This is a genomic window from Corallococcus silvisoli, from assembly GCF_009909145.1.
GTDB classification, from domain to species: domain Bacteria; phylum Myxococcota; class Myxococcia; order Myxococcales; family Myxococcaceae; genus Corallococcus; species Corallococcus silvisoli.
Genome location: NZ_JAAAPJ010000013.1, coordinates 1 through 115343 on the forward strand (window position 1 = coordinate 1; position 115343 = coordinate 115343).

Sequence of the window (115343 nt, forward strand, 5' to 3'; positions counted from 1 at the left end):
CTCGTAGCGCATCATCTCGCCTTGCCTCCTTGCGGAGACAACAACCGGCGCTCCCACATCCATCAGACACGGCCTAGGCGTCAGGAATCCCAGCCATGTCGGAGCAGAAGAAGAGCGGGTCGCGGTTCGGGTCGTTGAACATCCAGGGCCTCAAGGAGGCGCGACCCGGCGGCAACGCCGTGCAGCGCCACGTCCACGGGCCCTCGTGCGACCACGGCCACGAAGGCCCTGATCATCATGGCCACGACCACTCCGGGCACGCGCATGCGCACGGCGAGGCCCACGTGCACGGGCCCTCCTGCTCCCATGGCCACGACCACGGGCATGACCACCACGGCCATGCCCACTCCCAGCGCGTCATCCGTCCGCCGGCCTACCGTCCCGCGGAGGGAGGCGGCGCCGCGCTCCAGCTGGACCTGGAGGGCACGCTGCCGGGAGAGACGGACGACCAGGGCCGCTTCGAGCGGCTGGAGGCGGCGCTGGAGTCGCAGCGAGGCATCACCGACGTGCACCTGCGCCGTGACGCGGGCCATGCGGAGGTGTGCATCCACTACCAGCCGTCGCTGGTGAGCGCGTCGCAGCTGGTGACGCTCGCGCGGAAGACGGGGGCGCAGGTGGCCGCGCGCTACCTGCACCACACCTGGTTCGTGCGCGGGATGAGCTCCGCGGACGCGGCCCAGGTCATCGAGCACGCGGTCGCGAAGATGAAGGGCGTGCTCACCGCCAGCGTCGCGTACGCCAGCGAACGCCTGGTCATCGAATACGACAAGGAGGAACTGAAGCTTCCGGACGTGGAGGCCCGGGTGAAGGCGCTCGGGTACGGGCTGGAGGTGCCCATGGCGGGCCATGCCTGCTCGCACCATGCGCATGGCGGCGGGCTCGCGCCCCTGCTGGAGCTGCCCCTGGTGGTCGCCTCGGGCGCGCTGCTGGCGGCGGGCTTCGTCGTGGAGCACTTCGCGCTGGCGCCACCGCTTTGGGCCACGGTCCTCTGGGCGCTGTCGATGGCGAGCGGCGGCTTCTTCGCCATCCGGGGCTCGGTGCGGTCCATCGCGCAGCTGCGCATCGACATCGAGACGATGATGGTGGTGGCGGCGCTGGGCGCGGCGGTGCTCGGCGCGTGGTTCGAGGGCGCGTTCCTGCTCTTCCTCTTCAGCGCGGGCCACGCGCTGGAGCACCGGGCCATGGAGAAGGCGCGCCGCTCCATCGAAGCGCTGGGCCAGCTGCGCCCGGAGGTGGCGCGCGTGCGCCGGGGCGCGGAGGTGGTGGAGGTGCCGGTGGCGGACGTGGCGCGAGGCGAGCGCATCGTCGTGCGCCCCGGGGACCGCGTCCCGCTGGACGGCATCATCCGCGAGGGCAAGAGCTCCCTGGACCAGGCGGCCATCACCGGTGAGTCCATGCCGGTGGCGCGCAAGCCGGGCGACGAGGTGTTCTCCGGCACCATCAACTGCGAGGCGGCGCTGGAGGTGGAGGTGACGCGCCTGTCGTCGGAGTCCGTCCTGGCGCGCGTGGTGGACATGGTGGCGCAGGCGGAGGCGCAGAAGGGCCGCCGGCAGCGCTTCGCCCAGCGCCTGGAGCGCACCGTGGCGCCGCTCGTGATGGCCTCCGCCGTGGTGTTCCCCGTGGTGCTCGTGCTGACGGGCACGGACGTGAAGGAGGCGGTGCTGCGCGCGGTGGGCCTGCTGGTGGCCGCGTCGCCGTGCGCGCTCGCCATCTCCACGCCGTCCGCGGTCCTCTCCGCGGTGGCGTCCGCGGCGCGCGGCGGCGTGCTCATCAAGGGCGGCATCTACCTGGAGCTGCTCAGCGGGATCCGCGCCGTCGCCTTCGACAAGACCGGCACCCTCACCGTGGGCCGCCCCCGGCTGCTCACCACCTGGACCGCGCCGGGCGTGACGCGCGAGGAGCTGCTGGGCACCGCGGCCGGCGTGGAGGCCCTGTCCGCGCACCCGCTGGCCAAGGCCGTGGTGGACGGCGCCGCGGAGGCGCGCGTCACCGTGCCCGTGGGCCGCGACCTGGAGGCCATCCACGGCCAGGGCATCCGCGCGAAGGTGGGCGACGACGCGGTGGCCGTGGGCAGCCTGGCGCTCTTCGCGGGCGAGCCGGTTCCTCCCGAGGTCGCGGCGGAGGTGGCGCGGCTGGAGGAGGCGGGCCAGACGACGATGGTGGTGCGCCGCGCGAACCGCTACCTGGGCGTGCTGGGCATGGCGGACACGCTGCGCGGCGGCGCGCGGCAGGCGGTGCAGGCGCTCAAGGCGGGCGGCATCGAGCGCACGGTGATGCTGTCCGGTGACAACGCGCGCGTGGCGCGGTCCATCGCGCAGCAGGTGGGCCTGGACGAGGCGAAGGCGCCGCTGATGCCCGTGGAGAAGGTGGCGGCGGTGAAGGACCTGGGCCGCACGCACGCGGTGGCCATGGTGGGCGACGGCGTCAACGACGCGCCCGCGCTGGCCGCCGCCGCGGTGGGCGTGGCCATGGGCGGCGCCGGCAGTGACGCGGCGCTGGAGACCGCGGACGTGGTGCTGATGAGCGACGACCTGGCGAAGCTGCCCTTCGCGCTGGAGCTGTCCAAGCGGGCCACCGCCGTGATGAAGCAGAACCTGGTCATCGCGCTGGGCGTCAGCGCGGTGCTCGTCGTCGCGGCCGTGCTGGGCCTCACGAAGATCAGCCAGGCCGTGGTGCTCCACGAGGGCAGCACGCTGCTCGTCGTCTTCAACGGCCTGCGCCTGCTCGCCTTCCGGCCGAGCACGACCGCCACGCCGCCCCAGCCCGCCACCGGCCCGCAGCCCGCGGCCGGTTAGCCAGCTCGCGTCATGCTTGGGATGGCAACTTCCCCCACGCACGGAGGAGTGAGCGCACGCGCGACGTGTCGTCTTGTGGCCGGCATGACGTGAAGTGGATGCATGCAGTGCGTCGTCAACGGGGTGGCACATGCGGCGCGCGGTGGACATGGCATGGTGGGTGCCGCCATGCCTGTCAGCGTCTTCGACCTCTTCAAGATTGGAATCGGTCCCTCCAGTTCGCACACGGTGGGGCCGATGCGCGCGGCCCGCACCTTCGCGGCGGGGCTGTCGGACGCGGGGCTCCTGGAGCGCGTGACGCGGCTCAAGGTGGAGCTGTTCGGCTCGCTGGGCGCGACGGGCAAGGGGCACGGCAGCGACAAGGCCGTGCTGCTGGGCCTGCGGGGTGACACGCCCGAGGACGTGGACGTGGAGTTGGTGCCGTCGATTGTCGCGCACTGGCGCGCGGAGGGGCGCGTGTCGCTGCTCCAGCGGCTGGTGATCCCCTTCCGCGACGGCGAGCACCTGGTGATGCACAAGCGCAAGGTGCTGCCGTACCACCCCAATGGCATGCGCTTCACCGCGTTCGGCGAGGGCGCGGAGCCGCTGGTCTGCCGCGTCTACTACTCGGTGGGCGGCGGCTTCGTGGTGGATGAGCAGGCGGTGGCGGGGACGGATCCGCTGCGCGCGGAGGCCACCGCCCTGCCCCTGCCCTTCAAGTCCGCGGCGGACCTGCTCGCGCACTGCGAGCGGGAGCGGCAGCCCATCAGCACGGTGATGCTGCGCAATGAGTTGACGTGGCGGAGCGAGGAGGACATCCGCGCGGGGCTCTTGCGCATCTGGGGCGTGATGCAGGCGTGCGTGACGCGCGGGTGCACCACGCCCGGCATCCTCCCGGGGGGCCTGAAGGTGGAGCGGCGGGCGGCGGCGATGTACCAGCGGCTCATCAGCCGGCCGGAGGCGGGGCTCACCAACCCGCTGACGGTGCTGGACTGGGTGAACCTGTACGCGCTCGCGGTGAACGAGGAGAACGCGGCGGGCGGGCGCGTCGTCACCGCGCCCACCAATGGCGCGGCGGGCATCATCCCCGCGGTGCTGCACTACTACTGGCGCTTCGTGCCAGGGGCGAACGCGGACGGCGTGGTGAGGTTCCTGCTCACGGCCGGCGCCATTGGCGCGCTCTACAAGGAGAACGCGTCCATCAGCGGCGCGGAGGTGGGGTGCCAGGGGGAGGTGGGCAGCGCGTGCTCCATGGCGGCGGGGGCGCTCGCGGAGGTGCTGGGTGGCACGCCGCTCCAGGTGGAGAACGCGGCGGAGATCGCCATGGAGCACAACCTGGGGCTCACGTGCGACCCCATTGGCGGGCTGGTGCAGGTGCCCTGCATCGAGCGCAACGCGATGGCGTCCGTGAAGGCCATCAACGCCGTGCGCATGGCGCTGTCCGGCGACGGCAAGCACTTCGTCAGCCTGGACAAGGTCATCAAGACGATGCGCGACACCGGCCGCGACATGAAGGACAAGTACAAGGAGACCGCGCGCGGAGGCCTCGCGGTCAACGTCCTGGAGGTCGCGAACCTCAGCGTCGGCCTGCCCGAGTGCTGAGGCCCCCAACGCCCCGCTGACGCCCTACCGCTTGCGCTTGCCCCCGCGCACCGCCGACGCGGGCACCGCCTTCGCCGGGCGCTCGGGCCGGGCCTGGAGCCAGGCCTCCACCTCCTTCGCCTGCGACGCGCGCCCCGCGGACGTGAAGCGCGCGAGCGCCTGAGACGCCGCGCCGCGCGCGTCCTCCTGTTCGCCTTCCTTCCACAAGGCCTGCGCCAGCGCGAAGCCGGACTCGCCCAGCGAGTCCTCCTGCGCGTCCTTGAACGCCAGCGCCTGCCGCAGCGGGGCGATCGCGTCGCGCGCGCGGCCCAGCCCCAGGAGCGCCTGCCCCACGCCATCCAGCGAGTACTGGAGCAGCTCGTCGTCCGGCCCCAGCTTCGCCTGCTTCACCGCCAGCGCCTCCTCGTAGTCCTTCAGCGCCTCCGGGTAGCGCTTGAGCGCGAGCAGGCTCATGCCCTCTTCATCCAGCGCCTCCGCCAGCTTCACGCTCGCGGGCCCCAGCAGCGTGCGGTGCAGGGACACGGACACGCGCGCGTGCTCCAGGGCCCCGGTGAAGTCCCGCTGCTCCCGCAGCGCCATGGACAGCGCCTGGTGCCGCCGCGCGGTGTCCAGGTGCACGGGCCCCATCGCCTTCTCCGTCTGGAGGAGCGCGTCCTTCAGCACCGTCACCGCCTGCGCGGCCTTGCCGGTCTCCAAGAGCGTGCGCCCCAGCGTGAACGTCACCCGCGCCCGCTTCGGGTGGCCCTCCGGCAGCGCCTTCGCGAGCAGCCCCGAGGCCTGCTCCAGCAGCTTCAGCGCCTCGTCCGGATGGTCCTGCATCAGCGCGAGGTTGGCCTCGTTCACCTTGAGGTCGCTCTCCAGCACCGCGTCCCCCCCCACGCGCTTCAGCGTCGCCTCGCCCAGCCGGCCCCAGCGCCGCGCGAGCGGGTACTGCGCCTGCTCTCCGTCCACGTAGAGCAGCTTGTTCATCACCGACACCGCCAGCCGGTCCGCCCGGCCCGCCTCGGCGTCATAGACGGCCTGCTCCAGCACCTCGCCGCCCGCGGCCTTGTCTCCCAGCACCGCCCGCGCCCACCCCAGGTGGTAGCGCAGCTCCGCCATCAGCGGCAGGTAGCCCGTGGCCAGCACGCGCGCTTCCACCTGCCGCGCCAGCTCCAGCGCCTTGGGCATCCGGCTCGTGTCGATGCGCGCCTTCACCTCCGCCAGCTGCCCCTCCAGCGCGTCCAGCTCCGCGCGCTTCACGGGGTCCGCCGGCCGGGGCTGGAGCTCCGCCAGGGACTCCACGTCCGCGCAGTCGCCCGGGGCCGGCAGCGCGTAGGCCGCGTCCAGCGACTTGTCCACCAGCGCCACGTCCGCGGTCTCCAGCGTGGCCACCAGCGCGCCCAGGTCCTTGCGCCGCCGCTCCAGGCACACGAAGCGCTGGGACAGCAGCGCCTCCGTCTGCACCGCTCGCACCCGCGTGTCCTCGCACGCCAGCGTGTGCTGCCTCGCCCACTCCGCGCCGTAGTCATCCAGCACGTCGCCCACCCGGCGCGCCATGTCCTGCGCCACCGGGTTCTTCGTGGCCAGGAAGGCCTGCGTCACCCTCTCGCGAGCGTCCTGCCCCCAGCGCTCCGCCACCAGTCCCTGCGCGCCTTCGCAGACCTTCGTGCGCGACCACGCCACCCCGCCCGCCACGCCCAGCACCACCGTGGCCGCCACCGCCGCGCCCGCGCGCCGCCGCGCCAGCGCCCGCCGCTCCCGCTGCCCCAGCACCGTCAGCAGCTCCGCCATGGAGCGGAACCGGTCCCTCGGCTCCAGCGACAGGCCCTTCATCAGCGCGCGGCGCACCCACGCCGGCACCTTCGATTCGCGCGGCGGCTCCTGGATGGGCGACAGCGGCAGCACCTGCGCCACCGCGGCCTCCGTCACGCCCGGCTCGTCGTCGGGCCCACCCCGGGGCCGCAGCTGCGAGGCCACCCGCGACAGCTCGTCCGGGTCGAAGGGGCGGATGCCATACAGCGCGCGGTACAGCGCCGCGCAGAAGCTGAACTGGTCGGAGCGCGAGTCCAACAGCTCGCCCCGGAACTGCTCCGGGGACATATAGGCCGGCGTGCCCATCACCAGGCCCGCCTGCGTCAGCTGCGAGTTGAGCGGCGAGTCGTCCCCCGTCACCGGCCGCGTGCGCTCGCCGTCCCCCTCCTCGTCGTCGTCCACCTCGCCCATGGGCCGCGCGAGCCCGAAGTCCGTGACGTAGACGCGCCCGTCCCGGCCCACCAGCACGTTGGCCGGCTTGAAGTCGCGGTGCACCAGCCCCGCCACGTGCGCCGCCTCCAGCCCCCGGCCCGCCGCCAGGTACTTGTCCAGCAGCTCCTGCCACGTCCGCGCCTTCGCCTTCGTCCAGTCCCGCAGCGTGCCGCCGTCCACCAGCGCCATCGCCACGTAGATCTGCTCGTCCCACTGCCCTACCTCGAAGACCGGGATGACGTTGGGGTGGGAGATGCGCGCCATGGCCTGCGCCTCGCGCAAGAGCCGCGCCCGCCCCAGCTCCAGGTCCTCGTGGCCGCCCTTCACGCGCAGCAGCTTCAGCGCCACCTTGCGGTCCAGGTCCGGATCATACGCGGCGTACACCACCCCCATCCCGCCCTGCCCCAGCACCTTCAGCGGCAGGAAGCGGCCCACCTGCCGCGAGGAGAGCCGCGGCGACTCGGCCCCCGCCCCGCCGCGCGAGGGCGTGGACTCCCCACCCCCACGTCCCGTCGCGGGCGCGCTGCCTCGGCCTGTACCGTACGATTCGCGCGACGTTGAAACGCGCGGCGCGGAGCCCGGCGCCGAAGGCCCGTCGTCCCTGTCATTCCGGTTCGCCATGGGTCCAGTGTACCCCTCATTCCAGGATTCCATGGTTCTTCGGCCTGGCGGCCTGCCCGGTTGCGTCTGAAATCGCGCGCTCCCGTCAGATCCTGTAATCCGGAAGCAACCTCCGAAGTCCGCCGCGGATAATGGGGGGGAGTCAAAAGACCCGGCAGTGACAGGAGACCCCCCATGGCCTTCAACATCGGCTCCAGGATTGATTCGGTCATGGCCCGGATCCGCCAGGCGCAGGAACAGGCCCGCGCGGAGATGGCCGCCGCCGCCCAGTCCGTGAAGGAGCCCCTGCCGGACGCGCCGGACGCCAAGCCGCTCAACGCCGCGGAGGGCCGGTACCTGGACTCCTTCCAGGAGGAGCGCGCGAAGAAGATGGGGATGCCGGAGCTGGCCGCGCCGCCGCCCGCGGGCACCGCCCCCGCCACCGCGGTCCCCGTCAACGAGGCGACGGAGGCCCAGAAGGACAAGGGCTGGAAGGCGCCCCAGACGACCGTGGCCCAGACGAGCAAGAAGGGCTGCGCGGAGGCCACCCTCACCTACCTGGAGCAGTCCAGCAGCGACGACGAGGTCCCGCTGAGCCAGCAGGAGGCCCGCGAGAAGGTGCGCAACAAGGCGGACACCCTGGCCACGTCGGAGACGGCGGGCGTGAAGGACCGCGTGGAGGTGAACCTGGACGACGGCGCGACCCCGGATGAGATGGGCGCCGTCCTGGGCTCCATGGGCATCAAGGTCACGGACGGCTCCGCCGAGGTCGACACCGACGCGCTGAGCGGAGCCCTGAAGAACGGCCAGATGGCGCTGGCGCTGGTGGACTCCAACGCCCTGCTCAACACGACCCTGGCGCCGGGCGAACAGCCGAAGGAGGGGGGCGAGCTGCACTGGCTCACCATCGACGGCGTGAACCCGGGCAAGACGGACAGCACCGACGACGACCTCTACCGCGTGCGCGACTCCGTCAACGGCGCCTACTGGGTGAAGGCCAGCGACCTGAAGAAGAGCGTCGCGGAGGCCCAGGAGCAGCACGGCAGCGGCGGCGTGATGACGGTGCAGAAGGACGGCACCGCCAAGACGACGGAGCAGCGCGAGGCCCTGGCCCGCGAGAACCTGGAGCACACCGGCCCGCTCGGCAAGGGCAACGGCGGCGCCAGCCGGCGCCTCAGCGTGGGCGAGTCCAGCTAGCTCCCACGCCGTCCCCGCGGCCCCCGACGCCTTCTCCCAGCCTCGCGCCGGGGGAAGGCGTCTTTCGTTTCCACGCCCGGCCCGGTGGGACGGGCCCGGGCGGGTTCAGGGCACGGGGCTCAAATCCCGTCGATGAGCCGGTAGGCCAGGTCCGGGCTGAACTGCCCGGCGGGCGTGCCCGGGGCGGTGCCGCACTGCCCATCCGAGTCCCCCGGCACCTTCACCCACAGGAGCAGCTCCGCGCCGCCGCCCGTCTGCGAGGGCGTGCCCAGCTTGCGTCCACCCGGGTTGCACCACTCGCCATTGGAGCCGTTGCCGTTGCGGCTGGTGTCCACGACGTACTGCCGCGTGTAGCCGTAGCGGCTGGAGAGCGCGGCGTTCACCGCGTTGCCGTACGTCGCGGTCTCCGCGGTGGGGTAGAAGTTGGACACGTTGAGGGCGAAGCCGCGCACGTTGCGCACGCCCGCGGACTCCAGGCGCTGCGCCATCGCGTCGGCGCCAATCCAGCGCGCGTTGCCGCCGTCCAGGTACGTCCAGGTGTTGGGCGCGCGGTCTCGCAGCTGCTCGGAGGCGTAGCGCAGCAGGCCCAGCCGCGTCGTGCGCTCGGCGTCGTTGGGGAGGCAGTCCAGCTGCGCGACGGCGTCCGGCTCCACGATGACGACCGCGGGCCGGTCGCCCAGGCCTTGCGCGAAGGCGGCGATCCAGGCGCGGTACGCGTCCGGGCTGCCCGCCCCACCACCGGAGTGGCTGCCGCAGTCTCGGCCGGGGATGTTGTAGGCCACCAGCACCGGCAGCTTGTCCGCCGCGTCCGCCGCGCCGACGAAGCTGGACACCGCCTGGGTGATGTCCCCGCTCCAGTTGCCGAACCAGCGCGCCATCGGCTTCGTGGCGATGGACGTGTTGATGCGCGCCGCGCGGCCGTCGCCCCCGTTGGCGCGCACCCACGCGGCCGGGTTGGAGTTGGGGTCCACGTAGAACCCGCTCGTCATCGCCACCGGACCGGAGCCGGAGCCGCCGTCCGTGGTGAGCGAGATGTCATCCAGCCGCACGGTGACGGCGTTGGCGCGGCCCCCCAACTGGAACGTCACCTGTCCCTGGCCGGTGGACAGCGAGGACGTGAACGGGATGGAGAAGCGCCGCGACGTGCCATCCAACGTGAAGCCCTGGTTCAGCGTGGACGCATAGGGCGACACCTCCTGCTGCACCGTCGCGCGCGCGGTGACGCTGGCGCTCGCGGTGGCGGTGAACGCCAGCGTGTACGTCCTGCCCGCGGTGAGCGTCAGGCCGCTCTGCCCGACGATGGCGTCCCAGGGGTTGGCCGTGTTCGCCGCCACGTCCACGCGCCATTGGTTGTTCTCCACCCAGGACTGCGTGGCGGCGTTGTTCCACCACGGCGCCGTCGTCCCGGCGTTGAAGGCGCCGTTGACGAGCAGCTCGGTGAGCGCCGCCTCCTGCGCCGTCATGACCGGAGCCTCTTCGGACACGGAGGGCGCGGAGGGACCGCAGGCCGCGAGCGCGAGCAGCGGGACGAACGGAAGCGACAGCCGACGAAACAAGCCTGGTGAACGCATGAAGAGGACTCCTCACGACCGGGGGAGGTTCATTCATGCGGAGCACCCGCCAGGGATACAAGACTAAACAGCTATTTCATCAATTAACGGAATTTTACCACGACCGTCCCGGCGAGGGGCCCGCCGTGCGCGCCGGGCCCTCGTCGGGTGAGGCTCACGGGCCCTGGGGGCCGGGGCTGGCGTTGCCGCCGTCGGTGACGTAGCGCCACTGTCCATCCGCCTGCCGGCGCCAGATGGTGAGGTACTTGATGTGGTCCACCGCCGACGGGCCCTGCTCGCTCTTCTCGGAGTAGGCGGCACGCCCCACCGTGTACGCGAGGTCCCCGGAGCCGGCCGCGTCCCCGAGCACCGGCTCCCAGCGCAGGTCGACCTTGTCGATGGTGAACGGCGCATACGCCTTCGCGATGGCGCCGTGGCCGAAGATGCCGGCGGACCCGATGAGCAGCACCGCGTCCTCGGCGGCATAGGAGGCGAAGGCCTTGCCCATGCCCTCCTGGATGGACTGGGTGGAGAAGGCGATGTCCGCGGCCTTCGCCTCTTCCAGCACCGCGGCGGGCGCCAGCGCGCGAGGCGCCGCGGCCGGCAGCGTGGACGAGGGCGTGAAGCCCGCGGGCGGCGTCATCGGCGTCTTGTCCGCGTTGCGCACCGCCGCCGCCACGCGCCACTGCCCGTCCGGCTGCCGCTTCCACGTGGTGATGTAGCGCCCGGTGGGCCGCACCGACGTGCCGCCTGACTCCACCGACGCGTTGCCCAGCGAGTAGCCCAACGTCCCGTCCGCGCTCACGTCCCAGCGCACGGGCGTCCAGCGCACCTTGCCCTCGGCCTCCAGCGGGTGCGCGGCGAGCCACGCGCGGATGGCCTCCTTGCCCCGCTGGGCGTACACGCCGTCCACCAGCAGCACCGCGTCGTCCGCGACGAACTCCGCGAACGCCTGCGCGGAGCCCACCTTCTCCGCCGCGTCGGACATGGCCTGGTCGGCGGCCCGCAGCCCCGCGCGCGCATCCTCCAACGACTGCCGCGCCATGCCCGTACCGACCTCCGCGCCCGGCCCGGAGCCCTTCGCTCCACCGCACCCCGTGGCTCCCAGTGCCGCGACGACAAGCGCACCCGCGAACATCCGTTTCATGTCCTGGTTTCCTTTCCTTCAGACACCGGGCCCATGCGCCGTGGCCAACCGGGCTCCCGGATGGCCCCAAGCCATACACGCAATCAAAGAAGTCCGCTCGCCTCCGGAAAAGCCCCGCGAGCCCCCAAGGTCGCGACTGAAACACCCTCCTGTCTCGCCGCCCTCGCGCGTCCCACGGGGGACGGCGCGATCCAGGAATGATGCGTTTCTACAATTAGGAGGGAATTTCTCACCACCGTGAAAGGAACCCCTCGATGCATGGACGTGCTGGAAGGACCCGGGGCGGCCGGCTGCTCCCGCTGACGGCGCTGCTGCTGGCCACCGCCTGTGAGCCGCGCGCCGCGACGCCCGCGACGCAGGCCCCGGAGGGCCCCGTGGCGTCGGTGAAGCTGGGCGCGGGCAGCCTCTCCGCCACCGTGCGGAGGACGGCGCACGGCATCCCCCACGTGCTGGCGGACGACTTCGCCGGCCTGGGTTACGGCTACGGCTACGCGTTCGCGCAGGACAACCTCTGCGAGCTGGCGGACGTGCTGGTGACGGTGAACGCGGAGCGCGCCCGCTACTTCGGGCCGGACGCCACGTACCTGTCGGCCCTGGGCGGCAACCTCAACAACCTGAAGAGCGACTTCTTCTACCAGTCCGTCCTGGACGACGGCACCGTGGACGCCCTGCTGGCGAAGCCCCCGCCCCTGGGCCCCTCCCAGGATGCGCGCGAGCTGGTGCGCGGCTTCGCGGCGGGCATCAACCGCTACCTGCGCGACACCGGCGTGGACGCGCTGCCGGACGCGCGCTGCCGGGGCGCCGCCTGGGTGCGGCCCATCACCGAGCACGACCTGTACCTGCGCTACTACCAGCTGAGCCTCTTCGCCAGCTCCGGCTTCTTCCTGGACGCGCTGGTGGACGCGAAGCCCCCCACCCTGCTGCCGGACGGCACGCTGCCCCTGCCGCTGCCCGTGCCCGCGACCCTGGACCGCGACGTCTTCCCGCGCTCCGAATCGCTGGGCCTGGGCAGCAACGCCTTCGGCCTGGGCAGTGAGGCCACTCGCAACGGCAAGGGCATGCTGCTGGCCAACCCGCACTTCCCCTGGGAGGGTTCGGAGCGCTTCTACCAGGCGCACCTCACCGTGCCGGGCAAGCTCAACGTCAGCGGCGCCAGCCTCCTGGGCGTGCCCGCCATCCTCATCGGGCACAACGAGACGCTGGCCTGGAGCCACACCGTCTCCACCGCGTACCGCTTCACCCCGTTCGAGCTGAAGCTCGTCCCGGGCTTCCCCACGAAGTACCTGTACGACGGACAGGTTCGGGAGATGACCACCCGCACGGTGACGGTGCGGGCGCGCGAAGCGGACGGCACGCTCACGTCCCGCCAGCACACGTTCTACCGCACGCACCTGGGCCCGATGATGGAGTACCCCTCCGGCCTGATGACCTGGAACGGGCTCACGGGCTACGCGTTCCATGACGCCAACGCCACCAACCTGCGCGTGCTGGACACCTTCTTCGCCATGGACCGCGCGACGAGCGTGGAGGAGCTGCGCCTGGCGCAGAACACTTGGCAGGGCATCCCGTGGGTGAACACTGTCGCCGCGGACGCCCAGGGCCACGCGTCCTACGCGGACATGGGCGTCGTGCCCCACGTCACCGACGACAAGCTCCTGCGCTGCGTGCTGTCTCCCATCCCGCTGCTCGTCCTCCAGACCGCGGGGCTGCCGGTGCTGGACGGCTCGCGCTCCGACTGCGCCGTGGGCACCGACGCGGACGCGGTGGAGCCGGGCATCTTCGGCCCGGGCCGCCTGCCGCGCCTGACGCGCGCCGACTACGTGACCAACTCCAACGACAGCTACTGGCTGCCCAACCCCGCCCAGCCCCTCACCGGCTTCCCGCGCATCCTGGGCGGGGAGAAGAACGTGCGCAGCCTGCGCACCCGCATGGGCCTGAAGATGGTGCAGGGCCGCCTGTCCGGCACCGACGGCCTGGAGGGCCAGCGCTTCACGCTGGAGCAGCTGCAGGCCGTGACGTTCAACAACCGCGTCCTGTCCGGAGAGCTGCTGCGCGACGCAGCGGTGGCGCTGTGCCGCCGCACGCCCTTCGTGCTGATGCCGGACCTCACCTTCGAGGACCTGCGCCCCGCCTGCCCCGTGCTGGCCGCGTGGGACCTGAAGGGCAACCTGGACAGCCGGGGCGAGCTGCTCTGGCGCGTGTTCATCTTCAGCGTGGTGGGCGTCACGGGCGGGCCGTACCTGGTCCCCTTCAACGCGAACGACCCCGTCAACACGCCCCGCACGCTCAACACCCTGAACCCGCAGGTGGCCCAGTCCCTGGGCACCGCCATCCGCACCCTGCGCGCCCGCGGCATCGCGCTGGACGCGACGACGGGCTCCGTGCAGGGCAAGCGCAAGAACGGCGTCTTCCATCCCATCCACGGCTGCAGCCATGAAGAGGGCTGCTTCAACCAGATTGGCAACCAGCTCCTGCCGGACAACACCTACGAGCCCGTCCTGGGCTCCAGCTTCGTCATGGCCGTGTCCTTCACCGACGCGGGCCCCGTGGCGAAGTCCGTCCTCACCTACTCCCAGTCCACCAACGCGGCCTCGCCCTGGTTCGCGGACCAGACGGCCCTGTTCTCCCAGAAGCAGTGGGTGGACATGCGCTTCACGGAGGCGGAGATCGCCAGCGACCCGGCGCTGACCGTCACGCGACTGCAGGAGTAGTCAAAGCCAGACAGGGGAGAGTCCCCGAAGGGTCCGGTCCTTCGCGCGCACGCCGGAGGGCCGGACCCGCCGCTTCACGGGTGTCTGGGTTTTCAGCCCTGCGCGGGCGTGGCCTGGATGTCCAGCTCCACGTCCACCTTCTCGCCAATGAGCCAGCCCCCGTTGTCGAGCGCCTTGTTCCACTGGATGCCGAAGTCGGAGCGCTGGAGCGACGTGCGCGCCGAATAGAGCAGCCGCGTCTGCCCCCAGGGGTCCCGGGTGGTGGACAGGTAGCGCGCCTCCAGCAGCACGGGCCGCGTCACCCGGCGCAGCGTCAGCTCTCCCTGGAGCTGGAAGCCCGTGGCCCCCACCGGGTGCGACTGGCTGGCCTTGAACGTGAGGTGCGGGATCGCCTCCGCGTCCAGGAACTCCGGTGAGCGCAGGTGCGCGTCACGCTCGGGATTTCCGGTGTAGATGCTGGCGGCCTCCACCCGCACGTCCACTTCACCTTGCGTGGGGGTTCGCGGGTCCACCCGCAGGGTGCCGGACACCCGCTCGAAGCGCCCGTGGACGCGGGCCACCACCATGTGACGGGCAATGAAGAGCACGGCCGAATGCGCCGGATCGATGGTCCAGAGAGGCAGGGGCATGGATGGGGGCTCGTGGGGGAGTACGAGGGGGGGGGAACGACCGCACGGGAAAGTATCAATGCCATTACAAATTGACACGCCTCAATCCATTCCCAGACGCTCCGTACGGGCCAGCAAGCCCCTCGATAAACGCGCTTCCTGAGGTCTCAAGAATCGCTCGGTGTTTGGTTGATAAGGATTGTCAGGCCAATCCCCGAAAGGCAGACTTCACTGCGGGTGAATGCGACACATTCTCCCTCGGCGCATGACGTGCCTGGGCGGTGTCCCCACCCGGAGGAGTCCATCGTGAAGGTCCTGCATTGGAGCGTGGCGGCAGTGATGTGGTTCGCCGTGGGCTGTGGGAGCGTGGCGGAGGAGGCGCCCCCCGTGGAGTCGCTGGCCACGCAGGAGTCGGGGCTGCGGGCCTGTACGTCGTCGCTCGACTGCGTCTCCGGCTGTACGTGCACCAGCAACCAGTGCGTCTCGGCTTTCGGTCCGCCGCCGCCCGCGGGCTACTGCGACACGGCGCCCGTGCGCGCCTGCACCACGGGAGCGGACTGCCTCTCCGGCTGCAACTGCGTGGGCAACGTCTGCGTCGACAACGGGTTCAGCCCTCCGAAGAACTGCCTGTTGGCGCCGCCGGACGCCTATGAGAACGACAACGCGCACACCTCCGCCTCGTCGTATCCGGGCTCGCCGCAGCTCAACCACTCGTTCCACGTCCAGAACGACGTGGACTGGGTGCTGGTGGCCACGCCGGTGAACCAGGTGATGACGGTGGAGACCTACAACCTGCGCAACGGCCCCACGATGCGCGTGGACATCTACGCGTACACCTACGCCACCCGCACGCTGGGCCAGCTCCTGGCGTCCACCCAGACGACGGTGTGCTCGCAAATCACCCCGTCGTGCCAGATGTACCGGACCACGGCCAACGTCGTGGCGGGCGGCGTCTACGCGGTGAAGGTGACGGACCTGCGCGGCGTCCCGGCGGGGAGCGACTGGCGCCCCACCGCCATGTATGACCTGAAGATGTACTGAGCCTTCAGCGGCGGGGCGGCGCGTCGTCCGCCGTCCCGTCGACGATGCGCTTCGCGATGGCGAAGGAGAAGCCCGCGCGCGCGAGCGCCGCCAGGTCCTTCTGGCGGTGGTCCGCGCGCGTGCTGGGGTCCCGCCGGAAGGGGCCCAGCCGCTTCTTGCGCGCCCAGATGAGGGCGGCGGCGTCCTCGGACACGTCCTGGGTGGCCTCCGCCAGCTTCTCCTGCACCAGCTCCGGCGCCACGCCCTTCATCCGCAGCTTCTGGGTGATGACCCGCGCGCTGCGGCCCGACGCGCGCAGCGAGTGCACGCGCGTCTCCGCGTAGGTCCGGTCGTTGATGAGGCCGTTGCGGATGAGCTTCTCCGCCAGCGCGTCCACCCACCCCATCGCCTCCGAGCGGTCGCCGCCATGGAACTTCACGGACCGGTCCACCCTGCGCGCCAGCACGCGCTTGAGCTGGCTCACCGTGGCCGCGTACCGCTTGAGGTAGTGCAGCGCGGCGTTCTCCAGGTAGCGCGGCGACACCTTCCGGGGCGGCTTCGGCTTGCGGGGCTCCCGGCGGCGCTCGGCGTCCCTGTCGGTTGGATCATCCATGGCGGGACAGCTCTACCACCCGGGTCCGACCCATGGGGATGCGTCGGCTCCCCCACCGGCACGCCGCGCCAGGGCCCGGCCGGCCGCACGCCCTACCCCGCGGGCGAGCGCACCGTGGGAGGGGGCTCCTTGGGGATGCGCACCAGCAGGTAGGGAGGCTCGCGTCGGTCCTTCCCGCCGTTGAAGTCCGGCAGCCGGTTCCACTGGCCCAGCGTCACGTAGACATAGCGGGCGTCGACGAAGATGCCGTCGGGCCAGATGAAGCGCGGGTCGTACGCCAGCCGCTCGAAGGTGCCGTCCGGCGAGCGGCGCAGGATGGCGTCGTGCTCGAAGTCGGTGGTGTAGAGGCGGCCCTGCGCGTCCTCCGCCAGGCCGTCCGCGGCGCCCTTCTCCCCCTCGTCGCGCACGTTGGCGGCCAGCTGCACGTCGGAGGCGGCGGGGTTCGCCAGCACGTCCGTGGGGATGCTGTAGAGGCGGTGGCTGCTCAGGGGCGAGTAGTACAGCCGCCGCCCACCCTCGCCCAGCGCGACCCCGTCCACGCCGCCCACGGGGAACGTGGGGTGCTTCGCGTCGTAGGTGAGCGCGCGCCCCTCCAGCATCGTGAGGAAGCCCGGGTCGGGCTGGGTGGACGGGTGCGTGGCCAGGACGCGCCGCTGCCTGCCGGAGGCCAGGTCCACCACCACGAGCGCGGGCGAGGTGCCGAAGGAGGAGTCGGCCACGTAGGCCGTTCCCTTCGCGCCGTGCCCCAGGTCCACGCGCAGGTCGTTCATGTGGCTGTCGGGGCGCAGCACGGGCGGCTTCAACGTCACGCTGGCGAAGACCTCGTTGGTCCGAGGGTCGATGCCGACGACCTTCGCGCCGCCCTCCGGGATGTCGTGGCCCTTGCGCTTGCCATCGTCGATGACCCACAGGCGGCCCAGGCGGTCCGTCGTCATGCCGTGCACCGACAGCAGGCGCTTCTCCGGAGGCGCGTCCGACGGCAGGCTCATGGCCTCGGACGGATAGGGCACGAGCCGCCCGTCCTTCAGCTCCGCCAGGGTGGCGCTCGCGTGGTCGTCCGCATGCCGAGGGAAGCCCACGAAGACGCGGCCCTCCGGCGTCACCGCGATGCCGGACGGGCCCGGCCCCTCCATCCGCGCCAGCACCTCCACGGAGCCCGCGGGCGCCGTCCCAGGGTCGGTGGCGTCGGGCTGGGCGTGGGCCGGGCCTCCCGCCACCCCCGCGAGCACGGCGACCATCGGGACCAGGGAGGTGGCGAACCAGGGCACGGGAGGCTCCTTCGCGGGGTTGGGGGTGAGCGTGGACACAGGGAAGACCGGACGCGCCCTGCCCCCCTGCGTCATCGTGTGCACCTCCGCCCCCAGCGCCCACCCCTCCCGGCGGGCGGGCCACCTCACGACGACCCGTTCCCCACCGGACGCCGGCGCCCGAAAGTGGTGGCCCCCGTCGATTCACGGCACGGTGATTCGTCGCGCGGACAGAACCACGAACCGCCCCCACCTGGAGCCCCCCATGCGATTCATCATCCTCCCCCGCCCGTCCACCCCGGAGCCCACGCCCGCTCCGGCCGACGCGCCCTTCGACGAGGCCGTCTTCATCGCGCAGATGAAATACAACGAGGAGATGCACCAGGCGGGCGTGCTGGTCGCATCCGAAGGGCTCAGCCACGCCTCGGGCGGCGCGCACATCGTCTTCAAGGACGGGAAGTCCACCGTGAAGGACGGCCCCTACACCGAGACGAAGGAGCTCATCGGCGGCTTCTATGTGCTGGAGGTCGAATCCAAGGAGGAGGCCATCGCGTGGGCCCGCCGCTACCCGGGCGGCATGGGCAACGACGATGTGCTGGAGGTCCGCCCCCTCACCGGGAGCGAGGACCTTCCTCCCGAACTGCTGACGCTCATCACGAAGGCGGCCCCCACCTGGAGCCAGACCTTCAACAAGAAGACGTCGTGACAAAGACGTCGCGACAAGCCGTCGTCACGTGTCCGTGACACAGGGCATTTCCGTTGTTGTCAGTGGGTCATGCTATGCGGCGCTTCCCCTTCCAGGAGGCTTCACATGGATTTCCGTACCCTTGGTTTCACTTGTTTCATGGCCCTGGCCGCGCCCGCGTGCGGCCCCACCACCGCCCCCGTGGAGCCGCCCGTCGAGGACACGACGGGCACCACCACGGCCGCCGCGACGGCGGAGCGGCTCTACGCGACGGAGGCGTCGCTCAACCTGAGCTTCGAGACGCTGGGCACCTTCGAGACGCGCAACGGTGTGCGCGCGCTCATCCTGCACGCCACGGCGAACCGCTACCTGAGCCATGTGTTCAGCTACGTGCCGGATGACGCCTTTGGCGAGGCGAACATCATCAGCGAGCGTCGGCTGGAGGTGGTGCTACCGGAGGGCTATGAGCTCAACTCGGTGCTGTCCGGCCTGCCGCTGTTCGTGACGGTGGACACCTTCACCGGCACGCCCACGCACTACACGGCGCGCATCGAGGTGTCCCCGCGCTTCTATGACTTCCGGGGCTCCAGCTCGGTGTGGGTGGAGGAGGCCGTCACGCCCCGCTACGTGGTGGGCGGCAACGAGCCGCTCGTGTATCGCGGGAGCGTGGACGTGGCCGCCACGTCGCTCAGCGTGACGGCGCCGGACGGCGCGCCCACGGTGTCTCGCGTGGACGCGGACACCTTCCAGATTGACTGGCGCTACCCGGCGCTGCACCAGGCCATCGACCCGCACACCACGCCGCTCACCTTCACGGCGACGCTCGACAACGGCACCACGGTGCAGAAGACGGGCCGCCTGGTCGCGCGCGTCACCAGCCTGGCGCTCACCACCGGGGATGCGTACGACGTCTGGCCGACGCCCAACTGCCAGCCCGCCGTCTACGACTGCGTGCAGAACAAGCCCGCTGGCACGACGGACTTCGCCTCGTGTGGCACCTACCGTGAGGTGTCGCGCTGCATGTACGTCACCAACGCGTGCACCGTGGGGCAGCCCCAGCCGCTGTCGCTGACGTCCATCGACGCGTCCTCGCTGGAGCCCGCGCGGCTGACGTGGAACACCGGCTCCAACAACGGCGCGTGGCACGGCCTGTCGCCCATCACGGCGTTCCGCACGCCGTCGTGCCCGGCCTCGCCTCCCACCATCCAGGGCGTGGTCCAGAAGGTGGCGGAGCAGGACCAGGGGTTCCCGGAGCCCTCGTACGGCACGTACACCAACCGCGCGGGCCTGACGCAGAGCATCCTCTTCACGAACAACTACTACGGCGACGGCACCGCGCTGCTCCAGGCGATTGATGCCTACGCCGGTGGCGGCGACATCCAGGCGTGGCTCTACACGGGGAGCGTGTCGTGCCACAACTGCCACGAGTTCGACACGCGCGCCATCCTCTACTACCCGGCCACGCGCAAGGTCGTCGTGCTCAACGGGTACTACGGCTACGACTCCTGATTGAGCCAGGGCGGATGAAGCAGGCCAGCGCCCCGGGCTCCCCGGGGCGCATGGCCCGCGAGCCCGGGGGTCCTATCCAAAATCCGGCCGCTGCGTCACTGTGAGGCGGCTTCGGTCTCATCGAGCCCGTTCACCCGAGGGAGACGGGCTCGACGGTGGCGGAACCGAGGCCTCGTTCCCTCGGATTTTCCAGGCCAGGACACGGCCCTCGGAGGCTCCACGCGATGCGCATCCTGCCCCATCCCGATGAGGCGCTCGGCACGGTCAACCCGCTCATCATCACCGTGGAGCACCTGCTCAGCGGCGAGGAATGCGGCGCGCTGATTGAGCGGATCGAGCGCGCGGGACCGACGGCGGCGCCCATCACCACGTCGAGGGGCTTCGAGATGCGGCCCGACATCCGGAACAACAGCCGGGTGATGTTCGACGACGTGGCGCTGGCGACGACATTGTTCGAACGCATCCTCCCCCACGTGCCGCGCCGCCTGGAGCGCGAGTGGGAGCTGTGCGGGGCGAACGAGCGGCTCCGCTGCTACCGCTATGAAGCAGGCCAGTACTTCGCGCCGCACTTCGACGGCGCCTTCGTGCGCAGCCCCGACGAGCGCAGCCTGCTGACCTTCATGGTCTACTTGAACGACTGCCCGCATGGAGGCGCGACGAACTTCTTCGCCTCCGGGCACTCCGTGACGCCGAAGGCAGGCGCCGCGCTGCTCTTCAATCACCACCTGCTCCACGAGGGCGCGGAGGTCACGGCGGGGCTCAAATACGCGCTTCGCTCCGACCTCATGTATCGGCGCATGGGCGCCTGAGGGCGGACCGCCCGTCGCATCCGTCGCGAGCGATACATCCCGGTGGGCGTGGCCAACAGCCCCTTCGTGGCGCGGGTGGACGGAGCGACACACGGCGCGACCACGGCCTTCCTGCCGAGACAGCGGCCGCGGTGGTCGCTGGGCGTCATCGCCGCCAACGCCGTGGTGCTGGCATACGGCTTCGCGGACGCGCTCCTCCGCCGCGTCCCCCGGGCGCGCGAGGTGACGCCGCGCCGGCTGGGCCCGGGCTGAGCCGGCCTGCCCGCCCGCCCCCCGAGCCCACGGCAGGCACGCCTTTCCCTGGAGCGCCCGGGAGGATAAGCACCGGGGCGTGAAGAACTCCGCCGTCGAGAACCTCCCACCGCCGTCACAGGACCCCGCCCTCCCCCCTGACATCCGCGAGGAGGACGTGCGCCGCGCCACGGCGCTGCTGAACACCCTGGCCGAACACCGCGTGCTGCTCCGCCGCATCCCGGAGGAGGACCACCACGCGCTCCTGGCCGCCGCGAGCCGGCTCATCCACCCGGACAAGGCCGCCAAGGCCCGGCTGGCGAACGCGCTCAAGAAGGAGCGCAAGGACCAGCAGCGCGCGAACGACCGCGCCGTGCGCTCCGGCACGGAGATCCGCATGCTGCGCAAGGCCCCCGTGCTCACGCTGCCCATGCTGCCGCCACCGCCGCCGCAGGAGACGCCGGAGCGGCTGCTGGAGGTGCCGCGCAAGTGCTACGTGTGCAAGGCGGAGTTCCGCAAGCTGCACTTCTTCTACGACGCGATGTGCGTCGCCTGCGGGGACCTGAACTACGCGCGGCGCACCCAGCGCGCGGACCTCACCGGCCAGGTGGCGCTCATCACCGGCGCGCGGGTGAAGATTGGCTTCCAGGCCTCGCTGATGCTGCTGCGCTCGGGCGCGCGGGTCATCGCCACCACGCGCTTCCCCCAGGATGCCGTGCAGCGCTACGCGCGCGAGCCGGACTTCACGGACTGGTCCCACCGCCTGCACGTGCACGGCCTGGACTTGAGACACGCGCCCAGCGTGGAGCTGTTCGCCCGCTACATCGAACAGACGCACGAGCGGCTGGACATCCTCATCAACAACGCGGCGCAGACGGTGCGCCGCCCGCCGGGCTTCTACCAGCACCTGCTGGAGGGCGAGCTGCGCGACCTGAACACGCTGCCCCCGCAGGTGCGCCCGCTGCTGTCGGGGCACGCGGCGTGCGTCGCGGCGCTCCGTCCCGCCCTGGGCTCGGGCGACGCGGGTGACGCGGGCACGTCCCTGCCCGTCGCCACGTGGCGCAGCAGCGACCCCGCGTTGGGCATCCACTCGTCCGCGGCGCTGTCGCTGCTCCCCTACGCGATGGAGCAGGAGGGCGACACGCGCGCGCTCTTCCCGGAAGGCCGGCTGGACGCGGACCTCCAGCAGGTGGACCTGCGGACCACCAACTCCTGGCGCCTGCGGCTGTCGGAGGTGCGCACCGCGGAGATGCTGGAGGTGCACCTGGTGAACGCGGTGGCGCCCTTCATCCTCTGCGGGAAGCTCAAGCCGCTGATGCTGAAGGACCGCTCGCGGCCGGGCCACATCGTCAACGTGTCCGCGATGGAGGGCAGCTTCTCGCGCTGGACCAAGACGGACAAGCACCCGCACACCAACATGGCCAAGGCCGCGCTGAACATGATGACGCTGACGTCCGCGCCGGACTACGCGCGGGACAACCTCTTCATGAACGCGGTGGACACCGGCTGGGTCACGGACGAGGACCCCGCCCTCCACGCCGAGCGCAAGGTGCAGGAGCTGGACTTCCAGCCCCCGCTGGACATCGTGGACGGGGCCGCGCGCGTCGTCGACCCCGTCATCACCTCCGTGAACACCGGCGAGTGCGTCTGGGGCAACTTCTTCAAGGACTACCGCCCCACCGACTGGTGACCCCCGCCCCGGCCGCGGGTCGCGCCGCGCCCGACCCCGCCGGGACGGCTGAAGGGGGCCCCAGCAAGGGGACGGGCCCCCCGGGAGCCACCCGGGGTCATCCGCCTGCGCGGAATTGCATGGATTTCAGCTTAGGCGAATCTGTCCGCCGCCGAGCGAGGGAGGTCGCAAGGGCCTGGATTCACTGCCAGCGGGCCGGTCCGGTGGTATCAAGCACGCCACCATGTCTGAAAAGCCTTCGCCCCTGTTCGACGCGGTCCCCGTGGAGATGGACTTCCCGGCCGAGGAGCGCCGCATCCTGGCCTTCTGGAAGGAACGCGGCATCTTCGAGAAGTCGCTCAAGGCGAACGAGGGCGCCAAGAGCTTCGTCTTCTACGAAGGCCCGCCCACCGCGAACGGCCTGCCCCACAACGGCCACGTCCTCACGCGCGTCATCAAGGACCTGTTCCCCCGCTACCAGACCATGCGGGGCCACTACGTGCCGCGCAAGGCGGGCTGGGACACGCACGGCCTGCCGGTGGAGGTGGAGGTCGAGAAGGAGCTGCGCATCCACGGCAAGGCGGAGATCGAGCGCTACGGCGTGGAGCCGTTCACCGAGCGCTGCATCGAGTCCGTCTTCCGCTACACCGCCGAGTGGGAGCGGCTGACCCAGCGCATCGGCTTCTGGGTGGACCTCAACGAGGCGTACGTCACCTATCACCGCGGCTTCGTGCAGAGCGTGTGGTGGGCGCTCTCCGAGCTGTTCAAGAAGGGCCTGCTGTACCAGGGCCACAAGGTGGTGTGGTGGTGGCCGCGCGGCGGCACCGCGCTGTCCGCCGCGGAGGTGGGCCTGGGCTACAAGACGGTGGACGACCCCAGCGTCTACGTGGCCTTCCCGCTGCGCGACGCACCGGACACGGCGCTCCTCATCTGGACGACGACGCCCTGGACGCTGCCGTCCAACATGTACGCGGCCGTCAACCCGTCCGTGGACTACGTCACCGTGGACGCGGGGGACCGCAAGCTCATCCTCGCCGCGGCGCTGCGCGAGGAGCTGGCGAAGAAGCTGAAGAAGGACCTGCCGGTGCTGGCCACGCAGAAGGGCAGCGAGCTCGTCGGCAAGCGCTACACGCCGCCCTTCGACACGTACTTCGCCAAGGACGCGGACACCACGCTGCCCCTCAAGGACGGCGGCTCGGACACGGTGGGCTGGCGCGTGATTCCGGCGGACTTCGTCACGCTGGACAGCGGCACCGGCATCGTCCACACCGCGCCCGCCTTCGGCGAGGACGACTACAAGGCCTACCGCAAGGACAGCCAGCGCTTCCAGAACCCCGACGCGCTGGAGATGCGCTGCGCGGTGAAGCCGGACGGCACCTTCTCCGACGAGGTGCCGCTCGTCACCGGCCGCTTCGTGAAGGACGCGGACAAGGACCTGCAGCGCAACCTGAAGGAGCGCGGGCTGCTCATCCACACGGAGCAGTACCGCCACGAGTACCCCTTCTGCTGGCGCGCGGACGAGGACCCCCTCATCCAGTACGCCCGCCCCGCCTGGTACATCCGCACCACCTCCGTCATCGAGCAGGCCAAGGCGAACAACCAGCAGGTCAACTGGGTCCCGGAGAACATCAAGGACGGCCGCTTCGGCGACTTCCTGGCCAACAACGTGGACTGGGCCCTGTCGCGCGAGCGCTACTGGGGCACGCCGCTGCCCTTGTGGATCCACTCGGAGACCGGTGAGACGGAGGCCGTGGCGTCCATCGCGGAGCTGCGCCAGAAGCCGGGCAACAACGTGGCCGCGGTGGAGGCGGAGCTGAAGGCCTTCCTCGCCGGCAAGCCGCACGAGTCCAACGCGGAGCACCTGCTGGTCCACAAGCCGTGGATCGACAAGGTCACCTACGAGAAGCCCGGCGCGGGCGGCCGGTTCCAGCGCGTCCCCGAAGTGGTGGACGTGTGGTTCGACTCCGGCTGCATGCCCTTCGCGCAGTGGGGCTTCCCGCACGCGGAGGGCTCGCAGGAGATCTTCAACCGCGCGTTCCCGGCGGACTTCATCTCCGAGGCCATCGACCAGACGCGCGGCTGGTTCTATTCGCTGCTGATGGTCAGCACGCTGCTCTTCGACGAGGAGACGCAGAAGCGCATGGGCCTGTCGCCCCGGCGCGAATGGCCCATGCCGTACAAGAGCTGCATCGTGCTGGGCCACGTCTCCGACAAGGAAGGCAAGAAGGAGTCCAAGTCCAAGGGCAACTACACCCCGCCGGAGATCATCCTGGACGAGGTGCGCATGGACTTCGCGGTGCTCACCGCCACGGAGGCCGGCGTCCCCGCGGAGCCCGGCGTGGCGCTCATCGCGCGCGAGGACCTGGAGGGCCTGGACACGCAGGAGGGCGCCAGGGTGCAGCTCTTCCGCCCGGACCGGCCGGACGCGCCCATCACCGTGACGGTGAAGGTGCACAAGAAGCTCAAGCGCCGCGTGGTGCTGCTGGCGCCGCAGGAGCTTCAGCAATTGGACGTGAAGCCGTCCGCGCGCGGCGTGGACGTGATGCCGGTGGAGGTGCCCCGGCTGGCCGCGACGGAGCGCGTGGTGCTCAAGGACCCCGCCACCAAGGCCCCGGGCGCGGACGCGTTCCGCTGGTTCTTCTACGCGGCGAGCCCCACCTGGTCCAACACCCGCCACTCGCTGGCGAACGTGCGGCTGTTGCAGAAGGACTTCCAGGTCAAGCTGCGCAACGTCTACTCGTTCTTCACCATCTACGCGAACATCGACGGCTTCAACCCGGCGAAGGGCAACGCGGCCGCCACCGAGGCGCCGTGGCTGGCCATCCGCAAGAGCCAGGGCTGGCGCGAGGTGAAGGCCCGGCCCGTGCTGGACCGGTGGATCCTCTCCGAGGTGCAGCTCACCCTGCGGGACGTGTCCAAGGCCCTGGACACGTATCAGGTGTACGACGCGGCCCAGCGGATGGTGGCGTTGGTGGACGCGCTGTCCAACTGGTACCTGCGCCGCAGCCGCGAGCGCTTCTGGGCGCCGGGCTTCGAGCAGGACAAGGCCGACGCGTACTTCACGCTCTACGAGGCCCTCACCACCCTCACCGCGCTGTCCGCGCCCTTCATCCCGTTCTTCGCGGACGAGATGTGGGGCAACCTGGTGGGCAAGCCGTGGCCCACCACGCAGCCGGAGAGCGTGCACCTGGCGCGCTTCCCGGACGTGGACTCAAGCCTCATCGACGAGGGTCTGGCCGCGGAGATGGGCGCGGTGCGCGAGCTGGTGTCGCTGGGCCTCAAGGTCCGCACGGACAACCGGCTCAAGGTGCGCCAGCCGCTCTCGCGCGCGGACGTCATCCTGTCGCGCCGCGAGCTGACGGAGCGCGTGGCGGTGTACCAGGCGCTCATCTCCGACGAGCTGAACGTGCACACCGTGAAGCTGGTGGAGCCGGGCAGCCCGGAGGCGGACGTGGTGCGCTACCGCGTGCGCCCCAACCTGCGCGCCATGGGCAGCCGGCTGGGCCCCAAGCTCGCGCCGGTGCGCAAGGCGTTCGACGCGGGCGACGGCCGCGCGCTGCACCACGAGCTGCTCCAGACGGGCAAGGTGGCCCTCGACGTGGGCGGTGAGCGGATGGTCTTCCCCGCCGAGGAGCTGGAGACGCTGGTGGAGGCGCAGCCCGGCTACGCCGCCGCGGGCGCGGGCGTGGGCGTGGTCGTGCTCCACACCCAGCTCACCGACGCATTGGTGGACGAGGGCCTGGTGCGCGAGCTGCTGGCGCGCGTGCAGGGCGCCCGCAAGGACATGAACCTGGGCTACACCGACCGCATCCGCCTCTGGGCGGACGGCGATGACCGGGTGAAGCGCGTCATCGAAGCGGCCCGCGAGGAGATCGCCCGCGAGACGCTGGCCTCCGAGATCCACGTGGGCCCCCAGGGCCTCACCGGGACCGAAGAGGAAGCCAGCCTCAACGGCCTGCCCGCGCGGCTTCGCGTCGAGCGCGCCTGAGCCGCCGACGCTCCGGGTAACACCATACCCGGGGCGTCAAATACAGACATCGGGTGTGAGCCAGGGAATGACCGGGAGGGTGTGCACGCCTCCCGGAGCACTCCTGTCTTGCCGCGTCAGAGGGGGCGTGTTACGCGACGGGCCTCTCCTTTGATTTCGCAAATCATTCTCAATATTCCCACCCTGCCCCGAAGCCGCGCGCGTCGCCTCGTCCCGGGGGCGCTGCTTGGCGCCTCGTTCACCGTCCTCGCTTCCCCTGCGCTGGCACAGGAGCCCGCCGCGCCGTCGGAGTCCCCGCCCGCCCCGGTCCAGGCGTCGCCCGTGGAGGTCCCGGCTCCCGCCCCGGTGGCCTCGGAGCCGGAGGAGTCCTTCACGCTGCCCGCGGTGAACGTGGAGGCGGAGCGCGAGCGGGCCAACGGCCCGGTGAAGGGCTACACCGCGCGCCGCAGCGCCAGCGGCACGAAGACGGACACCGCGCTGGGTGAGACGCCGCAGTCGGTGTCGGTGGTGGGCCGGGCGCAGATGGATGCGCAGCAGGCGCAGTCCGTGGTGGAGGCCACGCGCTACACGCCGGGCGTGCGCTCGGAGACCTTCGGCGCGGATCCGCGCAACGACTGGTTCCTGGTGCGCGGCTTCACGGCGCAGGAGGGCGGCTACTTCCTGGACGGGCTCCAGCTGTACTCCAGCAGCTTCGCCACCTGGCGCCTCGAGCCCTTCGGCCTGGAGCGCGTGGAGGCCGTGCGCGGCCCCGCCTCCGTGCTCTACGGCGGCACGTCGCCGGGCGGCCTGCTCAACATGGTGGGCAAGCGTCCGCCCACGGACGGGCCGGTGCGGCACGTGGAGGTGGGCGGCAACTCGTTCGCCAACGGCTACGCGGCGGTGGACCTGGGCGGCGCCATCGACGACGGCAACCACTGGCGCTACCGGGTGACGGCGCTGGCGCGCGGCGGCGGCACGCAGGTGGACGACACCGACAACAACCGGCTCTTCCTGGCGCCGGCCCTCACCTGGGCGCCCACGGAGCGCACGTCGCTCACGCTCCACGGCAGCGTCCTGGCGGACCGCACGCAGGGCCAGAACTTCCTGCCCTACGTGGGCACGGTGGTGGACGCGCCGTATGGCCGCATCCCCACCGACCTCTTCACCAGCGACAAGAGCCTGGACCACTTCCAGCGCGACCAGGCGTGGGCGGGCTACGAGTTCTCCCACCGCTTCGACGACACCTTCACCGTGCGGCAGAACCTGCGCTACGCCCACCTGAACCTGGACTTCCAGACGCTCTACGGCGTGGGCTACCAGGGCGACCCCGCGGATGCGCTGCTGGCCCGGGGCAACTTCGTCACCCGGCCGAGCGCGAACCTCTTCACCGTGGACACGCAGGGCGAGGCCCGCTTCACCACCGGCCCCGTGCACCACAAGGTGCTGGTCGGCGTGGACTTCAAGCACTACCGGCTGGACGACGACCAGGGCTACGAGGCGGGTGCGCCGCTGGACCTGTTGAACCCCGTGCGCGGCGACTACACGCCCACGACGGCGCGGTACGCGCAGAACCGCGCCACGCAGGACCAGCTGGGCGTCTACCTCCAGGACCAGCTGCGCTTCGGCGAGCGGCTGAACCTGGTGGTGAGCGGGCGCCATGACTGGGTGGGACTGGACGTCCAGAACACGCTGCTCCCCACGGCCAGCTACAACGGCAGCGAGGGCGCCTTCAGCGGACGCGCGGGGCTGCTCTACCGCTTCGACAACGGCATCGCGCCGTACGTCAGCGTCTCGAACTCGTTCACCCCGGTGGCGGGGACGAAGACGGACGGCTCGCTGTTCAAGCCGGAGACGGGCCAGCAGGTGGAGGCGGGCGTGAAGTTCCAGCCGGACACCCTGCCCGTGCTGGTGGGACTCTCCCTCTTCGAGCTGAAGCGCAAGAACTTCATCACCACGGACGGCGCCTTCAACCAGCTCCAGATTGGCGAGGTCCGCTCGCGCGGCCTCGAGGTGGAGGCCAACGCCACGCTGCTGCGCGGGCTGAGCCTCATCGGCTCCGCGTCGCTGTACTCGCTGGAGATCACCGAAGGGGCGGACTTCGAGCTCGGCAAGCGGCCGGTGGGCGTGCCGGAGGTGCTGGCGTCGCTGTGGCTGGACTACACGTTCCAGGACGGGGCGCTGCGCGGCTTCGGCGCGGCGGCGGGCGTGCGCGGCGTGGGGGCTTCGTTCGCGGACCGGGACAACTTGTTGGAGGTGCCGGGCTTCACGCTGGTGGACGTGGGCGTGCACTACGAGCGCGGCCCGTGGCGCGCGGCCATCAACGCCGCCAACGTCGCGGACAAGACCTACGTGTCCTCGTGCAGCTCCGCGACTGCGTGCTTCTACGGCGAGCGCCGCAAGGCGTCCGCGACCGTCGGCTACACCTGGTAGCCGTCACGCGCCGACGAAGGGCCCTTCCGGTGCATCTCCGCCTGGAAGGGCCTGCGCGTGCTTCCTTCCGCGCAGGCCCCACGCGAGGCCACCGCAGCCCAGGGCCAGCGCGCACAGCAACGCCTCCGCCAGGAACACGGGCGGCAGGCCCCGCGCCAGCGCCGTGAACAGGTTCACATCCCGCAGCGCCGCGTCCGCCACCACCACCCCGCCGAACAGCGCCGCGGCCCCCGCGCACAGCGCGCTCCCCACTCGCCTCGAGGAGCCTCGCGGGACGAGCGCGACAACCACCGCGAGCACCCACGCGCCCAGGAACAGGCCGAACTCCCAGTCGCCCCGGCGCGCCAGCGTCCACGGCAGCGCGCGGTTCGCGGCGCAGTAGACCGCCGTTCCGAACACGAGCCCGGCGGACACGCCCACCGTCAACCGCTCCAGGACCCGATTGCCCAGGCGCGTGCGCAGCGGGTCGCGGCGCTCCAGCCAGACCAGGTTCCCCGTGACGAGCACCGCGCACATCGCCAGCGCCAGCAGCGCATAGAGCGGCTTCGTCAGCGCCTCCGCGTACCGGCCCGCGTGCAGGTCGAAGAAGATCCGCTCGACGGTGAAGCCCGGCGTCCGGGACTCGACGCTCGACCCGAACGCCTCGCCGTTCACGCTGTCCACGTACGCGAAGTGGTCCGGCCCCAGCGGCGACAGCTGGAAGTAGACGCCAGCCCAGGCGCGCGCATCCCCGTACTCGTGAAGCTCCACGTAGCGGGGCGTCCCCTCCGCGCCGGGCACCGACGCCCGCGCGCGGGCCACCACCGCGTCCAGCGACAGCATGGGCGCCTCGCGCCCGGTGGCCTCCCGCACGGGCTGCGTGTAGCCGCGCAGCCGCGTCACCCGGTCCGCCTGCCCCCGGTACACGGTGCTCCCGAAGCCCTGCGACGCCAGCCCCGCCAGACACAGCACCGCGCCCGACCACGCGAGCATCGCGGTGAACGGCAGCCCGAAGACGCCCAGCACCTTGTGCGCATCCGACGCGGAGAAGCGCGGCTTCGCCGTGGGCCGGAAGCGCCACCACTGCGCCCGCAGGTCCTTCAGGTGGATCCACAGGCCGCTCACCAGCGCCACCAACAGCGCGACCGCCACCACCCCCGTGAACTCCATCCCCCAGGGCAGCCGGTAGAAGAAGTGCATCCAGTACAGCTCACTGGCCAGCCGGCTGCGCTCCACCAGCGCCGTCCCCGTGAGCGGGTCCAGCCACACCACGCGCATCCCCGCCGGCTCGAAGAGGTACGCGGTGATGAACCGCGTCTCCCCATGCGTGAGCAGCCCCACATGCGAACCTCGCGGCAGCGGCCCCTGCTCCCTCACCCGCGCGAGCATCGCGTCGAAGGACGGCGGTGACTCCGAAGGCGGCGCGACGTGCAGCGCCGGCTCCTGCCAGACCTCCAGCTCCTCGCGGAACATCGCGAAGACGCCGCAGAAGAAGATGACGAACAGGAAGAGGCTGGCGACGACGCCCGCCCACGCATGCAGGTCGAACTGGATGCGGAACGTCCGAGCGGACAGCTTCATGCCGGGCCCCGCAGGGCCAGCGCGACCGCCACCGGCACCACCACCGCCAGACACACGCCCCAGGCCACCCGGCCGCTCCTCGCCAGCGGCAACGTGCACGCGAGCAGCACCCACACCGGCAACACCCCATGGAAGCCCAGCGCGAACGCCCAGGGCCCCGACACGGGCAGGAAGGCCATCACCGCCGCGCCCACCGCGAGCGCGGCCAGCGGCGCGCCCAGCACCGCCGCCAATGTCCGCGCGACGGAGTGGTTCGCCGCCTTGTCCCCAGAACCCGCGCTCATCGCCCCACGCCCAGCAGCACCAAGGGCAGGAGCCCCAGGCCCCCGCTCACCCACGCGACCGCCCGAGCCCGCGCCGGCCGGGGCGCCAGCACCAACACCAACACCGAAGCCGACGCCATCGCGAACACCGTCAACACCAGCAGCCCCGCCACCGGCCCGAAGCCGCTCACGCAGCACCCCAGCGACGCCAGCCCCGGCACCGCCGCGAGCCACCGCCCACCACCCCCACCGCCCAGCCACGACACCGCCGACACGCAGAAGGCCAGCGCGGCAAGACTCCACATCGCGGACACCCGAGGGCCCCGTTCCCTGGCCCAGAATTGAGAATGATTTGCATCCTCATCAGAGCCTCCACCCCTGTCAAGGCAAGCGGATGGGGCCCGTGCTCCGGGTGTGGGCGCCCCGGCACGGACACGGCGGCCCTCTCTGGTTTTACAGGATGCCTGCGTCCTGCATGATGACGGGATGAACGAAGCCACGCCCCTGAAGGGAAGCTGTCACTGCGGTGCGACGAAGTTCGAGGTGGCGGCTCCGCCCCGGGAGCTCACCCGGTGCAACTGCACGTTCTGCTCCAAGCGCGGCGTGCTCTGGGCCTACTACCCGCTGGAGCAGGTGACGTTCACCCGCCGCGAGCAGGTGGGCGTGTACGACCGCAACGCGCCGGTCGTCCACCACCACTGCCAGACGTGTGGCTGCGGCACGTGGTCGGACATCCCCGTCTGGGAGGACAACGCCGCCGTGCCCGGGAAGTTCAAGGTGGGCCTCAACGCGCGCCTGTTCGAGGACTTCAACCTGGACGCCGTGCGCGTCACGTTCGTGGACGGGCGCAACCTCTGGTGACGTCCGCCCCCACGGGCCGCGCTACTTCGCGAAGTCGGTGGACAGCGACAGGTGCTTCCACCGCGCGTCCGCCGCCTTGAGCGCATCCAGCTTCTCCTCCGCCAGCCCGAACGCGTCGCTGCCCAGCACCAGGTGCAGCGGCGGGGACTCCAGCGCGGCCACCTGGAGCAGCACCTGGGCCGCGCGGTCCGGGTCTCCCGGCTCCTTCCCCGTCCGTGAGCGCAGGGCCTGCGCGACGGCGCCGACCGTGGGCGCGTACTCCGGCCGGAAGTCCGCGATGGTCATGGACGCCCCGGCCCAGTCCGTGCGGAAGCCGCCCGGCTCCAGCACCGTCACCTTCACGCCGAAGGGGGCCGTCTCCTTGGCCAACACCTCGGAGAAGCCCCCCACCGCCCACTTGGCGGCCTGATACGCGCCCAGCCCCGGCGTGGACAGGCGGCCTCCAATAGAGGAGACCTGGATGATGTGCCCGGAGCGCTGCTCGCGGAGCACCGGCAGCGCCGCGCGCGTCACGTTCATCACCCCGAACAGGTTGGTGTCGAGTTGCGAGCGGAAGTCCTCGTCCGTCACCTGCTCGATGGGCGCGAGGCCGCCGTAGCCCGCGTTGTTCACCACCACGTCCAGGCGCCCGAACGCCTCCACCGCCGCCCTCACCGCCGCCCGCGCCTGCTCGGGGTTCGTCACGTCCAGGGCCACCGCGCGGACGCGGTCGCCGTAGCGCTCCACCAACGAGGACAGCTGCTCCGGCTTGCGCGCCGTGGCCACCAGCCGGTGCCCGGCCGCCAGCACGGCCTCCGCGAAGCTGCGTCCCAGACCTCGGGAGGAGCCGGTGATGAGCCAGACGCGGGAGCTTTCAGGGGACGCACTCATGGCGGGAATCCTTTCAACTAACTGGTTGGTTACATGGATATAAAGGCCCTGTTCGCGGGGTGCAACCCGGAGTGGGCTGGGGCATGGTGGAAAGGTATGGCTGGAGACGCCCAGAAGACCCGGCAGCGCTTGTTGGAGGCAGCCGCGGCGGAGTTCTCGGAGCAGGGCATCGCGGGCGCGCGCGTGGACCGCATCGCGGCGGCGGCGGGCTGCAACAAGGCGCTCATCTATTCCTACTTCGGCAGCAAGGAGCAGCTGTTCGACGCCGTGTTCGAAGCGCACGTGGCGGAGGTGGCGCGCGAGACGCCCATCGACGCGGCGGACCTGCCCGCCTACGTGGGGCGGCTGTTCGACGGCTTCCAGGCCCGGCCGCAGGTGCTGCGCCTGGCCACGTGGTACGAGTTGGAGCACGGCCCCACCGTGGACATCCCGGAGGCGGTCGCGCGCAGCAACCAGCACAAGGTGGCCGCCATCGCGAAGGCCCAGAAGGAGGGGCTGGTGTCGAAGCACTTCGCGGCGGACGAGCTGCTGGCGCTGGTGCTGGCGCTCGCCAAGACGTGGGCCTTCCCGCTGTCCTACTGCGCCACGGCCACCCCACCCACGCCCGCCGAGCTCCGCCGGCGCAGGCGCTCCGTCGTGGAGGCGGTGCGCCTGCTGGTGACTCCCGTCAGCGCCCCGCCTTGAGGCCCCGCATGACCTTTCGCCTTCCCTCCAACGCGGGTCACCACTCTCTGGTAGGGAGGATCCGCCCCGGTTCACCGTCCGAGGGAGCACGCCGATACGCGCCGGGGCCCACGCCCCAGCGGCGCTTGAAGGCCTTGCTGAAGGCGGGCGCGCTTTCATAGCCGGCGCGCTCGGCGATGGCGTCCAGGCTGTCGGTGGATTCACGCAGCCAGCGCGCGGCGCGGATCATCCGCCAGTTGGCCAGGTAGTGCAGGGGCGTCTCGCCCACCAGCGCGTGGAAGCGAGCCGCGAACCCGGAGCGCGACACGCCCACGGACCGAGCCAGCCGCTCCACCGTCCAGGGAGTGCCGGGCTGTTCGTGCATCAGCGAGAGCGCGCTCCCGATGGCGGGATCCGCCAGCGCCTTCCATCCCGCCTGCTTCGCGCCTCCCAGCGCGGTCTGCGCCCGCAGCGCGTGGACGAGCAGCACGTCCGCCAGCCGGCCCAGCACCAGCGCGCTCCCGGCCCCCGGCGTCGCGGTCTCCGCGGTGATGAGCTGCACGGTGGCGGCGAGCGAGGGCGTCCCCTGCCCCTCCTGCGTGGACAGGCGGATGATGGAGGGGAAGGTCCGCAGCAGGGGATGCAGGGGATCCGCGCCGAACTGGAAGCAGCCGGTGATGAGCGTGGTGAGCGGCCCCGTGCCGCCCAACCGTGAAGCGGGCGCGCGCGGCGGCTGCGATGAAACGAAGTCGCTCGCGACGGGGTTGCGGCGGCTGCCGTCATCCAACACATGCGCGGGCGCGCGGGGCAGCAGCACCACGTCTCCAGCGGACAGGAACACCGGCTTCGCCTTGCCCTCCACCTGGAGGCGCAAGCCCCCGCGCGCCACCACGTAGAAGGACGCGTTGGCCTTGCGAGGCAGGCGCAGCGCCCAGGGCGCGCCCAGCTCGAGGCGGCCGAAGAGCAGCGTCTTGAACCGCAGCGTCTCCAACACGTCGGAGACCACGTCTGTCTTTTCGTCCGGAGGCCTTGGACTCCAAGACAGTTCTTTTGGACGCGGTGACATGGAGCGTCCATAACGGGCGGCCTATTCCTGGTCCATCACCTCTTGCTGGAGGCCGCACATGGACCGCACCACCCCCTCCCCGGACCTGGCCCGGCTGATGGACGCGCACCTCGCGCTCATCGCCACGGACGTCGAGCGCTGGCTGACCCTGTTCGCCGAGGACGCCGTCGTCGAGTTCCCCTACGCCCCCTCGCTCGGCGGGCCGGCGCGGCTGGAAGGACTCCAGGCCATCCGCGCCTACTTCGCGCCCATCACGAAGCACTTCCAGAACCTCACCTTCACGAACGCCCAGCGCTACCCGGGCGAGGAGCCGACGACGGGCTGGCTGGAGGTGCACGGCACCGCGACGCTGCAACCTGGAGACATCCCCTATGAACAGGACTACGTGATGCGCCTCCAGGTGCGCGAGGGCCGCATCGTGCACTACCGCGAATACTGGAACCCGCTGGCCGCGCCCCGGGGCACCTTCGAGCGCTTCACCCGGGAGCGCGCATGAAGCGCATCCTCGTCATTGGCGCCGCCGGCAACACGGGGCACCCCATCACGGAGGGACTCACGGCGGAGGGCTTCACGGTCCGCACCGCCACTCGGGACGCCCGGCCTCCCGGAGGCGCCGCCGAGCACGCGCGCTTCGACTGGGCGGACCCCACCACGCACGAGGCCGCGCTGGAAGGCGTGAACCGGATGTATGTACTGGCCCCGGCCCTGGTGGAGGACCCGTCCGTCCTCATGGTTCCCTTCCTGGAGCGCGCGCTGCGAAGGGGCGTGCGGCGCGTCGTCCTGCTCTCCTCCTCCGCCGTTCCGGAGGCGGGCCCGGGACTGGGGCAGGTGCACCACTTCCTGCGCCAGCACGCGCCGGAGTGGAGCGTGTTGCAGCCCTCGTGGTTCATGCAGAACTTCATCCACCCGCGCCACCACTGGGCGGCCGGCCTCCAACGCGACGGCACGCTGGTGACAGCCACCGGCGACGGCCGCGTCGGGTTCGTGGACGCGGCGGACATCGCGGCGGTGGGCATCCGGGCGCTCGCGGATGACGCCTCCCATGACACCGCGCACGTCATCACCGGCCCCCAGGCGCTGAGCTACGACGACGTCGCGGCCATCCTGTCCCGGGTGTGGAACCGTCCCATCCGGCACGCGCGCGCGAGCCCCGAAGAGGCCCTGCGGCACCTGCGGGATGCCGGCATGCCGGACACCTACGCGCGCCTGCTGACGATGCTCGACGGGCTCATCCACGACGGAGCCGAGGACCGCGTGACGGACACGGTGTCGCGCATCACGGGACATTCCCCGCGCGACTTCGAGTCCTTCCTCCGAGCGCACCGCCCCGTCTGGCGTTGAGCCGCTCCGCCCACCTCCGCCCACGCGCGGATGTCCGCTGGAGGGCATGGCCCCTTCCCTTTGGGCGGGTTGAGGGTGCTCACACCCAGGCGCACGTTGGGATCCCCGATCCTCCGGGTCCTCCACGGCGGGTTCCCCGGCGGTCCTTCTCATGAGCACGCCCCCACCTACCGATACGGACTCCCCTCCCGAGGCGCCGTCGCCGTCCGACGGGGAGGCTCCACCCGGCCCCGCACCGGACGACCAGGAACCACCCCGTCACCGGCGGCCCCGCTGGGGCTGGCTGTTGCTGCTGGTGGGACTCGTCCTCCTCGCCGTCGTCATCGCACGACGGCTGCACCGCCCCCACCCCGCCCCCGGAGCCACGGCGGCGGGTGGGCCAGGCGGCGCGGATGGCGGCGCGGGCGGACGCGGCCCCCAGCCCGTGGTGACGGCCCGGGCGACGACGCGCGACGTGCCGGTGTCCATCGTCGGCCTGGGCGCCGTGACCCCCACCGACTCCGTCACGGTGCATTCGCGGGTGGACGGACAGCTCATGCGCGTGGCCTTCAAGGAGGGCCAGTTCGTCAACGCGGGTGACCTCCTGGCGGAGCTCGACCCCCGCCCCTTCCAGACCCAGCTGGAGCAGGTCCAGGGCCAGCTCATTCGCGACGAGGCGCTGCTGGCGAACGCCCGGCTGGACCTGCGCCGCTACACCATCCTGGTGGAGCAGGACTCCGTCGCGGTCCAGCAGCTCGACACCCAGCGCGCCCTCGTGCGCCAGTACGAGGGCACCGTGGTGGCGGACCGGGGCGCGGTCGCCGCCGCCAAGCTCAACCTCGTCTACACGCGCATCGCCTCACCCGTCGCCGGCCGCGTGGGCCTCCGGCTCGTCGACCCCGGCAACATCGTCCACGCCGCGGACACGAACGGCATCGTCGTCGTCAACACCCTGCAACCCATCACGGTGATCTTCTCCATCCCGGAGGACAACGTGCCGCAGGTGATGACGAAGCTGGACGCGCACCAGCCCCTCGTCGTCCAGGCCTACGACCGCACCGCCCAGCGCCTCCTGGCCACCGGCACGCTGCTCACCGTGGACAATCAGATCGACCCCAACACCGGCACCGTGCGGCTGAGGGCGACGTTCCCCAACCGCGACTCGCGGCTGTTCCCCCAGCAGTTCGTCAACGCGCGGTTGATCATCGACACGCTGCACGGCGCCACCATCGTCCCCACCGCCGCGCTCCAGCACGGGGTGCAGGGGACGTTCGTCTACGTCGCGGAGGCCAACAACACCGTCAGCCAGCGCGCGGTGACGACCGGCCCCGCGGACGGCGACGACACCGTCGTCACCCAGGGCCTGCGGCCCGGCGAAGCGGTGGTGGTGGAGGGGGCCGACCAGCTCACCAACGGCGCCCACATCCGGCTCCAGCGCGCCCTGACCTCCGGGCCCGGCGTGGGGGGCAGCGGGGCGGGGGCACCGGACGGCGGCGCCGGGGCCACGGACGGAGGACGCTGAATGTCCGAACCCTTCATCCTGCGGCCCATCGCGACGTCGCTGCTGATGCTGGCCCTGCTGCTGGGCGGCGTGCTGTCGTACCGCCTGCTGCCCGTCTCCGCGCTGCCGGAGGTGGACTACCCCACCATCCAGGTCCTCACCTTCCAGCCGGGCGCCAGCCCGGACGTGGTGGCCTCCGGCGTCACCGCGCCCCTGGAGCGGCAGTTCGGGCAGATGCCCGGCCTCAACCAGATGACGTCGTCCAGCTCCAGCGGCGCGTCCGTCATCACGCTCCAGTTCACGCTCCAGATGAGCCTGGACATCGCGGAGCAGCAGGTCCAGGCCGCCATCAACGCCGCCAACAACCTGCTGCCCACGGACCTGCCCAACCCGCCCATCTACAACAAGGTCAACCCCGCGGACACGCCGGTCATCACCCTGGCCCTCACCTCCGACACCGTGCCCCTCACCCAGGTGGAGGACCTGGCGGACACGCGCGTCGCGCAGAAGCTCTCCCAGCTCCCCGGCGTCGGGCTCGTGAGCATCAGCGGCGGCCAGCGCCCCGCCGTGCGCATCCAGGCCAACGGGCTGGCGCTGGCCGCGCGCGGCCTCACGATGGAGGACGTCCGCACCGCGGTCGCCGCCGCCAACGTGAACAGCCCCAAGGGCGGCTTCGACGGTCCCCGACAGGCGTACACCATCAACGCCAACGACCAGCGCCTGTCGAGCAAGGAGTACGCCCCGCTCATCATCGCCTACCGCGACAGCGCCCCCGTGCGGCTGTCCGACGTGGCGCACGTCTTCGACGGCGCGGAGAACGTGCGGCAGGCCGCCTGGGCCGGGACCACGCCCGCGGTCATCCTCAACGTGCAGCGCCAGCCCGGCGCGAACGTCATCGCCGTCGTGGACAGCGTCCGCAAGCTGCTGCCCCAGCTGCAGTCCACCCTGCCCGCGACGGTGAAGGTGGCCGTGCTCAGCGACCGCACCACCACCATCCGCGCCTCCGTGAGCGACGTGCAGCACGACCTGATGTTCTCCGTCGCGCTCGTCGTGCTCGTCATCTTCGTCTTCCTGCGCAACGCCTCCGCCACCTTCATCCCCAGCATCGCCGTGCCCCTGTCCCTGGTGGGCACCTTCGCCGCGATGTCGCTCCTGGGCTTCTCCCTCAACAACCTGACCCTGATGGCGCTCACCATCGCCGCGGGCTTCGTCGTCGACGACGCCATCGTGATGATCGAGAACATCAGCCGCTACATCGAAGGCGACATGCCGCCCATGGAGGCCGCGCTCAAGGGCTCCAAGCAGATCGGCTTCACCATCATCTCCCTCACGGTGTCGCTCATCGCCGTGCTCATCCCCCTGCTCTTCATGGGGGACGTGGTGGGGCGCCTGTTCCGCGAGTTCGCCATCACCCTGGCCGTGACCATCCTGCTGTCCGCGGTCGTGTCCCTGACCCTCACCCCCATGCTCTGCTCGCGGCTCCTGCGCCGCCACCGGCCGGAAGAGGCCAACCGCTTCGAGCGCGTCGTGGGCGGCGCGTTCGACCGCCTGGTCGGCCGCTACGACGTCGCGCTGACGTGGGTGCTGGGCCACCGCGCGCTGACGATGCTCATCGCCGGCGTGACGCTCCTGCTCACCGCGCTGCTCCTCTACACCATCCCCAAGGGCTTCTTCCCCGTCCAGGACACCGGCGTGCTCCAGGGCATCTCCCTGGCGCCCCAGTCCATCTCCTTCCCCGCCATGGCCGAGCGCCAGCAGGCCCTGGCCCGGGTGGTGTTGGAGGACCCGGCCGTGGAGGGGCTGTCGTCGTTCATCGGCGTGGACGGCACCAACACCACGCCCAACAGCGGCCGGATGCTCATCACGCTCAAGCCGCTGTCGGACCGCGACGCCTCCGCCACGGAGATCATCCGCCGCCTCCAGCCCGCGCTGAACGGCGTGCCCGGCATCTCCCTGTCCCTGTCGCCCGTGCAGGACCTCACGCTGGACAGCCGCGTGAGCCGCACCCAGTACCAGTACAGCCTCAGCTCCCCGGACACCGCGGAGCTGGAGTCCTGGACGAACCAGCTCGTCACCCGCCTGCGCACGCAGCACGAGCTGACGGACGTCTCCAGCGACATGCAGAACGGCGGCCTGCGGCTCAACATCACCCTGGACCGGGACACCGCCGCGCGCCTGGGCATCACGCCCCAGCAGATCGACGACGCCCTCTACGACGCCTTCGGCCAGCGGCAGGTGTCCACCATCTTCACCCAGCTCAACCAGTACCGCGTGGTGCTGGAGGTGCAGCCCTCGCTCCAGCGCGTGGACACCGCCCTGCGCTCCGTCTACCTCCAGTCCGCCAGCGGAGGCGCCGTGCCCCTGTCCACCATCGTCCAGGTGAAGCCGGGGATGGGGCCGCTCAGCGTCAACCGGCAGGACCAGTTCCCCGTCGCCATCGTCTCCTTCAACCCCGCGCCGGACGTGTCCCTGTCCCAGGCGGTGAGCGCGTTCGACGGGGTGCGAAAGAAGCTCCAGATCCCCCCCTCCGTGCAGACCGCCTTCGAGGGCACCGCGCGCACGTTCCAGGACTCACTCACCAACGAGGGCTTCCTCGTGCTGGCGGCCGTCGTGGCCGTCTACCTGGTGCTCGGCGTGCTGTATGAGTCCTACGTCCACCCGCTCACCATCCTGTCCACGCTGCCGTCCGCGGCCATGGGCGCGCTGCTGGCGCTGCGGGTGTGCGGGCTGGAGCTGGGGATGATCGCCCTCATCGGCATCATCCTGCTCATCGGCATCGTGATGAAGAACGCCATCATGATGATCGACTTCGCGCTGGAGGCCGAGCGCCTGGAGGGCAAGGCCCCCCGCGACGCCATCCACGAGGCGTGCCTGCTGCGCTTCCGCCCCATCCTGATGACCACGATGGCGTCCATGCTGGGCGCCGTGCCCCTGGCGCTCGGTGGGGGCATTGGCGCGGAGCTGCGTCAGCCCCTGGGCATCGCCATCATCGGCGGGTTGATGGTCAGCCAGCTGCTGACGCTCTTCACCACCCCCGTCATCTACCTGGGCTTCGCCGGGCTGTCGCGCAGGCTCCAGCACCTGCGGCACCGCTCCGCCCCTGTCCCGCCGCGGAGCCCGGCGTGAACCCGTCCGCGCTCTTCATCCGGCGCCCCGTCGCCACCTCGCTGCTGGCGCTGGGGATCGCGCTCGTGGGGGCGCTCTCCTTCAAGATCCTCCCCGTCGCGCCGCTGCCCCAGGTGGAGTTCCCCACCATCAGCGTGCAGGCGGCCCTGCCGGGCGCGAGCCCGGAGATCATGGCCACGTCGGTCGCCACGCCGCTGGAGCGGCAGCTGGGCCGCATCGCGGGCATCACCCAGATGACGTCGTCCAGCAACCTGGGCGCCACGAGCATCGTCGTGCAGTTCGACCTGTCGCGAAACATCGACGGGGCGGCGCGCGACGTCCAGGCCGCCATCAACGCCGCCCGGGGCAACCTGCCCACGAACCTGCCCAACAACCCCACCTACCGGAAGGTGAACCCCGCGGACGCGCCCATCATGCTGCTGGCGCTCACGTCCCCCAACCGGGGGCGCGGCAAGCTCTACGACCTGGCGTCCACCATCCTCCAGCAGCAGGTGTCCCAGGTGACGGGCGTGGGGCAGGTGCTGGTGGGCGGCGGCGCGCTGCCCGCGGTGCGCGCGGAGGTGAACCCCACCGCGCTGGAGAAGTACGGCCTGGGGCTGGACGCGGTCCGCACCGTGCTGGGCGCGCAGAACTCCAACCGCCCCAAGGGCCAGCTCGTGGACGGCCCCCGGGCCTACCTGCTCACCGCCGACGACCAGATCGTCCGCGCGGAGCAGTACCGGCCGCTCATCCTCGGCTACTCCAACGGCGCCGCGGTGCGGCTCCAGGACGTCGCCAACGTCACCGACGACAACGTGGAGGACGTGCACAGCCTGGGGCTCGCCAACGGCAAGGAGGCCATCATCCTCATCATCTTCAAGGAGCCGGGGGCCAACGTCATCGACACGGTGGACGCGCTCCAGGCGAGGCTCCCCGCGTTCCAGGCCATCCTCCCGGCGGACGTGGACCTGACGGTGATGATGGACCGCACCACCACCATCCGCGCGGCGCTGCGGGACGTGGAGATGACGCTCCTGATGTCCATCGGCCTGGTCATCCTGGTGGTGTTCGCCTTCCTGGGCAACCTGCGCGCCACGCTCATCCCCAGCGTCGCCGTGCCGCTGTCGCTGCTGGGCACCTTCGCGATCATGAAGCTGCTCGGCTTCAGCCTGGACAACCTGTCGATGATGGCCCTCACCATCTCCACCGGCTTCGTGGTGGATGACGCCATCGTCGTGCTGGAGGACATCGAACGGCACATCGAGGAGGGCCTGCCGCCCATGGAGGCGGCGCTGCGCGGCGCGCGCGAGGTCGGCTTCACCGTGCTGTCGATGAGCATCTCCCTCATCGCCGTCTTCATCCCCCTGCTCCTCATGCAGGGCATCGTGGGCCGGCTGTTCCGCGAGTTCGCCGTCACGCTGTCGGTGGCCATCCTGATGTCCCTGGTGGTGTCCCTCACCGTGACCCCCACCATGTGCGCGCTGCTGCTGCGGCCCAAGGCGCCCCGGCGCTCGCGCTCCTCCTTCCACCCCTTCGCGCGGTTGAACGCGGGCTATGCGCGCAGCCTGTCGTGGTCGCTGGGACACCCGGCGCTGCTCTTGCTGCTCACGCTCGTCGCCATCGCGCTCAGCGGATACCTGTTCGTCGTCATCCCCAAGGGGTTCTTTCCGCAGCAGGACACCGGCCGGCTCACCGCCAGCGTCCAGGCGGAGCAGGACATCTCCTTCGCGGCGATGCGCCAGAAGTTCACGACCTACGTGAACCTCATCAACGAGGACCCGGCCGTCCAGGCGGTGGCGGGCTCCATTGGCGGCTCCGGCCCCAGCGGCTCATCGAACGCGGGCACGCTCTTCATCACGCTCAAGCCGCTGGAGGAGCGCAAGCTGTCCGCGGACGCCGTCATCGCGCGGCTGCGCGGAAAGCTGATGGTCGTGCCGGGCGCCACGGTGTATCTGCAGTCCGCGCAGGACCTGGTGATTGGCGGGCGGCAGGGCAACGCGCAGTACCAGTACACCCTGTCCTCGGACACGCTGCCCGTGCTGAATGAGTGGGCGCCGCGCGTGCTGGAGCGGCTGAAGCAGGTCCCCGGCATGCTGGACGTCAACAGCGACCAGCGCGACCACGGGTTGGAGACCAACGTCGTCATCGACTACGACACCGCGGGCCGCTTCGGCCTCACCGCGGCGCAGATCGACAGCGTGCTGTACGACGCCTTCGGTCAGCGGCAGGTGTCCACGATGTACACCAGCAGCAACCAGTACCACGTGGTGATGATCGTCCTGAAGGACTTCTGGCAGCGGCCGGAGAGCCTGCGCGACATCTACGTGACGAGCGCGAGCGGGGTGCAGGTGCCCCTGTCGGCGTTCGCGAGCTTCGTGCCCGCGAGCACGCTGCTGTCCGTCAACCACCAGGGCCAGTTCCCCTCCGCGACGGTGTCCTTCAACCTGGGGCTGGGAACCTCCCTGGGGCCCGTCGTCACCCAGATTGGCGCGGCCGTGCGCGACATGGGCCTGCCCTCCACGGTGCAGGGCAGCTTCAGCGGCACGGCCCAGGCGTTCCAGGCCTCGCTCGCCTCCGAACCCCTCCTCATCGCCGCGGCCCTCTTCGCCGTCTACATCGTGCTGGGCATCCTCTACGAGAGCCTCATCCACCCCATCACCATCCTGTCCACGCTGCCTTCCGCGGGCGTGGGGGCGCTGCTGGCCCTGCTGCTGTTCAACCTGGACCTGTCCATCATCGCCCTCATCGGCATCATCCTGCTCATCGGCATCGTGAAGAAGAACGCCATCATGATGATCGACTTCGCGCTGGTGTCGGAGCGCGAGGGACACCTGGGCTCGCGCGACGCCATCTTCCACGCCGCCCAGCTGCGCCTGCGCCCCATCCTGATGACCACGATGGCGGCGCTGCTGGGCGCGCTGCCGCTGGCCATGGGGACCGGCGTGGGCTCCGAGCTGCGCCGGCCGCTGGGCATCGCCATCGCCGGGGGGCTGTGCCTGAGCCAGCTGCTCACGCTCTACACCACCCCGGTCATCTACATGACCCTGGACCGCCTGGGCCGCCGCGCACGCGAGTGGCGCGCGCGCCGCTTCGCGCCCCGCAGGCCCGGACGGGCTTGAGGCCAGGACACGGAGCCGATGATGCGCCTTCGCTTCCACGCCGTTTCCATCCTGGCCCTGGGGCTGCTGACCGGGTGCCCCGTGGGCCCCAACTACAAGCGGCCCACGGCCCCGGTGCCCACGCGTTTCAAGGAGGCCGCGGAGGGCTGGAAGCCCGCGCAGCCCAATGACAGACACGACCGGGGGCCCTGGTGGAAGCGGTTCGGGGACCCGGAGCTGGACGCGCTGGAGGAGAAGGTCGCGCGCGCCAACCAGACGGTGGCCAGCTACGAGGCCGCCTACCGCCGGGCCCGGGCCATGGTGGCGGAGGCCCGCGCGTCGCTGTTCCCCACGCTGGGGGCCTCGGGCTCGGTGACGCGGTCGAAGGGCGCCGGCCTCACCACCGCCGCGCCCGGCGTCGGAAACCCGGCGACCAGCACCGTGGGCAACATCTACGACCTGGCCCTGGACGCGACGTGGGAGCCGGACCTCTGGGGCGGCGTGCGCCGCCAGGTCTCCGGGGCGAAGGCGTCCGCCCAGGCCGCCGGCTCCGACCTGGACAACGCGAAGCTGTCCGCCCAGGGGACGCTCGCGCAGAGCTACTTCCAGCTGCGCGCGCTGGACACGGCCCAGCGGCTGCTGGACGACGCGGTCATCGGCTACCAGAAGTCCCTCCAGCTCACCCTGAACCGCTACGCGCAGGGCGTGGCCGCGCGGGCGGACGTCCTCCAGGCCCAGACCCAGCTGGCCCTGGCCCGGTCGTCCGCGACGCAGAATGAGATCGCCCGGGCCACCTACGAGCACGCCATCGCGGTCCTCGTGGGAGAGCCCGCGTCCAGCTTCTCCATCCCGCGGGTGCCGCTGACCGCGACGCCGCCGCCCCTGCCGCTGGAGCTGCCCTCCACGCTCCTGGAGCGCCGTCCGGACATCGCCGCCGCCGAGCGCCGGGCCGCCGCCGCGAACGAGCAGATTGGCGTCGCCATCTCCGCGTGGTTCCCCTCCCTCAACCTGAGCGCGTCCGGAGGCTTCGTCAGCACCACCCTGTCGAAGTGGCTGACGGCGCCCCACCTGGTCTGGTCGCTGGGGCCGCAGCTGGTGGCGACCCTCTTCGACGGCGGCCTTCGCGCCGCGCAGACGGAGGACGCGCGCGCGGCCTACGACCAGAGCGTCGCCACCTACCGGGCCACCGTGCTGGCCGCGTTCCAGGACGTGGAGGACAACCTCGTGTCGCTGCGCGTGCTGGAGCAGCAGGTCGTCATCCAACAGGAGGCGGTCAGCTACGCGCGGCAGACCTTGGAGGTCGTGCTGAACCAGTACAAGGCGGGCACGGCGACGTACCTGCAGGTCATCACCGCGCAGACCACGCTCTACTCCTCCGAGCAGACGCTGGCGAACATCGCCGGACAGCGCATGGTGTCCGCGGTCGGGCTCATCAAGGCGCTGGGCGGGGACTGGCACACGCCCCCTCCCAAGGCCGACTGAGCCCTCCGGCCGTCTGATGTCCGGGTGGACAGTTCCCTCCATCTTCCTTCGGAACGAACTCCGGAGGGGCAGATGAGCAAGAGTCCACGCAAGAAGGGCAACGGCGACGGCGCGAAGGCGGGCCCGGTGAAGACCTACCGGGAAGGGGAGCGCTTCCCGGGCCGGATTGGCAGGACCTGGCAGGAGTCCGAGCCCGCCTTCCCCATGCCGCCCACCGCGCCCAAGGACGCGCCCAACATCCTCTACGTCATCCTGGACGACGTGGGCTTCGGCTGGTGCGAACCCTTTGGCGGGCTCATCCGCACGCCGCACATGATGAAGCTGGCCCAGCAGGGCCTGCGCTACACCCACTTCACCACCACGGCGCTCTGCTCACCCACGCGCTCGTGCCTCATCACCGGCCGCAACCACCACTCCGTGGGCATGGCCAACATCACCGAGCTGGCCACCGGCTTCCCCGGCTACAACGGCCGCCAGCCGCAGGACAAGGCCGGCGTGCCCGCCATGCTCCATCAGCATGGTTACACCAGCTACTGCATTGGCAAATGGCACAACACCCCGTCGGAGGAGACGACCATCGCCGGGCCCTATGACCGGTGGCCCACGGGCCCCGTCTTCGGCTTCGACCGCTTCTATGGCTTCCTGGGCGGGGACTGCGACCAGTGGAACCCGAAGCTCTTCCTGGACCGCGAGGCCGTGGATCCGCCGCGCACGCCGGAGGAGGGCTACCACCTGTCCGAGGACCTGGTGGACCGCGCCATCAGCTGGATCTCCCAGCACCACTCCTCGGACCCGGCGAAGCCCTGGCTGACGTGGCTGGCGCTGGGGTGCGCGCACGCTCCGCACCACGTCGCGCCGGAGTGGGCGGACCGCTACAAGGGCCGGTTCGACATGGGCTGGGACGCGTACCGGGAGCAGACGCTCGCGCGGCAGAAGGAGCTGGGCATCCTCCCCCGGGACGCGAAGCTCGCGCCCATGCTGGAGGGCGTCCCGAAGTGGGACACCCTCACCGCGGACCAGAAGCGCCTGTACACGCGGATGGCGGAGCTCTACGCCGGCTTCATCGAGCACGCCGACGCGCAGCTGGGCCGGCTGATGGAGTTCCTGGAGCGGACGGGCCAGCTCGACAACACGCTCGTCTTCGTCTTCATCGGGGACAACGGCTCCTCGGGCGAGGGCACGCTGACGGGCATCTTCAATGAGCAGTCCGTGGCGAACAACGCCACGGAGACGGTGGAGCAGAACCTGGCGCGGCTGGAGCAGTTCGGCCAGCCCGGCTCCTACAACCACTACCCGGTGGGCTGGGCCCTCGCGGGCAACGCGCCGTTCCAGCTCTGCAAGCAGTACACGCACTTCGGCGGCGTGCGGAACCCGCTCATCGTCCACTGGCCGCGCGGCATCCAGGCGAAGGGCGAGCTGCGCACGCAGTACCACCACGTCATCGACATCGTGCCCACCATCCTGGAGGCGATCGGCGTGGAGGCTCCGCGCTTCATCAACACCGTGCAGCAGGAGCCCATCGAAGGCTTCGGCATGACGTATTCGTTCAACGACGCGAAGGCGCCGTCCAACCACGTCACGCAGTACTACGAGATGCTGGGCAACCGCGGCCTGTACCACGACGGCTGGAAGATCGTGACGTACCACGGGCGCAAGCCGTGGGAGAACGCGGCGAAGTGGGGCTTCGACGAGGACCACTGGGAGCTCTACAACCTCCACGAGGACCCCACCGAATCCAACGACCTGATGAAGGGACGGGACCGGGCCAACCTGGACGACCCGATGGTGAAGAAGCTCATCGAGCTGGTCGGCATGTGGTGGGCGGAGGCCGGGCGCTACCAGGTGCTGCCCCTGGATGACCGCTTCCAGGTCCGCGCGCTGGGGCGGCAGGGCCTCTACACGCAGCGCGAGCGGCTGACCTATTACGAGGGCGCCGTGCGCATCCAGGAGTTCGCGGGACCGGACACCAAGAACCGCTCCTGGGAGATGACCGCGGAGGTGGAGGTGCCCGCGGGCGAGGCCCAGGGGCCCATCGTCGCGCTCGGCGGCGCGTCCGCGGGGTGGACGCTCTACCTCCAGAAGGGCGTGCCGGTGTTCTGCTACAACTTCCCCGGGCCTGAATACACCTACCTCCGGGGCAAGGCGGCGCTGACGCCCGGCAGGCACCGCCTGCGCTACGAGTTCGAGAAGACCGGCCCCGAGCCCTTCGGCGCGGGCGGCACCGGGCGCCTCTTCGTGGACGGGAAGAAGGTGGCGGAGGGGAAGATTCCGAGGACCGTGTCCGTGGGGTACTCCATGGACGAGACCTTCGACGTGGGCTGGGACAAGGGCACGGCGGTGAGCCCCGAGTACCCCTCCAACGCCCGGTTCAACGGCCGCGTCCTCCGCGTGGACTTCGACCTCAAGCCGGACTTCCACCCGGACCTCCAGGACCCCGCGAAGTCGGCGGAGGCGCGCTTCCAACACGAGATGCTGCGGCAGTAGGCACACGACGCGGTGCGTCCGCCCGGGGACACCGGGCGGGCGCACGCACGCAGGCCCCATCAGCCTTCCATTGCTCCCGGGCGGGCATTGCGCCTATGGGAGGAGCCATGGCTGACGTGCCTCGTCACATCGCAACGGAGTTCCCGCCGCCTTCCGTCGAGGACTGGCGCCGGCTCGTGGACAAGGACCTGAAGGGCAAGCCCTTCACCGTGCTCCAGTCGCCCCTGGAAGGCGGCCTGTCCCTCCAGCCCCTCTACACGCCCCAGGACGCCCCGGCGCCCTCCGAACCGCCCGGCGTCGCGCCCTACGTGCGCGGCACCCAGCCCCTGGGCCACACCGAGGGTGGTTGGACGGTGTGCCAGGAGTACGCCGGGCCCGACGTGGCCGGCACCGCCGAAGCGCTCCGCGACGACCTGGAGCGCGGCGCGCAGGGCGCCTGGCTGCTCCTGGACGCGCCCCACGGCATCGAGGTGAAGGACCCGGCCACGCTGGAGCGCCTGCTCGCGCACGTGCCGCTGGACCGCACGCCGGTGCACCTGGAGCCCACCCGGGACGTGCTCGCGCCCGCGTCGCTCCTGCTCCAGGTCGCCCGGAGCCGGGGCGTGTCCCCCGGAGCGCTGAAGGGCAGCCTGGGCATCGACCCCATCGCGGCCCTGGCGCGGCACGGCGCCGCGAAGGTGGACGTGGCCCGGACGCTGGCGGAGGCCGCGCCGCGGGTGAAGTCGCTGCTCGCGGACGCGCCGGGCCTGCGCGCGCTGCTGGTGTCGTCGCGCCCCTGGGCGGACGCGGGCGCCACCTCCGTGCATGAGCTGGCGTGGACGCTCGCCACCGGCGTGGAGGTCCTGCGCGAGCTGGAGCGCGCGGACGTGGCGCCGGGAGACGCGGCGCGCTCGATGCAGTTCGCCCTGTCCGTGGGCGGCCAGTTCTTCCCGGAGATCGCCCGGCTGCGCGCGGCGCGGCTGCTCTGGTCCAAGGTCGTCGCCGCTTGCGGTGGCGCGCCGGAGTCGCAGGCCATGGCGCTGCACGCGCGCACCGCCAGCGCCACCAAGACGCGGCGCGACCCGTGGGTGAACATCCTGCGCGCCACCGCGGAGTCCTTCGCCGCCGTGGTCGCGGGCGCGGACAGCGTGAGCACCGCCCCCTTCGACGAGCCCCTGGGCACGCCCGACGAGCAGGGCCGGCGCCTCGCGCGCAACACGCAGCTCATCCTGCGCGACGAGTCCAGCCTCAACCGCGTCGCGGATCCGGCGGGCGGCAGCTACTACCTGGAGCAGCTCACCGGCGACATCGCGCGCGCGGCCTGGGCGGAGCTGCAGCGCATCGAGGCGCTGGGCGGCATCTCCCGCGCCATCGCGCAGGGCGACGTGGCCCGCGTCCTCACCGAGACGCGCACCGCCCGCGACAAGGCCGTGCGCACCCGCAAGCTGCCCATCGTGGGCGTCAGCGAGTTCCCCCACCTGGGCGAAGCCACCGTGCAGCGCGAGGCCCACCCCGCGGCGCTCGCGCAAGAGGCGGGCGCTGTCACGCCGCCGCGCCCCGTCCGCGCGGCGGAGTCCTTCGAGTCCCTGCGCGACGCGAGCGACCGCTACCACGCCGCGCACGGCGCCCGGCCCCGCGCCTTCATGGCGAACCTGGGCACCGTGGCGGAGCACACCGCGCGCTCCACCTGGATCTCCAACGTGCTCGCGGTGGGCGGCATCGAAGCCGACGAGCACCGGGGCTTCGCGGACGCCACCGCCGCCGCGGAGCTGTTCGCGAAGGCGGGCACGTCGCTCGCCGTCCTCTCCGGTCCGGACTCGCTCTACCCGGAGCAGGTGCCCGCGCTCGTCGCGGCCCTGAAGGCGAAGGGCGCGCGCACGGTCGCCGTCGCGGGCCGCCCCGGTGAACACGAGGCCGCCTTCCGCGCGGCCGGCGTGGACCTCTTCCTCTACGCGGGAGCGGACCTGTTCCAGCTCCTGAAGACGCTGCACCAGCAGCTCGGAGTGGCCTGATGCGCCCCACCGTTCCGGACTTCTCCCGCGTCGCCTTCGACGCCCCTGAAACCCAGACGCCCGCGGCCGTGCGCGACACGCAGCGCGCGCACGCGAGCGAGGCCACGCGCGGCGCCGAGCGCTGGGACACGCCCGAGGGCATCCCGGTCAAGCCGCTCTACACGCACGAGGACCTGGAGGGCGTGGAGCACCTGGGCTCGCTGCCGGGCCTGCCGCCGTTCGTGCGCGGCCCCTACTCCACCATGTACGTGCAGCAGCCGTGGACGGTGCGCCAGTACGCGGGCTTCTCCACGGCGGAGGCGTCCAACGCCTTCTACCGCCGCAACCTCGCGGCCGGGCAGAAGGGCCTGTCCATCGCGTTCGACCTGGCCACCCACCGGGGCTACGACAGCGACCACCCGCGCGTCGCGGGCGACGTGGGCATGGCGGGCGTCGCCATCGACTCCATCAAGGACATGCGCATCCTGTTCGACCGCATCCCGCTCGACCAGATGAGCGTGTCCATGACGATGAACGGGGCCGTGCTCCCCGTGCTCGCGCTCTACGTGGTCGCGGCCGAGGAGCAGGGCGTGAAGCCCGAACAGCTCAGCGGGACCATCCAGAACGACATCCTCAAGGAGTTCATGGTCCGCAACACGTACATCTATCCGCCCGGTCCTTCGATGCGCATCATCGGGGACATCTTCAAGTTCACGGCGGAGCGGATGCCGCGCTTCAACAGCATCAGCATCAGCGGCTACCACATGCAGGAGGCCGGCGCGACGCAGGACCTGGAGCTGGGCTACACGCTCGCGGACGGCGTGGAGTACGTGCGCGCGGGCCTCGCCGCGGGCCTGGGCGTGGACGCGTTCGCCCCGCGCCTGTCGTTCTTCTGGGCCATCGGGATGAACTTCTTCATGGAGGTGGCCAAGATGCGCGCGGCCCGCCTCCTCTGGGCCCGCCTCATCAAGGGCTTCCAGCCCAAGAGCGACAAGAGCCTGGCGCTGCGCACCCACTGCCAGACGTCCGGCTGGAGCCTCACCGCGCAGGACGTCTACAACAACGTCGTGCGCACCTGCGTGGAGGCCATGGCCGCGACGCAGGGCCACACCCAGAGCCTGCACACCAACTCGCTGGACGAGGCCATCGCGCTGCCCACCGACTTCAGCGCGCGCATCGCCCGCAACACGCAGCTCTATCTCCAGTTGGAGAGCGGCACCACGCGCGTCATCGACCCGTGGGGCGGCAGCTACTACGTGGAGCGCCTCACCCACGAGCTGGCGCAGAAGGCCTGGGGCCACATCCAGGAGGTGGAGGCGCTGGGCGGCATGACCCAGGCCATTGAAGCGGGCCTGCCCAAGCTGCGCATTGAAGAGGCCGCCGCGCGCACCCAGGCGCGCATCGACTCCGGGCGCCAGGCCATCATCGGCGTGAACAAGTACCCGCCGGAGCGCGAGGACCGCATCGAGATCCTCAAGGTGGACAACTCCGCCGTGCGCGAGGCGCAGATCGCCCGCCTGCGCGAGCTGCGCGCGGAGCGCGACGCGGACGAGGTGCGCCGCCGCCTGGACGCGCTCACCGAAGCGGGCCGGCGCAACGAGGGCAACCTGCTGGCGCTGGCCATCGACGCGGCGCGGGCGAAGGCGACCGTGGGAGAGATCAGCGACGCGCTGGAGAAGGTCTTCGGGCGCTACGAGGCCACCGTGCGCGGCGTGACGGGAGTGTATTCGGCGGAGGCCGGCGGGGCGCGGGGCATCGCGGAGGCGCGGGCGAAGGCGGACGACTTCCTCGCGCGCTTCGGGCGCCGGCCGCGCATCCTCATCGCGAAGATGGGCCAGGACGGCCACGACCGCGGCCAGAAGGTCATCGCCACGGCGTTCGCGGACCTGGGCTTCGACGTGGACATCGGTCCGCTGTTCCAGACGCCGGAGGAGTCCGCACGACAGGGCGTGGAGAACGACGTGCACATCGTGGGCGCCAGCTCCCTCGCCGCGGGCCACCTCACGCTGGTGCCGCAGCTCAAGGCCGCGCTCAAGGCGCTGGGCCGCGAGGACATCATGGTCGTGGTGGGCGGCGTCATCCCGCCCCAGGACTACGACGCCCTGCGCGCCGCGGGCGCCGCCGCCATCTTCGGCCCGGGCACCGTCATCGCGAAGGCCGCCATCGAGCTGCTCGACAAGCTGGCCGCCGCGCAGGAGGAGGCGTGAAGCCGCTTCCCGCGGACACCTACGTCGAGGGCGTCCGCGCGGGAGACCGGGCGCTGCTCGCCCGCGCCATCACCCTGGTGGAGAGCGAGCACCCGCGCCACGCGGCGCTCGCGCAGGAGGTGCTGACGAAGCTGCTGCCCCACACCGGCAAGAGCCGCCGCGTGGGCATCAGCGGCGTGCCGGGCGTGGGCAAGAGCACCTTCATCGACGCGCTGGGCATGCACCTGGTGGGCGGCGGACAGAAGGTCGCGGTGCTCGCCATCGACCCGTCCAGCAGCGTGTCCGGCGGCAGCATCCTGGGTGACAAGACGCGCATGTACCGGCTGGCGCGAGAGCCGGCCGCGTACATCCGCCCCAGCCCCTCCAGCGGCACGCTGGGCGGCGTCGCGCGCAAGACGCGGGAGACGCTGCTGCTCTGCGAGGCCGCGGGCTTCGACGTGGTGCTGGTGGAGACGGTGGGCGTGGGCCAGTCCGAGACCGTGGTCGCGGACATGGTGGACTTCTACCTGGTGCTGATGCTCGCGGGCGCCGGCGACGAGCTGCAGGGCATCAAGCGCGGCATCCTGGAAGTCGCGGACATGGTGGCCATCAACAAGGCGGACGGCGACAACCTGCCCCGCGCCACCCGGGCCCGCGCGGAGTACCGCGCCGCGCTGCACCTGATGCGCCCTGGCGCGGAGCCGGTGGTCACCACGTGCAGCGCCATGGAGGGCACGGGCATCGACACGCTGTGGACCTCCGTGGAGTCCGTCATCGCCCAGCGCGCGGCGTCCGGTGAGCTCCAGCAGCGCCGGACGCAGCAGCAGGTGGGCTGGATGTGGGCCATGGTGCACGACGGCCTGCGAGCGGCCCTGCGAGCGCACCCCGAGGTGGCCGCCCTCGTGCCCGTGCTGGAGCGGGACGTACGCGAAGGGCGCGCGACGCCGACGTCGGCCGCACTGGCTGTGCTGGGCGCGTTCCTGCCGCGAACACAGCCCTGACAAGGCGCGTCGTCCAAAGGGCAACGCCTGTCTCAATCGCTTGCCGGGCCCGCACCGCACTCCTAGTGTACGCCCGTGCGACACCCCCATCCGAACACCGCTCCCCAGCCGTACCGGCCCCGCCACCACGTCCGCATCGTCACGGCCGCCAGCCTCTTCGACGGACACGACGCGGCCATCAACGTGATGCGCCGCCTGATGCAGGCCTCCGGCGCGGAGATCATCCACCTGGGCCACAACCGCTCCGTGGCGGAGATCGTGGACTGCGCCATCCAGGAGGACGCCCAGGGCATCGCCCTCACGTCCTACCAGGGCGGCCACGTCGAGTACTTGAAGTACATGATCGACCTGCTGCGCGAGCGCGGCGCGAACATCAAGGTGTTCGCCGGCGGCGGCGGCACCATCCTCCCCACGGAGATCGAGGAGCTGCACCAGTACGGCGTCGCGCGCATCTATTCCCCGGACGACGGCCGCTCCATGGGCCTCCAGGGGATGATCGACGACCTCATCTCGCAATGTGACTTCGAGATCCGCCCCGCGGAGTTCAAGGGCCTGCTGAAGCAGCCGCTGCCCCGCGAGCCCGAGCGCATCGCGTCGCTCATCACCATCGCGGAGAACTTCGCGGACGCGGGGGAAGCGCTGCGCACCGCGCTCAAGGACGCCAGCGTGGACGCCCCCCGGGTGCCCGTGCTGGGTATCACCGGTACGGGCGGCGCGGGCAAGTCCAGCCTGGTGGACGAGCTGGTGCGCCGCTTCCTGGCGGACTTCCCGGACAAGACGCTCGCGGTCCTCTCCGTGGATCCGTCCAAGCGCAAGTCCGGCGGCGCGCTCCTGGGCGACCGCATCCGCATGAACGCCATCGACAACCCGCGCGTCTACATGCGCTCGATGGCCACCCGTCAGAGCAACCTGGCCCTGTCCCGGCACGTCGCCCACTCCATCGAGGTCTGCAAGGCGGCGGGCTTCGACCTCATCGTGGTGGAGACCTCCGGCATCGGCCAGTCGGACACGGAGATCACCGAGCACTCGGACGTGGCGCTCTACGTGATGACCGCCGAGTACGGCGCGGCGACGCAGCTCGAGAAGATCGACATGCTCGACTTCGCGGACGTCATCGCCATCAACAAGTTCGACAAGCGCGGGTCGCTGGACGCGCTGCGCGACGTGCGCAAGCAGTGGAAGCGCAACCACAACGCCTTCACGCTGCCCGAGGACGCGGTGCCCGTGTACGGCACCATCGCGTCGCAGTTCAACGACCCGGGCATGAACACGCTCTACCGGGCGCTCATCGACGCGCTGGTGAAGAAGACGGGCGCGACGCTCGAGAGCAAGTTCTCCCTCACGCCCGGCATGAGCGAGAAGAAGTGGATCATCCCCCCGGACCGCACGCGCTACCTGGCGGAGATCGTCGAAGCGTGTGAGTCCTACGACGGCTTCGTGCGCGCCCAGGCCGCCATCGCCCGGCGCATGTACCAGCTGCACGGCACCATCCAGGCCCTGCGCCAGAACGTGGGGAAGAAGAAGCTGGAGATCGTCGAGCCGAAGGACGCCGCCGACGTGGTGCAGGTGACGGAGCGCGTGGAGGGCGAGCCCGCGTACCTGGGCGACCTGGTGGCGCTGTACCAGGACCTGGAGAGCCGCCTGCACGCGGACTGCCGGCGCCTGCTGGCCGAGTGGCCCGCGACGAAGAAGCGCTACGCCGCGTCCAAGTACCAGTTCCAGGTGCGCGACAAGGTCATCGAGCTGGACCTCATCTCGGAGACGCTCTCCCACCTGCGCGTGCCGAAGATCTCCCTGCCGAAGTATGAGGACTGGGGGGACATCCTGACGTGGCTGCTGCGGGAGAACGCGCCGGGCGCCTTCCCGTTCACCGCGGGCGTCTTCCCGCTCAAGCGCGAGGGCGAGGACCCCGCGCGCATGTTCGCGGGCGAGGGCGGCCCGGAGCGCACCAACAAGCGCTTCCACTATGTGTCGCGCGGCCTGCCGGCGAAGCGCCTGTCCACGGCGTTCGACTCGGTGACGCTGTACGGCGAGGACCCGGACCACCGGCCGGACATCTACGGCAAGGTGGGCAACTCGGGGGTGTCCATCGCGAACGTGGACGACGCGAAGAAGCTCTACTCCGGCTTCGACCTGGCGGACCCGTCCACCTCCGTGTCCATGACCATCAACGGCCCGGCGCCCATGCTGCTGGGCTTCTTCCTCAACGCCGCGGTGGACCAGCAGTGCGAGAAGTGGATCCGCGCGAACGGGAAGGTGGAGGAGGTCGAGCAGAAGATTGAAGCCCTCTACCGGGAGCGCGGCCTGCCGCGTCCGCGCTACCAGGGGGAGCTGCCGCAGGGCAACGACGGGCTGGGGCTGCTGCTGCTGGGCGTGTCCGGCGACGAGGTGCTGCCGGCGGACGTCTACGCGAAGATCCGCGCGTCCACGCTCCAGGCGGTGCGCGGCACGGTGCAGGCGGACATCCTCAAGGAGGACCAGGCGCAGAACACCTGCATCTTCTCCACGGAGTTCGCCCTGCGGGTGATGGGCGACATCCAGCAGTACTTCATCGACCAGAAGGTGCGGAACTTCTACTCGGTGTCGATTTCCGGGTACCACATCGCGGAGGCCGGGGCGAACCCCATCTCCCAGCTGGCCTTCACGCTGGCCAACGGCTTCACCTTCGTCGAGTACTACCTGTCGCGCGGGATGCACATCGACGACTTCGCGCCGAACCTGTCGTTCTTCTTCTCCAACGGCATGGACCCCGAGTACGCGGTGCTGGGGCGCGTGGCCCGCCGCATCTGGGCCAAGGCCATCCGGGACAAGTACGGCGGCAACGACCGGTCGCAGAAGCTGAAGTACCACATCCAGACGTCGGGCCGGTCCCTGCACGCGCAGGAGATCGCCTTCAACGACATCCGGACCACGCTGCAGGCGCTGCTGGCGCTCAACGACAACTGCAATTCGTTGCACACGAACGCCTACGACGAGGCCATCACCACGCCCACGGAGGAGAGCGTGCGGCGCGCGCTGGCCATCCAGCTGGTCATCAACAAGGAGTTCGGCCTGTCGAAGAACGAGAACCCGAACCAGGGCTCGTTCATCATCGAGGAGCTGACGGACCTGGTGGAGGCGGCGGTGCTGACGGAGTTCCGCGCCATCTCCGAGCGCGGCGGCGTGCTGGGCGCGATGGAGCGGATGTACCAGCGCTCCAAGATCCAGGAGGAGTCGCTCTACTACGAGATGCAGAAGCACGACGGGACGCTGCCCATCGTGGGCGTGAACACCTTCCTGGACCCGAAGGGCTCGCCCACGGTGACGCCGCCGGAGGTGATTCGCGCGACGAAGGAGGAGAAGGACTACGCCATCACCGCGCGCGACGCCTTCTGGAAGCGCAACGCGAAGACGGCGCCCGCCGCGCTGGAGGCGGTGCGCCGCGCGGCGCTGGACAACGGCAACGTGTTCGGCGCGCTGATGGACGCGTGCAAGGTGTGCACGCTGGGCCAGCTGTCCCGCGCGCTGTACGAGGTGGGCGGGCAGTACCGCCGCAACATGTGATGCCAGCGCCACGGTCCCGGGCAGGTGTCCCGGGACCGCGGCGGAGGTGCATCAGGGGGCCAGCACGTCGAACCAGCAGGCGGAGGCCCCTAGCGCGACGGTGGAGGACGTCCACAGGTCGATGCCGTAGGTGCCTGAGGTCGGCGCCGTGAAGGTCCGCACCCAGCGTGGGCCCACGCGCGCGAGGTCCCCCGGGTACCGTCCGCCCTGCGCGTCCATGAAGGCCGCGTTCAGCTGAATCTGCGACGGGTGCTCCTTCCATTCACACGCGAACTGGTAGCGCTGCCCGGCGGTGGCGTCGAAGGAGAGGACATCATGGTCCGAGGTATCTCCGATGAAAACAGACACCGCCTGTGACGGGCCCGTCAGCGGTGTCGCCGTGGCCAGCGTGTCCCCGTGGTCGTCCGGGCCCAGGTCCTCGAACCGGAGGGTGTAGTGGCCTACCACCCAGCGCGCGGGCACGACCGGATCCAGGTCCACGTGCACGAAGTGCGTGGCCTGGGACGCCTTGAAGGCCGTCGTGCTCATGTCACCGCCCTGGAGATAGCTGAAGTCACTCCCCGGCGCGGCGTTCCGGAGCCGGCAGCGCTTGTCCCCGTCGATGGTGCACGACACCCGGTAGAAGTGACCGGCCACGACGCCCAGGGAGAAGATGTCCTTGTCCGTGGGGACCTCCATCCTCGCGTCCACGGACGTCGTGCCGGGCGGAAGCACCGTGGCGGTCTCCACGGAGTCCCCGTGGTCCTCCGCGCCCAGGTCCTTCAACACGACCGTGTAGGGCTGAGGGGGGGAATCGAGCGGGTTGCTCCGGATGGAGGCGTACATCACGCCACCGGGTGACTTGAAGGCCGTGGCGCCCTGGGTCTCCCTGAAGCCGAGGCCGTCCACGGAGGCATGGAGCTCCTGAAGGGAGTCGATGAAAGCCAGCTCCCAGGACTGCGAGGGAAAGACACCGTCGAGGAGATAGACATGCCCCTGGACGGTCTCGACCGAGAACAAGTCCCGTTCGCCAGCGTGTTCTCCGGTCCCCGTCAGGGGCTGCTCCGAGGGCGTCCAGGACTGCGCGGTGGTGAGCAGGTCGCCGTAGTCGTCCAGGCCCATGTCCACGAACCGGAAGCGGAAGGGCAGCTGGGTCGGCACGGTGACTTGAGAGACCGCCACGGTATGGACCTCGCCCGCCGTGAGCCCCGACCAATGCCAAGACCGCGCAAAGGGGTCGATGCCAGAGAAGCGCTGATCGACGTGGTCCATGTCTTTTCCCTGGGCGTCCCGCAGGTCCAGGACGTAGCCCTCCATGCCGGCCTCGACGATGAAGTCGTAATGGTGCCCGGCCTGGGCGACGAAGGCGAACCGGAGCGGGGCCTCCGGACCTCCTCTGGGAACCGAGTGGACCTCCGTCGCGGACGGCGTCAGCAGGGTGTGGCCCTCCGGAATGACGGGCGGCGGTTCTTCCGTCGACCCGGCGTCGGTCCCTGCGTCCGGCTCGGAGCCGGTGCCGGCGTCGGTCCCCGCGTCGACGGTCATGCCCGCGTCAGGCGTCGGGTCGTCCTTGGAATCACAAGCGCTCAGCGCGAACAGACAGGCGCCGAGCACGAAGGCGGACAGCGGGCGTTTCAACATCGACATGGAATGGGCTTCCCCTCGAAGGACTCCCGCCCTGTTCGACAGGCGGGAGGTCCCTCCACGCTCTTCGACTTATCGCTCAGGAAGAAACGGCCCCTGCATCCAACCACGCGAGAAACGCATCGCCGCATCATTGTTGCAGCATGACGGGTACCGGGAGCCAGAGCGCGACCGCGAGGTCTCAGCCTGTCTCCCGACCGTGTCCGGAGCGAACAGTCGACCTCAGCGCTTCGCCTCGATCCGCAGGCGCTCGTCGCGAAGCGTCTCGCCCTTCATGAAGGCCTTCATCCGCTCGAGGATGCGGGGGTCCGACTGGAAGAGGCCGTCATGTCCCGCCCCCTCGAGCACTAGGTGCACGGCCTGGGAGAGTCCCGGGCGCAGTGACTCCGCGTTGTCCGGGCTCGTGCGTCCATCCAAGGTGCCGCTGATGAGGAGCACCGGCACCGCGGCCTTCAGCGGCCCGCGGAAGGACTCGCCGAGGTCGCTCACACCGGCCACATCCCCCGCCCGCAGGGGTTCTGGGTTGACGCTGCCGCCGAGCAGCGCCCTCGACGCCTCCCTCTTGATGAGGGCGTAACGCGCCGGGCTCACGCCAGAAGCCGCATCCATGGCGAGCGGCATCGGTCGCAGCACCCCATCACGCAGCATGCCGGCGAAGGGCACCATCGGCGTGTAGTCTCCGGCCTCCAGCGCCGGGAGCAGGGCGAGGAAGCGCCGGAAGATGGCGGGGTCTCTCAGGGACTCGAAGGTGGCGCACTGAAGGTCGAAGGGGCTGACCTTCCAGGTGTGGCGCTCCCCGTTTTCCGGATCCGTGAACTCAACGACGCGAGGCTCGCGACGCAGCGACTTCAACAGCTTCGCCAGCCGCGCTTTCAGGCCCGGTCCGCGCTCACCCTCGGCGCGCAGCACGGCCGCCCAGCGGTCGAGCAGCGCCTCCGCGTGCGCGGGCCGCTTCCAGGTGTCGTCCGGTCCCTCGACGCCCGCGAGGATGATGCGGTCCACCTGCTGTGGGTGGCGCCGCAGGTAGGCGAGGCCCAGGTGGGTGCCGTAGCTGATACCCCAGAGGTTGAGCTTCGGGGCGCCCAGCGCCTTGCGCAGCACCTCCAGGTCTTCGGCGCTCTCCATCGTGGTGTACGCGCCCAGGTCCACGCCCGCCGCCGTCCAGGTCCGGCTCGCCTCGGCGGCGGCCTTCTTCACCGTGGCGCTGAGCAACGCCTCGTCCATGGGCTGCTCGAGCGGGACAGCCCAGCGCTGCACCAGCTCGGGATGAGCATTCGACTCGCCGGTGCCGCGCTGGTCCAGCGCGATGACATCGGCCACCTCGCGCAGGGCGAGGAACAGCTCGAAGCGGCCATGGCGCGCGGTATCGATGCCGGAGCCGCCCGGGCCCCCGGACAGGTACACGATGGGTGCCGCGGGCGACGGGTTCGTACTCTTGAAACGCACGAAGCGCAGGGTCAGGCCCGGGCCCTCGGGCCGAGCGTGACGCAGGGGCACGGTGAGGGTGCCCTGCTCGGCGTGAACGGCGCGGCCGTCGCGGGCCTGGAAGGTGTGAGGCTGCAGTTCCAAACCCTGAGCCTGGGCAAGAGACAGCGGAAGACCGAGGGCAAGCAGGAGCACGACGCGCATGGAGTTCCTTCGAGAAGGGATTCAACGAGGAGGATGCGGTGGCCAGCACGGCGCGTGGGGTTCCGGTCGCCCAACGTCTCGCGGCGTCGCCGGAGTGCGCGTGGGGCGGCGCCGGGCTGCGTATGCTGAGGCCCATGATGTCCTCCGCCCTCTTCGCGGGATGCTTCGCGCTCTCGCTCGCCGCCTCGGCCGCGCTGCCCTCGGCGCGGCAGGGACAGGTGCAGGTGAACACGGAGGATCTCCCCCCGGAGGTCGCGCTCTCCGGAGACGCACGGGGCTGGCGCACGGTGGCGGCCAACCAGGTGAACGAAGGGACGGGCCCTTATTGGCTGCGCACCCAGGTGGACGTGCCTCCGCGTGAAGCCGGAGCCCCGACGCCTGCCCTCGCCTTGTCGGTGCTCGGGTCATGGGAGGTCTGGTGGGACGGCAGGCCCCTGGGCCGCAACGGACGGGTGGGGCGGACGCCCTCGGAGGAGGTACCAGGACGCGTCGATGCCCTGCTCCCGCTCCCGCCCGAGTCCAGCGCGACCGGCCCTCACGTGTTGACGATGCGCATCTCCGCGCACCGGCTCGGCTTCCAGCCCACGGGCACCCTCCACCACCTGCAGGCGGGCGAGGCCGCGTCCCTCGCTCGGGTGCGGATGCTCGGCCTGGCGCCAGCCCTTTCCGCGCTGGGCGCACTGGTGCTGATGGGGCTCTACCACCTCGCGCGCGTGCGGCCCGCTCACGGCGGGCTCGCCACGCTCCTGCTCGGCGTGCTGTGCCTCGCCGCCGCGGCGCTCGTCCTGCTGGAGGCGTGGCGCGGGCTCGCCAACTATCCCTATCCACAACACGCGGTGCGGCTGCGACTGCAGGCGGCGGCCATGCTGGCGGTGGCGGCGCTGCTGCCAGCGACCGTGCACGCGGCCTTCGGCGAGCCACGCCGCTGGCTGCGGTGGGTGGGACTCGGACTGGGGCTGCTCTCGCTCGCCTTCGTTCCGGGCTTCGATGGCAAGAACAGCATCGCGCTCGGGGCGTCGCTCGTCGTCTCCACGGCGCTCGCCGTGCGCGCGTGGCGTCGAGGGGAACCGGGGGGGGCCCTGGGCGCACTGGCGGGGCTCGGCTTCGCCGGGACGCTCTTCGCCGAGCGCGGCTTCTTCCTCGCCCTCGGAGGGCTCTTGCTCTGTCTCACGGCGATCCACGCCCGGCGGCAGCGCCGTCAGCAGGAGCGGTTTGAGAGTGCGACGCGCGCCGCGGAGCGCCTGCAACTGGAGCTGCTCAAGCGCAGCCTGCAGCCGCACTTCCTGATGAACACACTGGGCGCGCTGAGTGAGTGGGTGGAGACGGAGCCCGCGCAGGCCGTGCGCTTCATCGAGGCCCTGGGCGCGGCGTACCGGCACCTGCTCGCCGTCTCCGGTGAGCGCACCATTCCGCTCGCTCGCGAGTTGGAGCTGTGCCGCGCCCACCTGGAGGTCATGGGCTGCCGACAGGGCACGGCCTTCCACCTGGAGACCGAGGGCGTGGACCTGGAGGCCCCCGTCCCCCCTGCCCTGCTGCACACGCTGCTGGAGAACGCCTTCAGCCACAACCGCTACGTCTCGCCCCACACCTTCCGGCTCGAAGGCAGCCTGATCGCCGAGGGCGCGCGGCCACGTCGGCGCTATGTCTTCCTCGCGCCGGTGGGCACGGGCCCGCGCCAGGGTGGCGGTGAAGGCACCGGCGCGCGCTACCTGCGTGCGCGCCTGGAGGAGGCCTTCCCCGGTGCGTGGCGGCTCGAGGATGGACCGACGGCCGCGGGGTGGATGACGCGGGTGGAGGTGCCGGCGTGAGGCTGCTCATCGTGGAAGACGAGCCGCTGGCGGCGCGCCGTCTCGCCCGGCTGTGCGAGCAACAACTGGGACCGGACACCCCGCGCCCGCGCGTCTGCGCGAGTCTGGACGAGGCTCGCGAGCTGCTGGCGGAGCACACCGTGGACGTGCTGCTGCTGGACCTGAACCTCTCGGGCGAGGACGGCTTCGCGCTGCTCGCTGAGGCGGCCGCGGGCGCATTCCAGACGGTGGTGGTCTCCGCGAACACCGACCAGGCGCTGCGCGCCTTCGAGCTGGGGGTGCTGGACTTCGTCCCCAAGCCCTACACGCCGGAGCGGCTCGCCCTCGCGCTCACCCGCGTGGGAAGCCGCTCGGCCATTGCCTTGCGCTCCCTCGCGGTGAGGAAGGGCGGAGGCGTGGTCCTCGTGCCCCTGGACTCCGTCGCGTACATCCAGGGCGCTGGCGACTACGCCGAGCTGGTCCTGCGCGGAGGTGGCACCGAGCTGAGCGAGAAGAGCCTGGAGCGGCTCGAGCAGTTGCTGCCCACCGACTTCCTCCGCATCCATCGCTCGTATCTCGTCCGCGTGACGGATATCCGCGAGCTCGTCGCCTCGGAGGGCTCGCGCACCGGGGTGGAGCTGAGGGACGGCACCCGGCTGCCGGTGGGCCGCAGCCGGCTGGGAGCGCTGCGCAAGCGACTGGAGGCGTAGGCCACGGTCATTCCGTGTCGGGCGCGCTGTTGAAAGGCGTGGCGCTCAGTACGGACTGGAGGTGGGGCGGATGATGATTTCACTCACATCCACGTCCGCGGGTTGGCTGATGGCGTACGCGATGGACCGCGCGATGGCCTCCGCCGGAATCGCCCCCTTCCTGAAGTCACGCATCACCTCGCGCGCCTCCGAGTCGCTGATGCTCTCCGCCAGCTCCGACACGGTGACCCCCGGTGAAATCACCGTGACCCGGATGTCCGCGCCCACCTCCTGGCGCAGTCCTTCGGAGAGGGCCAGCACCGCGAACTTCGTGGCGCAGTAGACGGCCGCCGTCGGGCTCACCGCGTGCCCGCCAATGGACGACAGGTTGATGAACTGCCCCGAATTCTGGCGCTTCATCACCGGCAGCCCCGCCGCGATGCCATGCAGCACGCCCCGGATGTTCACGTCGATCATCCGGTTCCACTCGTCCACCTTCAGCTGGTCCAGCCGTGACAGCGGCATCACGCCCGCGTTGTTGATGAGCACGTCCAGCCGCCCGTACTGCTTCAGCGTGAAGTCCACGAAGGCCTCCATGTCCTCGCGCTTCGTCACGTCCAGCGCGCGGAAGCACGCCTCCGCGCCCTTCGCCTTCAGCTCCCCGGCCAGCGCCTCCAGCCGGTCGGTCCGGCGCGCGCCCAGCACCACCTTCGCGCCCTGCTGGGCGAGCAGGCGGGCCGTCGCCTCGCCAATGCCGCTGCTCGCTCCGGTGATGGCCACCACCTTGCCCTGGATATTCGTCGTCATGGGTCGGTCCTCTCTCTGGAAGGGCCTGGTGCGAAGACCGCGCCGGGCATGGACCCACCCTCTCAAGCCGCGCCACGGAGGCGGTATCCGGATGCTCGCGGACCCTTGCCCATTCCTCCACGAGCACCCCAGGCCCGCTGGGATTAAGACAGGGAGCGCATGCCGACCGCCCACCCAGACTCCGGCCCGGGGCCTCACCTGTCGTCGCTGGTGGCGCTGATGGAGCGCCACGTCCCCACGGACGGGCTCCACACCACCGCCATTCCCCGCGTCGTGCTCATCCGCGCGTCGACGCCGACCCTGCCGCTGCACACGTTGCACGAACCCGCGCTGTGCATCGTGGCGCAGGGCCGCAAGCAGGTGCTCCTGGGTGAAGAGCTGTATGTCTATGGACCGGACCAGTGCCTGGTCGCGTCCGTGGACCTGCCCGTCACGGGACAGGTGGTGGAGGCCACCCCCTCCGCGCCCTACCTCTGCTTCCGGCTGGACCTGGAGCCCGGGCAGTTGGGCAGCCTGATGATGGAGGCGGAGCTGGACGCGCCCGGCGCCGAGGACGGGGTCCGCGGGCTGGCCCTGGGTCCGGTGGGCGCGCCCCTGCTGGACGCGACGGTGCGGCTCCTGCGGCTGCTGGACACGCCGCGCGACATCCCCGTGCTGGCGCCGCTCGTCATCCGCGAGATCCTCTACCGCCTGCTGTCCGGGGAGAACTCCGAACGGCTGAGGCGCATCGCCGTCGCCGACAGCCGCCGGGACTCCGTCACCCGGGCCATCCACTGGCTCAAGGAGCACTACGCCGCGCCCCTGCGCATCGAGCGGCTGGCGCGCGCCGTCCACATGAGCCCGTCCGCGCTCCACCATCACTTCAAGTCCGTCACGGCGATGAGCCCGCTGCAGTACCAGAAGCAGCTGAGGCTCCAGGAGGCCCGCCGGCTGATGCTGGCGCAGGCCATGGACGCGGCGATGGCCGGCCACTCCGTCGGCTATGAGAGCCCCTCCCAGTTCAGCCGCGAGTACCGCCGGATGTTCGGAGCCCCACCCTCGCGCGACATCGCGCGGCTGCGGGGAGAAGCGTTGGGCACCGCGCCCATGCTCCTGCGCTAGGTCCACGGCCCCCCGGGGCCATGGCGCGCGCCTCGCGCCATCTCCAGCTTGTCGCCTCCTTCCGCGCCCTGGAATCCGCCATCGCGCTGGAAGGCATGCCCCACGGGGAGGCCACGATGTCTTCTGCTGAAGACGTGAACTGGGGACTGCGACACACCGCGGAGCTGCTCACCGCCGAGGAGTTGGAGCGACTGGCCCGAGAGGACCCGCCCCGCCACCCCGCCCTGCCCGCTCCCGGCAGCGTCGTGGGGTTCCTGCGGACACACCTGGTCCGCATCGCCGGCGGCCCGGACAGACCTCCCTCCCGCCGCGGCATCCAGGAAACGGTGAGCAGCGCGCTCCAGACACTGAAGGGCCCCTCGCCCCAGCTCTTCCTCGTCCAGCTGCGGGAGCGGCTCGCCTTCGAGCAGACCCGCGCGCGGCTCCACGCGTGCCTCCTCGAGAAGACCCGTGCCGAGGGCGGCTACCCCGGAGGCCCCACCCCGGCGCGGCTCGTGGAGCTTCACCTCCAGGAGATGGAGCACCTGAACCTCGTCCGCGAGTGCATCCACCGGCTCGGTGGGAGCGCCCCCGCGCTGACGACCTCCGAGGATGACACGGGCCCGCGGCTCCAAGGGCTGCTCCAGGTCGCGGAGCAACCGGGCGCCACGCTGCAGGACGCGCTGCGCGCCGTCCTGGTGTCGGAGATCATCAACCACACAGGCTGGGCACTGCTCGTGGAGCTGACGCAGGAGCTGGGACCCGCCGACATGGTGGACGCCTTCCGCGAAGTCCTCCGGGCGGAGACGCTGCACCTGGGAGAGGTGACGGAGTGGGTCGCGAACCTGCCGGACGAGGCCCGCGCCCAGGAGGCGCTGGCGTCCAACGGCTGAGCGCTCAGCGCCGGGCGGGCCGCCTCCGCGCGACCCGCTCGCGGACCGCGTCGATGAAGGGCGCCTTGTCCGCGCTCCCCTTCACGCCCTCGAAGTCCATCTCCAGGTTCTCGGCGATGGCCCGCAGGTACTCCAGACAGGGCTCGTCGTCGGGAGCCTTGCCTTCGACGAACAGTGGGTGGCAGGTGGGGCAGTAGTTGACCACCCAGACGCGCTCGTCCGGCGGAATCTCCAGGGAGACGGCGCTGCCGTCGCCCATGTCCTCGTCGAAGGACTCGATGCGCCAGATGCCGGTGGCGTCGTCATCGTCCATCAGCAGTTGCCGGTAGTTGAGGCTGGGGACGAACTCCCACTCTCCCCAATCATAGCCAAAGGGCCGCGTCTCCGTGCGCCGGGCGCGCCCCCGAGCGTCCTCGAAGGCATCCGCGTCCTCCGGAGCCTCGCCGCTGGCGAAGAAGAACAGGTCCAGGATGGCCTGGTCTTCGCCAATGCCTTCCTGCTCGCACTCCTCGCCGTCCTTCTCACCACACGCGTACGAGCCGGGAGGACCGCAGACACTGCATCGATAGTCGTGGACGCCCATGGCCAGATGCTAGCAGCCCTCGCATCCCTGTCTCGCCGTGTCACTCCCGTGTCACTCCGAGGTCGACACCGGCCACACCTCGAAGGTGCACGTCAGCTCGCCGCCGTCCGCGTAACGGTAGTGGAAGCGGCCCTCCGCGGACGACTCCGTCACCTCTTCCAGGAGCACCGAGCCCTCCACCGGCACCCCGGGCGAGGAGAGATAGCCGGCCGCCCCGCCGATGTTCCCCACCCACCGCAGCACCAGCGACGACTCCTCGGGCACGAGCTGCCCCTGCCGGGAGGAGAGCTTCACGGTCCGGTCCTCCCGTACCCGAGCCCCCTCCACCAGATGGATGTCCACGCCAAAGCCCTCCAGGGCCGGCGTGTCCTCCGGCGTGTAGTGCAGCGCGATGAACGTGTCCGGCGGCCCGCCCTGATCGAACCCAAGGTGCACCACCGAAGAGCGCTCCTCGATGGGCCATTTCACGCGCCGTCCCAGGTGGGTGCCCGTGCATTCCCCCCAGGCCGTGGGGATGTAGTCGCAGGAGGAGACACAGAGAGCGAAGGCCAGCAGCAGCAGGGTGCGCGGCGTCGGGCGGGACATGCTCCCCATCCTAGCCGGAGGCGCGGACCTCGCGAGGGCCGCCCTCCTCCGAGCCCTGGGGGAGAGGTGACGACGGACGAGCCGCGGTGCTATGTACCCGGGCGCTGTCTGTCGTTGCGGGTCCCGCCTGCCCCGTCAGACGTTGTCTCCCCTCCGTCGCGGCCTTCTTCATCCATTCATTCATTTCCCGCCCGGGGGGAGGCGTGGGGCACGGGCCCCGCGTGGGCTGCCTCCGGGTTCGTACCTGGAGTCGTATGTCTTTCCTGTTGGGTTCCATCCGCTGGCCACGTCTGGCCCTCGGTGCCGTGACCGCGCTGTCCCTCACCCTGGGTGGGTGCACCACCCTGCCGGCGCGCGGGCAGGTCGTCATGCGCGACGTGTCCTTCCCCCTGCGCGACTTCCGGATGCCCTCCGGACTGCGGGTGGTGGTGGAGCGCGACGCGCGCTCCCCGGTGGTGGCGGTCGTCGCGGTGGTGGGCGCGGGCGGCTCCAGCGACCCCAGCGGCAAGGAGGGGCTGGCGCACCTGGTGGAGCACCTGGCCTTCCGCGCGCGTCCCGCCAACGGCGCGTCGGTGATGACGCGGCTGGAGGCCTCCGGCGCGGGGCACTTCAACGCCTCCACCAGCCTGGACTTCACGGCCTACGAGACGCTGGCCCCCCGCGAGGCGCTGGCCACGCTGGTGAAGCTGGAGGGTGAGCGGCTGTCCTCGCCCATCGCCAACATCTCCCCGGAGGTGTTCGCGGTGGAGCGCGAGGTGGTGCGCAACGAGCTGCGCCAGCGCAACGAGACGGGCTACGTGGGACAGGTGTTCAGCTGGGTGCACGCGGCGTCCTTCCCCGCCGGGGACCCGTACTCCCGGCCCGTGGTGGGCTCGCACGAGTCGCTGACCGCGCTCACGCTGGGGGATGCGCAGCGCTTCGCGCGCGCGCACTACCGCCCGGAGAACGTCACCCTGGTCATCTCCGGGGACGTGGACCTGGAGGCGGTGGCGAACGTGCTCCAGCAGAACCTGCCGCCCGCGTGGGCGGGCACCGGCGCCCCGCTCGCCCCGGACCGGCGCATGGCCGCGCAGCCCTCGGAGCCCCCCGCCGCCCCGGCGACGAAGACGCTGCCGGTGTTCACCGCGGCGGTGCCGTCGCCGGAGCTGTACCTGTCGTGGGTGCTGCCGCGCGCCTTCGACGAAGCGAGCGCCGTGCACGACTTCGTGGAGGCGAGCCTGGATGACAACCTCTGGGCGTCGATGCGCAACGACGGTGACATCGCGGGCATCTCCACGGGTCTGGTGCCCGGCACGCGCGCGTCGCTGCTCATCGTGCGGGTGCAGCTGTCGCGCGGGGACCACCCGGAGCGCACGGCGGAGAAGGTGTTGGACCAGGTGCACAAGGCCTGGAGCCAGGACATCGAAGCCGGCGGCGTGCTGGGCCAGGAGTTCAGCTTCCAGGCCCTGCGCAGGCAGGTGGTGACGGGCATGGTGCTGGAGTCCGAGCGGCTCCTGGCGCGCACGAAGAGCCGCGCGCTGCTCACCCACTTCACCACGGACGTGCGCTCGTACACGCGCTCGCAGATGGCGCTGGTGGGCCTGGGCGGCAGCAAGGTGACGGACTTCGCCTACCAGTGGCTCCAGCGCAACCGGGCGCACGCCATCCTCGTGCGGCCCGGGGAGAGCGGCATCCCGGGGATGAGCGTCAACGTGGCGACGGTCGCCCTGGGGGGGCCTGGGGTGGAGGGCGGTCAGCGCATCACCCCGTCGATGCTCACGGCCACCACCGGCCCGCTGCAGGTGCTGAAGCTGGACAACGGCTTGGAGGTGCTGCTCGCGCCCCGCCCGGGACTCCCGGTGGTGCGGATGGCCGCGGCGATGGCCGGTGGGACGGCGCATGGGGCGAAGCCGGGCGTGGGAGAGCTGGCGAGGAAGGGGGCCTTCCGTGAGTCGTTCTTCGAGGGCAACCCGAGCGACTGGGGTCTGCACAGGCGCTCCAGCACCTCGCTGGACCACGTGCGCGTGGACCTGGCGGGCACGGCGGGCAACGTGGGCAACATGCTGGCGATGCTCTCCGAGGACCTGGCCACCACCCGCACGTCGGAGGCCCAGGTGCGCTTCCTGCGCGAGCAGGTCCTGCCCTGGTACGCGGCGGTGGACACGCGCCCGGAGGTGGTGGCGCAGCGCGAGCTGATGCACGCGCTCTATGGCACCCACCCCTACGCCAGCGATGCCACGAGCGCCCAGCTGGCGCAGGTGTCGTGGTCCGAGGCGCAGGCGTGGCTGGAGGACGTCTACCGCCCCGGCAACACGGTGGTGGTGGTGGCGGGTGAGTTCGACGTGAAGGAGGTCGAGGCCCTGGCGCGCAAGTACCTGGGCGGCTGGAGCCGGGGCAAGCCGCAGCCCGTGGCGGTGCCTCCCGCGCCGGCCCTGCCCCCCGCGTCGCCGCGCGTGAGCACGCTCTTCACCGCGCGCCCGGGGGCCACCCAGGGCCAGGTGCGGATGGCCTGCCGGCTGCCCACGGCCACGCCGGAGCTGGAGGCGCGCTACGCGCTGATGGCGGAGCTGCTGGAGGTGAAGGCCTACCAGCAGACGCGCTCCGGGACGGGGGCCTCCTACGGCTTCGGGGCCACGCCCTGGATTGGCCGGGGTGGAGCGGCGCATCTGGAGATGGATGGCAACCTGGACGCGCAGCGGCTCCAGGAGGGCGTGGGGGCGCTGCGCGCGACGCTGGCGGCGCTCGCGAAGCAGGTCCCCGCGGAGAACCTGGAGCAGGCCCGGGGGCGCATCCTCGCGCAGCAGGCCGTGTCGTTCATTGGCACGGATGCGTGGGTGGGGGCGCTGCTGCAGGCGCGCGTTCGGGGCTTCCCGGTGGAAGCGGTGGCCCAGCGCCCCGCGCACCTCCAGGCGGTGACGGCGGAGGCGCTGCAGCAGGAGTTCGCGGGGTGCCTCCAGCGCCTCGTGGTGAGCGTCACCGGCGACGAGGCCCCCAGCCGCGCCGCGCTCCAGGCGGTGTCGGTGCCGTAGCCGAAAGCCGCTCCCGGCCGGGCCGAGGTGGATGTCCCTGCCGGCCGGGGGCGAGCGACGTACACTGGCGCGCATGACGACCTCCGCTTCCGACGCCTCGCGGCTCCTGGACCTGCTGTGGGAGCGCTACGCCTCCGAAGTCCCCTTCGCGCGCACCTTCGTGACCTTGTCGGGGGGACACTTCCGCAATGACCACGTCGCGTTCCGCACGCTGGCGCGGCCCGGGGGAGGCATCGCGCTGTTCTCGCGCGTGTTCGAGCGGTTCGGATGGCGTCCGGCCGGTTCCTACACGTTCCCGGACGCGCACCTGTCCGCCATCTACCTGGCCCACCCGGACGGGCTGCCGCGCGTCTTCCTCTCCGAATTGAAGTCGGAGGAGCTGTCGCCGCGCGCCCGCGAGCTGCTCGCCGCGCTTCCGGCGGATCCGCCGCCGCCAGATGACGTGGAGGCGCTCGCGGCCTGGTTCGCGGCGCCCATGCCTCCGGACGAGTCCACGCTGCTGGAGCTGGAGCGTGAGACGCAGTACGGCGCGTGGCTGCTGGCGTTCGGCCGCAAGGTGAATCACTTCACCGGCGCGGTGGACGACGTGGAGGCGTGGCAGCGGCGGATGCGTGAAGCGGGCGTGCCCATGAAGACAGACATTGAAGGCGCGCCCGGCACGTCCCTTCGACAGACGGCCACGCACGCGGCCCCCCTTCCCCTGGTGCTCCGGGGGGGTGGCACGCGCACGTGGCCGTATGCGTACTTCGAGATCGCCCAGCGCTCGGGAGGATTCGACGGGTTCCTGGGGCCGCAGGCCCGTGCGCTGTTCGACATGACGAAGCGGAGCTGAGGCTCGCGGCCCGGGGGAGGGGTTCTCGGGGGAGGGGTCATGCCCCCGGACCGCGACGCCTCGTGAAGCTGAAGCTAGTGACGGCCGCCGCCACGCTCGCAGCGGTTGGGCAGGCTCACCGCCGCGCCGTCGAGCGTGCCATCGCCGCACTCCGGACCGAAGGTGAGCACGTGGCTCTCCCCGTCCGCGGTGGCGCGCGTGAGCGAGCCCCCCGTGGGCCAGGGGCACACGTCGCGCGGAGGCCGGACGATGCCCGCCAGCGTGACGGTGCCCTGCGAACCGTCGAGCGCCGTCTCCGTATAGGAGCCGTCGATGGTGCGCACTGGCGGCGTGTCCGTGGAGAACGCGACGGACAGCGAGCCCTCCAACCGCACTGACTTCACCACCGCGCCGGAGGCATCCGTGCGCGTGCGCGTCACGTCCGCCTGCGTGCTCTTGTTGCGGGGCGGGGCCCCGTCCACCAGCTCGGAGGTGGACGACGTGGTGCCCTTCACGGTGGAGACTTCGCCGTCGGAGTTGGTGCTGGAGACCTCGAAGATGACGGTCTGGTTCTGCGTCACCGCGCCCGTGCAGTCCTCGGACGCTTCGTATGCATTCACGATGTCCACGGTGCCGCTGGAGGGACCGCCCGGGCCCTTTCCACCCGGCCCCCCGGCGGCTCCGCCGTCGAAGGACTGGCCCCGCACCTGCGAACCCGCTCCGTCCTGCGGAGGCGCGCCGCCGCCCGGGGGAGGCTGGCCGCCGCCACCGGGGCCTCCAGGACCACCGGGGCCGCCCCGTCCGCCGCCAGGGCGCGTGGGGGCCGCGCAGTCGGTCCACTCCAGGTGCACGGTGGCAGGCAGGCTCTTGCCACACACCTCCACGGTGGTGATGTCGGGGCTCGCGTCACAGTGAAAGCCTTCCACGGCCTGGGGGCGCATCTTGTCCAGGCCGTGCAGGAGGCTGGACACTTCCACCGCGTCGCTCGAATCCGAGGTGGCTTCCACGGCCTGGGACACATCCGACGTGGCGTCCGTGCTCGCGGTCTGCGAGCTGCCGCAGCCGACCGTCATGGTGCCCACCACCAGCGCGACTGCCCCCAGCCATTGACTGCCCCAGTTCCAGTGCCTCATGTGTGCGTGCTCCCTTTTCATCCGGTGCCCGGCCGCTGTCCGTCTGCCTCCGTGAGACGAAATGAATTTCCGCCGTGTTCCCGGCGGCGAATTTCCCGGCGCTTTTTGAGCGCGCACCTGGGACGGCTAGAGTGCCGCCGACCGTGACCGACGAGCTGCGCGCACTCATCCTCGAAGCCCAGGACGGCAGCGTGCGTGCCTTCGAGCTGCTCGTGGCGTCGCACCTGCCCCGGGTGCGCCGCTTCGCGCGGGCCTTCGCCGCGTCGGACGCGGACGTGGATGACCTGGCGCAGGAGGCGCTGGTGAAGGTCTACAAGAGCCTGCGCTCGTTCCGCTTCCAGTCCGCGTTCCAGACGTGGCTCTATACGGTGGTGCGCAACGCGTTCTACGACGCCACGCGCAGCCGCGCCGGTCGTGAGCGCTCCCGGGAAGAGCCGCTGGAGCAGGAGCACGCGAAGGCACCGTCGGGCGCCGAGTCCGCGGATGAAGGCCTGATGCGCGCCCAGGAGCGGGACCGCCTGTGGCGGGCCCTGCGGGCGCTGCCGGCGGAGTTCCGCACGGCGGTGGTGCTCTTCGACGTGGAAGGCCACAGCTATGAAGAGGTGGCGGACATCGAAGGCGTGCCCGTGGGCACGGTGAAGTCGCGCCTGTCGCGCGGCCGGGCGCATTTGAAGGCCCTGCTGGCGGGGGGCCAGGGCCCTGAATCGTCGGACGATGAAGCGCCGGCGGGAACATCTGGCCAGGACATTTCGTCGCATGTCGCAAGGAGCAGGAAATGAGTGAGCCCGAGGAGAGCGAGGACCGCGCCCTGCGCGAGCGTCTGGCGGCGCTGCGCGACGACGCGCCCGGGCCCGACTTCCAGGCCCTGCTCCACCGGCGGTTGGTGGAGGCCGGTCCGCCCACACCGGCGCCAGGGTGGGATGCGGTGCGGGCCTTCTGGCGGCGCCGGGCCCCCGTGCTCTGGCCGGCGGTGGGGATCGCGGCGGGCGTGGCCACCTTCCTGGTGCTGGGCGCGGTGCGAGGCCCGGCCGTCACCGGGCCGGACGTCCCGGCGGTGGCCGAGTTGGAGCGGCCCGGGACGCAGGTGCCGGTGAGCAAGGTCGCGGTCATCAAGCTGGACTTCACGGCGGACGTGGCCGTGGAGCAGGCGGACTTCCAGGTGAGCCTGCCGGAGGGGCTGTCCTTCTGGGCGGATGGGGAGGAGCTGCCGCTGCGCTCCTTCCAGTGGACACAGGCGCTGAACGCGGGCAGCAACGTGATTCCCGTCGCGGTGCGCGGACAGCGGCCGGGGCGGTATCTGGTGACGGCCCTGGCGCGCGCGGGCGACCAGCGCATCGAGCACGACGTGGTGCTGGAGGTCACGGGCGGATGAGGACCTGGCTCTCGACACCGGCGCTCGCCGCCTTCCTGTGGCTGGGAGGTGGCATCGCGCACGCGCAACAAGCGCCAGCACCCGCGCCGACAGAGGCAGTGAGGCCGCCTGATGCCACGCGGCCTTCTGAAGCCACGCGGCCTTCTGAAGCCGCGAGGCCGCCCGATGCCACGCGTCCTTCTGGTGCCGCGAGGCAATCTGAAGCCACGCGGCCTTCTGACGCCACGCGGCCCGCTGATGCCGCGAGGCCGCCTGAAGCCGCGGTGCCTCCGCCCCCGGCGGGCTCGCAGCCTGCGCACGTGCGCAGTTCGCACACGGTGGACGTCATCGCACCGGGCGAACAGGTGGACACCATCCTGGGGCGCATGAAGGCGGAGCGCCCCGCACCTCCGCCGCGAGGCGACACGGTCCGTCCACCCCCGGGTCCGGATTCACGAGGCCCCTCGGGCGACCGCGGACAGGAGGGCCGGCCCAATGCGCCACGCCCCCCGGGCGATGACGGCCACGTGCGCTCGCCGTCACCGAGGACCGACGGCGCACGGCCGCCGCCCAACCCGCAACCGCCTCCCAATCAGCAACCGCGTCGCTGAGTCACCCAGAGGGTGCGGACCGGAAGTCCGCGAGACTTCTTGAACAGCGCGGATGGCCGACGGGAATTGGAATGGGCCGGTACAACAACTTCGATGCGCCAATCAGATGCAGCGGCTGCGAGCGCCTGGAGACCGTGTGCTTTCAGGCACGCATCGGCATCTTGGACTTGAGTGACTTCGTCCCAGGTGACGTCGTCTGGGGACGCGCCCACAACATGAGACGCCCTGTGATTGGGCCTGATTCGCAAGCCGTGGGACGCGACGTCTGGGCATACGGGCTGGGGAGCTGTCCAAGCTGCAAGGCGGAGTTGTGGGCGGTGGTCGAGGTGCGAGACGGGCGCTTCGCCGGAGTCGAGCTGCCCCCGAAGCCGGAGAATCCCCATGACTGGGGGCAACTGATACCCAGCTAGGCACTGCCCGCACCGGGTTACCAGGGATGGCGTCGAGCCACGGGGTCCAGCAGGCTCCACTGCGCGCCGCGAGCCATGCGCCAGGGGCCGCAGCGCCTCGCGCGGATCTCGCTCCCGCTCCCGGAATGCGCTACGTCGCGGTGTGTGTGGGCGGGCCTCCTGTTCCTGATGGCGCTCGCGGCTGGAGAGCCGTTGGAGGATGCACGCCAGTCCTTCGCCGCGGGCCGCTACGCGGAGGCGGAACAACAGGCACTCCAGGCCGCGGAAGCATCGCCCTCCGGCGCTGCGCTGTACCTCATCGGGCTGTCCCGCTTCCGCACGGGCCGGCCCGAGGAGGCACTGGAGGCCTTGGACGCCGCCGGGCGCGCGCCAGATGCCCCCGAACCCGATGCCTGGAACTTCAACCGGGGGGCCTGTCTCTACGCCCTCGGCCGCTTCGAGGAAGCGGAGCAGGCCTTCGCCAGCGTTCACCCGGAGGCCCCGCTCGCCCGCGTCGCGTGGATCAACGCGGGCTTCGCGGCCTTCGACGCGGGCGCCCCTGAACGCGCCGCGCGGTGGGCGGAGCGCGCCACGCCCGGGGCCTCCGCGCAGGAGGCCGTGCAGTTGGAGGAACTGCGCGCACTCCTCGTCCCCGTGGGAGCGCTCGGGGATGAGGAGTACCGGCAGGGGCTCGCGGCGTTCGACGCCGGCCGCTTCGACGAGGCCCGTGCGCACTTCCTGCGCGCCGCCGCATTGATGCCCGACGCCGGAAGGGCCCGGCTCATGGCGGGCGCATCGGCATACCGGCTGGGGGCTCTCACGGAGGCCCGCGAGGACCTCGCGTCGTCGCTCGCGCTGACGTTGAGTCCGCTGGACCGGAGCACCGCGCACCAGTACCTCGACCTGCTCTCTCACGGCCTGCGCTCCAGCGGCCCGGGCCTCTGGGTCTCCGCGAGCCTGGGGCCCGGCTTCGACAGCAATGTGCTCCAGGTGGGCGTCGCGGCGCGCGACGTGTCCGGCGCGAGCGCGGACGTCGTGACCGCGAGCGCCTTCGCGGAGGCCAGCGTGGGCATCACCGCGCGCTTCCGGGTGGCGGACAGCGTCCTCGCGGCCCTGTCCTACGGCGGCAGCCAGCGGGCCTACTCCGAATCCTCCGTGCGGGACTACTCGCTCCAGCTCCACCGGGCGACGGCGGCGGTGGAGTGGGAGGCCGCGCGCGACGTGCGCGTGGGGCTGCTCGCGGGCGGAGACTTGTTCTTCACGGGCCTGGCGGACTTCCGCGGCCTCCAGGCCTCGGTGGGCGCCAACGCATGGCTGGCGTGGGATGAGAGCGACCGCACCAGCACGCGGTTGGACCTGGGCCTCGTCGGCAAGGACGGACTCGGCGAGGAGTTCGCCTACCTCTCCGGCCCGCGCCTGGACGCGACGCTGTCCCAGGAGTGGCGCCTGGGCGTCGCCAACCTCACCGCGTGGTACCGCTACCGGCAGGACCGCATTGGCACGCTGGAGCAGAGCGTCACCAGCGCGGATGAGACCGTCGCATCACAGACGTATGTCATTCCCTTCGCCTTCGCGAGCCACGGCGCAGGCGCCTCCGGCCGGTGGCAACCTCTGCCCTGGCTCACCGCAAGCCTGGAGGCGGAGGTGGAATGGCGCCGCTACCTGGAGGACAGCTCGCTGCGCGTGCGGACGACCGCTGGCGACACCGAGACGTGGAACGCGCGCCGCCGCCACGACACGCGCTTCGTGCTGGCCCCGACGCTGGGCTTCCGGCTGTCGCGACACCTCCGGCTCACCGCGCGCTACGAGCTGCTGGTGAACCGCTCCAACGTCGACATGCGGCTGACGGACGACGACCCCGCCGCGTGCGAGGGCGCGGAGCACCTCTGCCACGCGTATGACTCCACGAATGGCAACTACGAGAAGCACGGGGTGATGCTCCAGCTCGAAGCCGCGTGGTGAGCCGTCAGCCGTCCACGCCTTCCAGGTGAGCAGCACGCCGTTACGGCTCCACGGCGAAAGGTTCGCGGACCTCCGGGTGTCGGCTTCTCGAAGGAGGCCTCTCCCCGGCGGGTGGGGCCGCCAGGCGCGGCCCTGGCCCCGCGGGTTGCGCGCCCGGTGGCGCCTCGCCACCTTGCTGCACGACCTATCCACGACAGAGGAGGCATGCATGCCCATGTCCAGACTTTCGCTGACCCTGGCCGCGTCCGTCGCGCTGTGCTTCACCGCGGGCTGCTCCAAGAAGGGGATGTACAAATCCGACTCAGGCCAATCGGCCCCCCCATCCGGCCAGTCCACCGCGATGACGTCTCAGGGGAATCCTCGCTGCCCCATGTCAGTGCCGGGGACCCAGGTCAGCACGCAGACGACGTCGGACGGCGTGGCGCTGATCTTCAGCACGACGGATCCCTCCCAGGTGTCGGACCTCCAGTCACGCACCCGGCGGATGCTGGACGCGCAGTCCAAGAGCACGAACGCGGAGACGCCCATGGACCTGGCGAAGGAAGAGGACCTGGGAGACAGCGCGGTGGAGGAACAGGCCGGCCGCGATGAAAGCGGCACGGGCGGCGCTGGCTACAAGGCCAAGGCCGGTGCCCCCACCGTTCCGTCCAAGGCAGAGGCGCAGGACACGCCGGAAGGCATCACCATCATCTACTCCGCCCAGGATCAGATGCAGAAGCGCCAGCTCGTCGACGAGGTCAACGCGACCGCCCACCAGATGAAGAACGGCCACTGCCCGGGCATGTAGCCCCGCGCCCACCGCCGGGACGGCATGAAGGACTCCGTCCCGGTGGGAGTCCTAACGGGTGAACACGACGGTGAGGTTGTTGCTCGGCATCTCCACCACGCGCTCCCGCTGGAGGCCATTGCGCGCGCCCTCGGCGGCCACCGCGCCCAGCTCGCGCACACCCCAGGAGGGGTCGCGGGCCCGGAGCGACTCGTCGAAGGCGATGTTGCTCGGCGCCGTCTGCTGGCCCTCCACGAAATAGGGCCCGTACAGCACCAGCCGTCCGCCCGGGCGCAGCACCCGCGCCGCGCCGCGCATCAGCCCCTGGCAGGCCGTCCACGGCGCGATGTGGATCATGTTCACGCAGAGCATGGCGTCCGCGTGCGCCACGGGCCACGTGTCCGCGCTGGCGTCCAGCACCCGGGCCGGCAGGACATTGGCCAGCCCCTCCCCGGCACACCACGCATCGATGCTCTCCAGGGCCTCCGGCTCCGCGTCGGTCGGCTGCCAGGTGAGCCCAGGGAAGGCGCGCGCGAAGAAGGCCGCGTGCTGGCCGGTGCCGCTCGCCACCTCCAGCAACGTGCCGGACGCGGGCAGCACTTCCCGGAGGACAGCGAGGAGCGGTTCACGGTTGCGCTCGGTGGCGGGGGCATGGCGCTTCATGCCCCACCGTCTTCCACACCCTCGCCAGCAAGGGAAGGCCGTCCCTCTCCCATGACCACCGCTGAACGCCCCGGCGTCCGCCGCTCCGCTCCCTGGGTTGCGCAGGCGAGGTGAACCGGAACTCGAACGACCGCGACGATGCTCCCAAGGTGTTCCGTGCGCGGACACCGTGATGCGTCTTGGGCTTCAGCGCATTGACCTGCACAGCGGTGCGGGTGCAACCTCTCCACAAGACACAGCGACGCTCTGCCCCCGCGGAGAGCAACCCACGTGATCACGGTGGATGATGCGATTCAACGCGACGCTCCTCTTTGGGTTGCTCCTGGCGTGCGCTGGAGGCGATTGGTACACGAGGCAAGGCGAGAACAGCTTGTTTGGGCGCAGAGGCAACTCGGTCTGGGCGCGTGGGCCATGGCCCGCGATCCAACCCTCGCGCAACCTGGACGACGTCATCGACCAACTGTGCCCCGCACTCATGCTGCTTCCCAGGGCCAACGCTGGCGACTACGGGCAGGAATACTGCGGAGCGCTCTACTCGCTTGGAGATGGCACCTACTACGCGACCTACGGCTCCCCCCTGGGACCCACCGTCCTGGTCGGCCCGAGGAAACGAAAACAATGTCAACCGCCTCGCCATGTGGTGGATGAGCGCGGCCGTCCATCCCCGATCGCCGACTACCACAGCCACCCCTGGACGCCGTCTGAAATGTCCCCCGAGGACACGCAAGCGGACCTCCAACTCTTCATGATCCGCATCCAGCTCGACACGGGCTGCAACATCATGAAGCTGGTGCCGAACATCGACAGTCCCATCCCAGGCGAGGTCTATGTCCGGCGCGACAAGAAGTGGTTCCTCGTTGGCAGCATCCGGAACGAAGACAAGAAGTCCGGGCGAGTCACCGCCGTCAACGACGACTCCTAGCCCCTGGAGCGGAGCTATGTATCGACTGCCCCTGATTCTCTGCCTCCTGCTTCAGGGCTGTGCGCTGTTCCAACGCACCGCACGCCCCGCCCATGCGTCGCCAGAGGAGGCGAGCCAGGTCCAGTTTCCACGGGAACTGCCAGCAGCAGGCCTTCAAGAACTGTCGGGGCCGATGGCCGCGGCCATCGCACTGGCCATGGATGACTTCCGCCCCCTGGGGACCCATCCGCATCGCGACGCGACGCCACTTGAACAATGCCTCTACCGACGCGAGGCCTTCAACGTCGCGGCGGCTCCGGGGCCGAACGGGTGGGTCTTCGTCCGATTCTCGTTCAGCCCCGCCAACTGCGCCGAGCATGAGCGGGAGATCGTCCTCGATATGGGGGCGACCTATGCCGTGGATGTCGCTGGGGCGCGCATCCTCGCCATTCAACCGTGACACCCGCCCCCGGGCCTGTCCCACAAACCCATGGCCCCAGGCAGCGGCCCCGCGCAGACTGCCTTCCGACATGCGCGCTCCGCTCCTCGCCACCGTCCTTTTCGCCGTCCTCGCCTCCATGTCCGCGCGGGCCCAGGCGCCCGTCCGTTCGTATGTGCTGCGCCCTGCGCGGGTCTTCGACGGGACCTCGGCCAAGACGCATACCGGCTGGGCGGTGGTCGTCACCGGCGAGCGCATCGTCGCGGCGGGGCCCGCCCAGGGCTTGAAGACGCCAGAGGGCGCGGAGGTCATCGACCTGCCGGGTACGACGCTGCTTCCCGGCCTCATCGAGGGCCACTCGCACCTCTTCCTGCACCCGTACAACGAGGCCCCCTGGAACGACCAGGTGCTCAAGGAGTCCCTGGCCCTGCGCGTCGCGCGCGCCACCCAACACGCGAAGGCGGCGCTGCTCGCGGGCTTCACCACCACGCGCGACCTGGGCACCGAGGGCGCGGGGGACGCGGACGTGGGCCTCAAGCAGGCCATCGACCAGGGCATCATCCCCGGCCCCCGCATGGTCGTCACCACCCGCGCCCTGGTCGCCACCGGCAGCTACGGCCCCAAGGGCTTCGCCTCGGAGTGGACCGTGCCCCAGGGCGCCGAGGAGGCCGACGGCGTGGACGGCCTCACGCGCGCGGTGCGCGGACAGATGGGGCGCGGCGCGGACTGGATCAAGGTCTACGGTGACTACCGCTGGGGCCCGCACGGCGAGGCGCTCCCCACCTTCTCCCAGGAGGAGATGCGCCTCATCGTGGAGACCGCGCGCAGCGGCGGACGCCCGGTGGCCGTGCACGCCAGCACGCCGGAAGGCATGAAGCGGGCCGTGCTGGCCGGCGCGGAGACCCTCGAACATGGAGACGCCGGCACACCCGAGGTCTGGAAGCTGATGGCCCAGCGGGGCGTGTTCCTGTGCCCCACGCTCGCCGCGGGCGACGCCATGCTCCAGTACCGGGGCTGGAAGCGCGGCGTGGACCCGGAGCCCGAGTCCCTCCAGAAGAAGCGCGCCGGACTCAAGGCCGCGCTGGCGGCTGGCGTGCCCCTGTGCGTGGGCGGGGACTCGGGCGTCTTCCCGCACGGAGAGAACGCACGCGAACTGGAGCTGCTGGTGGCCAGCGGCGTGACGCCCACGCAGGCGCTCCAGGCCGCCACCTCCGGCAACGCCCGCATGCTTCACTGGGAGGACCGCATCGGGCAGGTGAAGGCCGGGATGCTCGCGGACCTCGTCGCCGTGGAAGGCGACCCCACGCAAGACATCTCCGCCATCCGGCAGGTGCGGTGGGTGATGAAGGGCGGCACCCTGTACCCGCGCTGAAAGGAGCCCTGGCCCCTCGGGCTTCAGAGCGGCGTGCTCACGATGCGCACGGAGCGCTCCTCCCGGAAGTGCCGGCGGACAAAGTCCTTGAGCACCCCAGGCGTGAGCCGGGGCGGCGGCTGGAGGAAGCCCAGGTCGGTGCCTCCGTCCTGCCGCGGCTCCGAGGCCTCGGCCGCCAATGCATCCGCCAGCTCCGGCCCCGCGCTCGCCAGCGACGCCAGCCCGCGCCCTCCCCGCGAGGCCAGCAGCTTCTGCTCGGCGTCACCCGGGGGCTGCTTCGCCAGCCCATCGAACGTCTCCTGCATCAGCGAAGGCAGGCGGGAACCGTCGAGGGACCGCGTGTACGCGAACGCCAGGAGCAGGTCGTTGCCGCGCAGGCTCAGGCAACGCACCACCACGTCGGAGACGATGGGCTCCTTCACGTGCACCGCGAGCATCAACCGCAACTGGAGCAACGCCGCCACCGCCCGGCACGTCCCCCGGGCTTCGCGAGGGAGCGCGTAGCCCAGCGTCACGAACGTGGCGGCCGCCCGCGTCTCCTGCTCCACCGGGAAGAGCGCCGCCTCCAGCGCGGGCGCCACCCGCTCCTCGGGCAACGCCGGAGCCAGGCGGTAGCCCTCGTCGACCAGCCGGCGCGCGTCCTCCACCCCGACCGCCCCCGTGAAGACGAGCGAGATGTTGGAGGTGAGGTACTCCGACGCGTAGAACTTCAGCACGTCCTCGCGCGTGATGCGGCCGCGTGAGTTCTCCGAGCCGATGAGCGCATACGCGGCGGACACGCTGGAGAAGAGCGCCCCTTCAATCTGACTGCCCAGCGCGGAGCCGCGGAAGTGATACGTGCTCTCCGTCCGGATGATGCCCAGCTCGCGCTCCAGCCGCTTGCCGCCCGGGAGCATGGGACTGGTCACCATGCGCAGGAAGTCCCGGGCCAGCGGCGCGAAGGCCCCCGCCGGCGCGTCCAGCATGTACACGGTGGCCTGCGAGACGGTGTGCGCATTCAGCGTGCCCCCCGCGGCCGCCACGCGCGCTCTCAGCTCTGGACCGGGCAGGTCCTGGCTCCCGTGGAACACCAGGTGCTCGACCAGATGCGCCAGGCCCTCCTTGCCCGGCGGATCATGCGAGGCCCCGGAGCGGACCACCACGCGCAGCGACGCGGTGTCCGCGCCCGGCCGTGAGGCCATCAGCAGCTCCGTCCCGTCCGCCAGCACCTCGGCCGTGACGTCCGGCGGCAGGGCGGCGGCCGAGGAGGCCACGGCTCGCGGGAACGGCGCGGCGAGTCCCAACGAAGGAGCCCCCAGCAGCAGGAGCCCCAGCAGCGCGGACCTCCAGAAGGATGGGCGACGCATGGCTATCTCCGCCTCATCCGTGCGCCCGCCGTGGAGCGCAGGGGAAGGACGCTGGGGGTGAACAGCAGGTGGATGCGCCGGTCCTCACCCAACCAGCCCCCCACGGTCTGGGTCAGGCTCTCCGGGGTGAGCGCGGCCAGCGCGGCCTCCACTTCCGGCGAGTACCAGGCCGGCGCGTGCACGCTCGCCGCGAGCGCCTGCGCCACCTCCGCCGGGCTCCGGTCGTCCGCCCGCAGCCGGGCAAGCACCTCCGCCCGGGCGAGCGCGAGCTCCTCCGCGCCCACCCGCCCCTCGCGCACCGCCCGCACCTCCTCCAGCATGAAGGGGCCCAGGTCGAGCGCGGACGGGTCCCTCGCGGGCAGCGTCAGCACCAGTTGATCCAACCAGGGCGTCAGCAGCACCGACGCGTCCTGGGCATAGCCCACGCCCAGGCGGCGGAAGCGCTGCTCCATGCGCTGTCCGAGCAGGACGCCCACCACCCGCGCGGAAGCGGCCTGCCGGGCGTCGTTCAGCTCGATGGGGTAGGCCAGCAGGTTGATGTCGCTCATCGCCGGGAGCTTGAGGGTCACCGGGAGCTGGGGCTGCAAGCGCGTCACCGCCGACGGGCTCCCCCCCTTGAAGCGGGCCACGGTGCGCCGCAGCGCCTCCGGGTCGAAGTCCCCCGCGGCGATGACCACCGCGTTGCGCGGACTCAGCGGGCCCGCCATGTACGCCTGCACGTCGTGGTCCGAGAAGGACTGCACCGCCTGCGCGTTCGAAGGCACGGGCGCCTTGAAGCGCGGCTCCGGGGAGAGCACCTGCGCCAGCACCGACTCCAGGAAGTCATCCGCGACGGTCAGCGAGGGGTCCTGCCCGGTGCGCTCCAGGGCATCCTCCAGCCGGGCCGCGTCCAACTGGGGTGCCAGCACCAGCGTCAACACGCGCTCGGCGAGCCGACCGAAGTCCTCGCGGGGAGCGCTCAGCGTGAAGCCGCTCTGCCGGAGGCCGGTCGACAACGTCAGCGTCGCGTTCGCGCCGAACAGCTCGCGCACCAGCGCGTCGTAGCGTCCCCGGCGGTTGGCCTCCAGCATCACGTGCTGGCACGCCAGGGTCAGCCCCGGCATGCCGCCCTCATCGAAGCGGCCCACGGAGAAGAGCACCTGGAGCGTGGCGCGCCCCGTCCCCGCGCGCGGCGCGAGCACCAGGCGCGCGTGCTCGGGCGACTCCCGCGAGCGCCGCACCTCGAACGGCGCCGCCGAGGCCACGGTCGCGCTCCACAGGGCCAACAACATCCCTCCCCATCCCCACGCCTTCACGGTGCCTCCTTGCTCGCCTGCGCGTCGGCCCCCGGCGCCGGCGGTGACGCCGTGCGCTCCAGGCTCACGCGAGGTCCCGCCACCGTCTCCTCCACCCTCAGGCCGTGCAGCCCCGCCCGCTTGACGGTGAGCGCGTAGCGCGCGGCGCCCTCCTGCGTGTCGCGGCGGGGCCAGACGAGCCGCAGCCGCTGCGCCCACCACTCCTGCGGATGGCCTCCGTACAGCGCCTCCTCCACCGGCGTCGCGGAGACGCCCTTCGCCGCCAGGGCCCGCTTCACCATCGCCATGTCCGCCGCGGACTCCCAGCGAGCCTCCCGCTCCTCCGCGGACGTCGCTCCGTCCTCCAGTCTGGTATCTCCCTGGCCGACGGGACGCGAGCCCTCCCCCATCAACGTAGGGCGTCCCGCCATCCACCAGGACAGGTCCAGCCGCTTGCCCTGGGCGTCATGGGTGCTCCACTGCCCATCCCGCAGGCCGTGCGCGTAGGCGCCCTCCACATGCGCAGTGCCGTTCGCGAAGAAGTGCTTGTAGGGGCCGTGAAGCTGTCCGGCCGCGTACGTCCGCTGTTCCAGCACCCGCCCGTCCGGGGAGACGTCCTCCGCCACGCCTTCCAGGCGCCCCTTGAGGAAGTGGGCGCGAAACACCACCGCGCCCGTCTCATCGAGGGTGCGCCACTCGCCCTCCGGCACGCCGGCCGCGTATGCGCCCTCCGCGTGCAGCCGTCCCTCCCGGTCCCAGCGCGACCAGGCGCCGTCGCGCCGCCCCTGCGTGAACGCCTCCGCTTGGAGCAGCCGCCCCCGGTCGGTCCGCAGCCAGGAGGTTCCCTCCCGGGTCCCCGCGCCCACCACGCACTGGGACAGGACGTGGCCGCCCGGCATGGGCTCGCGCCGCACGGCCGCCCCCGGAGGACAGGTCTCCAGACCACTCCGCGCCAGCACCAACCCTCCCGCGGCGAGCCCCAACGCCGCGATCCACCCCGGCGCGCCCCAGGAGACGGGGAGGGCCGGCGGACGGGGCGCTCCGACCCGCGACGGAGTCCTCGGCCGGCCATGCCGCCCCCGGCTCAGCACATGGAGGACGCCCTCGCGCATCCACAGCGTCCCGCAGGCCGAGCACGGCACCACCGCGACGCCCTGGAACACCACGGTCGCGCACGCGCCTCCACACGAGGCGCACTTCGCGGGCCGGCCCCCGGGCTCCTCCAACGTCCTGCGCAGCGAGTCCGCGCCCAGCCCGCGCTCGGTGAGGACCTGGGCCTGATCCCTGGCGGAGAGCAGATCACCGCCGCACAGGTCGCAGTGGGCCCCCATCCGGCCCTCCGTCCAGAAGAGGGGCGTCACGACCAGGCACTCCGGGCAGTCGTAGCCCGCTTCCTGCCGCGCCACCTCCACGGCCGGAGCGCTGATGGGCTCCGCCTCCGCCGCGGCCCCCACGCCTTCCCCGCCGGCATCGTGAAGCGTCCACAGCGCGGCCCGCAGGAAGCCCCCCTGCACGCACAGGAGCACCGCGTCCGCGCAGAGCACGGCCAGGCCCCACCGTGGCGCGAGCGTCTGGAACTCCGCGACCAGCAGGAGCGCCACCACGCCCTGGAGCAGCACGACGCCCACCGCCCCCATCTTCAGCGCGCGCGCCCGGGCGCCCGGCACCGAGGCCAGGACCCCCGCGAGCCGGGGCAACCCCACCGGCAGCAGGCCCGCGACGAGCCCTGCCCCCAGCGCCTCACGCCGCGGGGCCGGAACGGCGCCGCGCCCCCGGAGCGCGTGCACCAGCACCGCCAGGAACAGGCCCCATGACACCCACGGCACCAGCGAGAGCACCAGCCCCCCGGCCCGCGGCGGCGCGCCCCACGACCCAGGCCCCAACACCCAGGCCTCCAGGAGCCGTGGCATCCACGCCGGAGAGGCAAGCTGCCCGAGCCGCGCGACCCCGAACACACCCGCCAGCAGCCTCAGGACTCCCGGCCACCAGCGCCCCCACGGCCCTGTCCCTCCGTCCACCGGCGGCCCCGTCCAGGCATCACACGCGGCGCACGAGCCCCCTGGCGGGCACGCCGCACCGCAGCGCCCGCAGGCGCCCCCCTCATTGGCTTGTAAAGACATTTCCCCTCTGGATGAGACGGCGCGCACTCTAGTCACACCGCCTTGTCGCAGGAAAAGTCACCTCCATTTCGCAAGCATCTCCGGGGAGGGATTGACCCGCCCGAAGCGCCTTGCCTATAGGTCCGCGCCCAGAGGGGGGACGGGTCCTGGGAACCCGAGCCCTGAAGATTCACTGGACTGTCTTTATTTCAGGGAAAACCCATGTCATTGCTCAGCAGAGGGTGGCCGTGGCTCGTTGGGGGCGCATGTCTTTTGAGCGCGCCCGGGGTCCTCGCCCAGGGGTGGAATGCGCCCCGCCCGTCGCATTGGAAGGCATTGCCCAACACCAGCGTGAAGGTGGGGGACTCCACGAATGAGGCCTCCGCGAGCACCCTCCCGGACAAGAAGGCCTTCTGCCAGGAGGTGAAGGCGGTGGTCCGCACCGCGGGCAAGGGCTTCAGCCCGTTGCGGGGGACCGCCCGGAAAGACAACACAGAGGATGTCTCCATCTGGGAAGCCACGAAGAGCGTCCAGGACTTCCGCTGCGCCGTCTACCACACGCGGGTGCTGGGGGATTACGTGTACTGCGTGCAGGCGCACCCGGACTGCAAGGCCGCGCAGGATGGCTTCTACCTCTTCTCCAGCTACTTGATGTCCACGTGCTACCCGGGGTGGAGCTGGCAGGACTCGCGGCTGAGCACGTGGGACAGCTATGCCCAGCGCCGGATGGTGATGGCCACCAATGACGAGGGATTGCGCATCTCCCTGGAGACGGGCCGCGCGAAGGACTCCTACTCCCGCTGCGAGCTGACGCTCACCTTCGAGTTGCTCTGAAGCCAGGCGTCCGCGAGCCCCGCGAGCAGGAGCACGGGCGCCGCCAGCACCGCGCCGAACCAGGCCAGCGCATAGCCCAGCCCGAAGCCCATGCTCCAGGGGCCGCCCACGACGGTCCCGGACAGCACGCCCACGTACTGGCGCCCTCCGCCCAGGTGCAGCGACAGGAAGACCGCGGCGATGCCCAGCGCGGTGAGGACGAACGGATGACGCATCATCGGCGTGACTCCAGGTGCGGCGCCCCCACGAGGCGCCAGAGGGGCCCTTCGACGAGCGAGTACAGCAGCACCGCGTCCGCGAGCGGATTGCCCGCGGCGAAGCGCAGCCCGGTGTCGTCGCGCACCGGGAAGGCCGCGAAGTGGAGGCTGGTGAGCAGCCCGTCCAGCGCCTGCTGATCCTCGAACGCCGCCGCGCCCACGAGCGCGAGCCCGCTGGACCCCGCGTTCGCGTTCACCCACGGAATCGTGGGCCCGGAGTCGATGTCCTGCACCGCCTCCGCGGACGCGGGCCACTCCGCCGCCCACGCGAACCCCAGCGCCTGTCCCAGGAGCGCGGCGCGCGCACGCTGGTACTGCTCGCGCGCGAAGTCCGCGTCCACCACCTGGAGCATGTGCGCGGCGAGCCAGAGCGTGGAGCCCTCCGGCCCATCCTTCACCTTCCCGTCGAAGGTGAAGCTCGACACGAGCAACCCGCTCCCCGCGTCCGTCAGGTGCTCCCGCGCGGACACCACCCACCGGCGCAGCAGCGCGCCATGGTCCCGCCCGTCCACCCGGTCCGACAGACGCACCGCCGCGAGCGCCACCGTGTTGCAGAACGTCCAGCCCTCGTCGGGATAGCTCTCCCCGGCGAGCACCGGGGCCCGCTCCAGTTGTCCGGTGATGAGGTCCACGCGCTCACGCAGCAAGGGGGCGTAGTCCGCTCGCGGCTCCACCGCCTGACGCGCGGCCAGCATCAACGCCAGCTCCCCATCCACGAAGAGGCTGCGCCCCGCGGCGTCCCGGAAAGGCGCTGCCTTCACGTAGGGCAGGAAGAAGGCCTCGGTCGCCTGGCGCTCGTCCCGCAGCGTCCGGGCGATGAGCACGTCCACGACGGACAGGTGCTCCTCCTTCCGCGCGGGCTCCGACAGCGCGAGGTTCACGAACGAGAGCACGGAGAAGGTGCGCACCATCAGGTCCCACTCCGGGTTGGTGCGGTGGAGCACGTCCCGCTCGGCGCTCGCCTCCTGGAGGGAGAACGCCCGCTGACGTGAAGCCAGCGCCCCGGCGAGGGCCGCCACATCCCGGGGACGGAACAGCCCGTGGAGCGTTGGGAGCCAGACCGCCACGGCCAGCGCCAGCAGCATGAGTTTGCGTCGCATGCCCGGGAGTATCGGCCTCCCGTCGCGCGGGCCCCGGGCCATGAGACTGGACGGTCGCCGCCACGGGATGAACGGTCGCGGCTCCCTGCGACGCGACGCGGGCAGCGAGCGGCGGCACGGACTGCGACAACCGATGTCCCGGACACGGGGGTCCAGGTGTCTCAAGCGCCATGCGGACATCTGTTTGGAAAAGCCTGGGAGTGGGGGCGTGTTTGCTGGGAGGGGGAATCGCCCGGCCCCCTTCCGCGGAGGCATGCGCTGGCCCCACCTGCGTCACGAGCACCATCCGCGCTCCGCTGCCCGCGGGAGCCGCGGTCCCCGCGAACGTGCCAGCCCTGGTGGTGCTACCACCGGTCCTGCAAGCCATGGACCCCATGGGCCTGCGCCTGAGGACGGCGGACGGCGCCAGCGTGGAGGCGAGCCTCCTCGCGGGGCCTCACAGGAGTGGGGTCCTCATCCCCGCCGCCCCGCTCGTTCCCGGGACCGGATACCTGCTGGAGAGCAACACCCCCTGCCGGGACATGCAGCCCTCTCCGGCCATCTCGGTGGCCTTCACCGCCGGACCGGCGGTCGCGCTCCCCACGGCCTCGGGCAGCCTGAGCGCGGGCGCGGAACAGCAGACGTCCTTCGAGGTCTGGGGCGGCGCGCTGTGCTCCGTGGGCGTGGAGGGCAGCGTGCTGCCCCTGCGCTTCACGCCAGCCCCGGAGCTCGTGCCCTTCCTGCCGTGGGTGCACTGGACGCTGGAGGTGGATGGCCAGACGTGGGCCACGGCTCCACATGGCGCGGTGGACGCGGCCGGTGGCGTCATGTCCCCGAACCGGTTCGGGTACCCGCATGACCTGCTGAGTGTCTACGCGGTCTGCCACCTCCAGCCTTCCAATGATCGACCCCAGGACAAAGGCATCCCACCCGGACAGCATGTGGCCACGCTGCGTCCGGTGCTCGAACAGTCCGCCACGCCGCTCCCAGCCCTGGAGACTCCCTTCACGCTGACGTGTCCGAAAGAAACCCCCGACCCCGTCCCCGGCGACAGGGGCTGCTCACAGGTGGGCGGGGGCCTCACCGCGCTCGGGGTCCTCGCCACGCTCGGGCTCTGGCGGCGCTCGCGCCAAAGCCGTCCCTGAGGGATGTCCCAACCCACCGGCCTCCGGTGTCCAATGGAGCATGCACGGACACGCTTGGACCTGGAGCGCGGTGGGGATGTTCCTCCTGGGGATGGGCACGCTCATCCCCACTTCGGCGCACGCCTGTGTCGCCCCCAACTGCATGGTGGGCGTCCGCTTCCCCCTCCCCGAGGACGGCGGCGCGGTGCCCGCGAACGTCCCCGGACTGGTGACGGCGCCACCGCTGCTGGAGAACGTGGATCCCGCCACCGTCCGGCTGCTCCTCCCGGATGGAACACCCGTGCCCGCGACCGTCACGACAGGGGCCTACCAGGCGCAGGTCCTGATCCCAGACGCGCCGCTGGAGCCGGGCACCACGTACCGCCTCGAGGCGAAGGGCGTCTGTCAGTTCCAGCAGACCGAGCTCGAGTCCACGACCTTCACCGCCGGTCCCGCCCTCCCCCTGCCCACCACCCTCGGCACCCTGACGGTGGACGAGCCGAGCCAGGGGATCTTCACCATGTATGGGGACTCGAACTGCGGCAACACGCGGGTGAGTGGCGACTCCACCCTGCTGCGCTTCCAACCATCGCGGGAGCTGGCGCCGTTCCTTCCGTGGATGCATTGGACGGTGGAGGTGGACGGCCAGCCCTGGGCATCCGTGAAGCACAGCGGCGTGACGTCCCTGGGTGAGAACAACGTCGAGTCCTATCTCTACCAATACAACCGGCGGCTGTTCTTCCTCTACACGGTCTGCGGCTACACGAGCTGCGCGGATTCCTACCACCAGCCGCCGACCAATGGCCTCGCGCCCGGACGACACCGGGCCACGCTCCAGGGAACCCTGGAGCACGCGGACCTCACGCTGCCGCCGCTGAGCGTGGACTTCGAGCTGACCTGTCCGCAGAAGATCGCCGGCGCCGGAGTCAGCCTGGGGGGATGCTCGGATGGGGGATACGAGTGGGGTGGGTTGGACGGGGGCGTCGATGGGGGGAGCACCGCGCCCAACGACCCGCCTCCCGAGCCGGAGACTTCCAAGAAGGGCTGCTCCCAGACCGGAGGCGGCCTGACGCTCTTCGGCCTCCTCGCGACGCTCCGGCTCTTGCGCCGCTCGCGCCAAGACCGTCCCTGAGGGATGTCCCAACCCACCGGGCTCCCGTGTCCTAGAGAGCATGCACGGACACGCTTGGACATGGAGCGCGGTGGGGATGTTCCTCTTCGGGATGGGCGCGCTCATCCCTCCTTCGGCGCAGGCTTGTGTCGCCCCCAACTGCAGGGTGGACGTCCGCTTCCCCCTCCCCGAGAAAGGCAAGACGGTGCCCGCGAACATCCCGGGCCTGGTGACCGTGCCTCCGCTGCTGGAGAGCGTGGATCCCACCACCGTCCGGCTGCGCCTCCTGGATGGGCCGGCCGTGCCCTCGACCGTCACGACGGGGGCCCACCAGACGCAGGTCCTGGTCCCGAACGCACCACTGGTTCCGGGCACCTGGTACCGCATCGAGGCGAAGGGCGTCTGCCAGTTCCAGGAGACCCGGACCCAGTCCGCGACCTTCTTCACCGGACCCGCCCTCCCCCTGCCCACGACCGCCGGCACCCTGACGGCCGACCCGCCGACGAATGGGGCCTTCCCCCTGTATGAGGATTCAAGCTGCGGCAGCAGGTGGGTGAGGGGCGATTCCACCACGCTGCGCTTCACACCATCGCCGGAGCTGGTGCCGTTCATGCCGTGGGTGCATTGGACGGTGGAGGTGGACGGCCAGCCGTGGTCCTACGCGAAGCACGGCGGGCTGACCTCCACGGGTGAGGACGACTCCGAGTCGTATCCCTACGAATACAACCGGCGGCTGCTCTTGCTCTACACGGTCTGCGGCTATGCGGGCTGTGGGGCTTCCCACGAACAGCCACCCAACAGTGGCCTCGCGCCCGGATGGCACCGGGCTACGCTCACGGCGACGCTGGAGCAGGCGAGCCTCGCGCTTCCGCCGGTGAGCGTGGACTTCGAGCTGCCCCCCTGTGAGGCGCGGTTCGCGAACATGGGAGCTGGCGTGAGGGGCTGCGCGGATGGTGGGCCCGTGGACCCGCTCCCGCTCCCGCCCCCGCTCCCCGAGTCTGGGGACTCCAAGAAGGGCTGCTCCCAGACCGGGGGGGGCCTGACGGTGCTCGGCCTCCTCGCCACGGTCCGGCTCTGGCGCGGCCGGAGCTCGCGCCGCGCGAACGCCTGAGCGGGAGGAGGAAGCGCTCCAGGGGCAGGGCTCGAACCTGCGTCCAGCCGGACTAGAGCCGACCGCTCTACCACTGAGCTACCCTGGAGCCCCGCCAGCATGGAAGGGCCGGGCCCCGGGCGTCAATCGCGGGCCTTGTCGTCCGCGTGGACGACCCGCACCGAACCCGCCGCGTCGCGCTCGACGCGCACGGCCGGCGCATCTTCAGGCAGGGGCTCCACGTCCTTGCCGGAGAACCACCCCGCCTTGCGCAGCATCGAGGCCAGCTCCGGGTGCGAGACGACGACGCCGTGCACCAGCTCCGGCGTCGGCTTGAAGGGCACGGCGCGGCGGCCGTGCCTCGGAAACGTCCAGTGCTTCGCCTCGGGGTCCACGCCATGCGCGCGGCACACCGCCACCACCTGGGCGCGGGTGCAGGACACCTTGCCGGAGAACACCTCCCACGGCGCCGGGAGCGCGGCCCACACGAGGGTGTCGGGCTCCAGTCCTCCGCCATCCGCGCGGTGCCATGCCGCCACGTCCGCGGCCATGAGGCGCATCACCTTGCCGAAGCACAGCTGCTCGGCGACGTCCGCCATGCCCAGCGCATGCACCAGCGCCAGCCACCCCTGCCGCGACGCGTTCCAGGCGCCCGCGAGCGCGTTCCAGGTGCTGGAGTCATCTCCGCGCGACACCACCATCGTGGCGCGGTTGAACTGGCTGCGCGCCCAGGTCCGCTCCAGCAGCCGCGCCAGCTCCCCGAGCACCGCCGTCCACGTCCCGAAGAGCGCCAGCCGGTCCGCGCCATCCAAATGCCGCACGATGTCCAGGTCCGGCATGACGTGGGCGATGGCGAGCCAGCCCTCGCGGCAGGGCGCGCGGAGGAAGCGCGTGAGCAGCATGCGGGCCACGTCGTCGAACGGCGCGTCCTGCGATTGCGAGGTGAAGACGCTGCGGCGGTTGCAGCGGGCGGTGAAGTAGGCCACGAAGCACGCGGCCTCCCGCGAGGCGGCGAAGTCCGTCCAGCGGATGCGCGTGGCCAGGCTCGACTTCGCGATGCGCATCGCCTCGTACTTGCGCTGCTCCATCGCCAGCCGCTCCACCTTGCGCTCGAAGCGGCAGACGAAGCGGAACAGCTTGTTGTAGCGCCGCCGCGACACCTCCATGCCAGAGGCCTTGCGCTCCTTGCGCGACAGCCGGTCCTCCGAGAAGTCGCTCCGGCCGGGCGTCTTGTGGATCTCCTCCGCCAGCTGGCGCACCAACACGCGCACCTTCTCCACGTCCGCGCACTCCGCCGGACTCAGCGCCCGGGCGGTCTGGAAGAGCTCCACCGCCTTGCGCACCTGCCGCTCCGGGGCGACGGGGCGGTCGAAGTCCTCGGCCATGGAGGTGAGCTCCTGGAGTCCCCGCCGCAGCGCGCCGCGTGCCGCGCGCTCCAGCACCGCGTGCTCCGCGAGGGAGAGGTCCTTCGCCAGTTGCAACACCAGGTCCGCCACGTCCTCCGGTCGGGGGCGCGCCTGGAGCGAGTCGAACAGGGCCTGGAGCACGGGCGTCGAATCCATGAGACCCACGATGATGCCAGCGGACGCCCTCCCTCGCGAAGGCTATGCCCGCCGCCAGAGGACGTCCCCGTCCGGACTCGCGACGGCATGACCGGCGCTCCCCACGGGCTCCTCCTTCCCGTCGCACAGGAAGTCGATGCTCGCGGCGTCCCGCGCGGGGACCTTCGCGAGGAAGCGCTCCCCCGACGCACCGCGTCCGACGATGACCCCGAACGTCGGCGTGCCCTCCCGCGCGTGGAACACCGTGTAGGTCTCCACGGTGCCAGGCCCGGTGTAGTCCTCCACGAAGGGGGGAATGGGCCCGCGCGCGGCGTCCGCCTCCGCCTGACAGTCGGATGAACAGGGGCGCGCCCCGGCGGGAAGCGGCTCCCGCGTGAGCACCAGGGCGTGGTTGTACGTCGCGAAGCCGCCGTTGCCGAAGAGCAGGCCATGGCGGCCCTGTTCGCGCAGCCGTTGCACCATGAGGACCACCGCGTGGCTCATGGGGTTGGCGATGGGGGCGCCTCCGAACGTCAAGCCGCCGAACACGGTGGCGGGCCTCTCCAACGGCCAGCCCAGCACGCGGCGCGCCATCTTCGGCACGCAGGGGAAGCAGCTGTAGAGCTCCACGTGGTCCAGCGCCTCGGGGGTCAGCCCGTTCAGCGTCAGCGCGCGGCGCAGGGTGACAGCCATGCTCGGTGAGCGCGCGTAGCCATCTCGCGCGAGGAAGTCCTCGGGCTCATGCGCGGCGGCCCCCCGCCCCACGTACACGAGGCGGCCTTCCGGCACGCCCCGCGCGAGCGCGTTCTCCAGGCTGGTGACGAGGAACCCCGCGCCCTGATTGACCGAGCTGTTCGCCACCATCCGCTTGAGGTACGGAAACGCGATGGGGCGGTTGGCCGCCGAGGGCGTGAGGATGTCCTCGACCGACGCGGGCTCGCGGAGCCACGCGCCTGGGTTGCCAGCCGCGACCTGGGAGAACCGCGCCCAGAGCTCCCCGCTCTCCCGCTGCGCCTCCGCCAGCGACAGCCCGTCCGCGGCGCGGCCGGCGTTCTCATAGAGGGGATAGACGTCGATCGGCGTCAGGAGTCCATAGCGCCGCCGGTAGGCCTCGCGAGCGTGGACGCCAATGGTGCTCGCGGCGTTGTGCGCGGAGGGCGCGTCGCCCGCGGACAGGGCCGCGCGCCGGGCCGCCGTGCGCAGCGCCTCGCCGCCCACGACCGCCGCGACCTGGATGTCTCCGGCGGCGATCCGGTTGGCGGCCTCGTCGAGCAGCCGCACCGGGCTGTCGCCGCTGGCCTCCGCCGTCTGCTCACGCAGGCGCGGACGGGCCCCCAGCCGCTCCGCCAGCGAGAGCGACAGCTCCCCCACCTGCCGGAACGAGAGCTGATCAACGACGGCCAGCGAGTCGACCCGCGTCAGCCAGCCGCCGCCCGCGTCCGCGTCCGCTGCCCGGAGCGCGGCCTCCATCAGGCCTTGCGAGTCCAGCCCCCGCAGCGGGTCCTCGGAACGGTCGTTGACCTGCCCCACGCCCACGATGACGGGAATCCTGCTCGCGTCCTTCATGCCTCGGCTCCTTGTCCGCCCTGCCCTGCTCCCACGGCGGGGCCGCCCGGTCAATGCCGGCGCGGCATGTCAGCGAGGCGGGACGCGGGAGTCCTCTCCACCCAGGGCGCGAATGACAGACGCCCTGGGTGGGGCCAGGGTCAGATCCTGGACCAGGTGGAGGAGGTCCCGCTGAAGTACTCCGTCATCGAGGAGCCGTCCGAGGTGACGACGATGCTGACCGGCACCCAGACGACGGAGCCGCCAGAGCAGATGCCACACTCGCCCGAGAAGGTATTGGCGCCCGTCTTGACGAGCCCTCGGAAGCTCTGTGACCCCACGGACCAGCAAGGGAAGCCCGAGGCGACGACCGACATATAGCCGTTGCCGCTCGCATCGATGGTCTGCACCCAGCCCCCATTCCACCAACTCCCAATGACCGAGTCTCCCGGCGTCAACACCGCCTGCTGCGTGCTCGCGATGTCTGGATTTTCAGACTCGACCCCAGGCCCGCCGCAGGCCAGGGCAAGGAAAGAGACCAGGGCAACGACAACGCTCGACGGCTTCATTCTTGAACTCCCCCAATGGGCGACAGTCATTCAACCCATACCCAAACACATACGCCAACCACCAAAACATCCCAAGTACAACCTTCCTCCGCACCCCAGAGCCCTCAAACTCCCCTTCAAGACGCAACTATTGACCCGCCGGACACAGAGGCTTGCCTTGACCGACCTGCCCCCCGCTCGGGCCCCACCGGCCCGTATTACCCGGGTACAATTGACACCTAATTTGATCCGGGTAATATTCCACACACACTTCTCTCCGGATGCCACCATGCCTTCCCCTTCCGCCACCTGGACCGCCTTCGCCGGACAGCGCCTGATTGCCTCCGGGTCGCCCGCGGAGGTCGTCACCGCCGCCCGGCGTGCGCTCGATGCGGGCACCACTGAAGCCCTGCTGCTGTTCGACGACGCGACCGGGCGGACGGTGGACTTCCACCTGCGTGGCTCGCTGGAGGACGTGCTCGCGCGTCTGCGACCCACCCCGGACCCGGCGGCGGATGCCACCGAACCCCGGGGGCCCGGCCGCCCGAAGCTGGGCGTGGTGGCGCGTGAGGTGACGCTGCTGCCCCGGCACTGGGAGTGGCTGTCCCAGCAGCCCGGCGGCGCCTCCGTGGCGCTGCGCAAGCTGGTGGAGGCCGCCCGCGCCAACAGCGGTGACGCCGACCGCGTCCGGCAGGCCCAGGCCGCCACCGACCGCTTCATGACCACGATGGCTGGCAACGCCCCGGGCTACGAAGAGGCCGCCCGCGCGCTCTACGCGAGCGACCGCACCCGCTTCAACAAGTGGACCCGAGCGTGGCCGGATGACATCCGCGACTGCGCCCGCCGGCTCGCGGCCCCTGTCTTCGCGAAGGAGGCCCCTTGAGTACGCCCATCAACCGCCAGTGGGTGCTGAAGGCCCGTCCCCTCGACGAGGTGTCCGACGCCTGCTTCGAATGGCGCCACGCGCCCGTGCCCACTCCGGGTCCCGGAGAGGCGCTCGTGCGCGTCGTCTGGCTCTCCATCGAGCCCACGCAGCGCACCTGGCTCAATCCGCGCGCGACGTACATCCCACCCGTCGCGCTCGGCGAGGTGATGCGCGGGGTGGGCGTCGGGCAGGTCATCGCCTCTCGTTCGGAGCGGCTGTGCGTGGGCGACTGGGTGACGGGCATGACGGGCTGGCAGGACTACGCCCTGGCGAAGGACGCGGGCCTCTTCGGCTTCAACCCCGTGCCGGACGGCATCGACCCGAAGGCGATGCTGAACCTCTACGGCGCCAGTGGGCTGACGGCGTACTTCGGCATGACGGACGTGGGCCGCGCCGCGCCGGGCGAGACCGTCCTCGTGTCCGGCGCCGCGGGCAGCGTGGGCTCCCTCGCCGGGCAGGTCGCACGGCTCCGCGGCTGCCGCGTCATCGGCATCGCGGGCGGGGCGCACAAGGCCGACTGGGTCACTCGGACCGCCGGGTTCGACGCCTGCATCGACTACAAGTCCGAGGACGTCCGGGCGCGCCTCCAGACGCTGGCCCCCAGGGGCGTGGACGTCTTCTTCGACAACGTGGGCGGGCCGGTGCTGGAGGCGGCGCTGGACCACCTCGCCCGGGGCGCGAGGGTGGTGCTCTGCGGCGCGGTCTCCTCCGGCTACAAGGACCACGACTACGGCGCCACGCCGCGCAACTACATGCAGCTGGGCTTCAAGCGGGCGCGGATGGAGGGCTTCATCTTCCTCGACTACGTGTCTCGCTTTCCGGAGGCCTTCCGCGAGCTGTCCGCCTGGGCCGCCGGGGGAAGGCTCGTCCACGCGGAGTCCATCGCGGAGGGGTTGGAACACGCGCCGTCCGCCCTGCGCGGCCTGTTCGAGGGCAGGAACCTGGGCAAGCAGCTGGTCCGCGTCACCGGCGCCCCCTGAGCTCCTCCACGACCGGCGCCCCTCGAATCACGCCGCTGTGGCTTCGTCTTCCGCAATGGGGGTGTCCACGCCCTCCAGGCCCTCGCGGCGCTGGTCCATTCGCGCCTGCAGGGCCTTGACGATCTGCACGCAGGCGAGCGCGGTGCCCGCGGAACAGAGCGACATGAAGATGGCGAACACCAGGCTGGCGGATGAAGGCACACCCTCGACGGTGCCCATCTTGCGGACCACCCGCTGGTCCACCTGCTCCAGGACCCGGGCCAGGAGGTTCGCCCCCCACCACAGGGAGAGCGGGAGCGACGCGGCGAAGTGGGCGCCCCCCGCCTTCTCCGCGATGTCCTTCATGAGCTGGTAGGGCTTCACCCAGTTGAGCAGGGGAATCAGCCACATCCAGACCGCCATGGCGGGGGTCGTCTCCAGGTCCGCCCCCTGGGCCTTGAGCTGACGGACGACCCGGTGGACCCACATCAAGAAACCGACCTGGGCGGCGAGGGCGAAGAGCAGCGACAGGTACGTCACGCCATCCACGAGGGGCCCCGGGACCCGACCTGACTCCTCCAACGCGATGAAGACCCAGAAGAAGAGGGGGACCTTCAGCAAGGAGACCCCGGCGGCGACCTCCAGCAGGCGGAGGGTCCACCGCGCGCGGGCGCGGGAGTCCGGCACCGCCAGCACCGACAGCCGCACGCAGTCACGGCATTGGCCTCCGTCGTGCTCGCACCAAGAACAGACATACCTTCCGCAGCGCTCACAGGTGCGCACCGCCTCCCGGGCGGGATGGCGTGGGCATCTAGGCTGGGACTCAACTTCCCCCTCGACAGCACTGAGCATGATGAAAGTGATTACGACGCTTCTTCAACCCTGAGTCAACCCAGGCCCGAGCCGCTGCGCTTCTTCCGGGTAGGCAGTGGCTGGATGTACCTCTTCCGCCTGGAACCCGGCACCGCCACACCGGCGAGGTAACTGGCCCGGGCACGTATGTGTATGAGCCGCCCGGCAGCGAGGACAGCTGGCAGGCCGTGGGCGACGAGCCCGTGGTCCTGCTCGTCACCGTGAAGGGCGCCATCGAATCCCTGGACGACCGCGGGCAGGTGCTCCGCGGCGTGACGACCGCGAACCGGCTGGAGACGGACCGCCGCTGGTGCCAGGAGCACGGCTCGGAGCTCCTCGCCACCCTCGAATAGCCCGACGGAAACGAGGTTGTCGTGGCCCTGGGCCCCTGGCACAAGGTACGGATCCGCCCATCGCTCCCAACGAAGGAAGGCTCACCCATGCCCCCCAGGCCCACCCCACCCGCCCAGATCCAGGAGGCCCCCGCGCCCCTGCGTGAGTTCATCGAGGTGCTGCTCACGCTCGACGTGGAGGAACCGTGGGCCGAGCCCACGGAGGTGAAGCAGTCCGGCGCCGCGCCGTGGAGACCGGCCCAGCCCTACACCCTCGTGAAGGGGCCCCTGGAGGTCGAAGGCAACGTCCTCGTGGAGGCGGCCGGACACGACCAGGGCGTCCTCGTCGTCTTCGGCGATGTCACGTGCCGCAACCTCTACGTGGGCGTCGGCTTCTCGTTCGTGTGCACCGGGACGCTGCGCGTGAAGGAGGCGATTGTCGCGACCGCCGCGGACAGCGTCACGTACGTGGCGGGAGCGGTGGAGGCGCGACTGCTCGACTCCGGCTCGGGCGCGTGGCTCACGCTCTTTGGCGATCCGTCCCTGCTGCGCGTGGAGCACCTCACGTACTACGTGATGCACGGGAAAAAGCCCATCAAGTCCCCTCCTCCTCCGGACCTGCGCACGCTCGTCGTCCCGGAGGTGCTGGACCTGGAGGAGTGGGAGTCGCTCTCGCCGGAGGAGCAGGCGGATGAGCAGCCCGAGGACCTCATCAAGCTCGACAACCGCGCCTCCAGGAAGCGCCTCGGGAGCGGCGCCAGCCTCTTCCAAGACCCCTGAAACGGCGGAGCCGTCGACGCGGGACCGGCGGCAGGCGGGCCTGCCGCCCGCCTGCATCATGGGACGACGAGGCCGGGGAGCCGCGATGGATGAACCGGCCCTCCACATCGCGCTGGGTGACTGCTTCGACGGCCATCTTGATTGAAGTCGGAGCCATGGGGCGGCAGGAGCGGGACGCCCGCGTTGGCTGCTCGAATCGCCTCCTTGCCGCCTGTCTCGCGCTTCAGCCGGAGGACCCGTTTCACCGTGGCCCGGCCTCCGCGAAACGGCTCCGCCAATTCCTCGCACGTCTTGCCGCGCACCTCGAGAATGCGTCGACGTAAGCCATCGGAGATCGGTCGGGTCATCCCCCGAGCGGACAGCGAACGGACCTCCAGCAGGAGGAACGGCGGGGGGCTTGCTAGCGAGATGCCCCACTGGGATAACCGACCCGTCCGACTTTGAACGGGAAAAAAATGGAAGCCTCTCCCCGGAAACCCCTCGCCAGTACCTACATCGGCGCTCTTTTTCATCTCTGGGTCTTCCTGGGCTCGTTTCTCCTCTTCCAAGTCGAACTCATCCTCGCAAGGCGGCTGCTTCCCTCGTACGGCAGCAGCGCGGCCATCTGGACGACCTGTCTTGTTTTCTATCAAGCCATCCTGGTGCTCGGATACTTCTACTCGAGCCGAGTGACGTTGGCGGTTCAGCAGGGAAGCTATCGCTGGGCACATCTGTTCTTCGTGCTGATCGCGGTGGTTGTCTTCCCATTCCGACTGCATCACTTCGACCTGCCTCCTGTCGCAGCCATTCTCCTGACGCTGACGCTCTCCCTGGGATGGCCGTTCCTCGCCCTGTCGACAACCAGCGTCGTCGCACAAGGGTGGTTCACAAGAACGGAGCACCCTTCGAGGGCCGACCCGTTCTTTCTCTATGGGACCTCCAACGCAGGGGCACTCCTGGCGTTGCTTTCCTTCCCATTCCTGGTGGAACCCGCACTCGACCTCGAAGAGCAACTCCTGGCCTGGTATGTCGGGTACGGGTGTTTCGTTCTCCTGTCGTGCCTCTGTCTCTTGTGTGTTCGAAAGGGAGCGCCCACCGACAGGACGAAGGAAGCCATCCCCATCGCGGAGCCCGCCCCCCAGGTGCCGCGTGCATCACGAGTCACCTGGATGCTGCTCTCCGCGAGCGCCAACGCCCTGCTGCTTGCGGTCACGAACGTCCTCACCCTGGACGCATCCATCCCGCTGCTGTGGATCCTCCCCCTCTCACTCTACCTGCTGACCCTCATCATCTGCTTTTCCAAGCGCCCTCCCACCCCAACGGGGCTGAACCGTCTGGCGATAGGGAGCCTCGCCATCGCCTTCATCGCGGCCCTCTTCGCGTTGGCACGAGCACAGACATCCCTCCCCTCACTGGTCCTTCACAGCACCGTGCTGTGGGTGGGCTGTCTGCTGATGCATGGAAATCTCGTGTGGTGCCGCCCAAGCGACCCACGCCTCCTGGGCTCATTCTACCTCCACGTTTCGCTCGGCGGACTGGCCGGGACGCTCTTGCTTGCGCTGGTGGTCCCGCTGACGCTGGGCTCCCTGGCGCTTCCCTATCTGGATCACAGCCTGGCCGGCCTTCTTCTCCTGGGAGGGCTGGCTGCGCGCGATGTGATGCGTCAGGCCCAAGGGGTGCCACGCCCGAAGCTCGCACCCTATGTTTCGGGAGGGGCAGCGCTCTTCATCATCGCCATCCTCGTGCTCTCCGGATGGCTGCTCTCCCGCGGGCGAGTCGAGGGTTCCCGAACCTTCTATGGTCACTACACCGTCAAGGACACAGGAACCCTGAGGCTGTTTCAACACGGCAGCACCGTTCATGGCGTGGAGGACCTTCGCCCAGGTGAACGCGGAGAGCCGCTCTCGTACTACCACCGGGGCTCCGCCGTGGGTCGCGTGCTCGCCGCCGGGGGCGTTGGACGCAGTCAGGTCGCCGTGGTGGGGCTTGGCATTGGGAGCCTCGCGGCCTACGGCCGGCGCGGCGAATCCTGGGACTTCTACGAACTCGACCCCGAAGTCGAACGACTCGCCCGCCAGCACTTCAGCTTGCTCAACACCAGTCAGGCACACATCCGCGTGCTCACAGGCGATGCGCGCTTGCGAATCCAGGAAGCCGAAGCGCATCGCTACGACATCATCGTCCTGGATGCCTTCTCCAGCGACTTCGTTCCAACGCATCTGCTGACCCGTGAAGCCCTGGACCTCTATCTCCAGAAGCTGAAGCCGGGTGGACTCCTGCTCTTCCACGTCTCGAGCCGGCTGTTCAACCTCATCCCTGTCCTCACCCGCCTGAGCGCCGAGCTGAGAATCCAGGGGCTCGTCAGTCAAAACGAGACCCTTACCGCCGACGAGCTCGCGACCGGTCGTTCTCCCAGTGTCTGGTTCGCGATGAGCCCTGACAGCACGACCATCGGCATCCTCGAACAAGAGCTTCAATTCCAGGCGGTCAAGGCGTCTCCCGCCATGATGGGTCGGCGGGCCTGGACCGACAACTACGTCAACCTCCTGCACGCACTCGCCCGATAACGTCGAAGGGCAGCCAGACCGACCTCGACAGGTCTCATGGCGGCGGGACCAGGGCCTCAGGGCACGCGGATGCCGTGGCGCAGGAGCGGCGCCCGCACCTGCGTCTCCGCCGTCTCGCGGCTCACCGCGATGTAGTCCTGGGACTCCATCCAGCCCAGGTCCGTCACGTGCTCCAGCAGGAACCCCTCGCGGGTGACGCCGTCCTTCGTGGTGCTGCGAAGCCGCTCCCAGAGCGGCGCCTGGGCGTCCAGCGCCTCGCGCGCCACGCGCCCCAGCCGCTCCTTCTCCGCGGCCCCCAGCTCCGGGGCAATCCACTCCAGGTACAGGAACCCGAGCCGGCCATGCAGGGCCTCTTCCTGGACGAGCGTCGTGAGTACGGCGCGCGTCAGCGGATGCGACGTCGCGCGCAGGCAGCCCGACAAGAGCGCGAAGGAGAGCGTCTCCCCCACGCAGCACACCCGCACGAGGAGCTCGCTGGCGCGCTGGAGGAAGGTGAGCGAAGGGTCGAACGCCACGGCGAAGCTCGCCGGGTCATAGGCAAGTCGGGCGCCGCCCCCCAGGGCCATGGCCATCCGCGCGCACAGCTCCACGTGGTGGACCTCCTCCGCGGGGAAGCGCGCCGCCAGGCTCCAGAGGTCCAGCGGGACACGCGCCTCGCCCATCACCTGCACCAGCTGCCCCATCACCGTGGCGCTCCCGAACTCGTTGAGCGCGCGCAGCGTCCACGAGTGCCGGGCCCGCTCCACCAGCAGCGGCGGATAGCGGGACGGCTCCAGCGACGCCCAGGGATAGCGCTCGGCGACGTTCCCCGAGGCCCGCTCGTGCAGCGTCAGCGCGGGGCCGTCCGTCAGGTCGATTTCAAAGAGTTCGGGAGCCATGGCTCGCGGCCTCTAGGGAACCAGGATGGAGCCGGCGTCCGTCCCGCCGTCGACACCCGCATCGGGCTGGCCGGTCCCCTCGCAGCCGTCCTGAAAGCCGTCGTCGTAGTTGCAGGGGGCCGGATTCGTGGTCATCAGGGAACCGCACCCGGCGGCCGCGAGGGTCATGCCCACGGCGGAGGCCGTGAGCAGCGCCCGGCCGGCGCGGCGGCGCCCCGCCATGGCGGGTTCGGACGGGATGGGAGGAGACGCAGGGTCCGGCTTCCGGGGGAAATCGCTCATGGTGCTCTCGCGGTTCGCCGGCCCGACTGCCCGCCGCGAACCCTATCCCGGATGGCCTGGAGCCACCAGCTGAGCCGCTCCCGCCGTGCGGCCTCCCCGCACCCAAAATGTCAGACACGGATGTTAGGTTTCTCCTCATCCGACGGCCTCGCGATGACAGACATTCGCGGCCGCGGGTGCAACACCTTCTCAACAACCAAGGAGCAAACCTTGAAGCGTCTGGCATGGAAGGCCTTCGCCGCTGCATGGCTGACATGGGCCCTGGCGGGATGTGGCGAGGAGCTGGAGTCGTCCGCGGACCTGGCTGTCGAAGCGCCGGTGGAAGGGGCCGCCGAAGCGGCCCCCGTGACGGAGAAGGGCCCGCCTCCAGAGGAGCGGCTCCAGGCCCTGGCCGCCGGCTGCACGGGGCTGATCCCGCTCACCAGCAACGTGGCGGTGACCAACATCAGCGCGAACACCGGCGAGTGGTCCTGCACGTACACCCTGAGCGTCAACTCCGCGGCCAGCACGCTCAGCTTCGTCACCACCTCCGGCTCGGGGGACGCGGACCTCTATGTGCGGTACGGCGCGGAGCCGACGACGGGGACGTATGACTGCAAGTCCGACAAGAGCAGCAACGCGGAGAGCTGCGCCATCACCAACGCGCAGGTGGGCACGTACTACGTGAAGCTCTACGGCTACGCGGCCTTCACCGGCCTGAGCCTGACGGCGACCTATACGCCGAGCGGCAGCTCCGGCTGCACCAGCACGACGACGCTGACCAACGGCGTCCCGGCCTCCGGCCTGGGCACGGCGGCGGCGAGCTGGTCCTGCATCTACCTGCTCTATGTCCCCACGGGGGCGACCCGCGTGGACTTCGTCACCAGCGGGGGCACGGGCGACGGCGACCTGTACGTGCGCCGGGGCTCCTCCCCCAACGAGACGACGTATGACTGCAAGTCCTCCGGCTCCACCAACTCGGAGACGTGCACGCTCAACGTGACGGAGTCCGGCGTCTACTACGCGCGGATGTATGGCTATGGCGCGTTCTCCGGCGCGAGCCTCACGGGCACGTACACCCTGTCCGGCGGCTACCCGGGCTGCACCACGACCAGCCCGCTCACCAACAACTCCCCCACGTCCGGCGTGAGCGCGCCGCCTGGCACCTTCTCCTGTGACTACACGCTCAACGTGCCGGCGGGGGCCACCCGCCTCACCGTCGACACCTACGGCGGCTCCGGAGGCACCGCGCACCTCTACGTGAAGCGCGGCAGCGCGCCCACGATGACGTCCTATGACTGCGCCGGCACGCTGGGTGGCACCCACAACAGCCAGTCGTGCACCCTCAACGCGCCCGCGGCGGGCACCTGGCACGTGAAGCTCTACAACGCGGCCCCCTCCCTGACGCTCTCCGGAGCGTTCCTGCGCGCGACCTATGTGAGCAGTGGGGGTGGCACCGGCGTGCTGGTGAACAACCAGACGGTGTCCGGCCTGTCGGGCCTGAAGGACTCCTACCGCTACTGGACCCTCACCGTCCCGGCCGGGCAGACCGCCCTGGACGTGACGACCCTGGGCGGCACCGGCGACGCGGACCTCTACATCCGCCGGGACGCCGCGCCGGAGGACTTTGTCTACGACTGCCGCTCCATGGCCGCTGGGAACACGGAGTCGTGCCACCTGGGGTACCCGGCGGCCGGCGTCTACCACGTGATGCTCAAGGGCTACACGGACTACAGCGGCGTGCAGTTGAAGGCCTCGTACGCGCCGTGATGTGTGAAGCAGTGCCCGGCCCCGGGGTGATTTCTTCCCTCGGGGCCGGGGTTGGGGGAACACTCCGGCCCCATGAGTGCTCGGCGGTTCGACGTGGTGGTCCTCGGCTCGGGTCCGGGGGGTGAAGGGGCTTCGATGAAGGCGGTGAAGTCCGGCCGCCGGGTGTGCTCCGTGGAACAGAGCCCCCTCGTGGGCGGCGCCTGCACGCACACCGCCACCATCCCCTCCAAGGCGCTGCGCCACGCCATCCAGCGGCTGATGGACGTGCAGCAGGACCACCCGGAGCTGAGGGCGGACCTGGCCCGCCACACCACGCTCAAGGACATGATGCGGGCCGCGACCACGGTGGTGTCTAAGCAGGTGCAGCTGCGCAGCACCTTCTACGAGCGCAACCGCGTGGAGCTGGTGGTGGGCCGGGCGCGCTTCCGGGACGCGCACACCGTGGAGGTCACGGAGCCGCGCGGCTCCGTGGAGCTGCTCTCCGCGGACGCGTTCGTGGTGGCCACCGGCTCACGGCCCTACCACCCGGCGAGCGTGGACTTCCGCCACCCGCGCATCTTCGACTCGGACACCATCCTGCGGCTGCGCGAGTCCCCGCTGTCGATGATCATCTACGGCGCGGGCGTCATCGGCTGTGAGTACGCCTCCATGTTCCGGATGCTCGGCGTGAAGGTGGACCTGGTGAACACGCGGGACCGGCTGCTGTCCTTCCTGGACGACGAAATCTCCGACGCGCTCTCCTACCACCTGCGCGAGCAGGGCGTGCTCATCCGCCACCAGGAGGAGATGACCCAGGTGGAGGCGCACGACGACAGCGTGGTGCTCCACCTGAAGAGCGGCAAGCGGCTGAAGGCGGACGTCTTCCTCTGGGCCAACGGCCGCTCCGGCAACAGCCAGGACCTGGGCCTGGAGGCGCTGGGCATCGCGGTGGACTCGCGCGGGTGCATCCAGGTCAACGACGGCTACCAGACGTCCGTCCCGCACATCTACGCGGTGGGGGACGTGGTGGGCGCGCCCTCCCTGGCCAGCGCCTCCTATGACCAGGGCCGCTTCGCCGCCACGCACATCGTGGAGGGGCGGCTGGAGCACAAGCTGGTCAAGGACATCCCCACGGGCATCTACACCAGCCCGGAGATCAGCAGCCTGGGCCGCACCGAGCGCGAGCTCACCCTGGCGGGCGTCCCCTATGAAGTCGGCCACGCCTTCTTCAAGAGCCTGGCGCGCGCGCAGATCACCGGCCGCACCGTGGGCATGCTGAAGCTGCTCTTCCACCGGGAGACGCGGGAGATCCTCGGCATCCACTGCTTCGGGGACAACGCCTCGGAGATCATCCACATCGGGCAGGCCATCATGGCGCAGGACTGGCCGGGCAACAGCATCGACTACTTCATCAACACCACGTTCAACTACCCCACCATGGCGGAGGCGTACCGCGTGGCGGCGCTCAACGGCCTCAACCGGCTGTTCTGACGGGGCGTGGAGACACGAAGGGCACCGCGGGCCTGCTGGCCCACGGTGCCCCGGGTGTCACTTCAGGCGGCGGCTAGTAGCGGTAGGTGTCCTGCTTGTACGGGCCGCTCTTCTGCACGCCGATGTAGCTGGCCTGCTCCGGGGTGAGCTCCGTGAGCTGCGCGTTGAGCTTCTTCAGCTGGAGCCGGGCGACCTTCTCGTCCAGGTGCTTGGGCAGCACGTACACCTTGCCCACCTGGTACTTGTCGCTGTGCGAGTACAGCTCGATCTGCGCGATGGTCTGGTTCGCGAACGAGCTGGACATCACGTAGCTGGGGTGGCCGGTGCCGCAGCCCAGGTTCACCAGGCGGCCCTTCGCCAGCAGGATGATGCGCTTGTTGTCCGGGAAGATGACGTGGTCGACCTGGGGCTTGATCTCCTCCCACTGGTACTTCTCCAGGGAGGCGACCTCGATCTCATTGTCGAAGTGGCCGATGTTGCAGACGATGGCCTGGTCCTTCATCTTGGCCATGTGCTCGTGGGTGATGACGCTCTTGTTACCCGTGGCGGTGACGAAGATGTCCGCCTTGTCCGCCGCGTAGTCCATGGTCACGACGCGGTAGCCCTCCATCGCGGCCTGGAGCGCGCAGATGGGGTCGATCTCCGTCACCCACACCTGGGCGGACAGCGCGCGCAGGGCCTGCGCGGAGCCCTTGCCCACGTCGCCATAGCCCGCGACGACGGCGATCTTCCCGGCCACCATCACGTCCGTGGCGCGCTTGATGCCGTCCACCAGGGACTCGCGGCAGCCGTACAGGTTGTCGAACTTGCTCTTCGTCACGCTGTCGTTGACGTTGATGGCGCGGAACAGGAGCGTGCCCTTGACGGACATCTCCTGGAGGCGGTGCACGCCCGTGGTGGTCTCCTCGGTGACGCCGAGGATCTTCGCGCTCTTGCGCGAGTACCAGGTCGCGTCCTCGGCGAGCTTCGCCTTGATGGAGGCGTACAGCTCACGCTCCTCCTCGCTCTGGGGGTTGGCGATGACGGACAGGTCCTTCTCCGCGCGCTTGCCCAGGTGCATGAGCAGCGTGGCGTCACCACCGTCGTCGAGGATCATGTTCGGACCCTCGTGGTCGCTGCCGGCGGGGCCGAACTCGAAGATGCGGTGGGTGAAGTCCCAGTACTCCTTCAGGGACTCGCCCTTGTGCGCGAACACCGGCGTGCCGGCCTCCACCAGCGCGGCGGCCGCGTGGTCCTGGGTGGAGAAGATGTTGCAGGACGCCCAGCGCACCTGGGCGCCCAGCGCCTGGAGCGTCTCCACCAGCACCGCGGTCTGGATGGTCATGTGCAACGAACCCGTGACGCGAGCGCCCTTGAGCGGCTGCTGCTTCGCGTACTCGTCGCGGATGGCCATGAGCGCCGGCATCTCGCTCTCCGCGATGCGGATCTCCTTGCGGCCCCAGCTGGCGAGCTTGAGGTCGGCGATGGCGTAGTCGTGATTCTGCTTCTGGGTAACCGCGGTCATGGTGTGGCTCCGGATCCAGGGGGCGCGCCGTGCTGGCGAGGAAGAGGACAGGCCCTTCACAGGCAGGCTCACCCTCGCAGGCAACGCGTACAGGTGAGCGCCGTTGGGTCATTCGGCTTCGAGCCTGGGGCCGGGAGGGCCTCGCAACGCTCCTCGAAGTCGCGGGGGAAACTACGGGAAGGCGTCCCGGATTTCAAAGGGAGAGTGGCCCCCCGGGGGGTGGCCAGAGGTCGCACGCGCAGGTGGCCTGGAGGACACCCAGGCGGGCGTGCCCCACGGGGTGGGAGGACCGGCCCCCTCGGCCGCCTGGGCACGCCCCCGGGCCATCGTGACCATCTGGTCTTCCTTCTTTCCCGGGAGTCACGATGTCCCTCCTGTACCGGTCGCTGTGGGCCCTGGCCGCGCTCGCCCTTTTTCCCTCGTCCTGCGTGAAGCGGGCCCCCGCGCCCGTGGAATCCCTCTCAACTACAAACATCCAGGCCGGACGAAACCCTGTCAGCCCTGACGAATAAACAATCTCCCGCGCGTAAGAGAGACAGTCCGCCCACGCGCGGGGCGGCATTTCCAATGGAGCTGGCATGATGAAGAAGCATGCAACGCTGATGATGTGGGGCCTGGCGGCGCTGGCGGCGGGCTGTGGGGAGGCCCCCCGGGAGGAGGCGCCCCAGGCCGCGGCCTCCGAGCTCCAGGCCGCACCGGCCCAGGGCCTGCCGTCCGTGGAGCAGCTGGCGGCCACGCGGACCGACTCGGCGGTGACGGCGGTGCCGGTGAAGTACGTGGTCGACCCCGGCGCCGCGCCCCAGCTGCGCGCCGCCCCTGGCACGGAGGCCGCGCGGCAGGCGGAGTCCTCCGGCCTCACCACTCCTGGCGGCGCTCGCCGCGAGGCCCGGTAGTCCCACCCGTCATCGCGTCACGACCCGAGGAGGCTCACATGTCGATTCAAAAGTTCGCGGCGGCACTGGCGTTGGCATTGGGACTGGGGACGGCGGGACCGGCCCATGCCTGGATGCAATACTGCAATGGAACCAGCGTCACGATCTACACCACGTATGAGTGGTACTCGCCCTCCTGCGCCTCGGAGGACGGCAGCCTCTGGCAGAAGAAGGGCTGGTGGAGCCTGAACCCAGGCGAATGCAAGATTGTCTATGGCTCCTCCCTGCCGAACCGCTACTCGTATTACTACGCGGAGGGCGGCGGGAAGGTCTGGGCCGGCGCGTACTCCACGTGCACGCCGTCCACCGCCTTCGAGTGGTGCGACAACACCTGCAGCACCGCCTCGCGCTCCCTGGGCTACCGGCAGCTCGATACGGGCTCCTCGTCCAACTACACGCTGACGTTCAACCCCTGACGTCGGGCGCGTGAGGGCGGCCGGGCACTCCGGCCGGTGGACGGCAGGCTCCCTATCGGGGCCTTTCGTCTCCAGGCATGGCCAGCTTCCCCCAGGGAGACACGCCATGCGGGAGACGCCACGCTCCAGGAAGCAGGCCGGCCTCCGGGCCCCCGGGGACCGCTCCGTCTCCTGGCACGCCCTGCCCCCCGAGGCGGTGCTGGCACAGCTGACCAGCACCGCCTCGGGACTGACGGAGGCGGCGGCCCGGGAGCGGCTCGCGCGTCACGGGCCCAACGTGCTGGAGCGCGAGCGCCCCGAGAGCGCGTGGAGGCTCCTGTGGCGGCAGGTGAACAGCCCCCTCATCTGGGTGCTCATCGCCTCCGCGGGGCTGGCCATCCTCCTGGGCAAGGTGACGGACGGGCTGGTGGTGGCCGCCGTGGTGGTGCTCAACACCGTCATCGGCTTCGTGCAGGAGTACCGGGCGGGCCGGGCCATCGCGGCGCTGAACCACATGGTGCCGGAGAGCACCCTGGTGCTGCGCGACGGCCACCCGGTGACCCGGCCCGCGGCGGAGCTGGTCCCCGGGGACGTCGTGCAGCTCGCGTCCGGGGACCGCGTCCCCGCGGACCTGCGCCTGCTGCACTCCCGCAACCTCCAGGTGGAGGAGGCCGCGCTCACCGGCGAGTCCGTCCCCTCCAGCAAGCACGTCGCGGCCGTCGCCGGGGACGCGGAGCTGGGGGACCGGGCGAGCCTGGCCTTCGGGGGCACGCTGGTGACCTCCGGCACGACGACCGCGGTGGTGGTGGCCACGGGGCGCGACACCGAGCTGGGCCGCATCTCCCACCTGATGGAGCAGGCCGCCGACCTGAGCACGCCGCTGACGCGGGAGCTCTCACGGCTGGGCCGCGTCATCACGGCGGGCATCGTCCTCATGTCCGGGGTGCTGCTGGGGGTGGGGATGCTGCGCGGGTATCCGTTCAGCGACGCCGTGCTGGTGGCCATCACCCTGGCGGTGGCCGCGATTCCGGAGGGCCTGCCCGCCATCGTCACCATCGCCCTGGCCATTGGCGTGCAGCGCATGGCGGCCCGGCGCGCCGTCATCCGGAAGCTGCCCGCGGTGGAGACGCTGGGCAGCACCACCGTCATCTGCACGGACAAGACGGGCACCCTCACGCGCAATGAGATGACCGTGCAGGCGCTGTGGACCTGGAAGGGGCACTACGCGCTCACCGGCGTGGGCCACACTCCCCGAGGGCAGGTCCTGCGCCACGGGCGCCCGCTGTCGCCGGTGCCGGAGGACGTGTACGCCCTGCTGCTCGCGGGCGTGCTCTGCAACGAAGCCGACCTCCAGCCCCGGGAGGGGCGCTGGGGGATGACCGGCGACCCCACGGAGGGCGCGCTGCTGTTCGCCGCGAAGAAGGGAGGGCTGGGCGTGACGGACCTGCGCGAGCGCCATCCCCGCCTGGACGCCATCCCCTTCGAGTCCGAACACCAGTTCATGGCCACGCTGAACGCGGGCGGCCCGGAGCACCGCGAGCTGTTCCTCAAGGGCGCCCCGGAGGCCGTGCTCCGCCGCTGCGGTCCCCAGACGGACCGGGACGCCGTGCTGGAGCAGGTCGACCGCATGGCCCGGCAGGGGCTGCGCGTGCTCGCGTTCGCGCGCAAGGACGCGCCCCACAGCGAGGCCCTGGCGCCGCACGACGCGGAGGAGGGCTTCACGCTGCTGGGGCTCCAGGGGATGATCGACCCGCCCCGCGAGGAGGCCGTGGCGTCCGTGGAGGCCTGCCACGCCGCCGGCATCCACGTGAAGATGATGACCGGCGACCACCTGGGCACGGCGGAGGCCATCGGGCTCCAGCTGGGCATCCACTCGCCGGAGCACCCGGGGCTCACGGGCGCGCGCCTGGCCGCCCTGAGCGACGCGGAGCTGGGCCGGGCGGTGCGGGACACGAACGTGTTCGCGCGCCTGGCCCCCGAACACAAGCTGCGGCTGGTGCGCGCGCTCCAGGCCCAGGGAGACGTGGTGGCGATGACGGGCGACGGCGTCAACGACGCGCCCGCGCTCAAGCAGGCCAACATCGGCGTGGCCATGGGCATCACCGGCACGGCGGTGTCCCGCGAGGCGGCGGACCTGGTGCTGACGGACGACAACTTCGCGACCATCGTCGCCGCCGTGGAGGAGGGCCGCCGCGTCTACGACAACCTGGTCAAGTCGCTGGCCTTCGTGCTGCCCACCAACCTGGGGCTCGCCCTCATCCTCATGCTGGGCGTGACCTTCTTCCCCCTCCAGGGAGCGGGCGGCGTGCACGAGCCGCTGCTGGCGATGCGCCCCACGCAGCTGCTGTGGATCAACCTGGTGGCCACCGTCACCCTGGCGCTGCCGCTGGCCTTCGAGGCCCGCGAGCGCCACGTCATGCGCCGCCCGCCGCGCGCGCCCGACACGCCGGTGCTCAGCCACTTCGTGGTGATGCGCACCGGCCTCGTCGCGCTGTTGATGGCGGCGGGCGCCATCGGCCTGTTCCTCTGGGAGCTCCAGCGCCAGGGGGGACGCGCCGCCGCCGCCAACGCGCTCGCGCTGGCCGAGGCCCGCACGATGGCGGTCAACACCGTCGTCAGCTTCCAGATCTTCTACCTGTGGCTGTGCCGCACGCTGACCGGCTCCACCCGGGAGGTGGGCTTCTCCAGCAACCGCGCCGTCTTCGTGGGCATCGCGCTGCTGGTGCTGTTGCAGGCGGCCTTCATGTACGTGCCCTTCCTCCAGCGCATCTTCGGCTCCGCGCCGTTGTCGTGGGGGGCCATCGGCCGGTCGGTGCTGGTGGGCGCCGCGGTCCTGCCCATCGTGGGGCTGGAGAAGTGGCTGCGCTCGCGGCGCCGCCCGGCACCCACCCCGCGTTCGAGCCGGAGCACCGCGTGAGCAGGGCGCCGCTCGCGTGCCTTTGGCCCCTGCTCCCGCCCAGCGCGTGTCAGGCGAGGTCGGTGGCGGGGGTGACCGGCCCCGCTGGGAGCGTGAAGCCGAACGTGCTCCCTCCGCCGGCGCGGCTCTCCGCGTGGACCTGTCCGCCGTGGGCCTCCACCAGCCCCTTCACGATGGCGAGCCCCAGACCCGCGCCCTCCCTCCGCTTCACTCCGGCCTGCCAGAAGCGCTCGAAGAGGTGCGGCAGGTCCGCCGCCGCGATGCCGGGGCCCGTGTCGCTCACCAGGAAGCGGACCTGTCCCGCCTCCGGCTGGACGCGCAGGGTGATGCGCCCACCCTCGGGCGTGAACTTGAGCGCGTTGCCCATCAGGTTGGAGAGGATCTGCAGCACCCGCTCACGGTCCGCGAGCACGGGGGGCAGGCCCCGCGGAACACGGGCCACCAGCTGAAGGGACTTCGCCTCCATCAGCGCGCGGTGCTGCTCCACCGCTTCCTGGATGAGCGGCGCCACCTCCAGCGGCTCGCGGTCCACCGTCAGGTTGCCCCCCTCCATCCGCGCCACGTCCAGCAGGTCCTGGATGAGCCGGTTCGCGCGATGGACCGACTTCTCGATGGACTCCAGGGACTTGTGACCGCCAGGGGCGGGCAGGGCCCTGGCGAGCATCCCGGTGCTCAGCGAGATGACGTTGAGGGGCGCGCGCAGGTCGTGGGCCACGATGCGCAGGACCTCGTCGCGCACGCGGGTGGCCTGTTCGGACCGCTGATGCAGGTAGGCATTCTCCAGCGCGAGCGAGCCCCTGCGCGCCAGCTCCTCCGCCAGGGCGAGGTCGCGCGCCCCGTAGCGGCGCCCGGACTCGGAGGTGGCGAGGATGAGGGCCCCCAGGTTCTGCCCCCGGAACCGCAGGGCCACGATGAGCGCGGACGCCGGCGCGAGCCCGCGCAGGAACTCCAGGTGCGCGGCATCCTCCGCGGTCCGCTGGAGCACCTCCCACGAGACCTCCGGCAACAGCACCGGCTGTCCGCTGCGCAGCACGGAGGCGATGAGCCCCCCCTGGCGGAAGGGCGCATGCGGGTACTGCTTCAGCATCTCCCGCAGCCGGGCCGCCGTCTCCGGCATGGCGGCGGCGGTCTCCACCCCTTGCACGTCTCCGTCCTCCCCCAGGAAGTCCACCAGGCACCAGTCCGCCAGCGTCGGCACGGCGAGCGCCGCCACCGTGGCCAGCGTCTTCCGAGGCTCCAGCGACGCCGCCGCGAGCCGGGGGCCCACCTCCGCCAGGAAGCGCCACGCCTGCGCCAGCTCGTTGCGCTCCGTGATGTCCTGGATCTGCGAGATGAAGTGCAGCGCCGCCCCCTGGGCATCGCGAACCACCGAGCCCTTCACCAGGATGGTGATCCTCCGGCCGTCCTTGTGGATGTAGTGCTTCTCCCGCTGGAAGGAGTTGATGTCACCGCTCCGCAGCCGCTCGGCGTTCTCCTGGTCCGCCGGCAGGTCCTCGGGGACGGTGATGTCGCTGACCGACCGGCTGAGCAGCTCATCGCGTGAATAGCCGACGATGCCGCGGAGCGCGGCGTTCGTGTCGAGGAAGCGCCCGTCCACCGAGAGCAGCGCCATGCCGATGGGCGCGTGCTCGAACGCGGTCCGGAAGCGCTCCTCGCTCAGGCGCAGGACGTCCTCCGCCTGCAGCCGCCGCGCATGCAGCCGGGAGAGGGCGTCCGCGTTCCAGACGGACACGGCGATGAAGGCCACCATGACCAGGAGCACGAAGAGCGTGACGCCGAACGCGGTCCCGTACAGCCCCAACCACTCGCCCAGCAGACGGACCCCGCCCACCGCCAGGACCACGAAGAGGGCCGCGGGCAGCAGCCGCCGCGCGGAGTGGCCGCCCAGGTCGTCCCGCAGCAGCACGCCCAGCATGCCGTGCTCCGGATGGACGGAGAGGACACCCAGCGACAGCAGCAACAGGGCCAGCGCGGTGTGGATGCCCATGGGCACGGAGGGTGGCATCCGCGGGTTCAGGGCGGCCACGTCGAGCGCGTGCTCCTGGTACAGGAACCCGATGAAGACCCGCGACGCGATCAGCGCGACGCCGAAGGCCAGCCACCGCGCGGGGTACCAGCCCCGGCGCTCGCGGACGTGCAGCAGCCAGAGCGACACCCCCAGGAGCAGCAGGCTCAGCGCGCCCCCCGGGGAGGGGCGTACCCAGGACGACAGGTCGCTCCGCGCGAGGAGCGCCCTCAGCCAGGGCCCGGTGAAGCCGGGCCCCTCCTCGGCGGCGAGGTAGCGGCCCAGGCCTTCCGCCCCCAGCAGCACGGCCGCCGTCGCCAGGCCCCGCCCCACGCCCAGCCTCCAGCCGCGCGCGGCCGGGACGTGCAGCAGCCAGAGGGCGACGCCCGCCGCCATCAGGCCCAGCGCGATGTCGGGCGGCATGACCCGCGCGTCCACCGGGATGAGCCTCTGGATGAGGCTGGGGATCCCCAGCGCCCAGCCCCCCAACACGACCGCCGCCAGCAACGGAGCGAACACGCTCGCCACGGGCACGAGCACCGCGAACGCGCGCGCGAGCCGCCGCGGCGGGTGGCCCGGCGACGGCATGACGCGGGGGAGGCCTGGCGTCGGGGGGCTCATGGCGGGCGCGGCCCCGTCGCGGGCCGCGCCCGGCCGCGGGGACGACGCGGCGGACGGCGGCCCGCCTCTCGGGCGTCCGCCCCCCGCGACACATCCAGGAGAACGGGCAGGCGGCTGGCGGAAACGGGGACTCGCATGACACAGGCACCAGCAGAAACCTGGAGTCCGGTCCAGCGACTGGCAACGCAGCCCGTCCCCCAGGGGCGAAGGCGCACGGGGCGCACGGCTGGGAGGCGGGTGCTGGCGCGCTGAAGGCAGACGGCCCGACGCGCGCCGCGCCTCCTCCATCGCCCCGGGCATGGCGTGCGGACGCGGTGACTACCTTCACGGCGTGACCGCGATTCGAGGCGCCCCCATGGCCATCGCCTGCACCACCAATTTCTCGGATGCCGCCCGGCGCACCAGCGACACCGTGGCGCTGCTCTCCCGACGGATGAACGCTCCGCTCTGCCTGATCCACGTGGTGTCCAAGACGCTGATGCGGACCTTCGGCCAGTCCGTCCGCGAGGCCGCCCTGTCCGCGCTCCAGGGAGAGGCGCGGAGGCTGGAGACCCTGGGCGCCGTGGGCGTCGAGACCGTGCTGCTGACGGGGGAGCCCGAGCAGGCCGTGAGCGAGCTGGCGGCGGAGCGGGGCTTCCAGCTGGTGGTGGCCTCGGCCCCGGACGAGCCGACGCCCTTCCGAGGCCTGGGGGGCACGGTGGACCGGATGGCGCAGGAGCTGGACGTCCCCTTCCTGGTGGTCCGCGGAAACGCGGCGCTGGAGGCCTGGGCGCGCGGGGAGCGGGCCCTGCGGGTGATGTTGGGCCTGGACCGCTCGCGGCCCTTCGAGGTCGCGCGCGAGTGGGTGAAGGGCCTGGCGAGGTTCGGCCCGCTGGAGGTGGTGGGCGGGCACGTCTTCTGGGCCGGCACGGAGGCGGAGCGGCTGGGGCTGGAGCACCCGCACAACTACAAGGACATCTCCCCGGAGCTGCACGACGCGCTGGAGCAGGAGGCCGCCACGCTGTTGGAGCCGCTGCGCGCGGCGTCCACGTCCGTGCGCGTGCGGATGGAGCCGGGCCTGGGACGCGTCGCGGACCACCTGGTCGCGCTGGCCGCCGAGGAGCAGGTGGACCTGCTGGTGGTGGGCACGCACCAACGCAAGGCGCTGGCACGCCTGTGGAGCGTGTCCCAGGCCGCGCGGCGTCTGGCCTCCATGTCGGTGGTGAGCGTGCCGGTGCTCACGGCCGAGCAGGGGCTGGAGGCGGAGCTGCCCCGGGTGCGCTCGGTGCTCGCGAGCACGGACTTCATGGCGGCGGGGGACCGCGCCATCGCCTACGCCTTCGCCATCGCGCCTCCGGGGGGCACGGTGCACCTGCTGCACGTGGAGCCCGCGGACGCGACGCAAGAGGAACTCGAGGCCGCCCGGCGCCAGCTGGAGCTCCGGGTGCCCCGCGAGGCACAGGACGGGGCCCACCAGGTGGAGCTGTCGGTGCTGACCGGGGACGACGTGGCGGGCGTCATCACCCAGGCCGCGGAGCGGCACTGCGTGGACCTGCTGTGCCTGGGGACCCACGGCCGCACCGGCGTGAGCCGGGCGGTGCTGGGCTCGGTGGCGCAGCAGGTGATGGCGCGCAGCGACCGGCCCGCGGTGACGGTGCGCATGCCGCGCGCCTGAGCAAGAGGAGTGGAGCCATGCGAGCGACCGTGTTTCGAGGCATCGACAAGGTGGGCCTGGAGGACGTCGAACGTCCGAAGGCGGGCGTGGGGGAGGCCGTCGTCCGGGTGACGCTCACCACCATCTGCGGCACCGACGTGCACATCGTCCGGGGCGAGTACCCGGTGAAGCCGGGCCTCACCGTGGGCCATGAGATGGTGGGCGTCATCGACGCGCTGGGCGATGGCGTGACGGGCTATCAGGTGGGGCAGCGCGTGCTGGTGGGCGCCATCACCCCCTGCGGCCAGTGCCGGGGCTGCCTCTCCGGGCACGCGTCCCAATGCGGCCACGGCGAGGGCATGGAGGCGGCGGGGGGCTGGCGGCTGGGCAACACGATGAACGGCGTGCAGGCCGAGTACGTCCGCGTGCCCTTCGCGCAGGCCAACCTGGCGCCGATTCCAGATGAGCTGAAGGACGAACAGGTGTTGCTGCTGGCGGACATCGCCTCCACGGGCTTCAGCGGCGCGGAGTCCGGCGGCGTGAAGATTGGCGACGCGGTGGTGGTGTTCGCGCAGGGGCCCATTGGCCTGTGCGCCTCCGTGGGGGCCCGGCTGATGGGGGCCTCGCTGGTGATTGGCGTGGACGGAGACGAGTCGCGGCTGGCCATGGCGCGGAAGCTGGGCGTGGACGTGGCGCTCGACTTCCGCAACCAGGACGTGGTGGCGGAGGTGAAGCGGCTCACCGGGGGCGGCGTGGACGTGGCCATCGAGGCGTTGGGCACGCAGCAGACCTTCGAGAGCGCGCTGCGCTCGCTCAACCCCGGCGGCACGCTCTCCAGCCTGGGGGTGTACTCCGGCAAGCTGCAGCTGCCCTACGATGCCTTCGCGGCCGGGCTGGGCGACCACCGCATCGTCACCACGCTCTGTCCGGGCGGCAAGGAGCGCATGCGCCGCCTGATGGAGGTGGTGCGCACGAAGCGCGTGGACCTCACGCCGCTCTTCACGCACCGCTTCGCGCTCAAGGACATCCGCGAAGCCTATGCGCTGTTCAGCCAGCGCAAGGACGGCGTGCTCAAGGTCGCCATCCGGCCCTGAGCGGCTCCGGGGGCGGCTCCGGCGCCGGCGCCGGCGCGGACGCGTAGCGCGCGAGGCACCCGGGCAGCTTCGCGGCCAGCTCGTCCGGGCCGCCGAGCGTCAGCCCCAGGTCCTTGAGCAGGCCGTCCTCCACGCCGTAGATCCACCCATGCACGGTGAGCGGCTGTCCGCGCTCCCAGGCGTCCTGCACGATGGTGGTGTGGCTGACGTTCTGCACCTGCTCCAGCACGTTGAGTTCGCCCAGCCGGTCGTGCCGTTCGCGGGGGGACAGCCCTTCGCCCAGGAGCCGCTCATGCTTCTGGTGCACGTCCTGGATGTGCCGCAGCCAGTTGTCCGCCAGCCCCACCCGCTTGCGCTCCAGCGCGGCGCGCACGCCCGAGCAGCCGTAGTGGCCGCAGACGATGACGTGCCGGACGCGCAACAGGTCGATGGCGAATTGCAGCACCGACAGCGCGTTCAGGTCGGTGTGCACCACCACGTTGGCGATGTTGCGGTGGACGAACAGGTCGCCCGCCATCAGGTTGACGATTTGATTGGCCGGCACGCGGCTGTCGGAGCAGCCGATCCACAGGTACTCCGGAGACTGATGGCTGGCCATCTTCCGGAAGAAGTCGGCGTCCTTCTCCACCATCGAAGCGGCCCACTGGCGGTTGTTCTCGAACAGCGCGTCCAGCGTCGGGTCAGCGGCGTTCGGGTCGGTCATCCGCGGGACTCTAGCGGGTGCGCACGGGCACCCGCGGGGGCTTTCCGAGCCGCGCCAGAATATGCGCGTGGGTCGGCGTAATCCCCCCGACGGCGGCATTTCCCCGCTGACGCTCCCGAGGATGACTCCCCATGGAACGACCCCCGCTTCGCTTCCCGCGCTTCCTCCCCTTCGTGGCGGCCTCCGTGCTGGCCGCCTGTGGAGGGGGAGCGGACGACCCGGGCGACGGCCCCGGCCCGGACGGAGACCCGGGCGGCCCCTGTGTGCG

Annotated in this window: 87 protein-coding genes and 1 riboswitch (1 of these 88 running past the window's edge); of the genes, 55 read left to right on the plus strand and 32 right to left on the minus strand. The window is 71.0% G+C overall.

Features of this window, described 5'->3' with window-relative positions; translation table 11 throughout:
- Positions 1 to 95 precede the first annotated feature (95 nt).
- Both GTY96_RS24820 and GTY96_RS24825 read left to right on the plus strand, forming a co-directional pair.
- Positions 96 to 2795, plus strand: a complete 2700-nt coding sequence (locus GTY96_RS24820; protein WP_161665995.1) for a heavy metal translocating P-type ATPase — start codon at positions 96 to 98, stop codon at positions 2793 to 2795.
- 168 nt (positions 2796 to 2963) lie between these two features.
- Positions 2964 to 4376, plus strand: coding sequence for an L-serine ammonia-lyase (locus GTY96_RS24825; protein WP_143905254.1), 1413 nt, complete (start codon positions 2964 to 2966; stop codon positions 4374 to 4376).
- Between the two features lie 24 nt (positions 4377 to 4400).
- Here the strand turns inward: GTY96_RS24825 and GTY96_RS38350 are convergent, their stop codons facing one another.
- Entirely contained in the window at positions 4401 to 7223 is a 2823-nt protein-coding gene (locus GTY96_RS38350) for a serine/threonine-protein kinase (RefSeq protein WP_161665996.1), read from the minus strand.
- A 174-nt stretch (positions 7224 to 7397) separates the two neighbouring features.
- Between GTY96_RS38350 and GTY96_RS24835 the strand changes: the two genes are divergently transcribed.
- Positions 7398 to 8399 carry a hypothetical protein gene (locus GTY96_RS24835; RefSeq protein ID WP_161665997.1) on the plus strand — a complete coding sequence of 334 codons (1002 nt, stop codon included), beginning with the start codon at positions 7398 to 7400 and terminating at the stop codon, positions 8397 to 8399.
- A gap of 119 nt (positions 8400 to 8518) precedes the next feature.
- On the opposite strand, the gene GTY96_RS24840 is transcribed toward GTY96_RS24835, so the two are convergent.
- Positions 8519 to 9970 (minus strand): glycoside hydrolase family 6 protein, encoded by a 1452-nt coding sequence (locus tag GTY96_RS24840; protein ID WP_161665998.1) that lies wholly within the window; start codon positions 9968 to 9970, stop codon positions 8519 to 8521.
- 154 nt (positions 9971 to 10124) lie between these two features.
- A complete protein-coding gene (locus GTY96_RS24845; RefSeq protein WP_143905258.1) occupies positions 10125 to 11096 on the minus strand; it encodes a YybH family protein in 972 nt (323 codons plus the stop codon).
- Between the two features lie 254 nt (positions 11097 to 11350).
- Here GTY96_RS24845 and GTY96_RS24850 point away from each other — a divergent pair, with 254 nt between their 5' ends.
- A complete protein-coding gene (locus tag GTY96_RS24850) occupies positions 11351 to 13807 on the plus strand; it encodes an acylase (protein WP_161665999.1) in 2457 nt (818 codons plus the stop codon).
- 92 nt (positions 13808 to 13899) lie between these two features.
- On the opposite strand, the gene GTY96_RS24855 is transcribed toward GTY96_RS24850, so the two are convergent.
- Positions 13900 to 14436, minus strand: a complete 537-nt coding sequence (locus tag GTY96_RS24855; RefSeq protein ID WP_143905260.1) for a YceI family protein — start codon at positions 14434 to 14436, stop codon at positions 13900 to 13902.
- 285 nt (positions 14437 to 14721) lie between these two features.
- On the opposite strand from GTY96_RS24855, the gene GTY96_RS24860 reads away from it, so the two are divergent.
- The gene (locus GTY96_RS24860; protein ID WP_143905261.1) at positions 14722 to 15456 is read left to right on the plus strand and encodes a hypothetical protein; all 735 of its coding nucleotides are present in this window, start codon (positions 14722 to 14724) and stop codon (positions 15454 to 15456) included.
- Between the two features lie 4 nt (positions 15457 to 15460).
- Here the strand turns inward: GTY96_RS24860 and GTY96_RS24865 are convergent, their stop codons facing one another.
- Together GTY96_RS24865 and GTY96_RS38595 are read right to left on the minus strand one after the other, a co-directional pair.
- Positions 15461 to 16048 carry a regulatory protein RecX gene (locus GTY96_RS24865; RefSeq protein WP_143905262.1) on the minus strand — a complete coding sequence of 196 codons (588 nt, stop codon included), beginning with the start codon at positions 16046 to 16048 and terminating at the stop codon, positions 15461 to 15463.
- A 92-nt stretch (positions 16049 to 16140) separates the two neighbouring features.
- Entirely contained in the window at positions 16141 to 17445 is a 1305-nt protein-coding gene (locus GTY96_RS38595) for an L-dopachrome tautomerase-related protein (protein WP_328700995.1), read from the minus strand.
- Positions 17446 to 17560: 115 nt separating this feature from the next.
- Here GTY96_RS38595 and GTY96_RS24875 point away from each other — a divergent pair, with 115 nt between their 5' ends.
- The 7 genes from GTY96_RS24875 (at position 17561) to GTY96_RS24905 (ending at position 28595) form a co-directional block, all read left to right on the plus strand.
- Positions 17561 to 18001 (plus strand): YciI family protein, encoded by a 441-nt coding sequence (locus tag GTY96_RS24875; protein ID WP_143905263.1) that lies wholly within the window; start codon positions 17561 to 17563, stop codon positions 17999 to 18001.
- Between the two features lie 105 nt (positions 18002 to 18106).
- A complete protein-coding gene (locus GTY96_RS24880; RefSeq protein WP_143905264.1) occupies positions 18107 to 19489 on the plus strand; it encodes a hypothetical protein in 1383 nt (460 codons plus the stop codon).
- A gap of 224 nt (positions 19490 to 19713) precedes the next feature.
- Entirely contained in the window at positions 19714 to 20298 is a 585-nt protein-coding gene (locus tag GTY96_RS24885; RefSeq protein ID WP_143905265.1) for a prolyl hydroxylase family protein, read from the plus strand.
- Between the two features lie 48 nt (positions 20299 to 20346).
- Positions 20347 to 20550 carry a hypothetical protein gene (locus tag GTY96_RS24890; protein WP_201756376.1) on the plus strand — a complete coding sequence of 68 codons (204 nt, stop codon included), beginning with the start codon at positions 20347 to 20349 and terminating at the stop codon, positions 20548 to 20550.
- Positions 20551 to 20629: 79 nt separating this feature from the next.
- Positions 20630 to 22219 carry an SDR family NAD(P)-dependent oxidoreductase gene (locus GTY96_RS24895; protein WP_143905266.1) on the plus strand — a complete coding sequence of 530 codons (1590 nt, stop codon included), beginning with the start codon at positions 20630 to 20632 and terminating at the stop codon, positions 22217 to 22219.
- A 223-nt stretch (positions 22220 to 22442) separates the two neighbouring features.
- Complete coding sequence (gene ileS / locus GTY96_RS24900) at positions 22443 to 26186, plus strand: isoleucine--tRNA ligase (RefSeq protein ID WP_161666000.1); 3744 nt, start codon at positions 22443 to 22445, stop codon at positions 26184 to 26186.
- Between the two features lie 321 nt (positions 26187 to 26507).
- Complete coding sequence (locus tag GTY96_RS24905) at positions 26508 to 28595, plus strand: TonB-dependent siderophore receptor (protein ID WP_161666001.1); 2088 nt, start codon at positions 26508 to 26510, stop codon at positions 28593 to 28595.
- Between the two features lie 3 nt (positions 28596 to 28598).
- On the opposite strand, the gene GTY96_RS24910 is transcribed toward GTY96_RS24905, so the two are convergent.
- The 3 genes from GTY96_RS24910 to GTY96_RS24920 are packed head-to-tail and all read right to left on the minus strand — an operon-like array spanning position 28599 to position 30723.
- Complete coding sequence (locus GTY96_RS24910; RefSeq protein WP_161666002.1) at positions 28599 to 30155, minus strand: PepSY-associated TM helix domain-containing protein; 1557 nt, start codon at positions 30153 to 30155, stop codon at positions 28599 to 28601.
- Positions 30152 to 30439 (minus strand): hypothetical protein, encoded by a 288-nt coding sequence (locus GTY96_RS24915; protein ID WP_161666003.1) that lies wholly within the window; start codon positions 30437 to 30439, stop codon positions 30152 to 30154. The genes GTY96_RS24910 and GTY96_RS24915 overlap by 4 nt, the downstream gene beginning before the upstream one ends.
- Entirely contained in the window at positions 30436 to 30723 is a 288-nt protein-coding gene (locus GTY96_RS24920; protein WP_161666004.1) for a hypothetical protein, read from the minus strand. The genes GTY96_RS24915 and GTY96_RS24920 overlap by 4 nt, the downstream gene beginning before the upstream one ends.
- Positions 30724 to 30904: 181 nt before the next feature.
- Between GTY96_RS24920 and GTY96_RS24925 the strand changes: the two genes are divergently transcribed.
- A complete protein-coding gene (locus GTY96_RS24925) occupies positions 30905 to 31279 on the plus strand; it encodes a GFA family protein (protein WP_161666005.1) in 375 nt (124 codons plus the stop codon).
- A 21-nt stretch (positions 31280 to 31300) separates the two neighbouring features.
- On the opposite strand, the gene GTY96_RS24930 is transcribed toward GTY96_RS24925, so the two are convergent.
- Entirely contained in the window at positions 31301 to 32149 is an 849-nt protein-coding gene (locus GTY96_RS24930) for an oxidoreductase (RefSeq protein ID WP_161666006.1), read from the minus strand.
- A 96-nt stretch (positions 32150 to 32245) separates the two neighbouring features.
- On the opposite strand from GTY96_RS24930, the gene GTY96_RS24935 reads away from it, so the two are divergent.
- Positions 32246 to 32833, plus strand: coding sequence for a TetR/AcrR family transcriptional regulator (locus GTY96_RS24935; protein WP_161666007.1), 588 nt, complete (start codon positions 32246 to 32248; stop codon positions 32831 to 32833).
- Between the two features lie 37 nt (positions 32834 to 32870).
- Here GTY96_RS24935 and GTY96_RS24940 read toward each other — a convergent pair whose 3' ends face one another.
- Positions 32871 to 33818 carry an AraC family transcriptional regulator gene (locus tag GTY96_RS24940; RefSeq protein ID WP_328700997.1) on the minus strand — a complete coding sequence of 316 codons (948 nt, stop codon included), beginning with the start codon at positions 33816 to 33818 and terminating at the stop codon, positions 32871 to 32873.
- A 118-nt stretch (positions 33819 to 33936) separates the two neighbouring features.
- Between GTY96_RS24940 and GTY96_RS24945 the strand changes: the two genes are divergently transcribed.
- From GTY96_RS24945 to GTY96_RS24995, 11 genes are all read left to right on the plus strand, one after another.
- Positions 33937 to 34374, plus strand: a complete 438-nt coding sequence (locus GTY96_RS24945) for a nuclear transport factor 2 family protein (RefSeq protein WP_143905276.1) — start codon at positions 33937 to 33939, stop codon at positions 34372 to 34374.
- Positions 34371 to 35219 (plus strand): NmrA family NAD(P)-binding protein, encoded by an 849-nt coding sequence (locus tag GTY96_RS24950; RefSeq protein ID WP_161666009.1) that lies wholly within the window; start codon positions 34371 to 34373, stop codon positions 35217 to 35219. Before GTY96_RS24945 ends, GTY96_RS24950 begins: the two co-directional genes overlap by 4 nt.
- A gap of 295 nt (positions 35220 to 35514) precedes the next feature.
- A complete protein-coding gene (locus GTY96_RS24955; RefSeq protein ID WP_328701010.1) occupies positions 35515 to 36720 on the plus strand; it encodes an MdtA/MuxA family multidrug efflux RND transporter periplasmic adaptor subunit in 1206 nt (401 codons plus the stop codon).
- The gene (locus GTY96_RS24960) at positions 36721 to 39825 is read left to right on the plus strand and encodes a multidrug efflux RND transporter permease subunit (protein WP_161666011.1); all 3105 of its coding nucleotides are present in this window, start codon (positions 36721 to 36723) and stop codon (positions 39823 to 39825) included.
- Positions 39822 to 42923, plus strand: a complete 3102-nt coding sequence (locus tag GTY96_RS24965; protein WP_143905280.1) for an efflux RND transporter permease subunit — start codon at positions 39822 to 39824, stop codon at positions 42921 to 42923. The genes GTY96_RS24960 and GTY96_RS24965 overlap by 4 nt, the downstream gene beginning before the upstream one ends.
- A gap of 18 nt (positions 42924 to 42941) precedes the next feature.
- Positions 42942 to 44384, plus strand: coding sequence for an efflux transporter outer membrane subunit (locus GTY96_RS24970; RefSeq protein WP_143905281.1), 1443 nt, complete (start codon positions 42942 to 42944; stop codon positions 44382 to 44384).
- Between the two features lie 72 nt (positions 44385 to 44456).
- A complete protein-coding gene (locus GTY96_RS24975) occupies positions 44457 to 46868 on the plus strand; it encodes an arylsulfatase (RefSeq protein ID WP_143905282.1) in 2412 nt (803 codons plus the stop codon).
- Between the two features lie 107 nt (positions 46869 to 46975).
- Complete coding sequence (locus GTY96_RS24980; RefSeq protein ID WP_143905284.1) at positions 46976 to 48859, plus strand: methylmalonyl-CoA mutase family protein; 1884 nt, start codon at positions 46976 to 46978, stop codon at positions 48857 to 48859.
- Positions 48859 to 51045 (plus strand): methylmalonyl-CoA mutase, encoded by a 2187-nt coding sequence (scpA, locus tag GTY96_RS24985; RefSeq protein ID WP_143905286.1) that lies wholly within the window; start codon positions 48859 to 48861, stop codon positions 51043 to 51045. The genes GTY96_RS24980 and scpA overlap by 1 nt, the downstream gene beginning before the upstream one ends.
- Positions 51042 to 52025 carry a methylmalonyl Co-A mutase-associated GTPase MeaB gene (gene meaB, locus GTY96_RS24990; RefSeq protein ID WP_143905288.1) on the plus strand — a complete coding sequence of 328 codons (984 nt, stop codon included), beginning with the start codon at positions 51042 to 51044 and terminating at the stop codon, positions 52023 to 52025. Before scpA ends, meaB begins: the two co-directional genes overlap by 4 nt.
- 75 nt (positions 52026 to 52100) lie before the next feature.
- Positions 52101 to 55568 carry a methylmalonyl-CoA mutase family protein gene (locus GTY96_RS24995; RefSeq protein ID WP_161666012.1) on the plus strand — a complete coding sequence of 1156 codons (3468 nt, stop codon included), beginning with the start codon at positions 52101 to 52103 and terminating at the stop codon, positions 55566 to 55568.
- A 51-nt stretch (positions 55569 to 55619) separates the two neighbouring features.
- Here GTY96_RS24995 and GTY96_RS25000 read toward each other — a convergent pair whose 3' ends face one another.
- Together GTY96_RS25000 and GTY96_RS25005 are read right to left on the minus strand one after the other, a co-directional pair.
- Positions 55620 to 57194: a hypothetical protein gene (locus GTY96_RS25000; RefSeq protein ID WP_161666013.1), complete on the minus strand. Its 1575-nt coding sequence runs from the start codon at positions 57192 to 57194 to the stop codon at positions 55620 to 55622.
- Positions 57195 to 57413: 219 nt separating this feature from the next.
- Complete coding sequence (locus GTY96_RS25005; protein ID WP_161666014.1) at positions 57414 to 58760, minus strand: alpha/beta fold hydrolase; 1347 nt, start codon at positions 58758 to 58760, stop codon at positions 57414 to 57416.
- A gap of 194 nt (positions 58761 to 58954) precedes the next feature.
- Between GTY96_RS25005 and GTY96_RS25010 the strand changes: the two genes are divergently transcribed.
- Both GTY96_RS25010 and GTY96_RS25015 read left to right on the plus strand, forming a co-directional pair.
- On the plus strand, positions 58955 to 60628 hold the full coding sequence (locus tag GTY96_RS25010) for a histidine kinase (RefSeq protein WP_143905297.1): 1674 nt from the start codon (positions 58955 to 58957) through the stop codon (positions 60626 to 60628).
- On the plus strand, positions 60625 to 61317 hold the full coding sequence (locus GTY96_RS25015; protein WP_143905299.1) for a LytR/AlgR family response regulator transcription factor: 693 nt from the start codon (positions 60625 to 60627) through the stop codon (positions 61315 to 61317). The genes GTY96_RS25010 and GTY96_RS25015 overlap by 4 nt, the downstream gene beginning before the upstream one ends.
- Before the next feature lie 45 nt (positions 61318 to 61362).
- On the opposite strand, the gene GTY96_RS25020 is transcribed toward GTY96_RS25015, so the two are convergent.
- Complete coding sequence (locus GTY96_RS25020; RefSeq protein WP_161666015.1) at positions 61363 to 62103, minus strand: SDR family oxidoreductase; 741 nt, start codon at positions 62101 to 62103, stop codon at positions 61363 to 61365.
- A 159-nt stretch (positions 62104 to 62262) separates the two neighbouring features.
- Between GTY96_RS25020 and GTY96_RS25025 the strand changes: the two genes are divergently transcribed.
- On the plus strand, positions 62263 to 63204 hold the full coding sequence (locus GTY96_RS25025) for an AraC family transcriptional regulator (protein WP_161666016.1): 942 nt from the start codon (positions 62263 to 62265) through the stop codon (positions 63202 to 63204).
- Between the two features lie 116 nt (positions 63205 to 63320).
- Complete coding sequence (locus GTY96_RS25030; RefSeq protein ID WP_143905305.1) at positions 63321 to 64076, plus strand: hypothetical protein; 756 nt, start codon at positions 63321 to 63323, stop codon at positions 64074 to 64076.
- 4 nt (positions 64077 to 64080) lie between these two features.
- Here GTY96_RS25030 and GTY96_RS25035 read toward each other — a convergent pair whose 3' ends face one another.
- Both GTY96_RS25035 and GTY96_RS25040 read right to left on the minus strand, forming a co-directional pair.
- The gene (locus tag GTY96_RS25035) at positions 64081 to 64659 is read right to left on the minus strand and encodes a hypothetical protein (RefSeq protein ID WP_143905307.1); all 579 of its coding nucleotides are present in this window, start codon (positions 64657 to 64659) and stop codon (positions 64081 to 64083) included.
- Between the two features lie 51 nt (positions 64660 to 64710).
- Entirely contained in the window at positions 64711 to 65244 is a 534-nt protein-coding gene (locus GTY96_RS25040; protein WP_143905309.1) for a hypothetical protein, read from the minus strand.
- 254 nt (positions 65245 to 65498) lie between these two features.
- Between GTY96_RS25040 and GTY96_RS25045 the strand changes: the two genes are divergently transcribed.
- A complete protein-coding gene (locus GTY96_RS25045; RefSeq protein WP_143905311.1) occupies positions 65499 to 68252 on the plus strand; it encodes a M16 family metallopeptidase in 2754 nt (917 codons plus the stop codon).
- 73 nt (positions 68253 to 68325) lie between these two features.
- Entirely contained in the window at positions 68326 to 69084 is a 759-nt protein-coding gene (locus GTY96_RS25050; protein ID WP_143905313.1) for a DUF1338 domain-containing protein, read from the plus strand.
- A gap of 74 nt (positions 69085 to 69158) precedes the next feature.
- Here the strand turns inward: GTY96_RS25050 and GTY96_RS38355 are convergent, their stop codons facing one another.
- Complete coding sequence (locus GTY96_RS38355) at positions 69159 to 70196, minus strand: hypothetical protein (protein ID WP_201756377.1); 1038 nt, start codon at positions 70194 to 70196, stop codon at positions 69159 to 69161.
- Positions 70197 to 70339: 143 nt separating this feature from the next.
- Here GTY96_RS38355 and GTY96_RS25060 point away from each other — a divergent pair, with 143 nt between their 5' ends.
- The 4 genes from GTY96_RS25060 to GTY96_RS25075 all read left to right on the plus strand — a co-directional run bounded on the left by GTY96_RS25060 (position 70340) and on the right by GTY96_RS25075 (position 75296).
- Positions 70340 to 70975 (plus strand): RNA polymerase sigma factor, encoded by a 636-nt coding sequence (locus GTY96_RS25060; protein WP_161666017.1) that lies wholly within the window; start codon positions 70340 to 70342, stop codon positions 70973 to 70975.
- A complete protein-coding gene (locus tag GTY96_RS25065; protein WP_143905319.1) occupies positions 70972 to 71568 on the plus strand; it encodes a hypothetical protein in 597 nt (198 codons plus the stop codon). The genes GTY96_RS25060 and GTY96_RS25065 overlap by 4 nt, the downstream gene beginning before the upstream one ends.
- A 1168-nt stretch (positions 71569 to 72736) precedes the next feature.
- On the plus strand, positions 72737 to 74509 hold the full coding sequence (locus tag GTY96_RS25070; protein ID WP_161666018.1) for a tetratricopeptide repeat protein: 1773 nt from the start codon (positions 72737 to 72739) through the stop codon (positions 74507 to 74509).
- 370 nt (positions 74510 to 74879) lie between these two features.
- Positions 74880 to 75296, plus strand: a complete 417-nt coding sequence (locus GTY96_RS25075) for a hypothetical protein (RefSeq protein WP_161666019.1) — start codon at positions 74880 to 74882, stop codon at positions 75294 to 75296.
- A gap of 51 nt (positions 75297 to 75347) precedes the next feature.
- Here the strand turns inward: GTY96_RS25075 and GTY96_RS25080 are convergent, their stop codons facing one another.
- Positions 75348 to 75938: a DUF938 domain-containing protein gene (locus GTY96_RS25080; RefSeq protein WP_161666020.1), complete on the minus strand. Its 591-nt coding sequence runs from the start codon at positions 75936 to 75938 to the stop codon at positions 75348 to 75350.
- 706 nt (positions 75939 to 76644) lie between these two features.
- Between GTY96_RS25080 and GTY96_RS37830 the strand changes: the two genes are divergently transcribed.
- The 3 genes from GTY96_RS37830 (at position 76645) to GTY96_RS25095 (ending at position 78650) form a co-directional block, all read left to right on the plus strand.
- On the plus strand, positions 76645 to 76860 hold the full coding sequence (locus tag GTY96_RS37830) for a hypothetical protein (RefSeq protein ID WP_235685845.1): 216 nt from the start codon (positions 76645 to 76647) through the stop codon (positions 76858 to 76860).
- 16 nt (positions 76861 to 76876) lie between these two features.
- Positions 76877 to 77299 (plus strand): hypothetical protein, encoded by a 423-nt coding sequence (locus tag GTY96_RS25090; RefSeq protein WP_143905329.1) that lies wholly within the window; start codon positions 76877 to 76879, stop codon positions 77297 to 77299.
- A gap of 70 nt (positions 77300 to 77369) precedes the next feature.
- Positions 77370 to 78650: a metal-dependent hydrolase family protein gene (locus GTY96_RS25095; protein WP_161666021.1), complete on the plus strand. Its 1281-nt coding sequence runs from the start codon at positions 77370 to 77372 to the stop codon at positions 78648 to 78650.
- A 23-nt stretch (positions 78651 to 78673) separates the two neighbouring features.
- Here the strand turns inward: GTY96_RS25095 and GTY96_RS25100 are convergent, their stop codons facing one another.
- Genes GTY96_RS25100 through GTY96_RS25110 form a run of 3 tightly spaced genes read right to left on the minus strand, consistent with a single transcriptional unit; the run spans position 78674 to position 83180 of the window.
- Complete coding sequence (locus tag GTY96_RS25100) at positions 78674 to 79996, minus strand: M16 family metallopeptidase (protein WP_161666022.1); 1323 nt, start codon at positions 79994 to 79996, stop codon at positions 78674 to 78676.
- 2 nt (positions 79997 to 79998) lie between these two features.
- Positions 79999 to 81267, minus strand: a complete 1269-nt coding sequence (locus GTY96_RS25105; RefSeq protein WP_161666023.1) for a M16 family metallopeptidase — start codon at positions 81265 to 81267, stop codon at positions 79999 to 80001.
- Positions 81268 to 81287: 20 nt separating this feature from the next.
- Positions 81288 to 83180, minus strand: a complete 1893-nt coding sequence (locus tag GTY96_RS25110; protein WP_161666024.1) for a toxin-antitoxin system YwqK family antitoxin — start codon at positions 83178 to 83180, stop codon at positions 81288 to 81290.
- Positions 83181 to 83705: 525 nt separating this feature from the next.
- Here GTY96_RS25110 and GTY96_RS25115 point away from each other — a divergent pair.
- Positions 83706 to 84203: a hypothetical protein gene (locus GTY96_RS25115; protein WP_161666025.1), complete on the plus strand. Its 498-nt coding sequence runs from the start codon at positions 83706 to 83708 to the stop codon at positions 84201 to 84203.
- Here GTY96_RS25115 and GTY96_RS25120 read toward each other — a convergent pair.
- Complete coding sequence (locus GTY96_RS25120) at positions 84161 to 84421, minus strand: hypothetical protein (RefSeq protein WP_143905342.1); 261 nt, start codon at positions 84419 to 84421, stop codon at positions 84161 to 84163. The genes GTY96_RS25115 and GTY96_RS25120 overlap by 43 nt on opposite strands.
- Positions 84418 to 85560 carry a linalool dehydratase/isomerase domain-containing protein gene (locus tag GTY96_RS25125; RefSeq protein ID WP_143905344.1) on the minus strand — a complete coding sequence of 381 codons (1143 nt, stop codon included), beginning with the start codon at positions 85558 to 85560 and terminating at the stop codon, positions 84418 to 84420. Before GTY96_RS25125 ends, GTY96_RS25120 begins: the two co-directional genes overlap by 4 nt.
- A gap of 212 nt (positions 85561 to 85772) precedes the next feature.
- Between GTY96_RS25125 and GTY96_RS25130 the strand changes: the two genes are divergently transcribed.
- The 3 genes from GTY96_RS25130 (at position 85773) to GTY96_RS25140 (ending at position 88885) form a co-directional block, all read left to right on the plus strand.
- Positions 85773 to 86684, plus strand: coding sequence for a hypothetical protein (locus GTY96_RS25130; protein WP_161666026.1), 912 nt, complete (start codon positions 85773 to 85775; stop codon positions 86682 to 86684).
- A 40-nt stretch (positions 86685 to 86724) separates the two neighbouring features.
- The gene (locus GTY96_RS25135; protein WP_161666027.1) at positions 86725 to 87795 is read left to right on the plus strand and encodes an Ig-like domain-containing protein; all 1071 of its coding nucleotides are present in this window, start codon (positions 86725 to 86727) and stop codon (positions 87793 to 87795) included.
- A 76-nt stretch (positions 87796 to 87871) separates the two neighbouring features.
- Entirely contained in the window at positions 87872 to 88885 is a 1014-nt protein-coding gene (locus GTY96_RS25140) for a hypothetical protein (RefSeq protein ID WP_235685846.1), read from the plus strand.
- A 122-nt stretch (positions 88886 to 89007) separates the two neighbouring features.
- Here GTY96_RS25140 and GTY96_RS25145 read toward each other — a convergent pair whose 3' ends face one another.
- The 3 genes from GTY96_RS25145 to GTY96_RS25155 form a co-directional block, all read right to left on the minus strand.
- The gene (locus tag GTY96_RS25145; protein WP_201756378.1) at positions 89008 to 90426 is read right to left on the minus strand and encodes a hypothetical protein; all 1419 of its coding nucleotides are present in this window, start codon (positions 90424 to 90426) and stop codon (positions 89008 to 89010) included.
- Between the two features lie 42 nt (positions 90427 to 90468).
- Entirely contained in the window at positions 90469 to 91971 is a 1503-nt protein-coding gene (locus tag GTY96_RS25150) for an acetyl-CoA acetyltransferase (RefSeq protein WP_161666028.1), read from the minus strand.
- 140 nt (positions 91972 to 92111) lie between these two features.
- A complete protein-coding gene (locus GTY96_RS25155) occupies positions 92112 to 92360 on the minus strand; it encodes a hypothetical protein (RefSeq protein ID WP_143905354.1) in 249 nt (82 codons plus the stop codon).
- A gap of 427 nt (positions 92361 to 92787) precedes the next feature.
- Between GTY96_RS25155 and GTY96_RS25160 the strand changes: the two genes are divergently transcribed.
- Positions 92788 to 93381 (plus strand): DUF2239 family protein, encoded by a 594-nt coding sequence (locus tag GTY96_RS25160; protein ID WP_161666029.1) that lies wholly within the window; start codon positions 92788 to 92790, stop codon positions 93379 to 93381.
- Positions 93378 to 94403 (plus strand): NADP-dependent oxidoreductase, encoded by a 1026-nt coding sequence (locus tag GTY96_RS25165; RefSeq protein ID WP_161666030.1) that lies wholly within the window; start codon positions 93378 to 93380, stop codon positions 94401 to 94403. The genes GTY96_RS25160 and GTY96_RS25165 overlap by 4 nt, the downstream gene beginning before the upstream one ends.
- Before the next feature lie 27 nt (positions 94404 to 94430).
- Here the strand turns inward: GTY96_RS25165 and GTY96_RS25170 are convergent, their stop codons facing one another.
- Complete coding sequence (locus tag GTY96_RS25170; RefSeq protein WP_161666031.1) at positions 94431 to 95090, minus strand: DUF4328 domain-containing protein; 660 nt, start codon at positions 95088 to 95090, stop codon at positions 94431 to 94433.
- A gap of 293 nt (positions 95091 to 95383) precedes the next feature.
- On the opposite strand from GTY96_RS25170, the gene GTY96_RS37835 reads away from it, so the two are divergent.
- The 3 genes from GTY96_RS37835 (at position 95384) to GTY96_RS25185 (ending at position 98892) form a co-directional block, all read left to right on the plus strand.
- Entirely contained in the window at positions 95384 to 95587 is a 204-nt protein-coding gene (locus tag GTY96_RS37835; RefSeq protein WP_235685847.1) for a cupin domain-containing protein, read from the plus strand.
- Positions 95588 to 95674: 87 nt separating this feature from the next.
- Positions 95675 to 96346, plus strand: a complete 672-nt coding sequence (locus tag GTY96_RS25180; protein WP_161666032.1) for a hypothetical protein — start codon at positions 95675 to 95677, stop codon at positions 96344 to 96346.
- A 455-nt stretch (positions 96347 to 96801) separates the two neighbouring features.
- Positions 96802 to 98892 (plus strand): spermidine synthase, encoded by a 2091-nt coding sequence (locus GTY96_RS25185; RefSeq protein ID WP_161666033.1) that lies wholly within the window; start codon positions 96802 to 96804, stop codon positions 98890 to 98892.
- A gap of 56 nt (positions 98893 to 98948) precedes the next feature.
- On the opposite strand, the gene GTY96_RS25190 is transcribed toward GTY96_RS25185, so the two are convergent.
- On the minus strand, positions 98949 to 99770 hold the full coding sequence (locus tag GTY96_RS25190) for a ferritin family protein (protein WP_161666034.1): 822 nt from the start codon (positions 99768 to 99770) through the stop codon (positions 98949 to 98951).
- Positions 99771 to 99782: 12 nt separating this feature from the next.
- Positions 99783 to 100052, minus strand: a complete 270-nt coding sequence (locus tag GTY96_RS25195; protein ID WP_161666035.1) for a hypothetical protein — start codon at positions 100050 to 100052, stop codon at positions 99783 to 99785.
- A gap of 210 nt (positions 100053 to 100262) precedes the next feature.
- On the opposite strand from GTY96_RS25195, the gene GTY96_RS25200 reads away from it, so the two are divergent.
- Together GTY96_RS25200 and sthA are read left to right on the plus strand one after the other, a co-directional pair.
- On the plus strand, positions 100263 to 101801 hold the full coding sequence (locus tag GTY96_RS25200; protein ID WP_161666036.1) for a PPC domain-containing protein: 1539 nt from the start codon (positions 100263 to 100265) through the stop codon (positions 101799 to 101801).
- 72 nt (positions 101802 to 101873) lie between these two features.
- The gene (sthA, locus tag GTY96_RS25205) at positions 101874 to 103271 is read left to right on the plus strand and encodes a Si-specific NAD(P)(+) transhydrogenase (RefSeq protein ID WP_143905372.1); all 1398 of its coding nucleotides are present in this window, start codon (positions 101874 to 101876) and stop codon (positions 103269 to 103271) included.
- A gap of 73 nt (positions 103272 to 103344) precedes the next feature.
- Here the strand turns inward: sthA and ahcY are convergent, their stop codons facing one another.
- Positions 103345 to 104775: an adenosylhomocysteinase gene (gene ahcY, locus GTY96_RS25210; RefSeq protein ID WP_143905374.1), complete on the minus strand. Its 1431-nt coding sequence runs from the start codon at positions 104773 to 104775 to the stop codon at positions 103345 to 103347.
- A gap of 88 nt (positions 104776 to 104863) precedes the next feature.
- A riboswitch (S-adenosyl-L-homocysteine riboswitch) is annotated at positions 104864 to 104936 on the minus strand.
- Between the two features lie 420 nt (positions 104937 to 105356).
- On the opposite strand from ahcY, the gene GTY96_RS25215 reads away from it, so the two are divergent.
- The 3 genes from GTY96_RS25215 to GTY96_RS25225 all read left to right on the plus strand — a co-directional run bounded on the left by GTY96_RS25215 (position 105357) and on the right by GTY96_RS25225 (position 109019).
- Positions 105357 to 105668, plus strand: coding sequence for a hypothetical protein (locus GTY96_RS25215; RefSeq protein WP_161666037.1), 312 nt, complete (start codon positions 105357 to 105359; stop codon positions 105666 to 105668).
- A 38-nt stretch (positions 105669 to 105706) separates the two neighbouring features.
- Positions 105707 to 106123 carry a DUF1036 domain-containing protein gene (locus GTY96_RS25220; protein ID WP_201756379.1) on the plus strand — a complete coding sequence of 139 codons (417 nt, stop codon included), beginning with the start codon at positions 105707 to 105709 and terminating at the stop codon, positions 106121 to 106123.
- Between the two features lie 106 nt (positions 106124 to 106229).
- Positions 106230 to 109019 carry a cation-translocating P-type ATPase gene (locus tag GTY96_RS25225; protein ID WP_161666038.1) on the plus strand — a complete coding sequence of 930 codons (2790 nt, stop codon included), beginning with the start codon at positions 106230 to 106232 and terminating at the stop codon, positions 109017 to 109019.
- Between the two features lie 49 nt (positions 109020 to 109068).
- Here the strand turns inward: GTY96_RS25225 and GTY96_RS38360 are convergent, their stop codons facing one another.
- Positions 109069 to 111645: a sensor histidine kinase gene (locus GTY96_RS38360; RefSeq protein WP_268903975.1), complete on the minus strand. Its 2577-nt coding sequence runs from the start codon at positions 111643 to 111645 to the stop codon at positions 109069 to 109071.
- Between the two features lie 355 nt (positions 111646 to 112000).
- On the opposite strand from GTY96_RS38360, the gene GTY96_RS25235 reads away from it, so the two are divergent.
- Both GTY96_RS25235 and GTY96_RS25240 read left to right on the plus strand, forming a co-directional pair.
- Positions 112001 to 113299, plus strand: a complete 1299-nt coding sequence (locus tag GTY96_RS25235) for a universal stress protein (RefSeq protein WP_161666039.1) — start codon at positions 112001 to 112003, stop codon at positions 113297 to 113299.
- A 17-nt stretch (positions 113300 to 113316) separates the two neighbouring features.
- Positions 113317 to 114372: a zinc-binding dehydrogenase gene (locus GTY96_RS25240; protein ID WP_143905382.1), complete on the plus strand. Its 1056-nt coding sequence runs from the start codon at positions 113317 to 113319 to the stop codon at positions 114370 to 114372.
- On the opposite strand, the gene can is transcribed toward GTY96_RS25240, so the two are convergent.
- Complete coding sequence (can, locus tag GTY96_RS25245; protein ID WP_161666040.1) at positions 114350 to 115075, minus strand: carbonate dehydratase; 726 nt, start codon at positions 115073 to 115075, stop codon at positions 114350 to 114352. The genes GTY96_RS25240 and can overlap by 23 nt on opposite strands.
- Positions 115076 to 115206: 131 nt before the next feature.
- Between can and GTY96_RS25250 the strand changes: the two genes are divergently transcribed.
- On the plus strand, positions 115207 to 115343 hold the 5' end (the start) of the coding sequence (locus GTY96_RS25250) for a hypothetical protein (protein ID WP_161666041.1). It continues 1189 nt past the right edge of the window; the window shows 137 of its 1326 coding nt (coding positions 1-137); the start codon lies at positions 115207 to 115209; the stop codon falls past the right edge of the window.

What these genes read in the sequence shown, in the direction of transcription:
- GTY96_RS24820 (WP_161665995.1), top strand. Translation starts at nt 96, where the DNA reads ATGTCGGAGCAGAAGAAGAGCGGGTCGCGGTTCGGGTCGTTGAACATC.
- GTY96_RS24825 (WP_143905254.1), top strand. Translation starts at nt 2,964, where the DNA reads ATGCCTGTCAGCGTCTTCGACCTCTTCAAGATTGGAATCGGTCCCTCC.
- GTY96_RS38350 (WP_161665996.1), bottom strand. Translation starts at nt 7,223, where the DNA reads ATGGCGAACCGGAATGACAGGGACGACGGGCCTTCGGCGCCGGGCTCC.
- GTY96_RS24835 (WP_161665997.1), top strand. Translation starts at nt 7,398, where the DNA reads ATGGCCTTCAACATCGGCTCCAGGATTGATTCGGTCATGGCCCGGATC.
- GTY96_RS24840 (WP_161665998.1), bottom strand. Translation starts at nt 9,970, where the DNA reads ATGCGTTCACCAGGCTTGTTTCGTCGGCTGTCGCTTCCGTTCGTCCCG.
- GTY96_RS24845 (WP_143905258.1), bottom strand. Translation starts at nt 11,096, where the DNA reads ATGAAACGGATGTTCGCGGGTGCGCTTGTCGTCGCGGCACTGGGAGCC.
- GTY96_RS24850 (WP_161665999.1), top strand. Translation starts at nt 11,351, where the DNA reads ATGCATGGACGTGCTGGAAGGACCCGGGGCGGCCGGCTGCTCCCGCTG.
- GTY96_RS24855 (WP_143905260.1), bottom strand. Translation starts at nt 14,436, where the DNA reads ATGCCCCTGCCTCTCTGGACCATCGATCCGGCGCATTCGGCCGTGCTC.
- GTY96_RS24865 (WP_143905262.1), bottom strand. Translation starts at nt 16,048, where the DNA reads ATGGATGATCCAACCGACAGGGACGCCGAGCGCCGCCGGGAGCCCCGC.
- GTY96_RS24875 (WP_143905263.1), top strand. Translation starts at nt 17,561, where the DNA reads ATGCGATTCATCATCCTCCCCCGCCCGTCCACCCCGGAGCCCACGCCC.
- GTY96_RS24880 (WP_143905264.1), top strand. Translation starts at nt 18,107, where the DNA reads ATGGATTTCCGTACCCTTGGTTTCACTTGTTTCATGGCCCTGGCCGCG.
- GTY96_RS24885 (WP_143905265.1), top strand. Translation starts at nt 19,714, where the DNA reads ATGCGCATCCTGCCCCATCCCGATGAGGCGCTCGGCACGGTCAACCCG.
- ileS (WP_161666000.1), top strand. Translation starts at nt 22,443, where the DNA reads ATGTCTGAAAAGCCTTCGCCCCTGTTCGACGCGGTCCCCGTGGAGATG.
- GTY96_RS24910 (WP_161666002.1), bottom strand. Translation starts at nt 30,155, where the DNA reads ATGAAGCTGTCCGCTCGGACGTTCCGCATCCAGTTCGACCTGCATGCG.
- GTY96_RS24915 (WP_161666003.1), bottom strand. Translation starts at nt 30,439, where the DNA reads ATGAGCGCGGGTTCTGGGGACAAGGCGGCGAACCACTCCGTCGCGCGG.
- GTY96_RS24920 (WP_161666004.1), bottom strand. Translation starts at nt 30,723, where the DNA reads ATGTGGAGTCTTGCCGCGCTGGCCTTCTGCGTGTCGGCGGTGTCGTGG.
- GTY96_RS24925 (WP_161666005.1), top strand. Translation starts at nt 30,905, where the DNA reads ATGAACGAAGCCACGCCCCTGAAGGGAAGCTGTCACTGCGGTGCGACG.
- GTY96_RS24930 (WP_161666006.1), bottom strand. Translation starts at nt 32,149, where the DNA reads ATGAGTGCGTCCCCTGAAAGCTCCCGCGTCTGGCTCATCACCGGCTCC.
- GTY96_RS24935 (WP_161666007.1), top strand. Translation starts at nt 32,246, where the DNA reads ATGGCTGGAGACGCCCAGAAGACCCGGCAGCGCTTGTTGGAGGCAGCC.
- GTY96_RS24945 (WP_143905276.1), top strand. Translation starts at nt 33,937, where the DNA reads ATGGACCGCACCACCCCCTCCCCGGACCTGGCCCGGCTGATGGACGCG.
- GTY96_RS24950 (WP_161666009.1), top strand. Translation starts at nt 34,371, where the DNA reads ATGAAGCGCATCCTCGTCATTGGCGCCGCCGGCAACACGGGGCACCCC.
- GTY96_RS24960 (WP_161666011.1), top strand. Translation starts at nt 36,721, where the DNA reads ATGTCCGAACCCTTCATCCTGCGGCCCATCGCGACGTCGCTGCTGATG.
- GTY96_RS24970 (WP_143905281.1), top strand. Translation starts at nt 42,942, where the DNA reads ATGATGCGCCTTCGCTTCCACGCCGTTTCCATCCTGGCCCTGGGGCTG.
- GTY96_RS24975 (WP_143905282.1), top strand. Translation starts at nt 44,457, where the DNA reads ATGAGCAAGAGTCCACGCAAGAAGGGCAACGGCGACGGCGCGAAGGCG.
- GTY96_RS24980 (WP_143905284.1), top strand. Translation starts at nt 46,976, where the DNA reads ATGGCTGACGTGCCTCGTCACATCGCAACGGAGTTCCCGCCGCCTTCC.
- scpA (WP_143905286.1), top strand. Translation starts at nt 48,859, where the DNA reads ATGCGCCCCACCGTTCCGGACTTCTCCCGCGTCGCCTTCGACGCCCCT.
- GTY96_RS25000 (WP_161666013.1), bottom strand. Translation starts at nt 57,194, where the DNA reads ATGTCGATGTTGAAACGCCCGCTGTCCGCCTTCGTGCTCGGCGCCTGT.
- GTY96_RS25010 (WP_143905297.1), top strand. Translation starts at nt 58,955, where the DNA reads ATGATGTCCTCCGCCCTCTTCGCGGGATGCTTCGCGCTCTCGCTCGCC.
- GTY96_RS25020 (WP_161666015.1), bottom strand. Translation starts at nt 62,103, where the DNA reads ATGACGACGAATATCCAGGGCAAGGTGGTGGCCATCACCGGAGCGAGC.
- GTY96_RS25025 (WP_161666016.1), top strand. Translation starts at nt 62,263, where the DNA reads ATGCCGACCGCCCACCCAGACTCCGGCCCGGGGCCTCACCTGTCGTCG.
- GTY96_RS25030 (WP_143905305.1), top strand. Translation starts at nt 63,321, where the DNA reads ATGTCTTCTGCTGAAGACGTGAACTGGGGACTGCGACACACCGCGGAG.
- GTY96_RS25035 (WP_143905307.1), bottom strand. Translation starts at nt 64,659, where the DNA reads ATGGGCGTCCACGACTATCGATGCAGTGTCTGCGGTCCTCCCGGCTCG.
- GTY96_RS25040 (WP_143905309.1), bottom strand. Translation starts at nt 65,244, where the DNA reads ATGTCCCGCCCGACGCCGCGCACCCTGCTGCTGCTGGCCTTCGCTCTC.
- GTY96_RS25045 (WP_143905311.1), top strand. Translation starts at nt 65,499, where the DNA reads ATGTCTTTCCTGTTGGGTTCCATCCGCTGGCCACGTCTGGCCCTCGGT.
- GTY96_RS25050 (WP_143905313.1), top strand. Translation starts at nt 68,326, where the DNA reads ATGACGACCTCCGCTTCCGACGCCTCGCGGCTCCTGGACCTGCTGTGG.
- GTY96_RS38355 (WP_201756377.1), bottom strand. Translation starts at nt 70,196, where the DNA reads ATGAGGCACTGGAACTGGGGCAGTCAATGGCTGGGGGCAGTCGCGCTG.
- GTY96_RS25065 (WP_143905319.1), top strand. Translation starts at nt 70,972, where the DNA reads ATGAGTGAGCCCGAGGAGAGCGAGGACCGCGCCCTGCGCGAGCGTCTG.
- GTY96_RS25070 (WP_161666018.1), top strand. Translation starts at nt 72,737, where the DNA reads ATGGCGCTCGCGGCTGGAGAGCCGTTGGAGGATGCACGCCAGTCCTTC.
- GTY96_RS25075 (WP_161666019.1), top strand. Translation starts at nt 74,880, where the DNA reads ATGTCAGTGCCGGGGACCCAGGTCAGCACGCAGACGACGTCGGACGGC.
- GTY96_RS25080 (WP_161666020.1), bottom strand. Translation starts at nt 75,938, where the DNA reads ATGAAGCGCCATGCCCCCGCCACCGAGCGCAACCGTGAACCGCTCCTC.
- GTY96_RS37830 (WP_235685845.1), top strand. Translation starts at nt 76,645, where the DNA reads ATGTCCCCCGAGGACACGCAAGCGGACCTCCAACTCTTCATGATCCGC.
- GTY96_RS25090 (WP_143905329.1), top strand. Translation starts at nt 76,877, where the DNA reads ATGTATCGACTGCCCCTGATTCTCTGCCTCCTGCTTCAGGGCTGTGCG.
- GTY96_RS25095 (WP_161666021.1), top strand. Translation starts at nt 77,370, where the DNA reads ATGCGCGCTCCGCTCCTCGCCACCGTCCTTTTCGCCGTCCTCGCCTCC.
- GTY96_RS25100 (WP_161666022.1), bottom strand. Translation starts at nt 79,996, where the DNA reads ATGCGTCGCCCATCCTTCTGGAGGTCCGCGCTGCTGGGGCTCCTGCTG.
- GTY96_RS25105 (WP_161666023.1), bottom strand. Translation starts at nt 81,267, where the DNA reads ATGTTGTTGGCCCTGTGGAGCGCGACCGTGGCCTCGGCGGCGCCGTTC.
- GTY96_RS25110 (WP_161666024.1), bottom strand. Translation starts at nt 83,180, where the DNA reads ATGCCACGGCTCCTGGAGGCCTGGGTGTTGGGGCCTGGGTCGTGGGGC.
- GTY96_RS25120 (WP_143905342.1), bottom strand. Translation starts at nt 84,421, where the DNA reads ATGATGCGTCATCCGTTCGTCCTCACCGCGCTGGGCATCGCCGCGGTC.
- GTY96_RS25125 (WP_143905344.1), bottom strand. Translation starts at nt 85,560, where the DNA reads ATGCGACGCAAACTCATGCTGCTGGCGCTGGCCGTGGCGGTCTGGCTC.
- GTY96_RS25135 (WP_161666027.1), top strand. Translation starts at nt 86,725, where the DNA reads ATGCACGGACACGCTTGGACCTGGAGCGCGGTGGGGATGTTCCTCCTG.
- GTY96_RS25140 (WP_235685846.1), top strand. Translation starts at nt 87,872, where the DNA reads ATGTTCCTCTTCGGGATGGGCGCGCTCATCCCTCCTTCGGCGCAGGCT.
- GTY96_RS25145 (WP_201756378.1), bottom strand. Translation starts at nt 90,426, where the DNA reads ATGGATTCGACGCCCGTGCTCCAGGCCCTGTTCGACTCGCTCCAGGCG.
- GTY96_RS25150 (WP_161666028.1), bottom strand. Translation starts at nt 91,971, where the DNA reads ATGAAGGACGCGAGCAGGATTCCCGTCATCGTGGGCGTGGGGCAGGTC.
- GTY96_RS25160 (WP_161666029.1), top strand. Translation starts at nt 92,788, where the DNA reads ATGCCTTCCCCTTCCGCCACCTGGACCGCCTTCGCCGGACAGCGCCTG.
- GTY96_RS25180 (WP_161666032.1), top strand. Translation starts at nt 95,675, where the DNA reads ATGCCCCCCAGGCCCACCCCACCCGCCCAGATCCAGGAGGCCCCCGCG.
- GTY96_RS25185 (WP_161666033.1), top strand. Translation starts at nt 96,802, where the DNA reads ATGGAAGCCTCTCCCCGGAAACCCCTCGCCAGTACCTACATCGGCGCT.
- GTY96_RS25190 (WP_161666034.1), bottom strand. Translation starts at nt 99,770, where the DNA reads ATGGCTCCCGAACTCTTTGAAATCGACCTGACGGACGGCCCCGCGCTG.
- GTY96_RS25195 (WP_161666035.1), bottom strand. Translation starts at nt 100,052, where the DNA reads ATGAGCGATTTCCCCCGGAAGCCGGACCCTGCGTCTCCTCCCATCCCG.
- sthA (WP_143905372.1), top strand. Translation starts at nt 101,874, where the DNA reads ATGAGTGCTCGGCGGTTCGACGTGGTGGTCCTCGGCTCGGGTCCGGGG.
- ahcY (WP_143905374.1), bottom strand. Translation starts at nt 104,775, where the DNA reads ATGACCGCGGTTACCCAGAAGCAGAATCACGACTACGCCATCGCCGAC.
- GTY96_RS25215 (WP_161666037.1), top strand. Translation starts at nt 105,357, where the DNA reads ATGAAGAAGCATGCAACGCTGATGATGTGGGGCCTGGCGGCGCTGGCG.
- GTY96_RS25220 (WP_201756379.1), top strand. Translation starts at nt 105,707, where the DNA reads ATGTCGATTCAAAAGTTCGCGGCGGCACTGGCGTTGGCATTGGGACTG.
- GTY96_RS25225 (WP_161666038.1), top strand. Translation starts at nt 106,230, where the DNA reads ATGCGGGAGACGCCACGCTCCAGGAAGCAGGCCGGCCTCCGGGCCCCC.
- GTY96_RS38360 (WP_268903975.1), bottom strand. Translation starts at nt 111,645, where the DNA reads ATGAGCCCCCCGACGCCAGGCCTCCCCCGCGTCATGCCGTCGCCGGGC.
- GTY96_RS25235 (WP_161666039.1), top strand. Translation starts at nt 112,001, where the DNA reads ATGGCCATCGCCTGCACCACCAATTTCTCGGATGCCGCCCGGCGCACC.
- GTY96_RS25240 (WP_143905382.1), top strand. Translation starts at nt 113,317, where the DNA reads ATGCGAGCGACCGTGTTTCGAGGCATCGACAAGGTGGGCCTGGAGGAC.
- can (WP_161666040.1), bottom strand. Translation starts at nt 115,075, where the DNA reads ATGACCGACCCGAACGCCGCTGACCCGACGCTGGACGCGCTGTTCGAG.